Here is a 115,343-nt window from a genome sequence, read left to right as displayed (position 1 = left end):
TTTTCATTTGAGGAATAACTATAAAAAGGAAGAGCTCTATGGTATTTCCGATTACCCTCGTTACCGTATCCGAGTAAACCGAATAAAGCTCCTCTAAATCGATCTTCATATTCTTTGCCGGTATAATAAGCAAAGAATAGATACTCATGAAAATAATCTTCTTTTAATTCTCCATTATTATCTTTATAAACATGGTTTTCATGATAGTTAAAAGGTGTAAATAAATGTCGCTTGATTACGTACTCGTCTATCTCAAAATCATAAAAGTGAGGAAGGAGAATAGAAAATTGCTGTGTAATTTCTTTATCCTTCAGTACATCTTTTGTCTGATAAAAAATAATCGGATAAACAAAAAGACTTGAATTGTAAGTTTTATCTTCTTCATGAACTGTTTTGGAATAGTAATACAGAATGCTGACTGTATCAGAGATCGTTCCTGATTCATTTAATTCGTTTGTATGATAATAAAACGGAAGTAACCTGTGACCGTTTTTTTGTTTCATTGTATATTTATTAAAAAAAGGCCATACCACCGAAATTTCTTTTCTATCTTCAGTTTCATCGTATTCATCAATATAGGCAAATAGTCCGTAAGATTTTATAAAGGATTTACCTTCTTCCTGCTTACCGTAAAATGGAAAGAAAACGTAGTATTCTTTTTGTAAATCTTTATACCAAACAAATATTGGAGGAATTACCTGCACTCTATCTTCAGAAGTTTCATCCCAACTTAACCAATAAAGAGGAAAAACACGGGTATGCGTTTTTGTATCCGCTTTTTCATAAGCAAAAATTCCAAAGAATAAGTTTAAACCGTTAAAAGAAAGCGAGTTCTCTCTATCAATAGTTTTATATTTACTTAAGGCAGCTTTATTTTCTTCTATAGAACTCCTCTCTTCAGCAAGTTCATTGAATAGTGGATCTTGTAATTCTTTTTTTTCTTCTATCTTTTTTTTCTCTTCCTCAAGCTGTTCGGCTTTCTTAAGTTCATCTTCGTTATATTCATAACCGGCAAAAGGATTTTTACCTGTTATTCTTGAACTATAGCGAGCAAAGTAATAGAGAAAAGAAATGTCTGTATCCATATACCAGAAGCCTTCTTTTTTTCCAAAATCAATACTCATATCCGGTTGCAAAAATCCGGATTTATTCTCTTTCAGTAAACCGAGTAAGTACATATCATAGGTTTCATTGCTTTCCTTATCTTTGTATTCCAGACTTATAGGAAGAAGAATGTTGGCTTCTGAGTTTTCGGATTTCCATTTATAATACAGGGGAAGAAACATTTTGAAAAAATTTCCTGATTTTTTATCGGTATTACTATACCAGAGAAGAATAGAGCTAAATTCTTCTTCCTCAGACCAACTGATATAATACGGAAAGCCGTAAATCTGACCTCTCTCTTCAGGTTTTTCTTTGTCGTATCTTTTTACATAAAAAGGAAATATTGTAGAATCGTTATATTTTTTATTTACATCATTTTCCCAGTGCATAAATCCGAGAATATTCCAGTAAGTACTTCCATCACTTTTCCACTCCCGATAAAAAAGAGGAAAAACAAGCCGGGAATTTCCTGTCAGGGTACTATTATAAAAATAAAATGGAAAAAAATATAAATCTTTTTCTGCATCTTTTCCAAATCTTTCATGGTTATAGTAATTTAAAAAATAAAAAGTATCCTGATCTTTATAAGAGTCTTTATAAAAAAAAGGAGCTATATACGTATTACCTACGACCTCTTTCTTTTCATCATATTGTTTATTATAATAAAAAAAAGGAAAGAATAAACCCGTTTTCTCGGAAGTATTTCTCCAATAAAAATTTAGAGGAAAAATGTGCAAAAAATCGGTATCATCGTTTGTTTCTATTCTGGAATACAAAGGAAGAAAGGCAAAATAACTCGACTGATACCGCTCATTATTTTCTTTACCATAATAAACCAGGGGTAATATATTAAAAGATTTTAAACCTTCTTGCTTTGTGGAATTTAAGTTGATTAGCCAAAAAATATGATAAGCACTTGAAGTTTCATTTTGATTTCCGGAAATCAAGGGGATAATAGGAACAAACCAATCTTTTTCCCGGGGAGTTTTTTGATAGTATCCGAGAGGAGTAATCAGTTTAAAATCCTCGCCTTCTTTTTCTGAACTACCGTACGAAGATGTATAAAAGAAAGGAATCAAGGAATAATAGGTTTTATCCGTATTATCTTTTCTACCCTGAAACCAGAAAGGAAAGAAAGTGTAATGATTGCTGTCCATTTCCTGTGTGGAAACTGAATTGAAGATGCGTGTACTTTTTCTTTTATCCAGCTTGCTTTCTTCCTTATAAAAAAAAGGAAATAACTCTGTTGATTGGTATTTAGGATAATCGGTATACTTATATAACCAGAAAACCTGATTGGAATAATGATTATCCCAGCGTTCTAACTTCCAGAAAAGCCCATCCTGTTCAAACTTTTCCTGTCGTTCGCTTCCATAATATGTCCTGTCACCTTCATGTAAATCCGGCCAATCACTTCCTAAAAGAACAGTACTAAGGCTGATAATAAAGTATAAAAGAAAATATAAGGTTCTCATCTGTTTAAGAAAAATGAATACATAGTTCAAAAGGCTTGTAAAGAAATTATTCTTATTTTCAATACGATTATGGATAAATCAAAGCGTTTTTTTTATAAAGGAAAAGAGTACCGAAGTATCGAAGAACTCCCGGAAGAAATTCGTTCCTTTTTTCAGGATACAAATCGGTCTTTTTCTGATATGGTTCAAGAAACAAGTTCTGAAGAAGCTAAAAATTTTTTCGAAACGAAAGATGATAATAAAACTGTGATTTTTAGTTATAAAGAAATTTTCTTTTTGCTAATAGGTTTTCTTCTGGGAATTATTACACATTACTGGTATATTAAGAATATTGATTAACTTCTTATTTTAAAACAATACTATCTTCTGGTCTTACGTGTATAAACAGAGGTTTTATGTTTTCCGGGTTTCTGTATGGACTGAAGAATTGCTTCGAGGCTTTTTTTTCTTTCAGGAGAAATTTCAATATCCTCCCTGTTCTTCAATATTTCACAGCGTTTAGATCCATTACAACAATCAACCGATTGGCATTCCTCTTTTAAAGACCAAAACTCCGGGAATGTTTCGAGAGCTTCATGAACCTGTAAGTGTAAAAGTCCCCATTCTTTAATCCCCGGAGAATCAATAAGAATTGTATTCTCTTCTAAAAAAATAGCTCTTGTATTAGTTGTCGTATGCCTACCTTTCTGTGTAGAAATACTAACATTTCCAATAGATTGTATTTTGATTCCGGATATTAGATTTAAGAGAGATGATTTTCCTACTCCGGAATTCCCTGCAAAAAAAGTTGTCTGTCCTGCTATCCTATTCTTTAGGACCTCTATACTCCCCTCTTCCAGACAGGATACGGTATAAACTTCATAACCAAGATGATTATATTTTTCCTGTTTATCCTCTATTAGAGCATTCTTAGCAAGATCTGTTTTATTAAATACAATCAGGGGATGAATTTTCCCAAAGAAAGCCGCCGCCAAACAACGATCGATAAAACTATCCTTGGTTACCGGGCTTTCGAGAGAAGCAATTATTAAAAGATTATCAACATTTGAACAGAGAACATGCGTATCAGCAAACACACTTTTTCTGGTTAAAAAATTTTTTCTTTCCTCTTTTTCCAGTATAACCCATTCTTCTCCGGTACCGGGCTCTGCCAGTATCCTGTCTCCTACAACAAAGGGATGCCTTTCCTCGCTCCTTCCAAGACGGAGTCTACCTTTTAATACTGCGTGAACGTTTCCAAACTGCGGGTTGTAGATTTCATAGATAGCCCCATAAATCCTCGATAGAATAAATTTTTCTTTGACAGTACTCATTCGATTTGAATTAATTTATTTATCCGGGAGAATAAGCTGCCGGTTGGATAATGTTTTTATCGGAGAAGTGATTGTATGAGAAGCCATTTTCATTATACGAAGGGCCTTTTGTTTCCAGTACTGGTTATCATTTGTATTTTTATATTCCAATATTTTTCTCTTTATTTTGTAAATTATAAATTTCAGTCCAGGCCGGAAGAAACAAGAAATTTTCTTTTAGATGTTAGCATTATTTTCCTTTTGAATACAATAGGATTTATACTTCTATGGTTTTATGGAAGATTCAAGGAAAAAAAAAGTATTCGTTCTCTTTTGGATTCGAATCGGGATAGACTGGATTATCTTTCAGCTGTTGATAAACTAAAAGATAAACTTCTATCACTGAATTCCATTCCATCAATTTGCACAACCATCACTTCTTTTATTGAAAATACATTCCATGTTAACTGGTCAAAACTATATTTGTGGGATGAAGAGCAGGGCGTATTCCGTCCCCATCCATCTTCAGAGTTAATCGATGATCATTTCTATGTTTACGATCCTTTTCTTCTATGGCTTGCCGATAATGATGGAATATTTTCTCCGGATAATTTTGAGAGTTTTGAAGAATTAGAAAAAATTAAACATCCTGCCAGGGATTTTTTTTCCAAATCAGATGCCAGCCTGGTTATTCCTCTTACCATGAATAATAGCTTATTAGGAATTCTTTGTATCTCTTCTAAAATTTCAGAACTAAATTTTCATAGGATAGAACTGGAACGTTTTTATGATATAAAATCTATATCAGTAATGTCCCTATCAAATGCAATCTTCTATAGCCGTCTAACGCAATTGACAGAAAATTTGGAAACAAAAGTTAAGGAAAGAACAAGGGCTCTCGAAGAAGCTCAATCGCAATTGGTTATGTCGGAAAAAATGGCTTCTCTCGGGGTTATGGTTGCAGGAATTGCACATGAAATTAATACACCTGCCGGTGTCATCAATGGCTCCGCAGATAATCTCGAAGGAAATATGCAACATGTTTTTAAAAATATTAGCACACTCTGTAAGTTCTTTCAAGATGAAGAGCTAAAAATAAAAGTAGAGAAACTTTTAGATACAATCTTAAATTCAGAAAATAAAACAATCATTGATAATCGCAGTAAGTTTAAATTCAAGAAAGCACTTAAAGAAAAACATGCCGAAAAAGATTTGAAAGATCCCCTTCTTACTGAAATTTGCAATTTCATTATAGAGAAGAAATTATTAGAAATTGATGAATTACTTGTAGATATTGTCAAAGTGGGTGGAAATGAAGTTTTTCAATATATTGCAAATGTAACCAGTATGCAAAGGAATCAAAAAAATATAAAATATTCTATTAAGAATATTGTTCGAATCGTGAGAGCTTTAAAATACTATTCTCATCTGGATCAAGCAAGCTTTGCAGAGGCAGACCTTGTAGAAGGAATTGAAAATACTTTAATTATTCTGAACAGCCAAATAAAACATGGTATTAAAGTAATTCGCTCTTATGATAATATTCCCAGAGTTTTCTGTAATATAGATGAACTTAACCAGGTATGGACAAATGTAATACAAAATGCAATTCATGCAATGAAAGGAGAGGGGAATCTGGAAATCAAAACTTATCTGCTTGATGAACTTTTTGTATGTGTAGAAGTAATAGATACAGGCTGTGGAATTCCTATAGAGATTCAGGATAGAATTTGGGATCCTTTTTTCACAACAAAAGATCAGGGAGAAGGTTCAGGACTCGGATTGGGCATTGTCAAGGGAATCATAGAAAAGCATAAAGGAAAGATAGAGTTTAGCTCCGAAACCGGAAAAACCAGTTTCAGAATAGTTCTTCCTATCTCAGTAAAGAACTCCTGAGAACATTATTCAATTGTAACACTTAAGTTTTGTAGTGACATTTTTTCTGCAACTGTTTCGCAGACTTCATGACTCCCTTCATAGCAAATAGCTCGACCCTTATTATGTGCTTCTAATGCAATTCGTTGGGCTTCTTTTTCTGACTTCATACAAATTTTCATAAGGCATAACTCTACATGATCAAATGTGTTATAGTCATCATTGTAAAGTATCACTTTGTTCCCATATAGATTATCGGTAGAAAGTAACTCTTCCTGCTTAAGTTCTTCATGAATGTTCGGCATAAAAACCTCTTGCTTATTTGATATTGGAATATTTTCTTCTATCCTGTAAAGAAAAATCAGAAAATAAAAGTAATTATTTCATTTTCTGATTTAAAAGAAAGGCATTCCTCTTAAAGGCCAAACTACATTCAGAAATACTAATAGGCGAATTTATAAATTTTTCGCAGTTACCTAACATTTTTTTCCTCTTTTCGAAGCATTGAAAAATAAGCATTTTTAAATTATCATCCTGCAAAGGTATCAATACATCAAGGCTTTTATTAAGCTCCTGTATACAGGCAGTTAGTGTATAAGCTTCTCTGTTTTTTTTAGGAATAGTTCTATATTGTGAGAATGAACAAGAAACAATTTCCTTGCAAAACAACTCCGCAGTTTCTTTTACATATTTTCTATAATCAGTAGGGAAATGGCTCTTTGGTTTTGAACAAAACATTAGAAAGAAAAATAAAAAAAAATATAATATTGACTTCATTTTCCTTCTCCGCAAAACTCTTGAAATGTTGCATTATTATTGCTAAACATAGAGAATAATACTTTCGTAAAGAGATTATGGTGCTTCTCATATTCCGATAGGCTTAAGTTAAATCCGGAAGTATATGCCGAAAATAATTGCTTGTTAAAATTCATAAACCACACATCATACCAGGTTTTCTGATAATTCTTACCATACCAGTATTTATACTTTTTCAATATTCTACCATCCTTGATTACCAGTTTTTCCGGAAAAGATTTTAATTCGGTAAACATATTGCTTAAAATGAATTCGGTTAAATTCATATTTGTATTGCAGGGATCATCTTCAATATGAAAAATTATATAGTCTTTTCCTTTTTCCATATTTGTCCAGTGAGAATACTGATTTTTTTGCAATATGTTTATAGATTGAATAAAAGGATTTCCCTGTAGATACCATCCTGCAAGAGCTGCATCCTGATATCGATTCGCTATAATTTTACTTGAAGGGTATTCCGTTTTTTGAAATGCTTCTATATTCTTTATTGCTTCTCTATATCCACCATATTTACCCAGGGGAGAATAATAAGCACTTTTTGATATTTTGAACTTTTCTGTTATGGCCTCTATCAGAAAGCCTCCCAGAATAAAAAATAGACTTATCAGGAATCCTGAGTATATTAGATAATTAAATATCTTTTGCAAGCGTAAAGTTTGCACTTCTTTATTCAGAAAGTAAATTAGAAGTATAGACATCGGAAGATAAGATGCAAAAAGCCAATTTGGTTGAGTCATTTTAAAGAAAGACATATAAAAAAAGTAGATATATAAAACACTTGAATTAATAAAAAGAAAAATGAGCAGATCTTTTTTTATAATATCTTCCTTTGAAAAATCTTTCATCTTTCTCATTTTATATAATAATGGTAGTATAAGAAAAGCCATAAACCAGGTAGGTGATAAAGTAAAAAACTGAGAACTTAATAATAAAACAGTAGATACTTTTTTTTCCGTAATCAGGTTATTTCCGGCTGAGCGAAGATATTGTATAGCTTCAATACTCTCCCAATCATTTATGATATTCCAATAAATCATAGGAGAAACTACAATAGCTGACAATAAGATAGAAATATACAGGTGTTTGGATTTGAAAATAGAGTATCTATTCTTATGAAACAATAACCATAAAATAAGAGATACTGCAAAGAAAATCATTGTATGCTTACTTAAAGTACCGAGTCCTAACATTAAGAAAATCATATATAAGTCAAATGGTTTTTCTTCTCTTATAAAAACTAAGCTATGATACAAAGCAATGGACCAGAAGAGTAAAAGACAGGAATCATGCATCATCAAGAAAGAACCAAAGAAGAAAGCCGGAGTAAGATGGGACATAAGAATTATAAGGTATTGCTGTATCCGACTCATACCGAGATAAATGGCTGATTTATATAAGAAAAAAATGCTTATACTGGAAGCGAAAAGAGCAGCTATTCGAATACTGATCAAATTATCACCCAGAATAGAAGTAAAAGCACGGATGTAGAGGGCGACACCCGGTCCCTGGTCATAATAAGAAAACTCCAGGTGTCTAGACCAATCCCAATAGTACGCTTCATCCGGCAATATAAGAACGTTAAGAGAAAGAAACAGCTTAATAATTGAAACGAAAACAATAAGAAATATAGCCATAACTACAAGTTTTTAACCGGGCTTATCTATGTCCAGCTTTTGCAAGAAATGAAGTATACAGAAAGGCTTGCGAAAGAACCATAATCTGGAAAACTGGTGAAAATAGCTTCCATAAGAATATTTTCTATTTTTATCTGCGGAAATATTAGAATGGCTATAAAATTTTTACAACATTTTGGGAAGGTCCACTATGAAAAAAACGATTCTTTTTTTGCTCGCATTTACCTTTTTACTCACATCCTGCCTGTATGAAGGTAATATAAAATATGATTCCGGTGATGAATATAAGGGATTTTTAAAGTGGAGAAAGCCTTACGGAAAAGGTATTTTGAAATATAAGAATGGCGATATCTATGATGGAGATTTTATAGAAGGAAAGAAAGAAGGCTTTGGAAAATTTGTTTATACGAATGGAGATATGTATGAGGGATATTATAAACAAGATTTATTTCACGGGAAAGGTAAGTTCACTTTTAAAAGCGGAAAGGTATATGAAGGGGATTTCAGAGAAGGGAAATTTGATGGAAAAGGAAAGTTTACAGATACAAATGGAATCATCTATGAGGGTGATTTTCGAAATGATAAACAACACGGTATCGGTATAAAAATTCTTCCCTCTGGACAAAAGAAAAAAGTTGTATATGAAGAAGGAAAAGAAATTCAATCAGAAGATATAAAATAATAAATATAGAATAAGCCGGATTAGGCCTGAACATCTTTCCAGATTTCAGGTAATATTTCTCCGGCTTTACCTCTAATACTTACATCCACTCTATCTGAAAGGCTGGTACTATCCGGATTCAACTCAATAGAATAAGCCCCCTGTGCAATTGAAAACATAGCAAGCCGAACCGGAACAGAAATAAGAGCAGAAGTTCCGATTACCAGTATACAATCAGCCTTTGCAAGAAAAGATTGTGATTGAATTAATTTTTGATCATCATAAGTTTCCCCAAACCAAACAATATCCGGACGAATAATGGAAGCGCAAACAGGACAATTTGGTATTTCTTTTTTTAGAGGAATTTCCAAAAACTCATCTTTCCAATCACAAATTTTGCATTTTGCATGAAAAATATTTCCATGAATTTCTACAATTTTTGCATTACCGGCTCTGCGATGAAGCCCATCTACATTTTGTGTAATTAAAAGAAAATTTGGATAATACTCTTCCATTCTGGCAAGAATATAATGTGCAGGATTTGGTTGTGCTTTATGACAAACCTCCCTTCTCATTCCATACCAACTCCAAACAAGTGCTGGATCTCTATTAAATGCTTCAGGAGTTGCTAACTCTTCCGCTTTATAATTCTTCCAATAACCACCTTTTCCTCTAAAGGTAGGAATGCCACTTTCACTAGAAATACCTGCGCCGGTAAGTACGGCTACACGTTGTGCAGATTTAAGAACTTCTATCATCTTTTTTTCAAACATAAGACTCTCCAAATATATCCTATATTATTTTTTCATGTAGCCCAAAGAAAAACTATCTAAAAAGTTAATCCATGCTCAGTCATAGTTTACTTTCATATACGGTTTTAAAACTTCAGGAATCCTTATTTTCCCATCCTCAGTCTGATAATTTTCCATAACAGCAGCAAGACTTCGGCCCAGAGCAAGACAGGATCCATTAAGAGTATGCAAAATTTCCTTTTTGCCTTCTTTGGTTTTATACCGAACCTTACCACGTCTCGCCTGATAATCTTTAAAGTTTGACACAGAAGAAATTTCGAGGTAACGATTAAGTCCCGGCATCCAGACTTCGAGATCATAGGTAATCGAAGATGAATTCGATGTATCTTTACTACAAAGTAAAAGTACACGATAGGGTATTTCAAGTCTTTGTAATATTGTTTCTACATTTGCAAGCATTTTATGGTGTTCTTCTTCAGAAGTTTCCGGTTTTACAAATTTAACCAACTCAATCTTCTGAAATTGATGAACTCGAACAAGACCGCGAGTATCTTTTCCATGAGAACCGGCTTCCCTTCGAAAGCAAGAAGTAAATGCCGTTAAGTAGATAGGGAGTTCTTCTTCTTTTATGATTTCATCCCTGTATAAATTAGTAAGAGGAACTTCGGCAGTAGGAATTAAATTTAAATTGTCTTTGTCCAGACGATAGTATTCATCTTTAAATTTAGGATACTGTCCTGTCATTTGCATAGAATCATCATTGACTACAACCGGTACAAATGTCTCGGCATAACCAAATTCACTGACATTTGTATCCAGCATAAAATTCATAAGAGCGCGCTCGAGGCTTGCTGCCAGACCGGAGTAAGTATAGGCTCTTGACCCGGCAAGTTTTACTCCTCTCTCGAAATCCAGAGTTTTTAATTTTTCTCCCAGTTCGTAATGAGTAAGGGGTGTAAAAGAAAATTTCTTTTTTTCTCCCCACTCACGGGTTACCACATTATCCTCTTCTGACTTTCCAAAAGGAACTTTTTCATCCAAAAAATTTGGTAAAGATAAATTTATCTCGTCTAATAAAGATTCTTTCTTTTCTTGCTCGGTTTCAATTTCTTTTATACGATTTCCAATTTCTTTTACTCGAAGAGAAACTGAAGAAATATCTTCTCCCCTAACTTTCATTTGACCGATTTCTTTACTTTTCGAATTTCTTTCTGAGCGCAATGCTTCGGCTTCTTTTTGTAATTCACGTTTATCTAATATAACTTTATATAGCTCATCTGCTACAGAAGTATCTTCCATACCTCTTTTTTTGAGCATAGCCTTCAAACTATCAATGTTGTTGATTATCAGGTTTAAATCCAGCATGTATCAAACAATCTCCTTATTAAAGAATTTCCTACTATTCTGATAAATTTGTTCTTTTATAACTGATGGGTCTTCAGTTCTCAATTCTATTATCTTATCCAATACATAAGACACATAGGAAGGTTCATTTCTTTTTCCCCGGTAAGGAGGAGGGGCCAGATAAGGTGCATCGGTTTCCATTAAAATACTGTCTAATGGAATAGAAGCAGCAGTAGCTTGAATTTCTCTGGCATTTTTGAAAACTACTATACCGGAAAAAGATATATAATAGCCCAGTTCTACAAACTTTTTTGCATATTCTAAATCATATGTGTAGCAGTGGATAATGCCCCTCACTCTTCCTGTATATTCTTTTAATATAGTCAGGGTATCTTCAGCAGCATCCCTGGAATGAATAATTACCGGAAGAGAAACTTTCTCTGCGAGCTCTAAAAATCCTCGAAACATTTCCTGCTGCTGTGTAAAATTATTTTTATGGTAATAATCCAGACCAATTTCTCCTATCCCGATACAATTTTTATCTCTATTATATTCAGAAATTAAGGAAATTATCTGATTTTTTTCCTCTTCATCAATATCATCAGAAGGATGACAACCTATCGTATAGCGCAGCGGAAGTAAATGGGAATACTCTTCAACTATATTTCTTGCCGCAGTGGAACGTTCTTCATTAATTCCAATCTGAACAATTCCACTAATACCGGCCTCTTTTGCTTTTGTAATACTCGTAAGTATTTCCTGGCCGAAGTTAACAATTAAGTCGAGATGGCAGTGAGTATCAATTAGGCCCTGATTCATACTGCCATGGAATATAAGGCTTGCAAATAGACAATTTTGTTTTAATTTTTCTTGACTGAAAGAACTGTAAGTAGCTACATAGAGAGACTCCGTACCAATATGCAGAAAACCATACGAGAAAGTTTAGCCGATAAAATTAATTACCTTAAAGAATTCTGGCAAACCAAAAAAAATCAGCATTTGACCATAATGCTCGTACCACATAGTGAAAAAAAGACCCACAAAATTTATATATCTTATAGTTCTATACTTATTTTCTTACTATTATCTGTGGGGATAATTTTTATTAGCACTGTAAATATACTGAATCATAACTTCAAACAATACGAGATAAAAGAGCTCAACCTATCCAATCAGGATTTTGTTTTACAATCAGAAAAGCTAAAAAAGGAGGTTGAGAATCTTCAAAAGTTAATTGAATATTATGATAGTAAAATCCAGAAATTATATTCTCGCCTGGGCGGAAACTCTCCGGAACTCCTAAACCAGCTCAATTCAGAACAGAAAGAATTGCTGAAAAATTTTGAAAAAGAAACAAATATAGCCAGGGAGTTCTATACCCAGAAGGCCAGTTTACATGATATAAAATTATCAACTCACCTGGTTGATGAAATGATCGACCTAATTAAGAAAAAGAACAACCTTGTAAAAAACACCCCTTATTTATGGCCGGCGAAAGGATATATACTCTTTCCCTTTGGAAAATATGTGTCTCCTATCACAGGGAAGTTAGTAAAAAATAATGGAATCGATATCGGGGCCTTTCCCGGAACTGAGGTAATTGCAACCGCACCGGGAACTGTTTTTGAAACCGGTTTTACGGAAAATACCGGTTATTATATAAAAATAGCGCATCGATTTGGATGGAAAACCATATATGCTAATATGGACAGAATCCAGGTTGAAAAGGATCAGGTCGTATCCAGAGAAGATGTCATTGGATTTGTTGGAAAATCTTCAATAAGTAAATTTTACTTCTTGCATTATGAAATACATGTAGGCACAAATCCTTTAAACCCATCATCTTTTTTAAATCAGATAGAGAATTAATGAAAGAAGAAACAACAGAAGACCTGATGGTCAATAGTATAATAGGTGAAGGTGCTGAATTTAGCGGAGATTTTAAACTAAAAGGCCTGATTCGAATCGATGGTTCTTTTCGAGGACTATTGGAAACCGACGGAAAAGTCCTTATAGGTGAAACCGGTAAAGTCGATACAGATATAAAAGCTAAAGTAGTAGTTGCTGGTGGAATTATTCAGGGAAATATCATAGCCTCAGAGCGTGTAGTTCTGTTATCCACCTGTAAATTAATCGGAGACATAGTGACACCACGTCTGATTATTGAAGAAGGTGTTCATTTTGAAGGAAAGTGTACCGTGAACCCGAGGAAATAGTATGATTATATTCAATAACTACGCAACAAGATTTGCTCAAAAAGTAAAAGATGCTGAAACGAAAAAAAAGGAAGCAGCGTCTGAAGCATCAGCCGGGGAGGAAACTAACGAGTCTTTCTTATCTATCCTAGAATCGATTGCTCCTTCTACAAAAGAAGAAACCAGGAGTTTAAATGAATTATGGAGGCAACTCCCCGGAGTAGAGAAGGATTTTTTAAAAACTCCAAACCAGGCAAATCTAAACCGCTATAAAACCCTTGTAAAAGATATTATAGACCAGATTCTACAAAATAATACGGAGATTGTTCATGCCAGAAGGCGGGGCAGGCACGATAAAAAAATTTTGGTTACAGTCAAGATTATAGATGAAAACCTACAATTACTGGCTCTGACAATGCTCAGCACGCAAAACTCTGCGTTCAATCTATTAAAGCAAATTGAAAAAATTCGTGGCTTACTTCTGGATCTGAAAGAGTAATGTCGGTCATCCGACATTATGTCTCATAATTGAGCTTATTTACTGATACCATCTGTGCCAGGACTGAGAGTATAATTTTACAAGAACCGGATCGTTCATTTTGTTCACCGGCAAATCTTCTACAGGAAGAATGTCTTTCGAAAATTGAAATAAGCCAGAAATCAAGGAATCGTTTAAAAACCTGGTTTGCACCGAAAGCTTACGATTCTTAGCAACATTCAGTTCTTCTTTCGAAGTCATAATAAATCCCCAATCACCAAAACTTGGTACATAGGTATGATAAGGCAAAGTTTTCCAGGCTGTACCGTAACGAATTTTGCTGGCAAACTGAATTGTATTATTTATGCACCAGAATGCCCCAGGAGAAAAAGTTGCTGAAGTAGCCTGAGTTACAAAAATGCCTTCCGATTTCAGGTGTTTGAAAATATACAAATAAAAGGATACAGTATATAATTTACTTAAAGAATAAGAATTTGGATCCGGTAGATCCGATATAATTAAATCAAATTGAATATCTTCGCCTAGAGTTTTCATCCAGTGAAATGCATCCCCGTAGACAATTTCTAACTTCCTGGAACTTAATGAAAAATCATTTATCTTTTTAAGAAAGGGATGTTCTTTAAAAAGTTGTATCATATCCTGATCCAACTCAACCAGAATCACTTTTTTTAAAGTAGGGTATTTCAATACCTCTCGAATCACAAGCCCATCTCCACCACCCAGAACTACAACTGTTTCCGGAGCTTTTTTCAAGTAGGTAATGGGAATATGAACTAAAGATTCATGGTATCTGGCTTCATCACGACTCGAAAATTGTAAATTTCCATTTAGGAATAGTCTTGTATCATCCTTCCACTTCGTAATCACAATTCTCTGATATTTTGTTTCTTTAGAAGTAACAACAGGATCCTGATAGAGAACTCCTTCAATCCAACTGGTTAAAAAACCGGAAAAAATAAAACCCAGTATCAATAAAATTGCAGCAAAATACAGGGCATATTCTTTCGTTTTTTTAATTTCCTTACGATTAATGGAAAGAATGATAAAAGCAGCTGAGAGATTCATAATTCCAAATAACATACTGGAACGAATGAGGCCCATATACGGTAAGACAAATAAAGGAAAAGCTATACTGGCAAACAATGCTCCAATATAATCAAAAGTAAAAACATCTGATACCGCAAGACTTAAAACTCTATACTTTCCAATAATCCGAAGAAGAACCGGGATTTCAAACCCGACAGCTGTCCCAATAAGGAATGCAAGGGTTAGAAAAAAAGGATAGAGAGTATCAGTATAGGCAAAAGCCAGAAACATAATCAGGGCAGAATACCCCCCGACAACAGCCAGAACAATCTGCACATCTATGAGTATATTGAAAAGATTCTCTTTTATGTATCGGGTAAGGTATGAACCAAATCCCATGGCAGCCATAAACCAACCAGTAGCAAAAGAAAACTGGGTAACGGACTGCCCGAGAAGGTATGTAGCCATAGTTCCTGCAATTAGTTCGTAGGCCAGGCCAGATGTGGAAATAATTAAAACAGTAGCAAGGAGAAGGAGTCTCCTTGAATTTAGCCGGCTATTCATATAGCCGCCCGTTTTTTATCATAAACTATTTCAATACCGCTGCCAATATAATAGCAATACCAATAATTACGGATCCCATAACAATACCCAGAGAGGTATTTTGATCTTCTTCAATTTCCTTACGAATTGAAAACGGAGTGATTTTCTCCATTAACCAGATGGCCAGACCAAAAATGCTGATACCAATGAAAGCATACAAAAATGTTTCTATAAACACCACTAATTGTAAATTTTTTGATTCCATAAACTTTTTCTTCTCCTATTTTTTATTTACCAAAACCAAATCCACCGCCGGAAGGGGTACGGGAGCGTAAAGTACCAAAAAAATAAATAGGTCTTCTACCCGTACGACTATCTTCCTTTAAGGAGATATTTACTCCCTCAGCATATTCAATATTGCTTCTGGAATTCACAGCATAATATCTATACCCTGTTAGCAACATTAAAATTATATTCCAGATAAGAACAAACTTCATTTATCTACCTCCTCAGTCATCTCCAAGCACATCACTCCAACGACTGGTCTCAAAGAGCCATTTCCGAATTCTAAAAACAAGAGGTTGTAAAAACCATAAAAAAGCAAAGAAATAAAGGGAACCAGTTTTATAAACACCTTTATTAATCGTAACATCCAATTTTGCAGAACTATTTAAATCAGTTTCCGGTACAGCTAACATCAGTCTGTATTCACCCGGTTCTTTAACTTTCCAGTAAAGTTCACTGTTCTGACTTCCCTCTGACCAACTTTCACCGCCTTCATAGCCAGAATAATATTCAATTCCAACATCTTCATCACTTAGAATTACTTCTTTTTTGTTATCAAACAATGCAATTCCAACAGAAGCCCAGCTATTATTTAAATTCATTCGAACATCAATTCGGAGGGTTTCATCGGCTTTTTCGATAGTAAAAGGTTTTGTATAAACCTCTTTCTTCTTTAAATCCAGAGCGTTATAAGTACCTTTTAAAATTTCAATTTTTTTATCACTCAGACCACAGGCATTGATCATTAAAAAAATTCCAACTGCAATGCTCGATAGGGAAATTAAACGCTGGCCTTTTAATGCGTTGTAGGGTTGACCCGGACTCACACCGGAGGGTTTAGGAATGCTCAGATTGAAAGCTTTTGCTATATCCTGAGAATTTATATATGTACTTTTGTAGTATTCAATTTCAGAAATTTCATTATTATGAATTACAAATTCTTCGGAAAGCATGTGGGGAGGAGCGATTGCATCTCCATATTTTGTAACATCTCCGATTTTTGCAAACCAGGGTAAAACTCCATCTACATATGTAAGTCTGTGCTCACCGGTTTCATAAAACTGGTAATAATCTTTACCAATTTTAATTTTTGCTTTAGGAGCATGGGGTGAACTGATAAGTGAAGTATGGGGTTTTTCTTCAGCAGGTTCCGCTGTATAATAATGTCCATTTTCTTCAGAAAGCCAGAGATAGCCAGAGTCAGCATTGAACAGCAAATATTCTACTTCAAAACCCGTCTCACCGTCGTCTTTCCAATCTTTTCTTTGACGACCAACTACCATCCAATCTTTGCCAAAAAGCTTACCATTGGCAGCAAGGGGAATCATGAAAACCTCGCTTAAAGCAGGTTTCACTTTACCCAATACCGTCGCAACACTTGCATTGAATTGAGACATGGTTCCGCAGGCAGAGCAGGTGATGGTAAAATTTTGCACATCCATATTGTGTGTTTCCAGGGGAGATGCACAACTCGGACAGCGGAGGGCTTCGTTATTTCTTTTTTCTTCAGCCTGAACTTCTTTTTGATAAGAAATTTCTTCTTTCTTTAGTACTCGACCTGTAAATCCGGTAGGTCCTTCTTCTTCATCGAACTCAAGAGTGAGTACACTATTATCATCAAGACTGATACCATCTACATAACCATGAGTTTCTTCCGGAATAACAGGGAAGGGTAACTGACCTTCTGCACCCACACAGAGGATTGTCCCTTTTTCTCGTATTTGATATTGTTTACCTGCAATTTTTATTTTATCACCAGGAAGAATTTCACTTTCCTTAACCGGCAACCTTTCTTTAATCGGAGCTTCGTAAAGAAGTTCTCCCATGTCTTCCGAAATCCAGGCAGGTGAGCCATCCGAGAACTGAAGATACCAACCATCCCACTTTCCAAGCTCTTCTTCTTTAACATCTGAACCGGGAGCGGTATATTTGTATTGGACCCGACCGATTACTGTAAAACTTTTACCCTTTAATTTTCCATCGGTTCCAACTTTTAAACCGGAAATAGCGGGCATCAAACGGGACTTTTTACCCGTATCCCTGACTGCATCTTTATCAAAAATAAAGACAGTACTGCAAAATTCACAGGTAGCCTGAGAAATTGCAGGATTCTTAATATCTTGAGATGCACCACAACTTGGACAATTTACTTGTTTAAAAACTGACATAATATATTTAACAGAAGGCCTACTTATTCCATGTACTTCCTTTTGAAAATTAGTCAAGAAAAGTTTTCATATTCCCATGTTTTGTAGAATTCTATCCATGTCCTCCAGGTTATTATAGTTAATGATGATTTTACCTTTCCCTGATTTCACATTGTGGGAAAGTTTAATTTTAGCTGATAGTTTGGTGCGAATTTTATTTTCCATATCCAGAATAGAAGGATCCTGACTCAAGGAAGATTTGGTTAATATTTTTTCTCCATCAACTAATTTACTTACGATTTCTTCAACTTCCCTTACCGATAAACCCTTCTCTGCAATCTGTTTTGAAAGCTCTTCTGCTTTTTTACTATTACCGATAGAAAGTAAGGGCCTTGCATGACCCTCTGTAATCTTTCCTTGTCTGAGTAATTCTTTTATACTTTCCGGTAATTGTAAAAGCCTTACCAGATTAGAGATGGTTGCTCTATTTTTTCCAAGTCGAGAAGCCACTTCGGTAATTTTCAGTCCTAATTTATCTATTAAAGTTTGATAGGCAAGTGCTTCTTCTATCGGATTTAAATCTTCTCTCTGTATATTTTCAATTATAGCAATTTCAAGAGACTGCTCTTCTGAATAGTTTTTTACTATAGCTGGAATTTTTGCAAGACCGGCTTTTTTGCAAGCCCTAAGTCTTCTTTCACCAGAAACTAACTCAAAAAAATTTCCTTTCTGAATTACAACAATAGGCTGAATTAAACCATGAACTTTAATGGTTTCGGATAGTTCCTCAATCGATTCGTCCGAAAAAGTTTTTCTCGGTTGATTAGGATTTATAGATATCTCCTGAATGTTCAAGCTTCGTAAATTAGAATTTTTTTCAATACTATCAACTGATGAACTTGAATCAGAACTTGATGTTTTAACCCCCGGAATTAGATTTCCTAAACCCCTACCGAGTGCTGAGCGATTTTTATTTACCATAATAATTCCTCCTATTTAACAGGACGCTATAAACTCCTGGGCTAAATTCTTATAGCTAATCGCTCCAATTCCATCCGGGTCATAAAAATTAATAGGCTTTCCAAATGAAGGAGCTTCACCCAATTTGATATTTCTGGGGATCATAGTCTTATAGACCTTTTCTTTAAAAAAGTCTCGAACATCAGCTGCAACCTGGTTGGAAAGATTGGTTCTTTTATCAAACATAGTCAATAATACTCCTTCCAGGTTTAAGTCCTTATTCAGATTTTCCTGAACAAGAGAGATGATTTTCATTAATTGAGTTAAACCTTCAAGAGCAAAATATTCAGTTTGAAGTGTTATGATTACACCATCAGATGCGCAGAGAGCATTCATAGTAAGAACACCCAGAGAAGGCGGACAATCAATAATAATATAATCATATCTGGAACGAATAGGTTCCAATACTTTACGAAGCCTGTATTCTTTTTCTTCAAGATGAATAAGATCTATTTCCGCACCGCTTAAATTAATATTGGAAGGAATTATCCAGAGGTTCTCAATACCGCTTTTTAAGATAACATCAGTAGGACTAAGTTCTCCGATTAAAAGTTCATAGGTGGTATTATGTATTTCGTTTATATTCAAACCAAGTCCGGAACCTGCATTACCCTGAGGATCAATGTCTACTAAAAGAATTTTCTTTCCCATTCCTGCAAGATAAGAGGATAGGTTAATTGATGTCGTAGTTTTTCCAACACCTCCCTTCTGGTTGCTGACTGAAAGTATTTTACTCATTTTTTTGCTTTATCTCCTTAGAAATCAATTTCCAATTTCTCGGAAAACCATAATTTGCTTCTTTTCTCTTTTTCAAGAATTTAACTGTCCGCTTCCCTAAAAAATTTAGTTCATTTAGATCAAGAGATTTTTCACATACAAGACCTAGGTTATTTAACAGTTTTGATTCAATTTCGGAATCATTTTTTTTAGCACCTAAGAATGGAATAAAAAAACCTCCCTTTTTTAATAGTTTTACGCATACCTCTGCACTCCATGGATAGGGAATACTGGCTCTGGAAACAATTATATCAACTCCAGGTATTTTTAAATCTTCGATTCTACTGTAATAAAAACTTATCTCATTTATCTTAAAGTTCTGTTTAACGAATGTCTCAAGAAGAGAAAGTCGCTTCTTCTGCGAATCTACAAATATAATTTCAGGAGGCTGTTTTAAGCAGAAAAACAAAAAACCGGGCAAACCCGGGCCGGTGCCAAAATCAAGTATTACCGTTTCACGTGAAACGGTAATACTTTTAAAAATTTTATACACATGATATAAAGATTCAATTATATGCCTTTTTAAAATATGCTCTCTATCTGTTCTGGAAAAGAAACCTCCTTCTTCGTCCTTTTCTAATAAAAAAGAATAATACTGTTCCACTTTACTTAGTTCAAACAGATTCAAAATATCACGTCCATTTTCAGGAAATAATTCTAAAATCACTTCATTGAGCATTTCGATTCCTCTTTCATCTATAAAATTATTACTTCATTTCTTGAAAAGTTTCATTTTTTTATCACCCCTGTCTTCCGATAGTAATTCTAAACCTTATCCGGATTTCACTATGTTAAAGAAATTTTTATTAACTATATTCATTAATTTTTCCTTATGGTCCTATACTCCTGGTAAATGGTCCCATCTTGATTCTGTGATTATGAAAAAAACAGACGCTAAACCTAAAAAAGAAGTAGTGAAGAGTCCATCTGATAAAGTTTTATACTCTGCTGAATTTGAATATGATAAAGATGGAAATTTAATAAAAGAAAAATACCTAAATTCGACAGGAAAAGAGGATGGATATACCCGGTATTCCTACAGAGGAAAAATGGTCATTAAGGAAGAACTTTTTGGCTTAGATGGAAAAATAAAAGAAACAAGAATTTTTGAATATGATAAAAATGACAACCTGAAGAGACTCAGGTTGTTAGATAGTTCCGGGATAGATACTGTTCACTACAAAATCAAGGAAGTGATGAATAACGAACTTCAAAGTATTGAAGTTTTATGGTTGGGCTCAAAAGATATGGAATACTATAATGTTAAGAGATCCCCAGATTCTGAATTTAAATTTATTCAAGAAATCTCCCTTGAGAATCGAAAAACCATGGGGCAGGTTATTTATATGTATGATAAAAATAAAAAACTGATAAGCCGAATGAACTCAGTTAGTGATGACAGAAAACAAAACAATATAAAATATGATCAAGAGGGCAGGGTGCAAAGTTTTACGTTTCACGTGAAACGGGGTGGAAAATGGGAATTGTTAAAAACTCATGAAATTTTATATTAGGTAGAAAACGAGAATAAATTGAAACATAGCGGAAAACCAATTTTTGAAATAAATAACCCTGACATAGACGTATCAAAACTCATGCAGGAGATAGAAGAAAATTTAAAAGAAAGACGTGTAAATATAGATGATATTGAATTAATTCAAAACACACGTATAAGTACTGCTGAAGAAGAAAAGGCTTTTGACCCATCCTATACCGCATTTTTGTTTGAGAAAGGTGTAAATAAGAATGTCATTAAAGATAAAACAAATTGGTTTTTTTTCGGTCCTGTGAAATGGATAACCATAAAAACTGTTGAGATATTTTCTAAAATCGAACGAGTTCTTTCTATTAATCGAGTAAAAGCTTTTTATTTACTAATTAATGAACTTACCTTTCAAACAAACAGAATAAATTCTCTGGAAAAAAGAGTAGAACAGTTGTTAACTGAGAATCTTGAGTTAAAAAAGAATTTATCTACTCAGCCAGAATTTTCACTATTTCTTAATCTAAATTCGGAAAATAATTTTGAGAGAAGAAGTCTCAATACTATACTACCCTTTTTCAACAAACAGGATCATATATTGTTACTACTTCCCGCATGGGGAGAAGTTATAGAGATATTTCGGAATAAAGGTTTATCCTACTCAGTTATAACTGACAATCTACGGCAGTATAACTATATAAAGAAAAATATAGATCCTGCTGTAAAATATGTAGAGGATATATTTGATCTTGGTGGTTTGGAAAATTTTAATAAAGTTTTCCTAGCTCTTAATCTATGTTTCCTTCCTTCCTGGTATATAAATCGATTATTGAATGCTTTATATGAAAAAATTTCTTCGGGTACTAAAGTATTCTTTCGATTTCAAAACGAACCTAGTTCTAATCCTGGCCCCTTTTCAGAAAAGCTGATGATTGAAATTGAGATGGATTCACTGATTCCTTATCTCAGAAATATCGGGTTTATAAATATTTTACACCAGAATATACCCGAAAATGAATACGACATAATTTCTTTTTATAAACCCTGATATGCAAGTTTTTCAGTATGTTACTGACTATAGCAAGAAGGATGGAATAGGGAGTGATATTTCCGGTTTTCACTCAGTCCTAACTTCCAACAATATTTCATCTAAAATTTTTTGCTTACATTCCCACGTAACCAATAAAATCGTATTTTCCTTAAAACACTTAAGAGAGTTTCGATTCTATAATTCAGATATACATATTATTCACTACGGTGGATACGGTCTTCCTCTACATGAAATTCTTAATCTTCCCGGTAAAAAAGTTTTACGATTCCATAATATAACACCTTCCAGGTTTTTTGATGTTAATAAAAATGTTCATATCTCCGCTCAATTTGCTCTGAGTGAAGTTAAGGCATACCTGGAACTAAGAAAATTCCGTGAATTTTTCTCTGCCTTCCTGTTTCCTTCAAACTATAACTACTATAGCTTTCAATATAATGTTGGAGAAATAAATCGAAAAAAATCTTTAATAATTCCTATTGTTAGAAGATACAATCAGGAAGAAATTTTTGAATATAAAAAACTTTCCTATAGGCTCGGGTTTGTTGGAAGGTTCGCACCAAATAAAAAAATAGAAGATATTTTACGCCTTTTATATTTTTTAAAAAAGAGATCTTCTGAATATTCTCTTCATCTTTTAGGAACAAAACCTCCAGTCTTTTCATCTTACTATAATTACCTGAATTCATTCGCTAAAAGTCTGAGTTTACAAAAATCTCTTCATATAAAGCTTAATGTTTCTGAAGAATCACTTGATGAAAATTTGAAAAATTTTGATGTTTATGTTTCCATGAGTGAGCATGAAGGATTTGGCATTCCTATTTTAGAAGCTTTTTCCAGACGGATTCCTACTTTTGCATTTGCAAATGCAGCTATACCGGAAATAATGAGAAACGCCGGAGTTCTATTCTATGCAAAAGACTTCAATTATCTGGCAGAACTTATTCATACTATAAATTTACAGGAGGTTTTAAAAAAAAGAATCATTACCACACAGGACAAAGTAATTGATCACTATAACTCAATTGATTTCGATGGATCTATTCTAAAACTTTTAAACTTTCTATAATGAAAATAAAGAGAATTCATCAATTTTCAACCGGCTTTCACCATGGTGATGCAATCAGTAATGAAATGCTTATGATCCAGAAGGTTTTAAAAAGTAAAGGAATTGAAGGTGAAATTTTTGCAGAAAATTTAGGTTTAAGCGAAACCAGAAAAGTAAAGAAGTTTAATACATATACATCCAGATCAGAGGAAATGATCATCTATCATCATTCCATACATTCCTCGGTTCTTAGTTTTATACTCAAGCAAAATGTTCCTAAAATACTAATTTACCATAATGTCACCCCTCACATTTACTTTCAGCCTTATGATTTAAAAATGACCTTTTTTTTGAAGCAGGGGAGAGAGGATCTAAAGTATATAAAAGACGAATTTCTTTTTTGTTTTGCTGATTCAGAATATAACCGCTCTGAACTTATAGACTTGGGTTATTCGGATGTTACAGTGCTTCCTATTATATACGATTTTTCTAAACTTACAAAGCGCAAAGTCCCTAAGGAAAACAGAATTAAGCAAATTTTATTTGTTGGAAGAATAGCACCTAACAAAAAGCAGGATGACTTAATTCGTTTTGCCAGTATATACAACAAATATTTCTCAAAAGATTTTATTGTTAATCTTGTTGGACATTGTTCACCGGAGATGCAACTCTACCAGAACGGGCTAAAAGGCCTATTGAGGGAACTAAATATATCTGATAAGGTTTTCTTTTCCAGCTTTGTCACAGATGAGCAGGTCAATCGTTATTATCAGGAAGCCGACTTATTTTTAAGTATGAGTGAACATGAAGGTTTTTGTGTTCCTCTTTTAGAATCTATGTTCCATGAAATTCCTATTATGGCCTATGATGCAGGTGCTGTAAAAGAGACACTTTCCGGTTCCGGGATATTGTTTTATGAGAAGAAATTTGAGATTATAGCTGAATTAGCTTATAAATTATTATATGATCCTGAATTTAGATTTCATATTACAAGCAAACAAAATACCAGATTACAAGAATTTAAGAGTATTAAACCCGAGGAATTATTTCTTAAAAAACTAAAGGACGAACGTTTCATTAATGAATAAAGGAACAATAGCACTTATCACTCCTCGTTTTCATGATAGACTTGCAGGAGGAGCAGAAAGGCTCAGTTATGAGTATGCAAGAATTCTTTCAAAGAACTATAATGTGGTTATTTTAACAACCTGTGCTACTGATTATATTACCTGGAAGAACGAATTACCCATTCCTGAAGCCTCCTTCGCTTTTGGAAGAATTTTACGGTTTCAAACATTAAAGGAACGTAATATTCTTCAATTTAATAAATTAGATAAAAATTTAAAAGAACAGCTTCCCTATATAAGCGAAGCAGATGAGAATTCATGGTTAAAAGAGCAGGGACCCTATGTACCAAGCCTAATCGAACATATTATAAAAAATGAAGAGAAATATGAAGTTTTCATTTTTTTTACCTATTTATATTATCCTACCGTTAGAGGTTTATCCCTGATAAGAGATAAATCGATCTGTGTTCCTGCTTTACACGATGAAACCCACGCTTACTTTCCTATGTTTAAGTCTTTATTTAAAAATGACTTAGTCTACGGATTTAATACGGAAGAAGAATACTCCTTATTCTCCAGGCTTTATAATTTTAAGCCTCAGAAATTTTCAATCATAGGAACAGGTCTCGACTTAAATAAAAAAAAAATTACTACAAATAGTTTTACATTTCCTTATGTATTGTATCTAGGACGTATTGATTCTTCAAAGGGAATATACGAGTTATGTAAGTTTTTTCTAAATTGGAAAACAAAGTATTCAAAAGAAGTAAAACTGTTAATCTGTGGTAGCGGAGATTTTCAGAATCCGAGTAGCGATCATATTGAGTTTTATGGATTTGTAGATGAAGAAAAAAAAGAAGAAATTTTAAATTCCTGTCTTTTCCTTATAAACCCATCCCGGCTAGAGAGTTTATCTTACGTTCTTCTTGAATCCTGGGCTCACAGTAAACCGGTTCTGGTAAACGCACTTTCTCCCGTTTTAAGAAATCAATGTAAGAAAAGTAAAGCAGGTCTTTTTTATGATTCGCAGGAAAACTTTAATAGATGTATGAATATTCTGTTAGAAGATGAAAAGCTCAGAATCAGTTTAGGTAGTAATGGTTATGAATATATTGTAAAAAACTACTCTGATTCTGCAATTGAAGAGAAACTGAACTATTTAATTCAAACGACGATAAGAAACTAAGCTTCCTCTCCGGAATCTTCTCCACCTTCTGCATCTTCTGCTTTTTCTTGAGGTTTATATTCAAGTTGTTTAATAATTCCATCAAGGCTTTGCATAGTATCCTCCTCAAGAATTATTTGATGGCAATTATTGCACTGTAATGCTGGCATTTGCTTCACCACTATGGTTTCTTTATCATCTACTTTGTAGGGTAAATCTGTATGAATACCTGACATTAAGCCTCCACATATATGACACTTCACTCGTTTTTTCCTTTTCTTAAGATTTTTTTCCCAGGTTTCTAAATTCGGGTAGTAGGCCGCAAGAATTCGAACATTATCTTCTTCTTCATCCATCGCGATGATAATATGGAACTTGTCCTGGTTATATTCAGAATAGACAATAAAACAGGGAAGAAAATTATCAGAAGGAAACTCTTCAATTATCTCATATCTTTTATAAGATAAAAGGATATATTCCTTACTAATGGACTTTCCTTTTAGTTTCATACCTATATGGTATGACCAATATACTCTACCTTTTGATATATAGAGCTGGATAGTTTTTAAAGCGTCTTCTTTACTTGTATATCTTGCCAGAGTAGCTCACCTGCTTTATAAGAATATTTTTGCTTGTAAGGATCTAAAGCTTTGATTTATTTGTTTTAATATAAATACAAAAACCTAGTAATATTTCAATAAATAATTAAGGTTATGACAATAGAACAGAAAGAAAATTCCCAAAAACAACAACTCAGTGTTTTACTTCCCGTACAGTCTTTATATAAAGCTGTAAATTGCCTTGATACCCTAAAAAGCATGTTCGGGAAGCAGTTAGAACTTATTTTTTTACATGTAGTGGATATTCGCTTAAAAGATAATTTTCAGCTTCTCGACTACGGAAAAGAAGAAGAGTTATTTCAGACACTCAAAAACAAGGCTGAAATAGCAATAAGAAACCTGATCCCGGAAGAATCCTCAAGTCAGGTGATGGTAGTCGAAGGTATTCCATTTCTGGAAATTGTAAAAATTGCAAGAGATCTAAATGTAGATTTAATTGTGATGAAACGAAATACAGATTCCAACGAGAAAAAAATTGAAAATCTACTCTTTGGTTCTACTACAGAAAGGGTAATCCGGGCTTCTTCTATTCCCGTGATTAGCCTTCCCTAATTTTATTAATCCGGCTCGAAAAATGCTAAATTTTCCGGGCCTTCGTGTATTACAATTTTTTTTATTTTGCCATTCTCTTTTTCTACTTCATGCTGCAAGTAGTAATAAAACCATCTCGCAATGTTTTCTGAAGTCGGGTTTATTCCTTTAAAATCAGGATGCTCGTTGATTAGCCTGTGGTCCATTGCTTCAGAAAGCTCTTTTAATTTCTTTTTTGCTGTAAGAAAATCAAAACAAATACCATCCGCTTTTATTCCTGATTTCCCGGATATATAGACTTCTATTTTCCAGGAATGTCCATGTATGGGCTCGTCACTTCCATCCGGGAAATAATTATAAAGATAATGGGAAGATTCAAATTTATCTTCTATTCGAATGTAAAATTTTCCTTGTAATTCTGAAAACATCTTTACCTGCAAATTGTTTTTTCTCTTGTAACAGAACAAATTTCATGTCCTTCCGGATCATAGGTCGTTCTATAAATTACCTTGCCTGCTTCATCAAAACTTTCTTTTACTTCTAAAGTTCCTGTATTATAATAGTGTAACCATTCTCCGGTACGCAAATCCTTATTAAATTTCCCTCTATACTCTAATTGCCCATTCCTGTAATATTTTTCCCAGGATCCCGTTTTATAACCAGCATCATAATAGCCCCGAATTTCCAATTTACCATCAAGATAATATTGTTCAAATTTTCCGTGTTCATTCCCTATTTTATCATAATCTCCCCAGTAGATACGCTTCCTGGCATGGTTATGCTCCTGCTGTATATATAACTCGCCATCGGGAAAATACCATTTCCATAAACCATCTTTATTGCCGTTTACCATTCGACCTTCAGAGCTTAAACGGTTCTCTTTCTGGTAAGTTTTGCAGTATCCGTGTAAAACTCCATTTTGATTAACTTCGCAATCCATATAAAGAAGTCCCTCTTTTGTCCACTGAGATAACTTACCATTTTCTATTTTTGTAAATAAGTTAATTCTTCTATCATATTTTGCACCAACAGGAACATTACCTGGTAATATATGATTGGCTTTTGCTTTACAGGAATAAAGTAAAGTAGTAAATAAGAAAAAGATAAAATACTTCAATTTTAATAACCTCAATTAGAATAAAAATAGGCAAACAACCTAAAGCAAGCTAAAAAGATAACGAATAGAAATAGAAGAAAAAGAAATAAATATAATCCAAAAACCATTAAATCTCTTTTTCGAAAACCAAGTTCTGCTTTTAAGACATTCAAGCTTATGGAAATACTAAATATGAAAAGTAAAAATGAAGCTATTATAAAAATAGGTGTGGGTGAGATTGATAGAATTGATGAAGATGCAAATGGAAGAAAGGAAATCCAAAACACTGAAAAATCAGCTTTCTTTTGGAAACGGTTCTCAATAAAAAGACTTAGAAGTGAGTTGAGAGTATACACAAAAAAAGGTAAGATTATATAAAGTAGGCTTACATAAATAAATGGCTTCCATACAAGTAAAATAGATTTTTTATCGAACAGTAACTTCCAATCGAATTGCGTATCTATCAAAACATATAGAAATCTCATACTTAAAGCAATTATTAGAAAAAATATAAAAATTTTAAATAAATTATAGTTTGAAACCTTATGCTGAATTTTCAGTCTATATGCCTCTCTTGGTTTATAAAAACTTAATGAGATTATTTCCTGTATTTCCTGTATATTCATTCCTTCCTCTTTTAAAAAATCAGATTTATTCCGAGTATATTGACAATTGTTGTAATGAAAAATGGTACCGAAGACACATCATCATGACGTATACTTTCTGCATACCATCTTCCCTCTTTTGCCAGTATCTTTATATCATTTGTAGTTTCACTCAAAGAAACATATGTCTTATCAGAATTGATTAATTCACCTAAAGTTCCCTTTCCCTTATTTAACTTACTGCTAATACTTTTTAAATTGGATACAGTTTTCCTGAGTTCCGGTTTATTTTCCCTGATAAGTCGAGCAGAACCGGCAAAAAAATCATCATAATATCTCATAGTCATGTTCAGATCCTTTTTTCTTGGGTTAGGAATATATGTATTCTCAATAAAATTATTCTGTCCTCCGGGATCTATATCTATACTTCTACCGGAGAAAGCAGTTGCTTTTTTAAATTCAACCGAATAATTCTTCCATAAACTTAGCGGTCTATCAAGAGCCAATGTTAGTTCAATAAGCTCTTCTTTTTCAGGTGAATAATTCGGTATATTCTTGAGATTTTTTCTGGATACTACTATTATGTCGTATACTTTTCCGGCAGTAATTCCTTTTATTGATACTTCCGTACCCTGCTTTAAGCCATCAATTCTATCAAAAACAATTTTAGCTCTATAAGGAAACCTGGTTTCATCATCAACCTGTTTAATAATTGTAAGATAAAAAGCCAGAGCAAGGGAGAAAAAGAATAAAATTCCAATAATGCTATATTTCATATAGTATATTACCTGAAAAATGAGAAAAAGTTTTGCAATCCATTCTGTGGTATTAAAATAGGTATTAAAAGTCCACGTGAATTTTTCATAAAACAAGAAATTAAAATAGTCTGCTTGAATCATCCGATTCATCAAAAACTATAAAATTCATTTTAAAAAAGGAACTTACACTATGTCATCCGGAAAATTACTTGAAGAAGCCAGAGCCAGTAAAAAGAAGCTTTTTTTAGAGTTTGGCGGGCAAGGAGCACCCTTCCTAAAAGAACTCACAAAACTGCATGAAGAAGAAGGATTAAAAAAGTATTTTGATACCTGTTTTCAGGCATTTTCTGATTTCGAGAAAAAACACAAAGGTAGTCCTCTCATTTCAGAAGGAATGGATTTGAAAGGATGGGTAAACGATAACTCCAAAGCTCCGGACGAAAATTATTTAATTAGGGGTAGTATATCCATTGCTTCTATTTTTGTAACCCATATGGCTGCATTTACGAATTTTCTCCAGAAAGGTTATCCGATGCCTGAACTAATAGAAAATACATTCGGAGCTACAGGTCACAGTCAGGGTGTGGCTGCTGCTGCTTTTGCCAGTTTAGGTAAAGATGGAGAAGAATACTATGAGGCGCTATATAAGTATACAACTTATATGCTGAATATGGGTTTTCACGGTCAGGCATCATATTCTCGTTTTACTATAGAAGACGAGTTTTTGAAAATCTCTGCTGAACTGGGAGATAAAAATCCGGCTCCAATGGTTGCCTGTATAGGATACACCCGAGATGAATTGGAGAGTCGAGTAAACTTTTTCAATGATCAAGAGAAAGCTTCCGGCAAAGATATGATCCATATCAGCCTTTATAATACTCCTAATTCGATGATTGTATCCGGATGGCCGGAAAGAGTCATTGCATTTAGAAAAAAGTATAAACCAGAAATGGACGAAAGAGGTTGTAAGTTTGTTTATCTTAAAACTACAGCACCCTATCACTGTCCCCTGACTTCTTCTTCTATTGAAGTATTCGACAAAGCACTCAAAGAAGATATGGATTTTCCTTTCACGCAGGCTGACTTAAAAGTTCCTGTATTCTCATTTGTCTCAGGAAAAGATTTGAGAACTGAAACTAAAAATTTGGGAAGCCTTCTATTCGATGAGGTGGTTGTGCAGAATCTTCATTGGGATCTTTCTCTTTCCGAAGTTGTTAAAAATTCGGAAAAGATCGAAGCGATTGTTGATTTCGGGCCAAGTCGGACTGTTGCCGGTTTAACCCAGGCTCAACTAGATGCTGCTCAAAAGCAAATACGAATCCTGTGTCTTTCAAATCCAAAAGATCTGAAAGCCATTTTTTAAGAAAAATATTAAAGGCTGCTCCTGCCATCCTTGAGCAGCCAATCCTTATAATATGAATTTACCTTCTCGCGTAAGGTCTTTTTTAAAAAAACTATTTAGAATCAATACATCCTCCTTTCTTATAAGTCGTCAAAAATTTAAAACCTCTTTGCGCTGTGAAAAACTGTTCTGGGAACAAAGTAAAAATAATCTTTCGAATGCACATTATTTAGAATTATTACAATATAAAGATCTCATCCAATTAAATCGTAAACTTTATCCTGATGCAATAGAACTTAAAAGTTATAAAAGTAACTACTCTTTTACGAAAACCCTCGAGGCTTTAAAGAATAGAAAACCCACTTTTAATACACATTTTCAAGTTGAAGATTTAAATTCAAAAACAGATTTACTTGTTCCATCAGAAAAAGAAAATTTTTGGAATATTATAGAAATTAAGTTTTCCCCTAATATCAAACAATTAGATTATTACGATATTGCCTTTCAGAAATATGTAATAGAGCTTTCTGGTTTTAAAATTGATACCTGCATTATTAAAACGATTAATCCAAATTATCTGTTTGTTGATAATAATATAGAACCTGAACAATTTTACAAAAATACCGATGTAACTAAGCGAATTGAGGGAATTTTCCAAAGTATACCCGGTAAATTAGAAAGATTAAAAGCGATTTATAAATCAACAAAATCTCCTCAAAATAGAGGCTGCAAAAATCCGACCAAGTGTATCTATCCGAATGTTTGCTGGGATAATTTACAGGATAGCGACATTTTTCAACTCCGAGAAGGAAAGGATTTATCTTATGATCTTTATACAAATCAAGGAATACATTACATTACTGATATACCTCAGGATGTAGAATTAAGTGATATACAGAAACTTCAGTTCGAAGCACATAAGACAAAATCTCCTTACATCAATCATGAGATGATTGCTCAGTTTATAGAAAAGATAAAATTTCCTGTATACTTTTTAGACTTTGAAACCATAAACCCCCCTCTTCCTATATTTATTAATAGCAAACCTTTTCAACACGTTCCTTTTCAATATTCCTTGCATATCCTTCAAAGTCCTGATAGCGAGCCAGTTCATCACCAGTATATTTGCGAGATGGACAACAATAACCCAAGGATAGAAATATTAGATAATTTAAGAAAATTAATTTACCCGGAAGGAACTATTTTATGCTTTAACGATGCTTTTGAGAAAAAATGTTTGAAAGAAGCAGTAGCCTTTCATAAAGAATTTGAACCCTGGTATAAAAGTATTTTACCCATGTTTTTGGATCTTGCTATTCCTTTTAAATATTTTTATTATTATCATCCGGAACAAAAAGGAAAAGCATCTTTGAAAGCTATTCTACCGGTAATGACCGATGAGTCTTATAAAAATTTAAAAATCCAGGATGGCCATGGAGCCAATCAAGAATATTTAAGAATTAGATCAGGAAAATCTTCATTTTTGGAAACGGAAAAAGTAAAAAAAAGATTACTACTATATTGTAAAATGGATACCTATGCACTATTTTTAGTAATGAGAGAATTAAGAAAGTTATGCTTAAAAACAAAAGAAGATTAAAATATTATCTTTTAATAATAGCGTTAATCACCTCGGAAGCAGCGTAAATTCCAAAAATTGCCGGCATGTAAGATATAGTACCGGCTGAACTTTTCTTGTATTTTTCTCCAACAATCTGAATACTTTCTTTAGGTACCGGTTCCGGTGAAAAAACTACCCGTAAACCTTTATAAATCCGATTTTCTTTCTTTAATTTTTTCCGTATTCTTTGAGCTAACTTGCATTGATAAGATCGGGAAATATCTGCAACTCTTACCTTCGAAGGATCTAACTTACCCCCGGCTCCCATAGAACTGATAATTGGAATTTTCTTTTCAATACAATAGCGGATTAACTCTAACTTAGGAGCAATCGTATCTATAGCATCAATAACATAATCATATTTCTTTTCTAAAAATAATCCATAAATTATATTCGGCTCAAGGAAAACGCCATAACGTTCAATCTTAACTTCCGGATTGATATCCTGTAACCTTTCAGCCAGAACTTCAGCTTTTCCTCGATCCAAATTACTATTTAGTGATGGTATCTGCCTGTTTAAATTACTCGGAACAAATTTATCTCCATCCACTATAGTTAAATAAGTTATTCCTGCACGACAGAGCATTTCAGCAGCAACGGCCCCTACCCCTCCCAGACCAACGACAAGTACATGAGAATTCTTTAACTTTTCTAATTTTTCATTTCCCAGTAAAAGCTTTGTTCTTTCTGTCCACACATCATAATTCATAACGAAATACCTTCTTGAAATTTTTTTCTATCTGTAATTCTAGTGTATCTTGGGGAATTTGTAAACTACCGGATGCTTTTTTATAAATATCTATAATTGATACTTTATCTTCATCTGTCTCAAAAAATATGCTATCAAGAGGAAGCTCAGAAAAATACTGTAAAATTTTTACTTTTTCTTTCAAGAGTGCACTTCCAAAGCTTAGTAATATTCCTTTTTTAATAGCTTCTTTTGCGATCTCTTTTCCTGCTGTGAATCCATGAAGAATCCAGGGGTTTTTAGGTTTTAGATTTTTTTTTAAATAAAACAATTCAGGAAATGCCCTGACGCAGTGAAGTATTAGAGGTATGGAAAATTCTTCAGATAATTTAATTTGCTCTTTCAAGGCATTTATTTGAATTTCTAGATCGGGACCTTTCAAGCGATCCAGTCCTGCTTCACCAACAGCCAGACAATTCTTATGTTGTATGAAGTTCCTAAGCTCGAATAATGAGTGGGACAAGTTTTCTTCTTTAATCTTCCAGGGATGCAGGCCAATAGAAAATGAGTTTATATCAGGGATAATATCTTGGGATATATCGATACTCATAATTTGAAAACACTCGGAATTTTTATATTGATGTGTATGAATATCTATTAGCATATTAGAAAAATCTATGATTTTTCTTCTGTTTGTTGTAAGTCTTTTTCTTTTTGTTTTTCTTTTATTTTCAAGTTTTTGATTTCTTTCTCGAGCTTTTCATAAGGATCGTCTTCTTTGGTTTTTGCATCTGTTACAACTATATCGGGGTTGGTTGTACTTTTTTCAAGAAATGATTTGAGTTTCCGGGCTTTCAAGACAGTGAGCTTTTCGGCTTCATTTAAAAATCCTACAGTAAGTTTTTCTATGGTTTGCCTAAGAAAATTCATAATTCCGGTTTTTCTCTCATGCCAATCTTTATCTATTGGATATAGAAGTATATCCATATCTCTGCTGTGTTTGGCTCCAAGAGGAATAATTCTAAAACTTTTCTTCTGTAAGATTTTTAAGAAGTCTTTATTGTCAACTTCTGGAAACATAGCTTTTATAGCCCCGATATGAGGAACACTCTTTTCTACAAAATAAATATGATCAAGCTTTTCCAGAACTGATGTGATTATCATATTTTCCATCTCATCTGCAAGACGTTGTTTCTTTTCATCCTCTTGTTTTTGCTTGATATCTTGCATCCTATGTTCATTTTCTCTTGCCAGGTATTCCTGTTCTTCTTTTAAAATCTCTTTGGCCTTTTTAAAGAAAATATCTTGAAAAATTCTAAACGGCATAAGATAGAGGCCTTTATAATACCAGGGAACTGTATGAATATAAACTTTTCTTAATAATGCACCGTAATCACTAATGAAAAAGTCATCATCTAAAACCTTTCTTAAAAGATTTTCATTTTCATCTATAATGGAGCGAACAGCCAGAGCTTTCCAAAATTCTTTACTGGATAAATCCAACATGTTTCCTATTATCTTTTTAATTACAGCCGGTTCTCTCCCTATAAAAAAGTGCACCCTCGTCTCCGGAAGTTCCCAGCGTGTATAAAAAAGATCATTATCAATTACTAAATCTCTCCATAAATCTGCCGGATAAGTATTCGCTTCTTCCTGTGTAATAATCCGAACCAGATTTTCCCATCTTTCAGTAACACGATTCAGGGTTGATTTGAACTCTGATTTCAGGTGTAGAGTAGTTTGTTTCCAACTATCAAGGTATTCTTTCTCCATATGACTTTCAAGGCCAAGGATTGTCTCTATAGCCAGAGAACCCGGATATGTCTTAGCGCCCTTCTCACCCCTGAGATTAATATTCTTAACTTCTGTAGCCTTTTTTACATGAAAACGGGTAGTGGCAGGTTTTCTTTCTGCTGAAATATCATAAGCTATTTCTTCATAAGATATTTTGTTAAGTCGATGAACCAGTTTCACATTCTCCTTCAAAGAAGGTAATAACTTCTTCTCTAAAAAATCTGTTGATGCTTGATAACAATTACCCAGTTCCTTTGCTTTTATCAATAATAGACCATGACCCTGAAGATTAACCGCTCTTTTCTCACGAAGAAGATATTCTGTAACCTCTTTAGAGAGAAATTCCTGCATTTCTCTCTGAACTTTTACTTTGGTATCTGTAGAAATAAGCATTTTTCTGAGATCAACTGCATAATGAAAAAAATCCTGGTTTACATGGGTATTTTTTGAATTGAATTGCTCATCTAACTCCTTTTCAAATTGTTCATACTTCTTTTCCGGACGATTATCTAACCAGTTTTTTATTGCAAGGCAGGAATTATTTAATACCCTCTCAAAAATGGCTTCAATATTACCACCCTTGTCCGGATGTGGCTGGCTTGCAAAATAAGAAATAATCTGAACCCTATTCAAATCAAGATCATATTCAAAACCCATTAAATGGGCAATCATCTTGTCATCGATTAAGCGGTTTAAAAAAACTACCAGATCCTCCGGTAAGACTTTAATGCTTTCGAGATGATGCTTCTTCAGAGAAAAAAGAGAGCCTTTTCCAGCATTGACCGTAGTAGATTGTTTCTCGATGTATTTAAACAAATCCTGCATATAGCGATTTGTCATATTTACACCCATCATGAGGGCATCTTTTTCCCTGTACACTTCTAAAAATGGATAAGGGGAGGAAGACTTATTCTCTTTTTCTTCTTTTGTTAAATTCATTTTACTACCTGAACTCAAGAATATTGTACCACACCCGGCTATAAACCGAAAATAGCTCAATTCATGCCCATATAATTGTAAGCTTTTAATCGCTTGGATTATATGTATATAAAAATTTTTGTTAAATGTAGTCTGAAAAATAGATGTTATTCTTTTAGTGCGTGTAATAAAAAAAATGAAAAGTAATATGAGACATAAATTTCTAAAATCTATTTTTTTATTCCGAAAACAAACTTGACTCTCAAAACTCAATAGCAAGTAATTATACTATAAAGAATAGAGAAATCTGATGGAAGAAAAAAAGAGTTGGTACGCTGTTTATACAAAGCCGAGGGCTGAAAAAAAGCTAAAAGATTCCCTGGATAAAAAAGGCATTCAAACTTTTCTACCCATTCTAAAGCAAAAAAAAAAATGGTCAGATCGAACTAAGTATGTTGAAACCCCAGTTTTTCCTTCATACGTTTTTGTGAAAATAAACTTTGAAAAAGAAGCTCTGGATATATCCAGAGAACCAAATTCCGTAAGTTTTGTTTTTTTTAACGGTAAACCAGCAGAGATTACAGAAAGCGAAATCGAAATTTTACGGATTTTCGTCAATGAATACCCGGATAAATTAAAAGTTCAAGAAAGTGATTTCTTACAAAAAGGTAGAGAGGTTGAAATCATCTCCGGACCGTTTGCCGGACGAAAGGCCATTGTAATAGAAGTGAAAAAAATGCTTTATGTAGTGCTTCATATAAAAGCTATAAACCGTATTTTAAAAGTAGAAGTGCCAAAAGAAGTTATTAAAATTCCAAATTTATTATGATGAAAACTGTATTCTTTTTATTTTCTCTAATAATTCCTCTTTTTGAATGGGCTTACTAATGTAATCATTCATACCGGATAACAGGTACTGCTCTTTGTCTCCTGTCATTGCATTAGCTGTCATTGCAATTATTACCGGCTTATCATTTGATTGGCTTAAATTTCGTATATGTGAAGTGGCTTCTATACCATCCATTTCCGGCATTTGAATATCCATAAGAATTAAATCATATTCCTTCTCCTTAAATAATCTAATTGCGTCTTCACCATTCAAGGCTACGTCGGCGTTAAGCTTGGCTTTTTGTAGTATCCTGAGTGCCAATAAGCGATTAATTTCATTATCTTCAGCTAATAGTATTTTTATCTCCGGTATTTGCTGTTTATCGAAAAAATCCTGAGGAGTTTCAATTGGTTTTATGTAAGTTGTTTTTCCTGCTATTATTGAAAATGAAAATTCACTTCCTTCCCCAAGAACACTATTTACCCATATCTTACCTCCCATCAGTTCAGAAAGACGCTTAGATATAGCCAGACCTAACCCTGTTCCTCCATACTTTCTACTAATAGATGAATCTGCCTGAGAAAAAGATTGAAACAATTTTTCTAAATTATTTTTAGAAATTCCTATACCTGTATCTTTTACTGTATAGGTAATTTCTACATTTTCATTATGCATTTCCTTACTTGATATATTTACTTTTATTTGTCCCTCATTGGTAAATTTTATTGCATTGCCAATTAAATTAATAAGTATTTGTCTGGTCCTAATCACATCACCGGCAACATACTGAGGGATATTGTTCAATATTTCATATTCTAATAAAATTCCTTTTTCCCTTGCTCTTAATGTAAATATTTTTATAGAATCAAGTATACAAGAAACAGGTGAAAAAGGTTTATATTCAAATTCCAATTTACCTGACTCTATTTTAGAATAATCCAATATATCATTAATAACGGTTAACAAACTTTCACTACTGATATTGATTGCCTGTATATATTCTCTCTGCTCATCATTCAACTTTAAATCATTAAGAAGTTTTGACATACCAATAATTCCGTTAAGCGGGGTTCTTATCTCATGGCTCATCATAGCCAGAAATTCGCTTTTCGCTTTATTTGCATAATCTGCCTGTTCCTTTGCTTCTTTTAATTCTTTTTCAATTCTTTTCCTTTCAGTAATATCCTCTTTTACTGCAATAAAATTAACTACCTCCCCCTTAGAATTTTTTATAGAGGTAATAGAAGCAAGCTCCCAATATAAATCTCCATTTTTTTTTCTATTATAAAACTCACCATGCCATATTTTTCCTGACAATATAGTATTCCATAATTCTTCATAATGTGATTTATCGAATAATCTGGCGGATAAGAAATTTGGATTCTTTCCTTCAATCTCTTTTATTTGATAACCCGTAACTTCGGTAAACTTCGGATTTACATATATTATTTTTCCTTTACTATCAGTGAGCATAATCATTGCAGGGCTAAGTTCAGTGAGTTGTGATAATATTTTTAACTGTTCCTCAGTCTTCTTTCTGTCAGTAATATCAAGAGCCGATAAGCACAACCTTCGAATTCCTTCAATATCACTTGTTACCGGGATTATAGACATTTCTAACCATAATTCGCTTTCTTCCATGCGAAATTTTCTTTCATGCTTTATAAGTTTTCCTTGCAGTGTGCTATAGAAAAGCTCTTTAAATATCTCTACTTCTTCCGGATCGGAAAGTATGTTTAAATAATTAATTCCTTTCACAAGTTTTCTCTTTGTAATGGAATAAAACAAATCCACAGCAAGTTCATTATATTTAAGTATTACCATATTTGAATCCATTAATATAAGAGCTTGTAATTGATTATCAATAATTGCTTTTAAATTAGCCTCAGATTCTTTTAGTTCTTCCGTTCTAATGCCAACCTGCCGTTCTAAATTTTCATATAGATAAGCATTTTCAAGAGAAATAGAGATTTGTCCTGAAAGAAACTTCAAAATTTCTACATTGTTTTTGGAAAACGCTCCCGGAGTTAAGTTATTTTCCAAATATAAAATCCCATTCAACTCCCCCCTGATTACAAGGGGAATACATAACACCGATAGAGGTTTTTTTGTTTGAACATAATAATCAGATAAATAAATTTGTTCTTTTTGTATATTATCATATATTAATGTAATTTTCTTACGAATAACATATTTAACAACTGACAAACTTAATAAATCACCGGAATTATTCAAAGACATAGAATTTAAAGCGGAAATTTTCTTTTCTCTAATATCACAGAATACCTCTATATACCATTCTTGATTTCTGCTTAGAATTATATATGCCTTCTCTGCACCTGCGTTTTCAATAATCAAATTAGCAATTGCTTTTAAAAGTTTATCTAAACGAATTTCTTGAGCTAAGATGGAAGAAGATTTTATTATTGTTTCAAGAGCTACATTTGTAGTATTAATAATATTTGATTCTGAAGATATAATACTGGGTTGAGAAATTGATATGTTTTTTTTAAGTATGCTTGGCGAATTTATAAATACTTCAGATAATTCCAGTTTAAGTCTGTATGCAACTCGATATGCTTGCCATTTATTGTAGATATTATAAGCTGTATTTATATAATATTCATATAAATGTTTGATTTTTAAATCCTTATAAAATAAACCCGCTAATTCATAAGCTATAGCTTCATCACCCATAAATCTGTTATTCGATGCTGACTGGATCGAATAATCATATAATTCCTTTGCTTTACTATTCTCTCCTTGTAATCTATAAACTTCTGCTTCTACAAGGTAGTGCATATGCAAATAATTTTCAGGACAATTTTCTGACCATAACAGAAGAAGGTTTCTGTACTCCTCAATTTTATTAATTTCATCTGTAACTAAATTCGGATTTCTAATTTTTTTAGTGTAAGTTAAACAATACATGAAAATAAATGCTTGTAAGGGATGATGTCCTCCTATATCAAAAATAAATTCTTTTCCTTTTTCACAATAATTTATAGCTTTTGATAAATCATTAAATAAGAAACACAACAGTATCTTTGAATAGTAATATATAGCAAGAGCCAGAGAGTTTTTATTTTTATAATGAAAAGGGAGCATTAGGTCTTCATCATAAAACTCTCCTTTTATATTTAAGGGCATATCCGTTGTTTGATTCAAATTCCATATGGCCTGATAAAGACAGGAGGTATACTGATAAGAAACAATTTGCTTATAACTGGATATATTTGATAAATAATATTTAAATTCTTTTAAAACTATTTTTATGTTTATGCCTGAGAAAAACAGTAAGCGAAGGTAGTTCGTAATAGAATAACAGGCAAATTCAAGATCACCCACCTCTAATCCCAGGGTATAAGCTCTTTTTAATTCGGGTAAAAATGTATAAATTTGCTCTTTCCAAAGAGCAACATATGAATAAAAATTATTAAGTACAAAAGGCTCATATACCTTTGTATTATTCCTGGCGAGCAATTGTAATGATAAAAGCCCATAACGGTATCCATTAGTATAATCTTTAAGAACTGGACTACAAAAAATCAGAGCCAAATTAACAAATGCAACGGCAGTTTCATTTGCTATCCCATAGCGAATGCTTAATTCTACTCCCTTGCAACTTATAATAGGAAACAAGGCAGGATTTGCAAAATAACTCAAAGGTATCAGTCGGTTTAGAATTCTGAGACTGGCAAGAGCTACAGGTTCTTGCATCTCAGGAAGTTTTAGTATATCCTCAGAAGAATATGCACTCAAGGTAGAGCGAATATCTGTTATATGTGATGTAAGGATCATTTTATCAGGACTTGATGGTAAATCCATCCCTAATTCAGAAAGTATTTTTAATCCCAATAAGGTTCCTTCTGAAGACTGATTTTGTGAGGAGTAACTTTGAAGAATAATTTCATACATGCCTATTTTTTCATATAAGGGCAAGTTTTTCTTTAATGCTAAAGAAGTATAGGTTGCAACAAACTCGTAATCTCCGCTAAAAAAGGCTGCATTGCAGGCATTCATATATAAAGATAAACTTAAATCATAATCTTCTTCCCAACTTTCCACAGGTAAAAGTTGTAAACCAAACATAAAATAATGATAAGCTAATTGATAAGCACCTGAATGCTTAGCTTTTAGCCCGGCTTCGTTATTTAAACCTGCAAGTTGTAGAATCTTATGTCTATCTGCAATGACAGGTATTGCACGATTCAGATGATCTACTATTTCAAAGAGTATTTGTTCTTCATTAAATTCTTCATGACTTAAATAGTATAATCCTATTTGTAAATTAATCTGATTCTTTTTTTCCTCAGAAAGATTAGATTGAATAATTTCATAAATTTTATCATGTGTGAATTTAAATTTTATATTTAATGTATAACTTTGAAATATCTCAAAGTTATAACTATCTTCAAGGGATATTATAAAATTGTTATTAATTGCTTCTTCAATATAAACAATTACTTTTTCTTTGTCTTCGGAGAGTAAATCCAGTAATACTTTTATGCTAAAGCGGTTCCCGATACTTGACGCGTACTCCAAAAAATTTAAAGTTCCAGAATCTATTTTTTGTAAATTAGCATATAATAACTGAAGAACATTTTCTGTAATACCTTCTTTTTTTATTAAATGTATTTCCCAATCCCAGAAAGGAGCATGAGTCTTATTTTCAGAGTAATGCAAATATATTAAAGATTTTTTATATAATGAATTAATAAATTCTTTAATAAAAAAAGGATTCCCATTTGTTTTATTTAATGTAATTTCAGTCAGTTCATTTAAATCTTTTTTTGTCCGTTTAAAAGTGTCTTTTAAAATCATCAATAAATCATTATGGTTCAACCTGTCTAAGTTAATTATAAAAGGATTTAATTCCATTTCAAAGTATTTTTCCGAAATGGAATTATGAATTTTTATATTATCTTGAGTATTTCTGCAGGTAGCAAGAATTAAAATGTAAGAGATCTCAGGATCATTTAAAAGATTTTTCAAAAGATTGATAGAGGGGATATCAGCCCATTGCAAATCATCAAAAAATAAAATTAAATTATTTTGTTCATTGCAAATAGATTGAATAAATTTCTTAAAAACCAGAGCAAAACGATTCATTGTTTCCTGATAATTCAATTCAGGAACTTCGGGTTGTTCTCCAATTATAGCGTATAATGAAGGTATAATGTCTAAAATTATTTGTGCATTAACGCCTAAATTATCTAATATTCTTTTTTTCCAAATAACGATATCCTCTTCTCCAAGTAATATTTTATCTATTACTTGATTTAAAGCTCTTATAAAACCAGAATAAGGGATATTCATCGTTGAGAGTTCATATTTTCCATATGCATAAAATATTTTATGTCTTACAAAATTATTTAGCTGTGCATAAAATTCATTAACTAAAGCCGTTTTTCCAATCCCGGATTCACCGGTAATTAAGCTGAAACGTTTCTTACCCTTCGTCATATTCTTGTACAATTCATGAAGTTCACGAAGTTCTCGCTCTCTACCAAATAACTTTTGAGAAATGTTTAATTCTGTAGAATAATCAAAATCACCTGCTTTAAGTGAAACTTCAACTGAATCAATTTCTAATAGTTCTATACATTTATTCAAATCATATAAAAGACCGCGGCAGGATTGGTAACGATCTTCCGGAATTTTAGCTAAAAGTTTCATAATAATTGAAGATATATAAAAAACTATTGAGTATTCTTTTGTATCCTCTGCTATTTTAGCTGATTCAGATAAAACGTCAAATGGAGAGAGAGGAAGTCGGGCCAATTGAGCGTGAATAAGTTCTCCGGGTTCTTCATAAGGAAAAGGTAAAGTTCCTGTGAATAATTCATATAGGGTGATTCCAAGAGAATAAAGATCCGAACGGTAATCAACATTTCGATTCATTCTTCCGGTTAATTCAGGAGATATATATTCCAGGGTTCCCTGCATAACACCTCTTTCCCTTTCACCTGTTTCTGATTGCAAATTATATCGACAGGAAAATCCAAAGTCAATGATGCAAATCGAAAATAAATTAGAAGATGGGTTTATTATAATATTATTTGGATTTATATCTCTATGAATAATCTTTAATTCATGTAAGTATCCGAGTGATTCAACAATTTGAATTGAAATTTGCAAAAAATCTCGAATGGAAAGAATATTAGAATTATCTTTAATAAAAGCTTTCAAGCTCATACCGGAGATATATTCTAAAACAAGTACTTGAAGATAATTAAATTCAAAAGTGTTATAGGCTTTCCTTATCCCGGGAAAATTCAACTTATAACATAAATTATATTCATTTAAAAGTTGATTAACTTTTAGTTCAGAATAATCAGTGGCTTTGGGGATCTTAATAACCACATCTCTATCATTTACCTCATCCCTACCCTTATATAAGAGCGAATTCATACTTTCAAAAAGCAAAATTAATTGGGAATATTCTCCGATAGATTGCATACGTTCTATTCTTATTATATCTCTAAAAAAATAAACCTTTTTTCAAGGAAAAGAAGTGTTAAAAAAACTACAAAGTATTAAAAACTTACGCCCGCTGAAAAAAATATGCGCTTATACTCCTTCGAGCGGGACTTATCTTCTAAAAAATATCCATATGACTCAGAATTTTTAATGAACGCAGTAGTATAACTGAGTAGTAGGAATGAGAGACTATTTCTAGGGAGAGAGGAATATAATGAAAAAATAAACTCTCCACCTTTTCCCAGCTCTGAAAACCCATAATTCAGTAAGAATGCAACTGAAAAATAAGAAAGAAGCTTATACCGGTATTCAATATGACTTATTTGCATACCGGCATTTGTATAAGTAGAATTCCGATAAGTATTCAAATCGGTAAAAACAGCCGGATTGTCCATATTGATATTTTGCATTAATAAAAAAGAAGCTCTACCCCCGAAAATAGAAGGATCAGCCAGTATAGGTGAATAAGCATTGTCCCTTCTTCCCACTCTTTCTTCTCTATCCTTACTGCTGCGCAAAAAACCAAATTTTAAAGGAAGCTGAGACATTATTAATTGTGCGTATATTAGACCGGCAACTGTTCCTTTTTTATTTACAGGCTCAGTGGCCTTTTCTCGGTAATCTTTAAAACCTGATATATAAAAGAGGCCTGCTTGAAGTTTAAAAATACTTAATATATCTTTAGTGAATATTTCTCCTCCTGCATATCGAAAATATGCCTTTGGTGAAAATTCTCTTTCTTCTTCAAAAAAAGTCTTTTTTTTGGCGATAAGAAGTTTTTCATTATTTTCATAGTAGAATATTCTGAAATTGTAAATATTCGGAATATACAAAAAATTTAAACTTCCTCCTTTTAAAATTCCGTATTCAGGTTCTTGCTTAATATGCAATTCTTCTTTTCTATTATACTGTATACCTGTAAGACTAATCAAGGGACTGAATTCTCCCACTCGCCACTTAAATTCTACAAAATTCGCTTTTCCTGCAAACATAAGACCGAAGGAGTCAAGTCTTTGAAATCCCCGTCCGGTTTCTAAAATAAAATTTGGTGCATTTTTTATTTTAAACCCAAATATTGCTTCTAAATCTTTTAATTTTTCTATGTTCTTTTGTCTGTGATAATCTTCTTTATAAATAGAAATTGGAGAGAGTAATAGATAGGTTTCTATATCTTCTTTTTCTAAAGCAATAGCCAGTTCAAGATTTCCCTGTCCTCTCATTCCATATTTTTCGGCTTCATCTCTTCGTCTATCTCCCCCCTTCTGACTAAAAAAAGCTCCGCCAGTCTGGAAACTATGAATAAATTGAAAACCATCGTTTTCCTTATCAGAAGAGCTAATTGAACTTTTCAAAGAATCAAGCCTTGTTCTTCCCATATCCGTTTTGCCGTAACCTGTATGATATAAGCGAGAATCAAAAGAATTATAGGAATAGCTCCAGGAATAAAGACCTCCGAAAACAGGAAATAGAAAAATAAAAGCCAAGATTTGCTGCTTGACGTATAACATAATGTGAATCCTTATAATAAGCAATCTGGAGAATCGGTTTATGAAAAGAAAAAAACTATTTTTATTGTGCACAATATTTCTTACCCTGTTTATCACCAACTGCAGTTCGATTGATGTAGCGGTAAGTAGCAATAAGGGCAGAGTAGCCTCTATGAAGAAAATTGCCATTTTGCCTTTTGAATCAGAGGATGCCAAGTTAGAGAAAGACTTTACCGACGCTCTCGTGCTAAACTTCATGCAAACGGGAAAAGTTGAAATTTTAGAACGGGACAGACAATATATCGATAAGATTTTACAGGAACAAAAATTTGCTCGTTCAGGTCTTATTGATCAACAAACAGCCGCTGAAATGGGCAAGTTTTTAGGAGTCGACGCTGTAGTTCTCGGAAGAATAAAGCCCTTAAGTCTAGCTCCGGAACCTGCCAGCACCGAGAACAAGAAAAAGGAAGAAGAATCAAAAGAACCCAGAGTTGTGGCCGGAAAACTGGATAGCTTTCTTTTAAAAATTATCAATGTAGAATCCGGAACCATACTCATAAATGCTATGAAGAAGGAAGGAATCGAATGGAGTTTCCCTCTGATATTAAAAAGGGTATTTGGCTTTGGGTACTTTTGGACAACTAGAGATATTCAACTCGAAAGTTCAGATATCAATTACCTGGCCGACAGAGTGGTAAATAAAATAGATTCAGAAATGAATAAAATCTTAAAAGAACAGTCGGGTAAGTAAACTTGAAAAGAACTTGCATTTTCCCTAAAATACCATAAACTGAAGAAAGAGGGTATCAGGATGGAAGAGAAACATAAAGATCATATAAATAAAGCCTTTGTAGGTACTGACAAAGAAGAAATAGGCAGGGCTTTTGCTTTACTACGCGATGAAATTGCTCATATGAAGCAGGTCAAAGAAAAAGTTCGGCGTAGAGCCATACGTGCTATTCAGGATGCAGAAGAAGAAATACTTGATACGGAACCGGATGCAGAAAGTATAGAAGAAAGTTTACATAGAATTCGAAAGAACTTACATACAGAAGAAAATATTTATAATTCAGAAACTGGCTGGGGAAAAAAGCTTTACCAGTTGGTGGAAAAGATTATCGCAGAACACCCAGAAATTACAACCTGGGGGCCGGGTTAGTCAACAGGCGGGTTTACCCGCCTCTGAGTCCATAATCGAAGTTATAGAAGGATTGGCTCCACAAAGTGGACAATTTAAATTTTTCTTCACTATTATTTTTCGGAAATTCATTTCCTTTGCTTCCATACTTAAAATTTTTCCAAAAAGTCCCGCTTCCGGAAAACCAAGAATTGCTTTAGTAGCTTCCAGGGCCTGAATACTTCCAATAATCCCTGCCATACTTCCAATAACACCCGAATCAGCACAATTGGGAATTTCGTCAGGAGGGGGAGGATTTACAAAAATACAACGATAACAGGCGGTTTCTCCAGGTTTTATTCCGATTACCTGCCCTTCAAACTGCAAAATTCCCCCGATGATTAGAGGAATTTTAAGAAAAAAGCAAGCATCATTTACTAAAAACTTGGTTTCAAAGTTATCAGAGCCTTCTATTACAATATCAGAACCTGTAAGAATAGATTCTGCATTAGAAGCTTCCAACCTTGTCCGGAATATTTCCACTTGAATATTAGGGTTTAATTTTGATAAAATTTCTCGAGCTGCCTCTACTTTCGGCAAATCTTGAGAAGATGTATGGTAAAGAATTTGTCTTTGAAGGTTGGTTAGATCAACCGTATCATAGTCTACAATGCGTAACGTTCCAATCCCGGTAGCAGCCAGGTAAAACAAAACCGGGCTACCAAGACCACCTGCTCCGATTACTGCAACAGTAGAGGCCGCGAGTTTCTCCTGACCCTTTTTTCCGACCTCTCCTAAAAGAATATTTCGGGAGTAACGGGTTATTTCGTCCCGGGAGAGCATACTCTATTTCTTATTTTATACCTAATTGTTGTAATTGAGCCTTTATTTTATCCAGTAAATCAGCTACAAACTCATCATCCCTGTGATTCTTATCTGCAAATTCCATAGCTTCTTTGGCTGCCGGTTCATACTGTTTGTTATTTACTGTTATATTCAAAAGAGCTAAAAGGGAAGCGTATACTACATCTGTATTTTTATCAGTAGTAATTCTTTCTTTCAAAGCCTCCGTACTCGGCCCGTTCAACTTAAAATAGCCCAGAGCATTGGCACAGGCAAGAGCTACATCCGAGTTCGTAGTTGTTTTTAAGGCTATAATAACCTCAGAAACAACTGTTTTCGCCATATTACTCCCTTTTTCTCCGAGATATGTGCAGGCCTGTTCTTTTTCACTATCTGAACCGGACTTTAAGCTACTCAAATAAGAGTCTACACTTTGAGATAAAAGAGGAAAACTCACAAGTACAAAGAGGATTAGAGACTTTTTAATCATTGATAACTCCTGAAATTTTTTGCTCCCGACAGGACTCGAACCTGTGACCCTTTGTTTAGGAAACAAATGCTCTATCCACCTGAGCTACGGAAGCGCCAACAAATTTACTTTAGGACCTTCTTTTTTGAGCTACAAGTCTCTGCATGTCCACTATATTTTTTATAACAATTCTGTCTGCAAAGATTTCTAGCTTATTTGCCTTTTTAAATTGATTTATAATTTTTTGCACTTCGGATGCGGGCTGTGCACACCAACTTGCCACATCATTAGCTGTGATTTTTAATGTGACTTCCTGTCTTCCTTTTTCATTTCCGAATTCTTTCTCGTATAGCATAAGAAATACATCTGCAACCTTTCCCTGAATATCATCCATTAATAAAATTTTTAGACGCCGTTTCGCATCGTAAACCCTCTTGGAAAAAACAGTAAGCACTCTGAGAGCCAGCGGTGGATTTTTAGTCATCAGTAATTCAAAATTTGCCCGGTTAAAATTTAAAACCTTTACCTGATCAATGGCTATGGCAGAAGCCGAGCGGGGTTGCTCCTCGAGGATCGCCATCTCACCAAATATTTCCCCTGCTTCGAGAATGTCTATGGTTTTGATAGAATTCCCCACTGTTTTTGTAATTTTTACCCTGCCTTCCTGGATGAGATAAAAATCATTTCCCGGCTCATATTCGCAGAAAATAACCTGATCCGGATTGTACACTTTACCAAATTTCTCAAACATTGCATCTAATTTCAGCATTATATACCTCAGGATCTTAATTCTTGAATTTTTTGCCGAGCCCTGTCTGAAATCGTATCTGCAGGCGGCATAGAAATGAGTTTGGAATATAGAGCTATGGCTTTGGCTTTATCGGATTTCTGTTCTGAAATCTCTGCCATATTCAAAATAGCTTCTTTTGCTTTTCCTGACTGCGGATAATTTTTCAAAAGATTGGAAAAACTTATAAAAGCAGCATCCAGATTCATACTGGTTTTTTGACAACGCCCGAGAGAAAAAAAAGCTTCTTCGTGATTATTTCTTTCGTCATCAGAGGCTTGCATTTCCGTAACAGCCCTATAAAGACTGATAGCTTCACTATACTTTCCACCCTCTTCTTTTTCTCTGGCCTGCTGGTATAGACCTTTTAGGGAGTTATCCCGATTTGTCGAAGCAACAACAGGTTTCGGAGAAGGTTTTTGAAAAGCCCCTCGATTCGCATCCTGAACAGAAACCGGTCCCTGTCGTTCTTTTTCATAGGCAAGAGTAGGCATATGAGGAGGAAATGCACTACCTCTTTTGAGAAAGTTCAGTAATTCCTGTACCCTACCGGAATAAACTCCTCCTGGATAGTATTGCAAATATTTCTCGAAAGCATGAGTGGCATGTTCAAACTCTCCATTTCGATAGAATACTTCTCCGACATTCACCAGTTCATAGGAAGGAGATCGGACTTCTGTGGAATCACCAAGATTTTCTCGAACTTTACGGTGATACTGCCTTAATTGACTGGAGAATACTTTCATCATCTTAATAATAAGATGGGTTCGATTTGCTACGAAGGTTTCAAATTCAGGAAGTTTAAAAACCAGGACGGTAGCTCCACCAATTACCTGTGCCGTTTCTTCTCTTGGATAATGACCCAGAGTGGAACGAACTCCGAAGAATTCTCCTATTTTCACATCTTCTTTTATTTCGGCTTTTGTATCTATATCTGTGTAGGTAAGGATGATCCTGCCACTTTTCAGAACGTAAATTTCTTCAGGTGGATCTCCATCAAAATAGATGATGGCCTGGTTATTGTAGTGTCTTATGGTTGGTCCTGCCAATGTCAAGTACCTTTACTTATAGTTTTCCCGGTAATTTAGAATAAGATAAAAATTTCTCTTTTTTTTTGTAAACTATTTCCTACCTTATTCCTTTAAAAATGTAGTTGGATTCAAGGCCTTTTTATCTTTATTTATCTGGAAATATAAACCTTTATTTTTTATCAGGGTTCCGAGCATCTTTCCCCTGTGTATGTAGTCTCCCTCTTTCACGGTTATATGATCAAGGTGGGCATAAATAGTGGTTAATTTATTATTATGCTCAAGGATGATATAATTGTCATATCCTTCCATATAATCTACAACCACAACTTTTCCGGATAGTGAGGACTTTACATGACCGGTAGTACTATAGGTAAAGAGTAGTCCCCTGTGCGGATTAACGCTATCATCAGAAAAACTTCTCATAACTGGTAATTTATGAGAGAAAGGAATCTGCAAAAATTGGAGGGTTTCCTTGTTTCGATTTATATGTAACTTTTTTAGTGGAGGTTTTAACTTATTTTCCTGCTTCTGCTTTTGTAAAGCAGCAATATAATCTTCTCTTTTAAAAGAGTATTCACTAAACCTCGGAAAATCAGCATGAAGTAAGCTCGAAAAAAAAGCTAAGAATAAAAGGTAAGCAAAAATTTTCATATTATATGTACACTCATTTCCTTTAGTGTATTGCCTGCCCCAAAACTTTATTTTTCAAAGATCGTATCGTCAGTTTTGAATTTTTATAAATATTTGGAAAGTTAAAAATTGAATGAGTATAAAGAAAAATAAAAGACACAGGAAGAAAGACTTCCCCCTGTGTTATTGTTTTAGGCTTTTTTTCCCAGTCCGACTTCTTTTGCTCCGACGAGAATAGACATATTTCCATGCGGATGTTTATTCTCTCTCATTAACTGGTGGCATTCGCCTGTTTCTTCAAACTTGAAAATTTTTGATAAACAGGGGTCAATTTTTCCATCCAGAACTAATTGGTTAAAATCCCTGGAGTTCTCATCATTTGCAAAATGGGAACCCTGCAACCTTTTTTGTCTCATCCAGAGATAGCGAAGATCAACAGAAGCATTAAAACCTGTAGTTCCGGCACAGATAACCACCATCCCGCCGGTTTCACATACAAAAGCAGAAGTTGGAACTGTACTTTCTCCGGGGTGTTCAAAAACAATACGAGGATTTTTTCCTTTTCCTGCTATGTCCCAGATAGCTTTTCCAAATTCTCGAGCTTTTTTAGTCCACTCCACAAATACTTCCGGCTTGTTTATATCGGTGGTAATAGCTCCCCAGTGATCAAAATTCTTACGATTAATTACACCTTTAGCTCCGAGTTTTTTACAAAAATCGATCTTATCATCCGAACTGACTACAGCAATAGGAACTCCACCCGCTGCTTTCACAATCTGAATTGCCATAGCTCCAAGTCCACCGGAACCACCCCAGATTAAAACCACATCGTCTTTTTTTACATCATTGGGTTTCCAGTGGTGTAACATCCTATAAGCAGTTGCTCCAACCAGCATGTATGCAGCCGATTCTTCCCAGGTCATGTGTTTGGGACGGGGTAAGCACTGGTGAGCCTGAACTTTTGTAAACTGGGCAAAAGAACCCCAGTTGGTCTCATATCCCCAGATTAGTTGAGAAGGGGCAAACATCGGATCATTCCCTGCTTTCACCCAGGGATCCTCTTTGTCCCAGATTCCACAGTGGATTACAACTTCATCACCCACTTTGAGATCCTTAACTTCCGAACCCACTTTATAAACGATTCCTGAAGCATCAGAACCACCGATATGAAACTTTTCTGGTTCACCTTTTTTATTACGGGCACCGATTACGTCCACAGGATAGCCCAATGCCGCCCAGACGTTATTATAGTTCACACCGGCAGCCATAACAGCTACCAGCACTTCATCCGGCTTTATTTCGGGAACCTCAATCTGTTCGATTTTAAAGGCATCTTTGGGCTCACCAAAACGCTCCGGTCGAATAAGTTGTGCATACATTTTCTTAGGAACCACTCCGAGGGGAGGTAGCTCGCCTATTGGTACGATTTCAGGTACATTTGACATGCTTAGATTATGAATTTTTTTGCAAAAATACAATCAAGGATTTTTCATTACTACACAGCGTATTTTGGAATAAAAGGCCTGCTCCTAAGAGTATTTTGTAATTATAGGAATATCCACTCAATTTTTCCGGGAAACTCCTACTGACTACCGGTTTAAACCGGTAGTCAAGGAAATTTCTCCCTGTTTTTTTGAGTAGATAATTATAGGAATAGTTTTCTGTATTCCCTTGAAAAAGCTGGATTTTTTTATTAGTTTACTTTATTATCTCTTTATTTAAGACATAATAGATATGAATACTTTTCCGGCTCTGATAATCCTGATGGCCTTTCCTCTTCTTGTTGTTATTACTTTTCTAATTTTTCTTTTCACACGCATCAAGGTTTGTCCTCCTAATAAGATGATGGTGGTTTATGGTGGAGTGGGACCGAATCAGGATTTTGTCTGTGTTCGGGGTGGCAGAAAATTTATCTGGCCTATTCTTCAAAAATATGCCTTCCTGGACCTTGCTCCCATGTATTTAAATACTAGCGTTACCGGCAATATGAATCAAACATCAGAACAGGTGTATTTATCTATCACATTATCCTTACATATTTCCCCTGAACCCGGATTCGCTGAAAACGCAGCAAGAAAGTTACTCGGACTGAGTGAAAAACAAATGATTGCACTGGCTGAGGAGTTTGTAAAAGCGGAATTGAGTTCTATTTTATTCCAGTTTTCCGGGTTTGAAGATATGAATTCCGACAGAGAAAAGTTGGCAGATGTTATAATTAAAACTCTCGAAACGAGGCTCGAGGAAATCGGTTTAAGGATTCTCAATGTAAATGTAAAGGATCTTCGGAAATCATAGGGAGGAAATTTAAAATATCATCCGAAAAATCCCATTTCAATATCAAGTTATAACATTCTGCTTACTTGCTTTACTATAATTCAAGAAGATTTAACTTCCTGGAGACGGTTAATTCGGTCTCTTTCAGTAAGAGCCGCAAATAATTCGTCTAATTCTCCATCCATAACAACCTGTAAATTGTGGCTGGTGAAATTGATTCTGTGATCGGTAATTCTTCCCTGGGGAAAATTATAGGTACGTATTCTCTCGGAACGGTCTCCACTTCCAATCATCTTCTTCTTTAGTGCTGCATCGGAAGCATGACGCTCTTCTTCCTGTTTTTCTAAAATTCTGGCTCGAAGTACACGCATGGCTTTTTCTCGGTTTTTTATCTGGGATTTTTCATCCTGACAGCTAACTACGATTCCCGTCGGAATATGCGTTATCCGAACGGCAGAGTCCGTTGTGTTTACGTGCTGTCCACCGGCTCCGGAAGAACGATATACATCAATACGAATATCCTGTTCGGTGATTTCAACTTCTGACTCTTCTGCTTCCGGCAAAACAGCTACGGTTACTGCACTGGTATGAATCCTTCCGCCTGATTCAGTTGCAGGAATTCTTTGAACACGATGAGCTCCCGGTTCAAATTTAAAAATATCGTAGGCGTTTTCATCTTCTATGGAAAAAATAATTTCTTTGAAACCACCAATACCTGTTGGTGTAGAATCTATAATTGAATAACGCATTCCTTCTTTTTCTGCATAGCGACTATACATACGGAAAAGATCGGCAACAAACAAACCGGCTTCTTCTCCACCCGTACCGGCACGAATTTCTATCAGTATATTTTTTCCTGAATTCGGATCGGGAGGAAGAAGAAGATATTCCAACTCTTCCTGTAATGAGATAAGAGTTTCTTTTGCTTCTTCCTGTTCCTGCTTCAACATACTTATCATATCCGGATCTTTCTCGGATTTAAGAAGTTGAAGGGCATCTTCCATGTCTTTCTCTACCTTAAGGTATTGCTCTACTTTTTCTACAATCGGAGCAAGGCGGGAACGTTCTCTGGCCAGTTCTTTTATTTTCGTAGGGGAAATTTTCGGACTGGATAATTCTTCTTCAATGCGTTGGAAGTTTTGCTGGATTTTTAAAAGCCTATCTCTCATTACATAAGACAAAAAAAAACATGGCACTTTTTCAGCTATTCATTTTTATTATCCCGAAAAAGGATTCATAATGTAGAGGATAGCTAAGCAAATGAGTGAGAATCAGTTTTCAAAAGAAATGTCATCGAAATTTTTAAGTTTATTAACCGGTTTTGATCGTTATATCAGTCCTTACGCTTTGTCTGTAGGAGATCCTCTGGAAATTGCTTTGGAGATTAGTCGAAAAGCTGCCTGGAAGACCGCCGGAATTTCTTCGGGGCTATCTTTAAGCCCGAGCTGGGCAAATTATTTAAGCCTTGTACCGGAAATTATTATTCAGTATCGTATACAGGGGCATCTTGTAAAAGATATTGCTGCCCTTTATGGAAAAGATACAAACCTGAGCCGGGAAGCTATGCTCTATTGTCTTTTTAGCGGAACAGAACCGAGTCTCGTTTCCTCCTTTGCAAAAGATCTGGGAACTCGAATCCTTCTTAGACCTATGAGTATAGAATTGCTGGAAGCGTTTATTCATAAACTCGGAGAAAATATTTCCAAACGTTACCTGCGAAAATCCTTTCGCCGCTGGGTTCCCATACTCGGTTTTGGTTTAACTTTTGGTTTAAACTATACCTCAACCATTCGGGTTGGAAAAAATTGTTGTGAACTCTTCTCTAAGGAATTATTGATAGAAGAAGCACCTGTTGAAAAAGAGGAAAATAAAGAAATTTGAGAACAGCCGTATTTTTTCTCATTCTTCTATCTTTTTTCTATTCCTGTGAATCCAAACACGAAGCTTTGATAAGGGAAATCAATGAGCTGATTGAAAATGAACAATATCAGATTGCCAGTAATCGTCTTAGAACTATCCTCGAATCCCAGAGAGCTAGTGATGAGCTTCTTTCAAGCAATAAACCTAAAAATGAAAGAATTCTGGTTATGTCAAACGATAGAAATCGGGTATTATGGTTGGAAGATAATAAACTGATTTTTCGAGACCTTGCGAATCCCAGTGTAAAAATTCGAAAATTCAAACAAAACCCTATTAATGTTTTTTCATCTTCGAGTGCTGAAACTGCCCTGCTGGCTTTCCCCCTGGATAAACGGGGAAAATGTGTGATTCGTTCCATTTCTCTTCAGGAAAATATTCCGGATTACAATGTAGCCAACCCTGTTTCCTGCGAAAATGCAGCCGGAGTTTCAAGCAATGGATTGGAAATTTACTTCTTTTTGGAAAATAGTTTATACCGGGAAGTTACAACAAGGTATAATAGTCCGGTGTTGATTTTAGAAAAAGAACAAATAGAATCTCCATTTCCTAAAATACAGAATCGTAATTTCCTGTATCCGATAGATAAGAATTTTCTTATATTTTCCGGAAATGCAGGAGCATATAATCTTTACTGGTTCAATCCAAAAACAAAAGAAAGTACGAAACTTGAATCGAATATCATTTCTCCCATTTTATATTTTGGAAATAGTCGTAATGTATTTCTTTTAAGCGGTAAAACAGGAGAAATACATTTAAAAGAGCTGACCTATCCTCCCGGAAATGGAAAACCTGTATTTGCTTCCAATATCGGAATTAGTAAAGAAACTGTTGTTTCCTACGAAAGAGTAGAAAGAGGAGAATTTCTTTCGCCGGATGGAGAACATGTGTTCCTATGGTCAGAAAGAAAAGATAGACGTTATTTTCCTATTCTATGCAAGAAGTTCTGGGGTCTGGCCAGAAACCAAATTATTTATGAAAACAAAAATGGAGAATTAATACTGGCTAATACGGTATATACAGAGGAAGAATGGGAATATCTCGATATGTATAGTCGAATTCAGTTAAAAATAAAAAATCAGGAAGAATAGAGCTTTTTCTCCTTTTGGAAAGTTAAGCTTTCAATGCCGGGCAGTAAACGACCACCCTGGGGAAAGATCCATCCCCCGTTTCCCCACGCTAAAGCATGGGGCTAAGAGAATATTTCTAAATTATTAGAATATCCTAATGAGCTGGTATTGAAAAGCTTTTGTTATAAGAAAAGACTTTCTTATCGGGCTAAAGCCCTCCTAACTCTCCTTCCCCCTTTCCTGCGTAGCGAATTAGGAAAGGGGGACTGAGGGGGTTAGGTAAACTTAGTGATTAGTGTTTAGATATTAGGATTAGTAAAAACCAATTCCTAACCTCTAATTTTAAGCTATCAGCTTCCAGCACGTTCAAGGCTTCCGGGAGCTCTGTAGCAATGGAAATTGCCTGAATGAAATATTTCATTCAGTCGGGGTGCTTTTCTATAGGTGTATTTCTCTCTATTGGTCATAAGCAATAAAGGATTGAAAATGAAAATAAATCTGATTCAATAGGATGATTATGAAAGTAAAATCTATAATTCTATTAATCTGTACATTTTCTATATCCGCTACAATTTCATGCTGGGATACAGGAATTGGTCCCTATGAAAGTGAAAAGGAATACTGCAAAATCAAAAAAGAACAAGATGATCCATTATTTTTATGCCTCATGTTTTCGAAAGTGTATGCAAGGGATGAAAAGGGAGATCGCATTAAAGATAAAAATGGAAATTATATCGTGGTAGGTGTTGACCATGCCGGTATTAATAATTGTTTAATATATCATCTAATGCTTATGAATGAATGCGAAGGTAAGTCTATTTATAAACGATATTGGTGGTAAACTTCAAAATAGCATCATGAGAAAAATATTAAATATTATATTTATTCTAGTTTTATTGGTTAACCTTAGTGTAAGTTTTGCACAAAAAAAAATAGGTAATGTTAATAGTCAAACCCCAACAGAAACAGAACAAAAAGAGCTTGAAGAAGATAATAAAAAAAGAAAGGAAACTTTTCAACGCGCACAACATCCATGCGAAAATGTAGAGAACGGAAGAAAAGCTTCAGCCACAGTAAAAGGCGGATTACTGCAGTACAATATCGACTGTGCACCATTCCATGCTCAGGAGATTTTAGACCTCACAGGCAAGAGCGAGCACTCCGTGATCGGCTGGGTGATACTCTCTATCGAGTAGGAGGGGGTTTTACGCCCCGTCCTCTCACACCACCGTACGTACCGTTCGGTATACGGCGGTTCACCAACCTTGACGATAAGCGTTATAACCCTCAACAAGATTTACAAGACCCCTTTCTTTCCAATAATCGATTCCCATCACTTTATGAATCTGTGGTGTCATACTCAATCTCCAATTTCCTTTCCTTGAGTAGCCAATTCGACGTGCTTCACCTTCACTTGCACCAAGTTTTCTTAGCTCTCTAATTCGAGTTTTTGACTTCTTCCACTGATGCAGACTACATAAACGCATACGTCTGCGTAGCCAGCCGTCCAGGGCTCCAATGTGCCATTCCGTATCACTTAGAGAATAATATCCCAACCAACCATTCAGGTATTTGTTCAAAGATTTTATTCTTTCTTCCATCGAAATGCTCCATAAGGAGTTTGTTAGCTTTCGTATCTTATCTTTCACCCGTTTCAGAGATTGTGGAGATATGATTATCTCTAAACTCTCTCGTATTTGAAAACTAAAGCCAAGAAATTTACGATTCATCGGTTTATCTACTGAACTCTTCGATTCATTCACTTTGAGTTTCAATTTCTTCTTTAAGAAATCTGTTATGCTCTTCTTTACTCGTTCACCGGCTTTTCGCGATTTTACATAGATGTTACAATCATCAGCATAACGACAGAACCTGTGCCCTCGTGATTCTAACTCCTTATCCAGTTCGTTTAAAAGAATATTCGCAAGCAAAGGGCTTATTACTCCTCCCTGTGGCGTTCCTTCCTCATTAGATGTGATTACTCCATTCTCAAGAATTCCCGCTCTCAGATAGTTGCCTATCAGTCTCAATACTCGCTTGTCTCTTACTTTCTTACTCACTAAATACATTAGAATATCATGATTTACTGTATCAAAGAATTTCTCAAGGTCAAGGTCTACTACGTATTCATACCCTTCCTCAATGTATTTCTTGGACTGTCTTACAGCGTCATGAGCACTCCGCCTCGGACGAAATCCGTAACTGTATTCCGAAAACTCCGGGTCAAATATCGGGTTTAACTTCTGTAGCATGGCCTGTTGGATAAACCTATCCATCACGGTAGGGATTCCAAGCATTCTTGTTCCGCCGTTTGGTTTAGGTATCTCAACTCTTCTTACTCCCTTCGGTTTATATTTTCCGTTCAAGAGCTTTGTTTTGATTCCTTCCCATTCTTCAGTTAGCTGTTTGTGGAAATCCTCTGTCCTGACTCCATCTATTCCGGCCGCTCCCTTATTACTGAGAACCTTCCATAAGGCTTCGCCAAGATTCGTTTCTGTTAATATGTCTTCCATCAGTTCCATGCCTGATATTTCCTTTGTCCTTTATCCTTTATCGCTGGATTCTTCTATTGCCTGCCAATTTGATTCCTCTCCTCTATACAGACGAACTTCGGGCTTCACCCTGATTCATTCTGTATAGTTTGGCTCCTTTCTGAATTCTAAAACCAAATTGAAGTTCACAATGGATTCCTCCATTAGTTAATGTTCAGCCCTTTAGTATCTTACATTCTTTTCACTCTACCCTTGAGTCTTTCTCTGTGCTACCGGTTCCCCGATAGCAGGGTATTCATTTCAATCTAAGATGCCTACTATGGCTTCTGCTGACTTCTACACATCGCATCTCTGTCCTATGTAGACCTCTCCGGGTAAGTGTAATCACCTTCATTCCATATATTCGCCTGATATACATTACTGACTCTTGATTGCATCGGACTTTGTTTTGCTTAGCAAACTCGTCCAGTCAGTGCTGCCTCAAATCAGATTCTTATACATCGAACCGGAACTTTGCCGCCGACTTCCTTCAGATTCCACCTCACGATGGACACCCTTGTCTTTAGCTAATGGTTGGTGCAATCAACCTCCATAAGGGACTTTCACCCTCAAGTTATTACACATGCCGGACACACTAAGGTGATGCTTAAGCATCACCTTAAGAGAGGGCTTTGTTGTAGCTATCATCGGTGTATTCGTAGCAGGTATCAAATACATCCGAGCAGGAGGCGAGGTAGACGAAAATATAGCACTATATCATGAGGACAATAGTCAATCCGGCATGGTTGACCCAAATTTTTACTATAGGATGCGAATGGCTGGTTTATTGGAGATATTTATTCAAAAATCTCAAAATGCAAAAGTCAGTATTAAGTAGCAAATATACAAGTCTTTTAGAAAAGTTACCTCCATTAGTACAAGTAAAAGCCTTTAAAGCTTATTGAAAGCATTTAAAGAAAAGCTACATTTTGTTTTAGGTCAGGAGATTCGCTTCTTTCTGAAGAGAAATCACGATTTTTTTCTTCTCAAGTATTCCTTATTTTTCTAGTCCTTTTATTAATTATATACTCTCGGTTGTTGAGCGTGCTTCGATACTAAATTTATTGCAAAAGCAATAAATTTCACTCAGCAACCGCTCAATAGGGTGGTGCCCTTTTTCCCGGCCGGATATCCGGCTGAAGAGGTGTCGAAGTCAGGCTCTAGTGAGAATTTGAATACTGAAATAGCATGGTTATCCAAGTGATACTTCTCTTTAAGGAATCCGAATCTTCCCAATATCCTATATTCGAAAAACCTATTTTTTTAAATAAATATCTTATATATTTACCGGTATAAGGATAAAATAATCTTTCATTAAGGTCCCGAAATGTTTTTGTGTTGATTGTTCTTTTTTTGGGTAGGGAGAGTAGAAGCCTTCCATTAGGATTCAGTAATTCTCGAATTCTACAAGCACTATCAAATAAACTTCTTTTTGGGATATGCATCAAAACAGCAGAGCAAAGAATGGAATCATATTTTCCCTGTAAGTTTTTTAATTCAGGTAAAGAAGATACTTGAAGCCTGCCTTTCAAATCCGGATTATGTGTGAGAGTAGTGTAAACTAAGCTTTCACTGGCATCTACTCCGTAGGCATCATAGCCATGCTTTAAAAGTTCTAAAATATCCCTACCGGAACCGGCGCCTATATCTAAAATCTTTGCATTTAGAGAGGGAAATGCAGAGAGAAAGTATTTTGAAATTCCCTGTCCGGAAGCAACTGAAGAGTAGAAATTATACAGACTCTCGGCGTTTTCATTATAATACTGTACGGTCTTCTCATCCAAATCTATGAGATAACTCTATGATGGGGAGAAGTAATTTCCTGATTATATTTCTCCAGAATAGCATCTTTTCTTTCTATCCAGCGAGGAAGTTCTCGAATGGATACCGGAAAGTCTTCTAAAAGTCTTAAAAACTCGGCGTGTTGCCTGAGTATTTTTACAATTTGCTCCTGGTTTAAAGTTTTATTTTGCATTACATTTGCCTTCCTGGAATTTCGATTTTTAGATAAGAGGACAGTTCTCCCGTATCTGTTCGGTATCTCGTTTCCTCATTATAAGTATCCAACTCCATGTTGCCGTCAATAATATAATTATACAGGTATTCACCGGGACGTAACATTTTTTTCAGGTGAAAGGTTCCATTACTATCTTTACTCAGGTAATCGTGTTCGGGATTCCAATTATTGAAATTACCCACTATAGAAATTGTACTGGCTTCCGGTCTATGGATACGAAACTCAACTGTGCGGAAACCTAATTCATAGTCACCTTCTGCTTCAAAGATTTTATAGGTAACGTGTTTTTCTATATCCACTTCTTCAAGATAGAATTCTGAAAGGTAAGAACCCATGCCATCATCGGTTCGTCTTAAGTTAGTCGGATCGTAGTCATAAACATCATCGACTTTAAACTTATATTGGTAGACTTTTTGAAGCTGATGGTTCTCATCTACAAACTTTGCAGGGATTATGATAAAAAAAGTTCCGTATTTATTTTTATGCATGGGCTTACAGCGCCAGGCAGAAAAATTTCCGCAGAGGGATACTTTGTTATTCCGAAGACCGAAATAAGTAAATAAAATTCCCCGGTTTAAAAGCTTATTGTTTTCCCGGTAGGATTCAATATCAATAATTTTGATGTATCTGGGAGAAATGGCTCGTTTTAAACTTTGAAGCTGCCAGTAATAGTAAACTTTTTCATTTTTTATGCTTCGGACCCCTCCATTTTCTAATTCATTGGAGGAATAACCATTTACCCATTTCCAGGCTTCCTGAGGAAAGAGATGAATCGTCGAGAAAAAAAAGAGAAAGATGAGTTTTAAGATATTTTTTTTATTCATTTTGAACCTGAAAACGCCAGTTTTTTAGCCTTAAATATACTATGGATAATAAATAGGGTCAATACTAATTATTTCGAAAAAAAAAGGGAAATGACAAAGAGCTTTCTTGCAATTTTTAGGGCTACCTGTATAAAAATGCAGAATCTTTTAATGAAAAGCTTGAATCTTTATTGGATTTTCCGATAATTTCTATGAGTTACGACTATGCCAGAAAATACCAGATTTAGCGATGAGGATAAGGATTTAATCCTCCAGATACTCGACCCTCTGAATAAAAACCCTGCCAGATATGAAACACTTAATGAAATGGCAAAAGTCCGCAGGGACATTGTAGGGGAACCTCACCCTGAATTCGAAGAAGAGGAAGAAGAATTAGTAGAAGAAGTATCCTCTCCGGTCGATTTTACTGAAGAGGAAGAAGTTCCGGAGTTTAAAGACTTTGATGATGAAGATATAGATGAACTGCTAAATTATGACCCGGACAAACCCGGAGGGGGCTTAACTCCCAAAACTAAGGATGAGGAAATCGTCATAGAACCGGATGACTCTTCTCCTGAAATTGATATTCCGGATTCTCCTTTTTCTGACCTTGGAACACCTGATTCTGGCACAGAAGACGATCCTTTTGCTGATATGGGTCTCGGTGACGAGGATTCCACTCCTCCTGTTGTCGACGATGAAGACCCATTTGCCAGCATGGACATGGGAGAGGATAGTAGTTCTTCTACTGAAGACGATCCTTTTGCTGATATGGGTCTCGGTGACGAGGATTCCACTCCTCCTGTTGTCGACGACGAAGACCCATTTGCCAGCATGGACACAGGAGAGGATAGTAGTTCTCCTACTGAAGACGATCCTTTTGCTGATATGGGTCTCGGTGACGAGGATTCCACTCCTCCTGTTGTCGACGATGAAGACCCATTTGCCAGCATGGACACAGGAGAGGATAGTAGTTCTCCTACTGAAGACGATCCTTTTGCTGATATGGGTCTCGGTGACGAGGATTCCACTCCTCCTGTTGTCGACGATGAAGACCCATTTGCCAGCATGGACATGGGAGAGGATAGTAGTTCTTCTACTGAAGACGATCCTTTTGCTGATATGGGTCTCGGTGACGAGGATTCCACTCCTCCTGTTGTCGACGACGAAGACCCATTTGCCAGCATGGACACAGGAGAGGATAGTAGTTCTCCTACTGAAGACGATCCTTTTGCTGATATGGGTCTCGGTGACGAGGATTCCACTCCTCCTGTTGTCGACGATGAAGACCCATTTGCCAGCATGGACATGGGAGAGGATAGTAGTTCTTCTACTGAAGACGATCCTTTTGCTGATATGGGTCTCGGTGACGAGGATTCCACTCCTCCTGTTGTCGACGACGAAGACCCATTTGCCAGTTTGGAAGACCTTCCCATTTCTGATTCTTCTGAAGTAGATACAACTGAAGACCCATTTGCCGACAATGAGAATCTTTTTGATAGTTTTGATTCACCGGGAAAAGATAGTATAAGCCCTGTTTCAGATACAGATGCTTTCGATGACTTCGGAGCCGATCTGGGTGATTTTGATGCAAATACTGACTCAGATATAGATACAACGGATACTCTGGCAGGAGCCAGTCTTGAAGATGATTTATCCAGTCTGGCAGAAGGGGAGCCGGTAGAAGAAGACGAGCTTTCTGATGAAGAACTGGCTATTATTCAACAAGAAATCATCAGTTATCCACCCAGACTGAAGCGTACCATTATTGATACGATTACCAATGATCGGGTTTCTAATAATGATCAGAGAGCCTTACTCGAACTTATTAAAGCGAGGCAAAAACCTGCAGAAGTAGCTGAATTCCTATCCACGGTTCTTGGTAGGAAAGTTGAGTTGTATGATAGCTCCGGCCTGTATTCTGAAGATGGAGTCCAGGTTATTGCTAAGGATGAAATTTATACCAAGGAAGGAGAATTTCGCAGAAGGCAACTCATTAAAAAAACCGTTCTGGGTGTTGCTGCCGGTTTTCTTTTGATCTTTGGTTTATTTTCATCCTATAAATATGTGATTAAACCCTACCAGGCATCCAGTAAATACGAAATGGGTCTGGAAGAAATTCAAAAGGCCTGGAGAGAGCCGAGAAATACAAAACTCAGAAAAGAGCATCTTTTAGAAGCCGAGAGGTATTTTGCCAAAGGGGAAGAGATTATTCCCAACAATCTTGAATATTTAAATAAATTCGGGATTGCCTACATGAAAATCGGAGAATATGACCGGGCCTTTGAAAAGCTTTTCGGGAAAATCGAACCGGATCTGGGTTCCAATAACCCGGAAATGGCCTGGAATAAAAGAGAAAAAATCCCATTGCTCAGTTTTTCCGGCTATTATAGCTGGGATGACGACAGGCTTCCGATTGCCGGTAAAAAACCTGAAAATGACAAGGATCCGATGAGGGTTCTGGTCGATAGAAGCACAATAGAGCGAAGGGTTTTAAAAGCAGGTGCTTATCTTGTAGCTGCCCTGGAAAAGAAAATGTATCACAACGATACATTTATTAACCTGGCTCGATTTCATTCCAACCCGGCAAGACTCTTCAGTAAAGATGGAGTAAAATACAAAAATGATGTGTTAGCTGTTGACTACTATCAGAATGTCTTTACATTCGGTGGTGACCCGGATAATATCGAAGCAACTGCCGGTCTCGGAAAGATTTATTACAATCAGAAAGACTACGGAGCCTCTCTTTCTTATTATGATAAGATATACGAAAAGTTTCCGAATAACCCGGTAGGACACGAAGGTCTATTAAGTAATTATATTGAGATGTGGAAAAATGACCACAACCCGCGTTTTGTCATGAACCATCATCGTCAGGTTATGAATGTATTAAATGTAGAGGATGAACTTTCTCTGTTTATACTTTCAAAACTTGCAGGATTCTATATAGATCTAAATCCCAGTAACATACGAATCAAATATAGCCTGAATCCGGAAGATCAGGTGACCGGCATGGACATTGATGACGTGACAAATCATTTATTAAATGTAGCTTTCACGAGAACTGAGAATAGGGATGGGATTAAAATCAATGGTAGAAACCATGCAGAAAGTTATTATCAACGCGGACGTTTTTATCTGAAACGCGGAGAATCTATCCGGGCCTTAAAACAGTTTGAATACGCGGCCAGTTATGATCCGGCTCATTATCTTGCTGTTTTAGAAATGGCAGAGCATTATATGAGGATAGGCAATACTGAAGAGAGCATGAATCTCTTAAAGAATGCTGCGGAAAGATATAAGCGTTATCATCATTACTACGGTGGAAGGGATGAGGATGAGACTCTAATCAACGGAGAGCCAGGTCGAATTTTCTTTGATATTGGAAAGATGATCTACATGGGTTCTTCCAGCATAACCGAGAAAGATGATCTAACGGCATTTCCCGGACGCAAGGTATACCCTACACGCTCTCTCGGAGAACTTCCCAATAAAGATAGGGATCGTAGAAAAGAAATGAAAAATGCAATAGCCTATTTCGCTAAAGCCGAGGAACTCAAACTCAAAAATCCTGCTCTTTTAAGAGAACTTCATTATTATAAAGGCTGGATAGAGTATATGAATTCTATGACAAACGAAGGCTTTTCGGAAGCCTTAAAAGACTGGTCCCGTCTGGAAGATGATGTCTATACGAATGTAAATGTGATTATGGGTAAGGCAAATGCCTATTACTACACCGGTCAGTTAAAAGCGGCTCTCGGAAATTATCTTAAACTAAAGGAAGATTTCGAAGAGAAGATGGGAGATATTGCAACTCCTGTTCCGCAGGATAATCGTCATCAGGAAGTTTTTCAAACCTTATCCGCTATCTATAATAATATCGGTGCTATATATGAAAGGCAGGGAAAATTCAATCTCGCTATGCAGCATTACTGGAAAGCTATCGAAACATCCAGGATGATTTCTACTGCTTCTGAAATTGCTATGGCGAATAAAGAAATGTTGTTCCGGAAGAAAATAGGAGGAGATGGCTTACCCTTACTGGATGATTGGTTGCCGCCTACCCTGGAAAGTGTTGTCGAAATTCAAAACATTCGAAAAAAATAATCTGTTTTTCTAAGGGGCTGTCTAAAAAAGTCGCTAATGGATACACCATCGGACCCTGAGTAGGGAAGTACATCCACCAGGTCCGATTGGACAACTTCATGAGTCTGAAGATTCTCCTGATATTTTTAAAAGAATCTTACGAATATCTTTATACACATTTTTTGAACCCAAGAATATAAGATAATAAAACTTATCATTCCTTTTTGCAAAACCAACAAAGCATTCTCCCGCTTTACGGGTAGTTCCTGTTTTACCGAATATCGCATAACCTCTGTAAGAAAAAAGCTTCTGCCGACTCACTAATTTAATTTTTCTGCCTTTCTTTGATTGAATCAGGCTTTGTTTCTTTTTTAAAATGGTAAGGAGGGAAGGATAAGCTTCCAGTTCATGAAGAATCTTTTGTAATTCTTCAGCAGAACTTACTGAATGAGAGGAGAGTCCTACGGGTTCCAAAAGTCTGGTTTTTTTTAAACCCTTTTCTTGAACGAAGCGGTTCACTTCCTCCATGAATCCTTTTTCTCCGGTTTTATAGGATTTGGCCAGAACACAGGCTGCATCATTTCCGGAAGAAATTAAAAGTCCTTCTATAAGAGCCATAAGGCTAAATTTTTCGTTTTTTCTTAAACCGGCCCTGGATTCATAAGAGTTCTTAATTACACAGGAAGAGGGAACTTTAAAGACTTTAGAAGAGGAATAAAGCGAAAGAGCTGTAAACGCGGTAAAAAGTTTTGTAATACTCGCAATTGGGAAAACTTTTTCTGAATTTTTCTTTACTATAAGCTTTTCTTTTTCCTGAACTAAAAACGATACAGGACTCGACAACAGACTTAGGTCTGGAAAAAGAAATATAAATACAAAGAAGCGATATTTCAATTACTCTTTAACCCTATTTTTATAAACCCGGATATGAACTTCGGAGAGATCCCAGTCTCCGTACGGAAGCTCGGAAGTTAACCAATTTAAAAGGGTAGTGCTTAAATTCGAACCTGCTTTTTGTTTTACAATAGGATTTTTATAATGAAGTTTTTTTTGCAGTTTTTGCACGGGTGTTCTGGAAACAAGAGCAAAAAGAATCTCTTTCCCTTCCGGCTCACCGGCATAAAAAAAATAATCATCTTTTTCTGAAGGGATACTATAGTTTCCTTTTTCGAGAAGATTATTTTCTTCAAATTCATTGGGGTAAAGTAAGTGCATTTCACCATTACTTCTCAGGTTTACAATATACAGGTAAGATTTTTCATGCAAAAAGACATTAAATTTGATAGGATCTTTGAAATAATAGTTTTCCCGACCGGTTTTTAAAAGTACTAAAGGCTCATCTGCCGGAATACTGATTGCCAAAAAGAGAAATAAGAAAATTACTAGATAAAGACTATTTTTAAGTGGTTTCATGTTGTCTTCCCGGAAAAAATTAGATACATTGAACCGAACTTTTATACTTTGTCAAATACATTCAAGCAGGTAAAAAATGGAAACGAAAAGTAAATTGGAAATTCAGGATATTGTATTTCAGGCATCTTACGGCAAGGGAAATGCTTTTCCTGACGACAGGGAAAGAGTACAACTGGCTTTTTGCGGCAGGTCAAATGCAGGTAAATCGAGTTTAATCAATGCTATCGTAAATCGAAAAAATCTGGTTAAGGTTTCTTCGACGCCCGGTAAAACAAGAACCCTTAATTTCTTTCTTTTAAATGAAAAACTTTTTCTTGTAGATCTACCCGGTTTTGGATATGCAAAAGCTTCGCATAAAGAGCGGGATGATATGATGGATGTAACGAATTATTATTTGAATAAATGTAAAGCCTTGAAAGTTTTATTTGTACTTTGCGATTCAGCCAGAACTTTACCTGAAGAAGAAAAAGATGTAATCGAGACTTGCTTTGATAGAGGCATAAAACCAGTACTGGTTCGAACCAAGGTAGACAAGCTAAATGCGTCAGAAAGAGATAAGCTAAGAAAAGAATGCAAGATTCACAACCTCGACTTTCGGGGACTTAAAATCATCAGAAGTTCCATTAAAAACAATTTAGGTATTGAAGAAATTAGGGGAATTATAGCCTCATTTCTTCCGGAATCATAATTTTATCGGATATATTAAGCTTATTAAATGTCTTCTATAAACTTAATAGAAAGCTCTTCTTCCCGCCCTGTAAACGAATAAAAACCAGGCACTCACAGGTTTTAAACTCGCTGTATAAAATTCCCGGACTGGGCTTTCCGGTAGGCTTACACTCTTTAAAGTGAATTTCTGTTAGCTGAATATCATAAACCGTTTCTATTTTCTTCTTTAGTTCAGGAAATTCATCCTTTTTTAGATCTAAATTATTCTTCCTTGCAAATAAAGTTAATTCATTTAATAAAATTTCCTTAGCATTTTCTAATACAGAACCTGTACAGGTATTATGCATCATCCCTCCACTTTTTAGTTCTAAAGCCTGTCGATTCGCCTTTCCTTGAACCTTCACATAAAAATATTCTAAAGGCTCTTTCTCTTCTTCAAAGGGAGGTCCGGCAAAACCTAAAATAGCCTTACTTTCAAAATCTTTTATTTGAAACTTTTCAGAACTACAATTGTGAAGGTTTATAATGAAAAAAACTATGTATAAAAACGAAAAAGAAATCGAAACGATTGTATATAAATAATTCATAAATTAGGATAGTAAGGCTTCTTTAGAAACCGGGTTCTACTCCCGGCTCTAAAGAAAATAGGAAGAATTAATTTTCAGACATTTTTGCTTTAGCTTTTGCTAAAACTGAGTCCCGTCCACCTTCGATACGAACATACATTACACAACGGCATTCTTTCCATTCACTATTCGGAATGTCAGCTTCTGCTTTTGCCAGAGGTTCACATTGCATGGTATTCATACCAGTAACCTGGGCAGCAAATTCCCGAACTACTACCTTTCCGGTAGACTCGCCGTCAGAAACTCCTGATGCACCGGTTACAGTTTCATGAGCCAGCTTCTGAATAATGTCGCCTTTTGCGTTTAGCTCAGCAGCATCACGACAGGTAGTTTCCATCATCGCTCCACTTTTCTTTTTCAGAGCTTTTTCGCTCGCACGACCGGTATATTTCATATAGAAAAATTCCTGAGGTGAACCGGTTGGATCTTCCGGTGGACCGGCCCAACCTTCAAACTGACGTCCATTTTTTAGTTCATAAACCTTATTTCCACCACCACAATTCATAAGAAAGAGAAAGGAAAGTGTTAATAATCCCAATACTGTTTTGTTCAACATGTTTGTGTACTCCTTTATATCCTTTAAAAAACGGATTTATCCGAATTCTAAAGGATTAGATACACAGGTAAATTTTTTTTTTAAAAAAAAATTGTCATCCAGTTTTTTTTAAGAAAATCTATTGAAAGGCTATTCTTAATAATTTATTGTTTAAAATTGGTTATAGATGCATAAAGAAGAGTATAAATTTCCAGAATATATTATTGGAATCGGAGCTTCTGCAGGTGGATTGGAATCACTACAGGAGTTTTTAAGTAACTTTTCTGATACAATTGGAAGCTTTGCCATCATTATTGCACAACACCTGAGTCCGAGTTATAAGAGCATGTTAGTACAACTGCTCAGCAAAACTACCGGTCTAAAAGTTATAGAAGCCTCCTCGGGAATGATAATCGAGGAAGGAAGTGTTTATATTACACCTCCCAATAATGATATTACCATTTCCGGAAAGCAAATTATTCTTTCACGGCCTATAAATAATTCCGGTCCCAAGCCTTCTATAGACTCCTTTTTCATCTCACTGGCCACACAGATGCAGGAAAAGGCTATCGGGATTATTCTTTCCGGTACCGGCTCTGACGGTGCGAGGGGGATTAAAGAAATTCGCTCTCATGCTGGTTTTACTATTGTTCAGGATCCCTCTTCCGCAAAATACAATGGTATGCCCATTGCAGCTATTGACACGGGTGAAATCAGTATTATCTGTAGACCTCTGGAAATGGGAGATAAAATAAAAGACATCCTGAAAAATCCGAATTTCTACATTACCACTTCCAAAAAAGCATCCAATAAAGATATAGAACTAAATCAAATTTTAGAACTACTCTCCAATCAAACAGGTGCAAACTTCTCGAATTATAAAAATAACTCTATCACTCGCAGATTAACAAAAAGAATCAATGCTTTACACTTTACAAGTCAAAAACAATATTTAGATTATGTAAAAGAGCATCCGGAGGAACTCAATGCTCTTTTTGATATTCTTTTAATAGGTGTAACCAAATTTTTTAGAGATATCGACTCTTTTCAGGATTTACGAATACATCTGAGGGATCTCATAAACAACAAAAAAAAAGGAGACTCTATCAGGATTTGGATCACAGGCTGTGCTTCGGGAGAGGAAGCCTATACTATCGCAATTATACTAAATGAAATATTAAACTCATCGATCCCGGACTATTCCATACAAATTTTTGCTACAGACATAAATGAAACTTCAATTAACTTCGCCAGAAAAGGAATTTACGGGGAACATAGTCTGGAAAATGTTCCAAAAGAATTTCTTAGTAAATACTTTATCAGGTTAGATGAATCTCATTATGAAGTTATAAAATCTCTCAAACAACTAATCCTATTTTCCAAACATGATCTTATTACAAACCCTCCATTTTTAAAATTAGACCTCTTAAGCTGTCGGAATTTACTAATCTATTTTAATGCTAATTTACAAAATGCAATTATTCCAATATTCCAATATTCCTTAAATACGGGCGGAATTTTATTTTTAGGAAAATCGGAGTCTATAGGCACTTACCATGACCTTTTTACCCCGATAAACGAAAAGCATAAAATATATACTCGAAGACTTTCCAATCGCTCTTTACCCACCCAATTTCCACTCTTTCATTACAAACCTTTTAAAGAAAAAAGCAAAAGTAAATTTTCCGAAAATAGAGAAACTTCCCTACAGGATATCATTAGAGATTCTGTATATAATTCCTATGACAGCCCTTTTGTTATCATAAATGACAATATGGATATAATTGAAATACGGGGAGATCTCAGACCCTACCTGCGACTATCGGAAGGTTCCCTCAACAGTAATATACTGAAATTAATTAATAATGATTTTCAAATAGAATTACGTTCAGGCATAACTAAATGTATAAAAACAAAACAGAAAATAAAAACTCCCATATTAAAAATTTCTTTCTATAATCTAACATTCTTCCTGAGAATCATAATAAAACCCTTATTTAACATAACTCAAAAAGAAGAATTATATATGCTGATCTTTGAAACATTCGAAGAATACGAGCTTACTTTTCATAATAAAATAGAAACAATAAATACCGACAATGCAAAGATAAAAGAACTCGAAGATGAACTCTCGGCTGCCAAAGAGTACATGCAGTCTTTTATAGAAGAATTAGAATCAAGTAATGAAGAACTTCAATCCCTAAATGAAGAATTTCAATCTACCAATGAAGAACTTCAATCTGCTAATGAAGAATTAGAAACTACAAACGAAGAACTCCAATCTACCAATGAAGAAATGCAAATTGCCTATTCGGAATTGAAAGCAGCGAATAATGCCCTGGAACAAAAAGAAGTCCAATTTCTTTCAACTCAAAATAAACTCCAGACTCTTCTGAATAATACACTTCAAGCTTTTTTACTGATTGGATTGGATTATAAAATACTTATATACAATCAGGCAGCCAAACAACTATTTTATAGAATAAGTGCTCGTTCTATCGATACTGCAGATCTCATCATTAATTATATTCCTCCGGAAAATGTTAAAGACTTTTATAATAATTTCAACAGGGTAAAAGCAGGTGAAACCTTAAATGGTTACGTTTCATTCCAAAATGAAGAAAATGAAATTTTCTGGTATCAATACAATCTCAGTCCCATAAAGAATGATGCTGAAAAAATTGAAATGATTTCTTATAGTCTACTTGATATTTCCAATTCTAAAAAGAATGAATTTGAACTGGAAGAACTGAGGGAACTATTAAATCTTATTTATGAAAATACAGACACCGGTATTGCTATTATCAATAGTTCAAATATTCTAACTAATGTTAATACCGGTTTTTGCAAATTATTTGCTTATAATCGAAAAGATATATTAGGAAAAAATATAAGCAGTATTTTATCTTTCTTTGCGAGTATAGATAAGCCTGATACTCAAAATCTCACATCTATAGAATCCAAAGCAATAAAAAAAGACGGAACCCCTTTTGAAATAACAATTAAAATAAATCAGTATCGAAGAAATGATGGAGAGATTTTCAAAATTATTTATATCACAGATATTAGTGAAAATAAGAAGTATAAAAACCTGTTATTAGATACTCAAGAGGCCGTTAATGTTGGTGGTTGGGAACTTGATCTAATAACCAACCATATAAGCTGGACAAAAGAAGTTTATAAAATTCATGAATTAGAAGATTCTTTTGAACTTAATAAATACAATTTTTATAATTTTTTTGAACCGGAATCTCTTCACAAACTAATGAGAGCCTTAAGTCGAGCAATAGACACGGGTGAACCCTTTACTCTCGAATTAAAATTCATTACAGCTAAAAAGAATAAACGCTGGGTACGGATTACCGGAAAACCAATACAGGAAAATAAGAAAACGATAAAGATATTTTTTACAATACAAGACATCAGCGAAGAACTTACAGTAAAAGATGAAATAAACAAATTATCCCTGGTGGCCAGCAAAACAAGTAACGCAGTTATTATTACTAATAAAAAAAGAGAAATTCAATGGGTAAATGGAGGATTTGAAAAACTTACAGGCTATTCCTATGAAGAAGTCAAAGGGGAAAATCCCAGATTTTTGCAGGGGCATGAAACTGATCCGAATGCAATAAAGAATATCAGGGATAATTTATCTTTGGGTAGAACTTTTTCCGAAGAACTGTTAAATTATAAGAAGGATGGAAGTATCTATTGGGTAAAAATTGATTTTACCCCTATCCATAACACATTGGGTGAATTAACCCATTATATAGCCATAGAAAGAGATATTACTCGAGAGAAAGAAGATGCAGAAAAAATTCGTTCGGCTCTGCATGAAAGAGAAATATTACTTTCAGAAATTCATCATAGAGTAAAAAACAATATGGCCATTATTTCAGGTTTGATTGAATTGCAGGCTTCGTATTGCAAAGATAATTTATTAAAAAGAACTTTTCAAGAATCCATTAACCGTATAAAATCCATCGCCCTGGTTCATGAAAGTCTATATAAATCCGGCAACTGGGCTAAAATCCAATTTAAAGAATATATAGAGGAACTTATAAACAATTTGAAACGTTCTTGTAACGGTAATAAAGTAAGTATTCATATTTCTTCAGAAGCTATGGTCCTTGACATGAGATATGCGATACCCTGCGGACTTATTATCAATGAGCTAATTACGAATTCTCTTCAACATGCATTTCGGGATAAAGATGAAGGAAACATTCTGGTTTCTTTCAGAAATATTGAAAATACATTTGAATTAAGGGTTAAAGACAATGGAAGCGGATACAACCAAAAAGAGGTTGATAGAAAAACAAGTACACTGGGTATAGTACTTATAGAATCTTTAGTACAGCAATTGGATGGTGAATATAAAGTAAACTCAAGCTCAGGAACAGATTCCTGTATTTATTTTAAAATTGAAGATGAATTATAAAATCCTAATCGTTGAAGATGAAGCCATCCTGGCTCTTGCAGTAAGAAAACAATTAGAAAACCTAAACTATTCAAATCTTATTGTGTCAAACTCAGTAGAATCAGCTCTGCAGGAGTTTCATAATAATACGCCGGATATTATCCTGATGGATATAAAAATTTATGGGGATAAAGATGGAATTGAGTTGGCACATATGATTCGTGAAAAATCCGAAATACCTATTATTTTTCTTACAGGTAACTCAGATAATAGAACTGTAAAGCGGGCAAAAGATATTTCTAACAGCCTTTTCCTTGTCAAGCCTATCACTGAATCAGAGCTTAAAGATGCCCTCGATGAACTTTTAACAAAAGAAAAATAAATTATTGACTTTTTCTGAAAGCGATTCATTATATGCATTCATTTTATCCGTAAGGAGACTTTTTATGAAAAAAATTAATCTAATATTTTTTTGTTTCACAATACTTCTCAGCACTTTTTTAACTGCCAGTCCCAATATAGATCTTATACAGGGTGCCGAGAAAGGAGATACTGCCCGTGTTTCCTCTGCTTTAAAAAATAATGCTCTTGTAAACTTCACCAATAAAGATGGAGATACCGCCCTTATTATAGCTTGTAGAAACGGTCATACCGACATAGTAAAAGCTCTACTGGAAAAACAGGCCAATGTAAATGTTCAGGACAACGAAGGTTACACAGCTCTTTCAGAAGCCGCTTATTATGGGTATTTAGAAATAGTTACTATGCTGATTCAAAAAAAAGCAGAGGTGAATGCCAGGGATAAACATGGAGATACCGTATTAATGAAGGCTGTTATGTCAGGTTCCGTTCCTGTTGTAAAACTTCTTTTATCAAAAAATGCTAATATTTATTCCGTAAACCGAACAGGCTGGACTGCACTAAATTTTGCTCGTGCAATGGATTATAACCAGATTGCTGAATTAATTATACAGGAAGGAAAGAAAAAGTAATTACGCACAGAGTAAGGATGGACTATAATTTTTTATAGTCCGTATCTTATCCATAATTGCAAAAAACTCTGCTTCATTTTCACATCTCACAAGCTCATATTTAAAAGATTTAGTAAATTCTAATCCTTCACAATACGAGGCAAGATGTTTCCGAAAAAGTTTAAGAGCCATATCCTGATAAAACTCCTTCATATAGTTGTAATGTTCTAATACTACATCAAGAAATTCATCTACTGAAATATTTTGTTTTTCAAGACCGGAAAAAATCCAGGGATTCCCCAAAGCACCTCTGCCTATAAGTACAAGATCTACCCCTGAATCGGCTTTTCGTTTTATCGCAGTAGAATAACTAAGTATATCCCCATTACCAAATATGGGAACTGAAGTGATTTGCTTGATTTCTTTTATAGATTCCCAATCAGCTTCTCCGCTATATTTCATATCTTTTGTTCTTCCATGGACAGAAATTGCTTCCACTCCCGATTCTTCCAGTATACGAACTAATTCTTTATAATTCATAGAAGCTTTATCCCATCCGAGCCGAATCTTAGCTGTAACCGGAAGAGAAACGGCATTACGTAAAGACTCGATAATTTTCCCCGCATAAATTGGTCTTCTTAGTAAGCCGGCACCGGAACCTCTGGCAGAAACCTTAGCAGTAGAACATCCCATATTTAGATCGATTATATCCGGTCCTAGTTGTTCTACAAGCTTTGCTGCTTCTGTCAGAGCATCCAGATTATTTCCATAAATCTGAAAAAGTAAAGGCCTCTCTATTTCTGAATATTTATATAGACGACTGGCCCGAATCGACTTATTTACAATATCATCGGCACTGACAAATTCTGTAAAAGAAAAAGCTGAACCCATTTTTCTTGTTAGCTTCCTATACGGACTATCAGACAGGCCGGCCATTGGAGATAAAGCAATATCTCCGTTTATTAGAATATTACGGATCTTCAACATCTTTCTCTTCCTGGATAATAGCAAAGTCCTGGACCAGATCTTCTTCTTTTAAATCCACAACTTTCACCCCGGCAGTAACTCTTCCTATATGAGAAACTTCTTTCCCTTCCACACGAATCACCATCCCGGATTGAGCAATTACAATGATCTCATCCTCTTCTGAAATACTGGCGATACCCACTGCATTTCCATTCTTATCATTGATTTTTACATAGCCCATTCCCTTTCCACCACGACCTTTAGTGGAAAATTCATCGAAGTCGGTCCGTTTTCCATATCCATTCTCGGTGATCACCAAAAGTTTGGCATCTTCTCTGACTATGCAAGCACCTATTAATTTATCCTCTGCGGATAAACGCATTCCTGTAACACCACCTGCATTTCGGCCCTGATCCCGAACGGTTCCGGTATTAAAACGAAGAGCAAGTCCCTTATGACTGGCAAGAATAATATCGTCTTCCGGAGAAACAATATCTACCCAGATAAGCTCATCACCCTCTTTTAGATTTATGGCAATGATTCCGGATTTCTTGGCATTTGAAAAATTTTGAAGCTTCGTTTTCTTTACTACACCGGAACGGGTCACCATCAGAATAGAATCTTCGGAAAATTCTTTTAAATCACAGATAGAAGTAATCATCTCATCCGGTTCTAAATTAATAATTGCTTTTAAAGACTTGCCTCTTGCTTCCTTACTGGCCTGCGGTATCTCGTGAACTTGAAATTTAAAAACCTTACCTTTGTTGGAAAAAAGCATCAGGCTATCATGGGTAGAAGCAATCTTTATAATTTTAGGAAAGTCCGTTGAACGAGTATTACTTCCCTGTACACCTTTTCCGCCCCGTTTCTGTCTTTTGAAAGTATCTATAGGCAGGCGCTTCATGAATTGGTCATGACTCAGTTGAACTACCACATTTTCATCTGCAATCAAGTCTAAGACATCAAAAGAAGAACTTTCCACAGATTCCGTGCTGATAGAAGTTTTTCTTTCTGTACCATATTTTTTCTCTACTTCTTCTAATTCCGTACAGACTATCTCGCTTACCCTTGTAGGGCTTGCCAGAATATCTTTCAAATCGGCTATCTGGACTCTTATTTCTTCTAACTCTTCGACTATCTTTTTTATTTCTAAGGAAGTTAAGCGCTGTAAACGCATATCCAATATGGCATTCGCCTGGACTTCCGAAAGAGAAAAGGCACTTATCAAAGAGGTTCTAGCAGTGTCAGGGCTTTCCGAAGAACGTATAATGCGAATTACCTCGTCAATATTATCCAGGGCTATTTTTAAGCCGAGTAAAATGTGTTCCCTTTCTTCTGCTTTCCTCAGGTCATACTGGGTTCTCTTTACGATTACAGAATGTCTGTGTTCTGAATACGATTGTAGAATATCTTTTACGGTAAATATCTTAGGCTTATTATCCAGTATAGCCAGCATGGTAATGCCATAGCTGGCCTGTAGCTGGGTAAGCTTATAGAGCTGGTTTAAGATTACCTGAGAGTTATAATCCTTTTTAATATAAATCTCAATTCGAATTCCATGTCGATTTGATAAATCTAATATTTCAGAAATACCTTCAATTGCTTTCTCATTTACCAGTTCCCCTATTTTTTCCAGCATGTGCTTTTTATTAACCTGGTAAGGAATCTCGGTAATAACAATACGTTCCCTATTTTTCTTCTCTTCTACTTCAATTTCTACTTTTGCACGAAGTATAATAGAACCCTTGCCTGTAGAATAAGCGGAATAGAGACCGGCAGAACCAATAATCGTGCCGCCGGTAGGGAAGTCGGGACCCGGCATAATTTGCAATATTTCTTTAACAGTAATATCCGGATTTTTAATGACAGCCACAACCGCACGAACAGCTTCTGAAAGATTATGCGGTGGAATATTCGTTGCCATACCAACGGCAATTCCTGTAGTACCATTTACAAGAATATTAGGAAAATTTGCCGGAAGAACATCGGGTTGCATCCGGGTATCATCAAAGTTCGGAGAAAATGTAACAGTTTCCTTATTTATATCCCTGAGCAATTCTTCTGCTACTTTGGCAAGCCTGGCTTCTGTGTAACGGTAAGCAGCAGGATTATCCCCATCAATAGAACCAAAGTTTCCCTGCCCATCAATTAGTGGAACTCGAAGGGAGAAATCCTGCACCATACGAACAAGAGTATCATAAACTGCTGTATCACCATGAGGGTGATAGTTACCAATTACTTCCCCGACAATTTTCGCGCATTTAACATAGGCTTTATCACTTCTCCAGGCTCTTTCATTCATTGCATGTAGAATTCGTCTATGAACCGGCTTTAGACCATCTCTCACATCGGGTAAAGCTCGACCAACGATTACACTCATTGCATAATCCAGATATGCTTCTTTCATCTGGTCTTCAACTTCAACCGGTATAACCCTCACATCGCTTTCAAGTGCCTTACTTACATCCGGGCGAGATGCAGTAGAAAGTGTTAGTGTTTTTATCTTACCTGATTCTTTTTCTGTATTCATATAGTATATCTTATAAATCGAGATTCATAACCTTAGGAGCATTATCCTCTATAAATCGTCTTCTAGAAGCTACATCATCACCCATTAAAATACTAAAGGTTTCTTCTGCTTCTACCAGATCATCCAACTTAACCTGAAGCATAACGCGGGCCTTTGGGTCCATCGTAGTGTCCCAGAGTTGCTCGGCATTCATTTCCCCGAGACCTTTGTAACGCTGAATGCTATACTTGGAATCTTTACCGAACTCTTTTATTACCTTATCTTTTTCTCTATCCGAATAAGCATAGGTTTTTGAATTTCCTTTTTTTATAAGGTAAAGAGGAGGTTGGGCTACATATAAGTATCCTCTTTCGATTACCTGCTTCATATGCCTGTAGAAAAAAGTTAATAACAGGGTTCGAATATGCGATCCATCCACATCCGCATCGGTCATGATGATAATTTTATGATAACGAATTTTATTCAGGTTAAATTCATCCTCACCTATCCCGGTGCCCATCGCAGTTACCAGAGTACGTATTTCTTCATTCGATAGAATTTTATCTAACCTGGCTTTTTCTACGTTAATAATCTTACCTTTCAAGGGAAGGATAGCCTGCGTATTCCTATCACGTCCCTGCTTGGCCGAACCACCCGCCGAATCACCCTCCACCAGATAAAGCTCGGAAAGAGCCGGATCCTTTTCAGAACAATCCGCCAGCTTACCCGGCAAACCCGCACCTTCTAAAACAGATTTGCGTCGGGTCATATCTCTAGCTTTTCTTGCAGCTTCACGAGCACGAGCAGCCATAATAGATTTTTCAATAATCTTTTTTACAACTTCCGGATTTTCTTCAAAATACAGACTTAAACCTTCCGAAGTAATGGTTTGCATTAAACCTTTCACTTCCGCATTCACCAGTTTTTCCTTGGTTTGCGAGTTAAATTGAGGCTGTGGGACTTTTATGGAAATAACTGTAGTTAAACCTTCTTTTACATCTTCTCCGCTCAAACCGGCTGTAAGTTTCTTTTGAAGATTTGCATCTTTTTTAAGATAGTCATTTAGGGTTCGAGTTAGAGCAGAACGGAAACCTTCGAGGTGAGTTCCTCCAAGATTATTATTGATAGCATTAGTAAAACAAAATACATTTTCTGAATAGGAATCGGAATATTGCAGGGCTATCTCAGCAATAATGTTGTCTCTTGTACCTGTAAAGTGGATCACATCTTTATGGATGGGATGCTTATTTTCATTCAGCATTTCCACGAAAGATACAATCCCTCCAGAATAACAAAACTCGTCCTGATGAATTTCTTCTTTGCGGTGATCTTCAATTTTTATAGTAAGGCCTTTATTTAAAAAAGCCATCTCCCGAAAGCGGGAAGCCAGCATATCATAATGAAACTCGGTAGTAGTAAAAATCTTTGCATCCGGCTTAAATCGAATAGTTGTGCCTGTCATGGAAGCTTCCCCAATTACACTCATAGGTGCAGCCGGAACGCCGCGTAAAAACTTCTGATAATGCCTTTTGCCTCTTTGATCCACCTCGGCTTCCAACCATTCAGAAAGGGCATTCACTACACTGACACCCACTCCGTGCAGACCACCTGAGAGCTTATAGGCATCATTCTCAAATTTACCACCGGCGTGTAGAACGGTTAAAACCACCTCCATTGTTGAAACACCCTTATCAGGATGTATATCAACGGGGATTCCACGGCCATTATCACCTACCTCAATAATATCCCCCGGAAGTATTTTAACGAGAATGTGGGAACAAAAACCTGCCATAGCTTCATCGACAGAGTTATCGACCACTTCAAAAACCATTTTATGAAGGCCTGTTTCATCCTGAGTACCGATGTACATTCCCGGACGTTTTCGAACTGCTTCCAAACCTTCGAGAATTTTTATCTTATCGGCACCGTAATCATTTTGAGAATTCATAATTATTAATAAACTCCAGACTCTCTTTATACTATTTATTATTGGCTTATGAAAGCAACTTTTAATCTTATAAATTATACTGAAAAAGCTCAGTATTTAGTCCAAAACACCAATTAATTCCCTTAATTTGGCTTTTGCCAGCCTGTCTTCTTCCGTTTCGAGTAATTCTAATAGCTCTTCTTTTCCCTTCCAATCCGGTTTCTTTTTTGGAAGTTCTAATACTTTTCGATATGGAATATTTCCGGTTCTAAGTTCCAGTTTTGTAATCCTGAATCCGGAAAAAAGTTCGTTGATCTTATTAATAATTTGGGAAGAAAGAAGAGTTAATTCCATTGTGTAGGCAGAGTGATCTACCAGGACAAGCAAGGAAGCAGGGTAGATTTTTTCCGGCCAGGAATGTTGATAAAAAAGGGGACCTATAATCTTTTCCCATTGAGTCTGAATTTTTTGAAGGGCAACTTTTCTGGCTATTTCTTCCATATCCCCTTCCCAATTCATTGCAAGAAAAGAGAGGTTGATAGAACTAACCTTTTTCATCAGTCTCGAAAACTCCCCCTCCCGTAACCTTGAAAACCTTGTAAGGTCTTCCAAAATTTTCAAAATATTCTCCCATTCCATCCAGATCTGTTGTTGTAAAAAAAACCTGTCCGCAACAAGAAAGTAAATCAAGAAAATATTGCCTTCTTTTAATATCCAGTTCTCTTATAACATCATCTATTAATAATACCGGATACTGAGAACTCAGTTCCTTCATTAATTGGAAAGCAGCCGTTTTTAAAGCAATCACCACACTTCTCTTCTGACCCTGAGAAGCAAATTCTATTAAATCTCTTTCTTCCTTTCCCATAAAAATAAGATCTCTATGTATTCCGGAAGAAGTATAACCCAGGTGTATATCTTTACTTAATGAAAGCTCCATTTTTTGTTCATAGGATGAGAGGTCTGATACATTAGGTTTATAAGTAAAATTAAAACAATCTTTTTCCCCCGAAATTTTCATTAAGTTTGTTTTAAAATATTCATTTAATTGCAGAGCATATTTACTCCTTATCTCCTGGATTAAAGTACCTCTTTCCACTAAAAGTTTGTTCCAGGGAAATAGCTCAGCTTTTAAAACCTGTCGTTTCTTAAGGAGAGTATTTCTCCTTTTTAAAATACCATTATATTCTAATAAATTCTTATAATACCTTCTATCAAAACCTGCAATCAGGGTATCTAAAAATTTTCGCCTTTTCTTTGGTCCTCCTTCGATAATTTCCATATCAACAGGAGAATAGATAATACTTTTAAATTCACCAACGAGGTCCACTTTTTTCGTAACAGCTTCCCCGTTTAATTTCATTTTTATTTTATCTTTATCTAATTTTTGAAAAGCAAATTCAATTCTTTTATCTTCACCCAGACTCTCAAACTCGGCCTTTATGTAGAAAAAAGAGTCATCCCAAAGAGTTAGTTCCCGGTTAGAATTCCCCCGAAAACTTTTAAAGGTACTAATAGAGTGAATTGCTTCTAAAAGGTTGGTCTTGCCCTCCCCATTATTTCCAATAAAAAAGTTAAGTCCATCGGAGAAGACAAGTTCGGTATCTTTATGATTTCTAAAATTCTGTAATTTTAGCTTTTTTAAATACATTAAAGTTTCATAGGCATAATAACTGAGAGGTATTCTTCATCTGAAGGGTCTCTGAAAAGAACCGGAGCATTTGAGCCGGAAAACTCAACGGTTAATTCAGAATCGTCAATAGATTTTACCACATCAATAAGATAATCACCCTTGAAGGCAATGATAGTTTCATCTGAATTATATTCCACTGGTATATTAATATTGATTTCGGTGGAACCCGGAGTAGAAGAGTTTATATGTAAGTGATTATCAACAAACCTCAGACGAATTTGTCTCGAAGGTTCTTCTGCAGCAATAAGGGCCTGCTTAAGAGCGATCTGAAAACTATCCTTATTAATTCTAACGTTTTCACTCGAACTCTTCGGAATCACCGAATCATAATCCGGATAAGTTCCATCAATAAGTTTACATAGAAGCTCTACATTTCCGATAGCAATATAAATTTGTTTATCAATAATACCTACTCGGCCAAATTCATTCAATTCAATCATTTTTTGAATTTCCCGAACAGCTTTATGAGGAATAATGATTCCTGAATCGAAAGGAATTTTATTGGGAAATACCCTATCTACTTTTGCAAGCCTTCTTCCATCGGTACCGATGAATGATACATGCTCTCCTTTAGATAAAACAAACAGACCATTAAACACAAAGCGGGTATCTTCCAAAGCAACAGCATAAGACGTTTTCCGAATCATTTCCAGGAAAGTACGACAGGGAAGTTCAAAAATACTTTCCATATCAACCGTACCTATTGTCTTTATTTCATCTGCATCAATTCCATTGATATTCAATCTAAAATCAATTTTAGAATCAGCATCTGTGATAATCGTTTGAGTGGGATATTCCTGGTCTGTTTCCAGCATTGTATGTTCAAAGTTTATGGTCTTAAAAGCATTACTTAATTGCCTGGCAGGTAAAGAAATGCTTCCTGTCTCAAAAACTTCAGCTTCTACAGAAGTCTTTAATGAAATTTCAAGATCTGTTGCAGAAAGAAAAATTGCTTTTTCACCTGTCTCTACTTTAATATTAGATAAGGCTGATTTAATTTCTCTTGCAGTGATAACTCCTTCTACAGAATTAATTGCTTTTTGAAAATCATGTGTTTTAACTTTAAACTTCATTTAAGTACTCCTGTTTATTTCCTTTTATATATATTTTGTTGTTATTGTTAGGCCTGTAAATAAGTAAATAAGTCCTTACACAAACCGGATACCCTGAAATAGTATAGAAATATGTCTCATAAAATTTGAAAATAACTTTTTTTATAAAGTGAAACTTATTTTTTTAGAGACAATAAGTCATTCATTATGTCTTATTAATAGTTTATAGATGTTTTTTTGATAGTTTATTTACGCTTTATTTACATAATTATTCTGCGTAAAAATTTGCATTTATGAGAAATTTAAATTATGTCTCTTTATTTTTCTCGGATCTCTTTTTGTAGAAGTTCTATTTTTCTCTCAAAAGCAGGCTCTTCTTTTAAGCGGATTTTCATTTTATTTACCGCGTTAATTACTGTGGTATGCTTTGTTTGAAACATTCTACCGATAAGGGTTTTATTTAAGTTTGCGAAGTTGAACAATAAATACATACAAAGATGTCTTGGAAGGATAAATTCAGCTTTACGACTTTTACTTAAAATATCTCGTTTTTCAATAGAAAAATGAGAGGATACGACAGTTATAATTTTTTCATTAAGAGGTTCCAGGTTAGAAGAAGACTGCATTCGATTTTTAAGAATTTCTTTCACCTGCTCCGGGCTTATAATTAAAAGACGATAGGTATTCTTATATAGATACAAATCATTTAAACAACCGATAAGCCGCCTGGTATCTGTCTGGAAGTTATTGGCTATAAACTGATAAGAACTTTCGTCCAGATGCAAATCTAAACCGGATGCTTTCTGCTTGAGTAATGATAATTTGGTGTCTATATCAATTTCCTCCAGCTTTGCCTGAAATCCGGTTTCCAACCTCGATTTTAATTTATCATTGAGGGGAAGTTCGGAACAATACCTATCAGAAGCAATAACAATTTGTTTTCTTCTATCATACAGGTAATTGAAAATGTTAAAAAATTCTTCCTGAGTTTTCTCAGCTCCGCTATTTAAATACTGCATATCATCCACGAGTAGGAGATCGTAAGATTTGTATTTGTTCCGAAAGGCTTCTATTGAATTTCGATTCTGAACATTGCTAACAAACTCCTGTAAAAATGTGGATATCGAGATGTATTTTACAGAAAGGTTTGGATATTTCATTTTATAGGCAGAGCCTAAAGCGTGTAAAAGATGTGTCTTACCGCTTGCGACTCCCCCGTGAATAAAAATAGGGTTAATGCTACCGGGTTTGTCAAGGGCAGCAAGTAAGGCTGTAAAGGCCAATTCGTTTGCTTTACCTTTAACAAAATTATTAAAACTATAATCAGGATTGAAATCAAAATTTTCGTCCTGAAAACCCTGTTTGGAAAACTCCTCTACAGGCCTATCTATATCCGTGTTTATTTCTATATCCGGTTTTAAACCAAAGAGAGAAAACGCGGCCTCTTCTATGTACTTTTGGTATCGTTTTTCAACGTGTTTTTTTATCGCCATAGAAGGCGCTTTTAAAACTATTTTTTTTTCATCATAATGAACCAGATCCAGCGGAGTTATAAAAGGTTCGTAGTACACCGCCGGGATTTTTTTTGAAACTTCAATAAGAATGTTGTTCCATGATTCGTGGTTCATTTCTACTGACAGTAGATTCTGTAGGGGGGAAAAAATCTATTCATTTCTTCCGCTTCGGACTAAAAAAGTAGTACAATTTTTTTTTTATATCATTAGTTTTGGGTACAAGAATTGAATTAAAAAAAGGAAAAAAAAGTGTAAAACATAATTATATAGATACATTAATATGATCTAAAATACTTATTTAATAGCTTCAGCTTTCTTTTTTATTGACTATTTTTAAAATAGGGAATCCTCTGGTTGTATGCAAGGTAAAGATATATATCTCAGGATTTGGAAGAAGATGGATGTGCAGGAGATTAAAGATCATTTAATTACCGTAGATGATCTTTACGGTACCTGCGGTAAATGCAAACAACTTGGTTTAAACTATACGAAGGATAGAAAATGTAAAAATTGTGGAACAGAGTTTCGATACATTACAAGTACATCGAAAGATAAGCAGGACATCATAAAAATACTTGAAAGGATAAAGAAAGACTCTCTATCCCTCACTGTTATTGAACGAGAAGACTATGTAAAGGCTGATGCTTTTAATTCTATAAAAGGTTTATTTAAAGAGTAATTTTCTGGCCCATTTGGGCCTTTTTCATTTTTATACATTGTATATCTTGCTGAATTTTTCCTGCTTTTATATCTTCACAGTTCATTTGCATGATTACCTTATAGCAGCTTCTACTGACCTCCTTTATTACTTCAACAGAGTTTTCACTTAAGTTATGAATAGGTGAATTTTCATTCTTTTTGGTGCATTTATCTTCTCGTAAAAAAGAAGAAGCATAACTTTTCCATGAAGGCTTTAATTTCTGTAGGCTGTCCTTGGAGCAGGAGGATAGTTTTTTGCAAATATCTGAGGCAATCTTCTGAGATTCTTTTCTCCAGCTTGGATCAAAAACCCCTTTACTTTTTTTCTTGCAGGAAATGATGAAAAATAATAAAAATATTAATATAATCTTATATATTAATTGTTTCATGTTTATACCAGCTTTTTCTTTAGATTTGGAAAGGTCTTATATAAATAATCCCATTCTTTTAATTCAACTTCTTTATAAAATTTCTCGAAGAGTTCTTTATTTACAGGAAGAACTGCATAGTATCCTTCTTCTACACTGGCAAAAAGGGGATATACTCCGAGAACCTTGGACATGAACCTGGCAGGTTTCATAATAACAGCGTTTACAGGTCTGTGTGCAAGTTCATAAAATAATTTCATATTTTTTAAAACAGCTTTTAATTGTTCTTCTCTATCTTCTGCGTACCCTAAGTCTATGAAGAATTCATCATATTCTTTTCTGCTTAACCTATCTCCCTTTTCCCAGCCTCTATTTAATAAATAGTTTGCCATTAGAATATCGAGTCTGTCTGTTAGTTCATTCAGGTAGATTAGTTGTTCTATATTCGCTTTGGTTTGTTCTTTAATCATATTCTTTACTTTGTTAAAGGTATCGACTGCTAATCTTGTCCATTCATCTTTACCTTCAAGATTATATAATTTATCAAAAAAGTAATTCACCATTAAGTTTGTTTCTTTTAAAGAAAAATAATGAGCATAGAACTCATGGAATCTTTCTATTTGAGCTCGTATTACTTCCTCTCTTGCAGAATGAATTTGTTCTTGGGTATAAACCAGCATTTTATAGTTCCGGGATAATTTTATAGGATTGGAAACCCTGAGGATCTGTTTCGGTTTCAACAGAGCTGAATTCATTCGGAATATTTACAATTTGCCTGTCAGGACCTTTGGTCGAAAGACGGAAAAGGAAATGTGGAGTTAAGCTTTTGTTATTATTCTTTATTATAAACTTAATATCATGTTTGTAGTTTTGACCCCATTGTTCTTTTGTGATCTCTAGCAGAGTTCCCGGGTTTGGAATGTAAGAGTTATTACTTATAGAATAAATTTTTTCTCCTTTATTATAAATCTTTAAACCCGTATTTTTAGAATCAACTTTAATTGATAAATGGGCCGGAAAATGAAGAGAAAGGTAAGAGACAAAACTATATGAACCTCTATTTTTTAACTGAAAAAATACTTCCAATTCTGTCTCAGATACCTTTCTGGTTTTTATCTCAAGGATAGCAGGGATAGGAATTCCGGATACTTTTGGTAGCATTTCCCTTCCATTAAAAACTAATTCCTGAGCATAAGAAGGATCTTTAGGAAAAATTTGTATACTTTTTTCCCTGGAAATATAGGTAAAACTGACTCTACGAGAATTAAGAAGTAAGGGATGATCTTTTAACTGTTTTTCTCCATCTAAAATACATTTTCCCTGTCTATAAGCAAAAATATTGGAGTAAACCGAATCACTTTTTTTCTGTAAGACTTCAACGAATAAAGAATTAAAATCATCTCCTGCCAGACTCTCTACTAATATACGTTTTATCACCTGTGAATGATGTTTTTTAGAAGTGATCCATTTCTTTAGTTTTTTACTATAGCTGAGATCTTTGTGAATATCATTTCTAAAAGGGAAATTGTATAAACCTGTATAGCTATCCTTTCCATTTTTCTTTAAAATAAGGATTCGTTCTATATCTTTTTCTTCGATTACCAGCAGGGTTTCTAAGTCTTTATCAGAATCAATATTAACAAGTTTTGAGCTTATAACTTTAAAATCAGTTTGCAACTGAAATAGTTTTTGAAGTTCTGTCTCGTTCGGATAGTGTTTCTTTTTGCCTGTACATCCGAGCATGAAAATGAGAAGAATTATACCAAAAAATACTTTCATATACCCCTGATATTGTTTTTCTTTTGTCTTAGGGATTCAATAAAAAATTTAATATACTCTGTAATTTCAATATATTTGTTTTTATCTCTATATGTTCAAACTGAATCAGTATGCGGGATTGTTTTTTGAGCTCATAGTCGAGTTTAGTTCCGATTTTTTTTGTATATCGTTCTTTTTCTATGCCCTCCAATAAAACAGCATGTTGGAGTTGTTTTTCATTTTTTTGATAGAATTCGAATAACATTTTTAATTGTACTTCGAAATTCAAATGAGATTCGGAAGAAATTAGATTTTTATCATTTGTTTCTGATAGGATAGGAAAGTTTTTCGCCTCCGGACTGAGCATATCCCCTTTTGAGTCACGCAAGAAAAAGGAAAGCTCCCTAACATTATCTTCCCAATCTTCTTTTAGTTTTTCCAAAAGGCTTTTTTGTAAAAATATTAGATTCTGACTTGCAATTGTGGTTTCGCTGGCTTCCGTGTTTTGAGATTCTGTTTCTAACACTTTCATTTTCTCAAGACAGATCCAGCAGTCATAAAAATAAGAAATTCCCAGTTTTGTGAGTTCTTCAATCTGTTTATCCGGACTATAGTGAGATAATTCTATAAAATTTCCTGAATTTTTTTTAGCTTTCCCTGAGATAACAGCTCCGGTTTTTTGCAGGGCTTTTAAACTGGAGGGATGAAAATCCTTCCTATCTTCCAGTGAACCGGAATGGAAAAAGCTACCTCTTGAATCACGGGATTTTTTATGAAAGGTCCGAAAACGAGAAGTATCATAAGGGCTTCTTATAGCGGTCATATAATCCTGATTGGATTTAAAAAGAAAAACATCTTCCGGTAGGAAAGGAGTAATCCGGTTCAAAACCTCTATAATTTTCTTTCTGTGTTTTTTTATAGAATGAATAATTTCGGGTGGTCCGAGTATAGTTTTGTCGGGCTTTGGCTTTGGTGGAGGAGCCGGTTTTATCTCATCTATCCGGATCTCTTCCGGTAATTTCCTCGGAGCCTCAATATCAAGGATGATATAAAGAATCTTTTTTGAAAATTGTTTTAACTTTTCCATCCTAAAATTGTATCTTATGAATGACTGAAAAAAAAACAAGAATGTTACTGGAGGCCATGTCGATTTCTCTCAAAACCTGGCTGTTATACAGGTTTAAATTACTCAGGGTTTCATTTTCTGTCATTTGACTTAAGCTTCCATCGGATCGAATGTAAATACTTCCGGGGTCTTCATTCAGGGTTCCTCTGAAAGAGGGAACGGTATGGAAATCTATGCCAATTCCTAGCTGTAAAATAATGGAATCTAAAAGTTTTCGATTGAGGGAGGTTTCAAGACGATAACTTAAACCGGAACCGGAAAAAAAACCTTCTTCTTTTGATAAGCCAAATTTAGTTATGGAAAAACCATTTACATTCCAATAGCTCTGGTTTACACCGAGTCCGGCACCTGCTTCCAGATAAAAACGTCGAAAATACCAGTTATAATAAAAGGAAAGAAATAAATACTCAGTTCTGAGATTATTCTTAAGATAAATGAAATACGGATCCGAATTGTATTCTTTTAATTTCAGATTTCCCTGTTGCATTTTTCCCAGGGATAAACCTGCGGATAATCTTTCATCAAGACCAAGTCGAAAAAAAAATTCATAATTAGAACTGGTTGGAATACGATCCAGTTCTGTTATGTGAAGTCTTGATAAAGGATTGGATTGATAGTTTTTAAGATTGGATATAAACTTATCTTCAGGTCTATAACCCGGTCCGACTCGAAAACCATAAGAGAATGCGTTGGATTGGAGTGTGCTGTTGCACCAAAAGATAAAAAGAAGAAAGATGAATAAAAATCTTATGTATATCCCCGGGTTGAAAGTTTCAGGTTCTGGCAGAATTCAAAGCATTTGCTGGTCGAAATTCCTTCCCGGATTCATCTCTAACCACAAATATATCTTCTGACTCAGGATCACTGGAACGTAGTTTTTCATTATATAATTTTGCTTTTTCTAAGGCCCGTTCTTTAACAGAAGAAGCTCCAACAGTTGTTAACTGAAATGCTTCTCCACTGGGACTAACTCTCCACACCGTATACTGCATAAACTCAGTTTTTGAAGTATGCTAATTACCACAACAAAAAATTAGAAAATAAAGGGAAGTGTCTGGATAATTTTGTTTGGAGTGTTTTCTATTAAAAAAGCTAGTTTATTAGGCCTTTTTGTTTAAAATCAGAAATCAGCAGTTTGAGATCTTCAGGACTATCCACCGAAAGAGCCGCATTATCCGTTACAAAAATTCCAATTCTATACCCATGGTCAAGGCCACGTAACTGTTCTAAGGATTCAGATTGTTCCAGTTTACTTTCCGGAAGAGAAGAATATTGCAGAAGAGCTTCCTTTTCATAGCAATAAAGACCCAGATGTCTGTAAACCGGAACTTTACTTTTATGATTGGATGGGATTAAAGAGCGGGAAAAATACAGAGCCTGTCCTGTTTGGCTAAAAACTACTTTTACACGATTTGGATCTCCATATTCGTCTTCTTTCATCAGGCAGGCGGCAGTGCTCATTTCCCAATCCCGGTGTTCTAATTTTTGACGAATAACACCTTCAATTAGCTCTATTTCTATTCCGGGTTCATCTCCCTGTATATTTACAACTAATTCAATATCTTTCTTGTTTTGTAGAACTTCAATAATTCTATCTGTACCGGAAGAATGCTTCGAAGAAGTCATTACTACCTGAGCTCCAAAACGTTTTACTTCATCAAAAATGCGCTTATCATCAGTAGCTACAATAACTTCATCTAATAGGTGGGATTTTATGACCCGGGAATAAGTCCATTCAATCATGGTTTTATTCCCTATTAGGGCCAAAGGTTTTCCGGGGAATCGGCTGCTGCCGAATCGAGCCGGAATTATACCTGCTATACGTGGCTTTTCCAATCAGTTAACAATAAATTCTTTGAAATAAACTTCTTTTATTTTGCCCTCAGATAGAATATGGTTTATGTGAGCCTTAATTTCTTCCCTGAGATCTAACTGTTGAACCGTTGTTTTCAAATCTTCTTTTGTTTTTCTCGAAATGATAAGGTTAATAATATTTTGCATCTGGGGAGAACGCTTTACTAACTCATTTCCCAGTGTTAGTTGACCTTCTTCATACCCAAAAGCTAATTTCAGTTTAATGAAGTGAACTTCACCCACATCGGCAGTATTAATCCTGAATTCATCAGGAAAATTAAATACTTCCAGAGGAGGGGGTGCTTTTACAAGTGCAATATTCTTTTGTTGTTTATAAACACTGGTAGCCGTTTTCTGAGCCACAAAAACAGAAATCACTGTAACAATTAATATACCCAGTATACCCAGTGCAATATAAATCAACCATTGTAGAATAGGTGATTTTTTCTTTGGTTCCGCTATCGGCTGACTACCTTCTTCTTCTAATTCTGCTTCACCCATAAGCGCTCCTCCTTATAATAATTTTGCTTTTAAAACCCGGTTTCCGAGTTTGGTAATTTGGATTCCGGAAGTTTATAATTGCTTTCGTTCGTTTTTCGTATAGCTCTTTTTTGGGTTAATATAACAATATCAATTCTTCTATTGTAGGCCCTGGACTCAGGACTTCCTTCTTTTTCCACGACCAGTGGCCTGGCTGAACCAAAGCTGACTGCTTGAAAGAGGTTCTTATCCAGACGACCCACATTAATCAGGTAAGTAGTTGTATTAATCGAACGAGCTCCGGCCAGATCCCAGTTATTTATATATTGCCTTTCTTCTCTACCGGGAGCCTGTGAGGGAAGAACTGCATCTTCATCACAATGGCCTTCTACACGGATATACTGATCCATACCTTTTAGTAAACCTGAGGCTTTTCTTAAGGTTTCTTTTATCGGAGGTAAAAGAATCGCTGAACCCGGATTAAAATAATCAGCTCCAACGAGCGATATAATAAGTCCCCGTTCATTCTCTTGAATCCGAACTTTCCCTTCCTGTATTTCAGGTTTAAATACTTCAGTAGCCTGTCTCGTTGCTTTAGATAAAGTTCTACCGGTTGTCTGGGAAGGGAGCGATTCGATGTTCATCCCGAGTTCTTCCAGACTTCCTTTACTTAAAGTTTGCCCGCCTTCAAAAAAGCCGGTTGAGGACTTAAAAACAGAAAGTATAATCTGCATATCCTTCTGATTGGTCTTTCCTGTTGTAAAGAGCATGATAAAGAAGGTTAAGAGCAGTGTTACCATGTCTCCATAGGTAAGCATATACTCCGGAACCTTCTGCATGCAAGGGGGGCAGCTCTGTTTTTTTCTGGCCATTTAGCTATTAATCTCCGTCTTTTAAGGCACTCCTTTCGGTAGGAGGCAGGTAACTGGATAATTTTTCTTTAACGATACGGGGGTTATCACCGGATTGGATGGACAGAGTTCCTTCAATCATAATTTGTTTCATGGCCATTTCCATTTCACTCCGTTTCATGAGCTTTTTTACAATGGGAATTGCTATCATGTTGGCCAGAAAGGATCCGTAAAAAGTGGTAATAAGGGCTATCGCCATACCCTGACCGATAGCAGATGCATCCCCGTTACCGAGGTTTTGGAGCATCGCGATAAGACCGATAAGGGTTCCAAGCATCCCGAAAGCCGGAGAAAGGCTGGATAGAGTATCCCACCAGTCCCTACCGGAAGCATGTCTCTGGGCCATATTGTTCATTTCTGTTTCCATGATGGAACGAACCAGTTCGGGGTCAGTACCGTCGACGACAAGCTGAATTCCTTTTTTTAAAAATTCATCCTGTAATTCATTTACATCGTCTTCAAGGGCTAAAAGACCTTCCCTTCTCGCTTTTTCCGAGAAAGAAACCAGAGTCGTGATGAGGTTGGGAATATCAAATGAATCTTCATAAAAAACTTTTCGGGTTACCTTCATTAAAGAAGTAGTGGAGACCATACGGTTTGCCATTACGGTAGCACTGATAGATCCTCCGAAGGTAATGAGTATCGAACCGGGATCTATAATGTCACCGAATCCTAAACCAGCCGAAATCACACCAAATACAATAACTGTAATCCCAACACCTAAACCGATTATTGAGGCTATATCCATATTACAGTTCGGTCTCCTCTTTATTTATAATAGAAGGTAGATGAAATACCTTTTTCTGGTATTCAATAATTTTATCCAGAACTTCCTGAGCACTTTCTCTTACGATCAACTTTTTATCATTACTTAAAGTCAGAGTTGTATCCGGCGTACTTTCTATAGATTCTATATGATTTGCGTTTAAATACATTTCAGTTTTATTTAATCTGTGCAGAAGTATCACTCTTACTTTCCCGGAACTTTTTCCCTCTTAACAGTCTATCGACCTGAAATTTAAAATCGTTTATGAATTTTTCTTCCGTAAAGCGGTCGATACTCTTTTGGAAGTCTTCCTTTTTATAGGAAATACCATCTGATTTTTCAATTGCTTTATTTATTGCTTCCGGATTCTGCTCATAAAAAAATACCCCTGTCTTTCCATCTATAACGGTTTCAAGAGCACCGCCTTTTCCATAAGCAATAACCGGTGTACAATAAGCCTGGGCCTCTACGGGTGCAATTCCAAAATCTTCTACACCCGGAAAAATAAATGCCTTAGCATTTTTATAGTACTCCAATACTTTCTCTCTCGGTAAATGAGATAAAAAAGTTATATTAGATGATGAGTTTTTTCTTAACTTTTTTTCATCCTGTCCACTTCCGATGATGATCAGCTTTTTACCACTTTTTTTAAAAGCTTCTATTGCCAGATCAATTCGCTTATAAGGAGCAAAGGCAGAAACCACAAGGTAATAATCTGATTTAGTCGCCTGTTCTGCACTGAATCCTCCCGGCAGACAGGGAGGAAATACAACTACAGATTTCCGGTTATAAAAACGACGAATTCTTTCGGAGATAAAGCTTGAATTGCTTACAAACAGATCTACTCTCTGAGAAGAGGCTATATCCCAGGTTCTGAGATAATTAGAAATAAATTGAATTATGAAAGCTTTTAAGCCCTTTTTGCGGGGGAAGTAGTCATAAAATAGATCCCAGATATATCGCATTGGACTGTGGATATAGGAAATATGAATTGAACCGGTTTCCGGGATAATTCCTTTGGCTACACAATGAGAGGAGGAAATGACAAGATCAAAGCCCCTTAGATCCAGACTTTCTATTGCCGTTGGAAATAAAGGAAGATAGGATCTATATTTTTTTGACTTAAAAGGAAGTCTATCTGTAAAAGCAGTATGAATCGTACGATTTTCAATCCTTTCATTTAATTTCCCTTTGTTGTAAATCAGGGTAAAAATTTCAGCTTCCGGATAAATTTTTAAAATAGAGTCAAGAACTAGCTCTCCTCCTCGCATTCCGGTTAACCAATCATGTACGACTGCGACCTTCATATTGCTCAATTATCGGTTTTTCCTGGAGAAGGGTTGAATCTGTCCTTAATTCTTTATGGAAACAGGAAAAGGCTTTTAGAAATATCTTTACGATGATGGGTTTTTTAAAACTATGGAAGAATTTATAGGAACCTTTCATGAATGAGACGCACGGCTTCTTCCAAATTACACAAAAACTTTTTTTAAGAAATCAAAACTCAATTCTCATCCTGCGAGATAGAAAATCCGGACATGGAGACCTTCCGGGGGGAAGAATCAATGAACCCGAGTTTTTTGGAGATTGGTTAGAAGGTCTGAAACGAGAGTTAAGAGAAGAATTGGGAGAAAATATTCAATATGATATTGAGCCACAGCCCATTTTTTTTGCGAGGCATCGGGTAGTAGAGGGAAAATACCCCTGTCTTATTGTGGCTTATGAAGGGAAGTTTTTGGGAGGAGATATACAGCTTTCCAATGAACATGATTATATGGAATGGGTAGATAGGGAGACCTATAATCCGGAACCCTTATTTAAGAAGCATTTATTATTTGCAGTAAGTTCTTATCTGCAAAATCCGGCTTTTAGGGGAATTTTATGAATTTTTTTTTCCGCCAGTTTAGCTATGTTCTTTTCAGTATTTTAGCATTTGGCTTTGCCTGGCTAATCTACCATCCGGGCCTCAGTCAAAGTGAGTATTTGAAAATTAGAAAAGAAACTCCCCCCCTTATTATCAGCAGTATTGGAAAAGATAGAAACCAGGGTAATCTCCTTGGAATTCAGGCTTATATCCAGGCGGTTGATTATTCCAATGCGGAAAGATTTTATCAATTTATTGAATCTTACCTTGAATCAGCCAAAGAAAAGGGACTTCTAAAAACAGGTACCCTTGTTATGTTTCCGGAACATATTGGTACACCACTGTTTTTGTTAGATGAAAGGAAAGAAGTAATTCTTTCAGATAGGTTTGATGTTGTAATAAAAAGGATGATGATATCCAATCTTCACCTTTTTATCCCTTCTTATTTCCAATTTTCCACTGATGTCTATAAATCCTTGATGAGTATAAAGCAGAGGAAGATGAAAAAAGTATACCGAGACACATTTCGTAGTCTTTCGAAATACTATGATGTGCCTATTGTTGCAGGTTCTATTTTGGAGATGGAGAAGGGGAAATTGGTCAAGGATTCTTATAGCTTCTACAATAAAAGTTACGCATTTTTCCCGGATGGTAAAATTATAATTCTAAGTAAGAAAATGAATCTGGATAAGCTTGAATCCCAACTTATGATTCGCGGAGATAAGAAAGAACAGTCTTTTTTTACCATTTCCGGGAAAAGATATCAGGTTTTACTTTCTCTGGATAGTTTGGTAGCTGCAAACTACATGGAAACTGCTTCCGACAAAACCGATGTTTTTCTCTCTCCTTCAGCTCTGCTTTCCTTTTCGGTGATACCTGAAGAAAGTTTCACGGTAAATGAAGAATCGCAAAATCTCGAAAAAGTAAAGCTTCCTGAAATATTGGGTAAATCGGACCAGGATAGGAAATGGTTGTATAAGTCCTTATTTAGTAATTTAAATAACAGGAAAAATTCTATTGGGATGCAGGTTTTTTTAAAGGGAAAATTTCTGAATACCGAATTGCAGGGAATTGGAAATATTATTACTGAGCGTGGAAAAATCGATGTACTTCTTTCGGATAATCAACCGGGCTTATTAAATGTATGGTTTTAGACTTGTTTAAAATTTAAGCATACTGTTTTATTAATGGGAAAAATAAGAACTCCTTTGTAAACCTGTTCCTAAACTTTTTAATTTTATTTCTGATTATTGTCTCATTACCGGGTAATGTTTTATTTTTTTTTTATAACTTCATAAAAAGAAGTAAAAGGTACCTATATTGCATGGTATGCTGAAAAAACCCGGGTAATTATTTATTATAAAAGGAGAATCTATGAAGTTAATCGTAGCAATCATCCAGCCTCATAAGTTGGAAGAAGTGAAAGCGGAGTTATCCAAGCATGATGTGTCAAGATTGACAGTGAGTGATGTTCAAGGGTATGGACAACAAAAGGGAAAAACGGAAGTTTACAGAGGGCATGAATACCAGGTGAATCTGATTCGTAAGGTCAGGCTTGAGATTGCTGTAAATGATGACTTTGTAAAACCGACTATAGATGCCATCCTTAAATCTGCCAAGACAGGAGGAGGGAAAATAGGAGATGGAAAAATATTCATACTGCCTCTGGAAGAGGTAATACGTATAAGGACCGGAGAAAAAGGAAGTAGCGCAATTTAGACCTATGGAAATTTTAGAAGAGGAAGACGGGTAGGTCTTCCTTTTTTTTTTAATATTCCTATTTTTTCTTGATGTTAGATCATTTTCTCCGATGATAATCAAAACTACTTTACTTTTGGCATTGCTTGTAGATAGAATTATCGCGGAGTCATTATGGAAATTATACAAAGAGAAAATAAATCTATCCCGGTTATTGATATTGTTGGCGAGGTGGATCTCTATAATGCCAAAGATATCAAAGACGTGCTTGATGGAATGATACGAGATGGTAAGTATCAAATAATTTTGAATCTTGCAAAAGTGCCTTTTATGGATTCATCTGGCATAGGTACCCTGGTTACGGTGATGTATAAACTTAAAAAATACCAGGGAGGACTGAAAGTCGTGAATACAGTAGGTTCTGTTGCAAAAGTCTTTAAGATGACCGGAATGGATGCTCACCTGGAAATTTTTGATTCAGAAGAAGAGGCAATTAATTCCTTCGATTGATTAAAAAAAATCGTAAAAAGGTTCCCTATTTACTATAAAATATAATTGACATTAAGAATCAGTCTCAATATCAGTAAGAAAAACTACAGGAGTTTTTCTATGGATAAATGTCATTGTTCTAATGTGAAATTTGAGAAGGTCGTAGAGATGGCAAGGCAAAAAGGCTGTTCCGCACAGGCTATTGCCGAAGAGTTAGAAATTTCCAGGATTTGTACAGCCTGTAAAGATGATTTTAACCACTTCTGTCAGAAGCATTTATAAAAAACTTGAGTAAGGTCGAATTAATCTCCCATCACCTCATTTCTAAAACCCTGGATAAAGCACATCTTTCTCAAAGAAAGAGAATGAATCATAATTTTCATGAATTATCTGAGAATTACCAGAGGTTTTTAAATGTTCTCCTGAAAGGTACTTACGTGAGGCCTCACAGGCACAGTATCCCCCCTAAAGCAGAAACATTTTTAATTCTAAAGGGGGAAATTGCGTTTCTCTTATTTAATGAAGAGGGAGAAATTGAAAGGCAGGAAATGCTTTCTTCAGGGGGTCCGAATTATGGGATTGATATTGGGCCCGGAATCTGGCACTCTCTGGTCTGCCTTTCGGAAGAAGCCATTTGTTTTGAAGGAAAGACCGGGCCGTACGATCCAACTGTAGATAAAGAATTTGCCACCTGGGCCCCGGAGGAAGGAAGTGTTGAAGCAGAAGCTTATCTTTTCCGATTAGAAGAGAAGGTAAGATATGAAAATACTGATTAAAACCTTTTCCCTGGTAGTTCTTAGTTTATATTTTATTTTCCCCTTATTTGCAGAAAAGCCGGTTGATACACCTTTACCGACAGGTTCTACAAACTGGTCTATCCAGATGATTCTGGGAAAGGGTGGGGCGAAAACAAAGCTTAGATCGGATAACTCTACTTTTTTTTCATTCCTTTCGGGTTCTTTTTCGAATGAAGAGGTTCGGGGAGAGAGTTACCATTATCGGTTTTATGGAGAATTCCTTCCTTCTTATGTAGGTTATATTTTTGGAATTTCCGGAGATACTTATAAATTTAAACCCAAAGTAAATCCTGTTTCTCAGTTCCTTCCCATCCTCCTTCTTTCTAATTCTCCGGGTTCTTCCACGTATTCTTCTTTGGGGGCCTATCTTTTTCCACTGGTATTAATGTCAGCCGGTTCTCAGTCGAACGAAGCTTTCGGTGCCTCGGTTCCCTTTATAGATCACGCTCTCAGCCTTCATTTTAGACCTAAAAAGACTCTGGATCCTTACCTGAACCTCGGAATTGGATTTGGAAGCTGCGGAGTTGACTGTATTGGAGGGAAAGCTTTTGCTCGGCTCGGTCTGCGCATAAATTTTAGCTCTGTACATTTGTTTTTAGAAGGGGAGAAGCAGCATGTAGTTTTAAAAAGGGGTCGGGAAGAATCAGAACCCATTGATGATCAAATTCTCCAGCTCGGATTTGGAATTTATCTCTGAATCATTTTCTAAAAAGCCATTTTAGGTAGTCAAATAATTAATCCGCTTTTAAAGTCCGGCTTTTTTCGCTTTTACTATAGCCTGACCGAAGAAATAAAGATAATAAAAACAGAGATAGAATATGCCAGCATTTACATTACCCGGCCTGAGTTCAGGCCATAACACCAACGATATTGTTCGTCAGCTTGTAGACCTCGAATCCAGACCGATTAAAAGGTGGGAAAAAGAGAATAATTATAGCCAGGTTCAGATACAGGCCTGGAAGGAATTAAAAAAACTTACTACTACATACCAGCAAAAAACAAAAGCATTAATATCCTTTACAGCACCCTTTTCTTCAAAAAAGATTTCTTCTTCCGAAGAAGGCGTTATTTCCGGTGAAGCCAGTCGCTCGGCTAAAGCGGGAAATCAAAAAATTGAAATCATGCAATTAGCAACTCGTAATAAAGTAGCCGGTAAGAAAATAAGCATGGAAACAAAACTTCCGGGTGGTGCTTTTACGATTTTATCCAAGGATGAAAGAGTAGATATTAACTTTGAAGGTGGAGATATTTACGAGCTAAAAGAAAAAATAAATCGCCATGCAAAAATCGTTGTAGATGCTTCTGTTACGAGGGTAGACAAGGATAATCTGGTTATTTCTTTACACGCCAGACAATATGGGGAAGATGCTAAATTAAAATTTTTAGATCCTTCCGGAATTTTACAGGCAGCCGGTCTGGTTGGAGGAAATGTTCCGGAACCTCCACCGAGTTCGAGTATGGTAAGTATTTCTTCAACAGAAGGCACTCCATTTCGAAGTGAGCGTTTTACCGGGAATAAGGGAGAAGCAGGTGCTCCGAGTTCTGCAGAAGGAGGTGTCAGCCTAAAGCCGGGAACTGCCTATATTTTTCCTGTCCCGGAGTTTAAACCAAAAAAATACTCTAAATTAGAATTTATGATTCTTTCCGGTTCAGAGTCTCTCCCTGAATATCTTGGAGTGGGAGTCAGGTATAAGGATGGAGAAGAGGAGAAAACCAGATTCGAGAATTTGGTTCGGGAAGGTAATAAGTATGTATTACAGGTTGCTAATTTTGCCAGGGATAAAAAAATTACAGGTTTCATTTTTTCCAATCCCGGAGAAACAGATATTACTTATGGTATTGTGAACTATGTAATTCCGGGTGAGATAACAGGTGCTGCCCCGGCTACAACTATAGTCCCCGCACAGAATGCCAAATTTAAAGTAGATGGAATTGAAGTAACCCGTGACAGGAATGATGACATACGTGATGCTATTGAGGGAGTAACTTTAAATATCCTGAAGACAACGAAGGAACCTGTTGAGATGAAAATCGATGTGGATACCAGTAAGGGGATGATGATGGTTAAAGAGTGGGTGGTGTCGTATAATGAACTTCTAAAGTTCTCTAAAGACATAACTATCAGTAATAAATCCGGTTCGGTAGATTTGAAAAATAATGTGGATGATAACCGCGTGGATATTTCTGAGGACTACTGGAATATTAAAAATAAATCAGGTCTTCTGGCCGGAGACAATGCGGTTTTGCAATTAATTGCCGGTTTAAAAACAACCGTTGGTGCTTCTTACCCGTCTTCTACGGAGCCGAGGTATAAAGTATTATCTGACATTGGAATTTCTACCGGGGAGTTAGGAAGTAGTTGGAAAAATATACAGGAAGGTCTTCTGGTTATTAATGAGGAAGTGCTCAATGTAGCTTTAAGTGATAACCCGGATTCCGTAAAAGAACTTTTTGCTTCTGATAATAACTCTGATAACAGGCATGATGATGGAGTGGGAATTAAAACTCTTACCTTATTAAAGCCTTATACATCGTTTAAATCAGGAATTGTTTCCTCCAAGATTTCCCTTTTGGAAGAAAATATGAGAGAGAATGATAAGCGAATTAAGGATTATCAGTCTCACCTGGTTAGCTATGAAAAAAGATTGAAGATGAAGTTTCAATACATGGAACAGGGAGTAGGAAGGCATAAAGCTACAGGTACCTATCTACGTAATAACTATCGCCATGTATTCGGGGATCAGAAATAAAATATCATTAGATTTAAAATATCTGACGATAGTTGGAGTAGGTGAGTATTATGAATCTTTACATTAACGAACAAAAAGTTGATTCTTCTTTAGGGGAAGAGAAAAATTTAGCGCAGGTATTTGATCAGGTGAGCCGTTGGATAGAGTCACAGGGTCAGTATGTTGTGAACTGTTTGCTGGATGGAAAGGAAACCTTTCGAGCTGAATTGGAAGACATTAGTGTAGATAGTGAAGTTAGAATAGACTTTTATTCAGGTAAAGAAATTGATATTCTTCAATCCAGTATTATAGAATTAGACAGGTATCTGGATACAGTTGGAACTACTTTATTCGGAAGAGATTCCTTAACCGAAAAAGAAAGTCGGGACTTGCAAGAGGGAACAAGGTGGATGTCGGAAATACTGGCTTCTGCCGCATCGATTTTGCGTTTGGATTACAGTCTTGTCTTTCCTGTTACTGGAGGACCCAGTCTTCAGCAGATATTAAATCGCCTTGGAGAACTTTCATCGGAGGAGATTGATAGCCTGAAGGGGATTGAAGAATACCTGGATAATTTAAGGAATTTAAAAGTATTCACCATTGATTTGTTTAATCGTCTGATTCCTCTCGGCCTGGACAGGTTGACTGTAAAGAATTTGGTCTCAGCTTATGCTTCGAATATGGAAGTTTTAAAAAGTGAGTTTATCCGCGTAAATGAAAATTATCAATCCGGTAAAGATGCAGTGGCGGCTGAATTGCTGCAACATTGCACAGGAAAGATGCATTCCCTTGTTACAGGTCTGATTTCATTAAAAGCAAGTCCTGATATAAATTTTTCGCAGTTACAACTGGATGAGTCTGCTTTTGAAGGAATGATTGAAAATTTGAACTCGACTATTCGTGAAATAGCTAATTCACTCGAATCGGGTGATATCGTACAGGCGGGTGATTTATTAGAATATGAGTTGCCGGAAAAACTTGATGGTATGGTGCCTTTCTTGCATAAAATAGCTGAGAATCTGTAGTTGGATGTAAAAGAGAGTTTTTATACTGTTTTTGCACCTTATCTCTTTAAAGATAAATTAGGAGAAGTTTTTGAACTTCTCTATACTGCATATACCGGTTCAAATCGCTATTATCATAATATTGGACATATACAGAATATATTAAAATATTCTCATGAATATAATCCTGAAGAACCTCTAAGTTTTTATATAGCCATCTGGTTTCATGATTATGTCTATGATGTTCATTCAAAAGATAATGAAGAGCGAAGTTCTGAGGAAATGCTAAACTTATTAAGAAATACAAATATTCCCGAAATTTCAATTAAGCTATCTCAAGAATATATCTTAAGTACGATAAAACATTTCCCAAGAATTCAAAATGGAGATTGTGAATTCTTTTTAGATTGCGATCTTGCCATTTTAGGAAGCGATAAAGACATATATTTACAATTTCAAGAAAATGTGCGAAAAGAATATAGCCATATTTCTGATGGCGATTACCGCAAGGGAAGAGCTGAAGTATTAAAAACATTTATACAGAGAGAGCGGATATATCTAACAGAACAAATGTATACTAAATTAGAATTGAAAGCAAGAAAGAATATTGAATCCGAGATTGACTATTTATCGGGCTAAAGCCCTTTTTTAAGCTACCAGCTTGCAAAGAGATATAAAGCGTTATCTCAGCCGGATGGTTTAGCGTCCGGCTGTTTAGATATTAGGGATTAGTAATAATTTCAAGTAAAACCACTAATTTTAAGCTATCAGCTTTCAGCACGCTCGCCTACGGCATCGCTTTTAGCTATCAGCTCTTAGATAGTTAAGCATCCCTTTTATAAGAAAAAGCTTATCTATCACAAAAGCTGATGGCTGCCCTTCGACTCTCTACGTTCGCTCACAGACTGTGTGAAAAGGGCTTTTTTCACTTATCAATTTATTTCATTTGGTCTATAACTGCATTATATTAAATAGAATTTATTGCTTAAATTACTTTCCACACAGTCTGTCAGGGATCTCATCAGCGCTTGTGCTGAGCGAAGGCGTAAGCCTGAGTCGAAGCATAAAAAATCTCTCCAGATAGGCTTCCGGGAGCTCTGTAATACGAGAAATGAATTTCAGCTCAGCTCCTTCTTTCTTCAAATTGATCGCAGTCCTGAGTTTACTTTTATGCTCAGCTCTTTTTCTCTCTTTCTCAATTACTTTCTCTGCCAGAAGGCGTTCCTCTTCCTTTCCTTCCTGAATTCCCTGTTCCACTCCTTTTTTAAGTCCTTCATGGTAGGCATAATGCCTCATCGCCATAAAATCCCTTTCGGATTTCAAGCGCATCTCGTAATAAGCCCTGGTCTTATCGTCGAGGGATATATCTTTCAAAGCTTCTATCGCTTCTTCCATGACCGGGTTTCTTTCTTGCAACTCTTTCATTTCATTTTCCTGCAAATGCTCGGCTTTTCCAAGGAAATACAACCAGTTTTCCAGCTCGGTATCCAGTTCCTCTACCTGTTTTAGAAATTTGGGTAATTCTATTATATGAATTTCCAGATCTTTCGTCAAGGCTATTTCCGGATTCTCTTTTTCTAATAGTTGAAAGGTCGAATGAAAATTGTCTATTTGTAGCAGGTTAAAATTGAGAAAAGAAACAGAATACACAGGTTGCAACTGAACGTATGTAGCTCCTTTTTTTATCTGCTGTGTGTAGAGCTTAGCCCAGTAATACAGAACCCTTTTTCCGAAGTAATCCTGGGGGAAGCCCTGCATTTCTACGCCAAAATGCTCATTTCGCTTATTTACAGCATGTATATCCAGAATGGATAATTTATCATTTCGGGTATCACCGGGTATTTCCGGATTGAGTATTTGCAGACTTTCGATTCTATCGCTTCCTTTGAATCCGAGTACGGCATCTAAAAGTCTCGCTAAGAGATGGGGTTTCTTTATGCAAAATATCTTAAATACAATATCGCTATATAAAGGTAAAAGTCCGTTCTGTTTTTGCATATCTTTCTGTTTCATTTTGTGATCTCCTACCATAAAGGGTTTGAAAATGCACAAATGGAACAAAAATTTTCTATGAAATAGGAAGCCGAACTGGACTTTTGGGATAATTTTTAAGATTTTTTTTAAATCCTCATTTTTCCCCATGCTGAAGCATGGGGCTAATAAAAAAAAACTCAGAAAGACTATTGATCTTTGATACTAATAAATAAAGATTGATTTAGAATTTGGAGAAATACTATGATAGGATATATTTTTGTTATAAGTCTTAATTTACTCTTCTTTTCCTGTGCAGGAACTTCTGAAAAGCAAAATCATGATCTGAGTCCTTCTGTACATTCCGAGTCAAGTAATCAGGAAATCAAACACCTTGAGAGCCCTGTCAGTTTAAATAGCAATGAATTAAGTGAACAAATTTCCTGTGAACCGGGTGTTTGTACGGAAATTGAGTATACCGATTATAATGAACTCGATGATAAAATCAATACTCTCATGGAGAAGGGAGCAGGTAAAATTTTAATCCGTATGAGATATTATGATAAAAGGTTAAATGATGAGGAAATTCAGAATGTCTTAGAATATCTGCGGGAGATAAGTAAGAGAGAAGGGAAAGTTTCGGTTGAGCCTTATTATATAGGACACCGGGGGCTTATAGATCATATTCCGGTTTTGAAGGATGCCGGTATTCGTCTATGGGATATTTATACCCGTGTTAAAAATAAAATTAAATACAAAGAAACAAAAAATTATAATGCGAAAGTTCTATACCACCCTAAAGATTATAACGTGATGATGTTCTTTTTTATCCATAAGAATTTTGGAGATGTATGCGATACAATCTATTCGAGTTGTAAGGTATTGGAATATATCGATGATGAAACATTTGATCTGGCTTTATCGAGAGCTCTGGACGAAGCGACTAAGAAAGGTCAGTCGGTTAAGGTTGACTTTAATCAACAATCTGCTAATTTACCGGAATTTAAGATAAGTCTTGAAACTTTAAAAAACACCAACAACTCGGTTCGAATGTACAAATGGTTTGTGGCGAGTAAAGAAACCGAGAAAAAAAGTCTGGTAAAACAAAGATTTATCCCGGCATCACTTGTGGTGAGTCTTATAGACTATACAATGACTGCTTATGACGCCATTCAAGCTTATATTATGTATAAACCTGCAAGAAAAATGAAAGCTGAAGTTTTATATTCCGGTAAAGAAGAAGGGGGTAAAATTGAATCCGTTGTTTTTACACCTGTGCTTGAGGGGGAAGGTTGATAAGTCACGAACCCCCATTTTCCCGTTTCCCCATGCTGAAGCATGGGGCTAAGAGAATTTTTCTTCTAATACTATGAGATATGGTAGCTAACGTAAGGAACGGTCGTGACTGTTCCATTTTAGACCGCTCCTTTTCTGACGACGGGCTTCGGCTTATCCGGTTACTGAGCGAGCCAACGGGGAGTCAAAGCACGCTCAGCCGGCACCCTATAGAAGCACATGTCCCTCAATCCGTAATCCCTTTTCCTGTAAGACTTCCTCCCACCTGTTCTTGGAACCAATGTCCCGTCTCGAAAGAAGCCCTGCTTCTTCAGCGGAACTCAGGGCACTGAACTCTTCATAGCGGGGGTGGGAAGAATGAAGAAAGGTTTCTTTTCGGTGCAGGATAGGACAGCTTTTGTAATGATTGAAGTCTCTGTATTCCACATCGGGTAAAACTATAAATGCAAGTGGTTTTGAGGGGTTTAGATGATGGTTTACAGCAGGGGGAATGTTGTCTTTGTTATTAACGTTTCTTCCTTATAAACTCATAAATTGCCAGAAGACTACCCGTAATAGATAGAAGAGATATAAGGATATCCGCATACTCTTTCCAATTAGCATAGGTTTGTGCAAGAATGATTAGAAGGCTTATTGCCAGTAAAACAAGTAATAATAGAAGTTTTTCTATCATAAACCTTTTTTTTCTAATTCCTTCCTTACCGTTTCACCAACTTCTCGCTTTATAATTCTTGTCATTATAGAGAAACCTACATACATCCAGGATGCAAGGCCAATAACCAATAATGTTGCAATACCAATACTCATATTTTCATCCCTATTATTAGATTGTAGTTATTCAATGATAGGATAATTAATTTTAAATAGCAAGCTTTTTTAGAGTAATAGCCATGCAAATCTTGCCGCTTCCCTGCCAGCTCTTGATAGATTCTTTCCAATTCATGATGCCAGTGTAGTATGAGCCAGAGAAGGTGGGTTCATGATACGCTTACGTTTTAACAGATAATTAAGGATGATATATGATAATTTCCTTAATCAATAGTTCTTTTTTTTACCTTTATTGCTTTATCTGAAGTTGTATCAACTTTTCCATTAAGATCTGCAATACCATACCCTGTTCCATCACTATTAAAAATTTCATAATGATCTCGATGTAGTTCATCTAAATACCATATTCTACCTGTAGATTTTTCTCTTTTGGCTTTACCATTTTGATAAGATGAGCGCTCAAAATCACTATTATCCGTTATTGAAAACTTCTTGTACTGGTTTAACCAATCATTATATTTTCAGATAATTCATTTATATGAATAAACTTTTCCGGAAGATTTTCTGTTGAATATAATCCATCTTTAAAAACTGGTATAAAATTTCGACTGTGAACAATCCTATTCCCAAAATTAATTAAGAAAGTTTCTTTTTGTCTATTATATTTGCAAATTCTTTCCATAACTTCTGAAAGATAATTTGTAGATTCCTGTATTTGTATATTAAAAGAAACATAATCAATAAAATAATACCTTACATTTTCAGATATTTTATTAATAGAATATGGGTTTATATTAGTTTCATTTTTTAGTAAGATCCTTAATTGCTTTATTGGATCATTTAAATAAACCTCATCAATTAATCCTTTCGCTTTATTAATAAAATTTTCAATATTTTCTGAACTGTAATATATATCGATTTTCTCATTATAGCTTTTTGAATTTTTAGTATTTGTCAATAAACCAATAAAGGTATTCATTTCTTTACTTTTAGTTGCAAAATCTTTATTATCTAAAAATAAGTTCTCTTCATTTTCAGGAAAATATAAATAAGCGTTGATACCCACATTAAAATCCTAATATAAATTTTAAATCATTATCAATTTGGTCAAAAAATCCTTCTGGTTGGTGATCTATCTTTCCACCCTCTAATACATTTATCCTGATACCAAGACTACTATGCGTTTTATCATCCCTCTCGAAATGATAAATAGAAATATATTTTTTATCAATTCCTTTTCTTATTTCCTCAAATTTTTTAGATGCTATTAATATACCATTAATGATATGATCACTATGTGTTTCCAAAAATATTTGTATTCCATTTTGAGCTGCTAAAGCAATTAACTCTGCTAATTTTGACTGTCCTTTTGGATGAAGATGGGCTTCCGGATTTTCCAACAGTATGACTCCACCTTTTTTTGCGGAAAGAAGGGCTACGATAATTGGTAAGGCATAACTCAAACCAAAACCTACATTCTCAGCATTAAATTCTTCAGTTGAAGTAATATCTCCTGGCTTATTATAAGAATATTTTAAACTGTATGACTTGTCACTTGGAGATACCACTATATTTACGTTTGGACTGATCTCCCTTTCCCAAGCAATAACTTGACTAAATAAGTCTTTATCAATATTTTCATCATGTAACATATTTTCAAATTCAACTTGTAATTTCTGCTCTTTCCCCCAGTAATATAAAAAATGTGGAGTTAATTCTCCTTGACCTTTTTCAATAGATAACTGTTTCTTTGTTTCTACAAGTAACGTATCAGTAGGATAGCTTTCTTGAGGAGATAACCTTGCTGCACTTAAATATTGAAAATCATTAGAAAAAATATTTAGTGTATTATAATTCAAAGGTGGCATTCCATGAATTGGGATAAAAGTTTTATTTAATTTCATAGGATGAAAATTCCATATAAAACTTTTTTCATCAGAGAAAAGAGATATACTGATAAATTCTTCTTCAGCATATTGATATAAAGCATCAGAGGCAAATCCAATTTCGCAATATGGTTTATTAAGTTCTAAACCAGATTCTAAATATCTTTTTTCAAAAGATTGTTTTAATAATAATAGTGACTGTAGTATAGACGATTTACCAACTCCATTTACCCCTGTAAAAATGTTTAAATAGCTTAAGTCTAATTCGGTATTTTTATGCGATTTAAAATTATTAATTATGATTTTGTCAATCATTGCCATTTATTGTCTCCATTATAATTCTATTGATTTCCTTGAATCTTGTTAAAACACTTTCTTTTTGACCGGTTCCTGATGTAATAGAGTAACGAAATTTTAAATCATTATTTAGTTTTCTAAATTTACTTTTAAAAGTCTCAGCTTTCAATTCTAATATTTTAAGCTTTTCTTCATCAATTAAAGAAAAAGAAACACTTAAAACTTCGAAAAGTGCTTTATTAATTGGTTTTCGTCTATCTGTTTCAGATACCCTTTTTCGAAAGGCATCATCACCAAAAATGTTATATACGAAATTCATTGATTTTATAAAATTCTCCTTTAGTTTTATTTTTTCCTCTACTGAAATATTATTAATTTCAGACATTCCCCTAGTTAAAAAACTATCTAAATCAGGAAGATACTTCTCGTAAGGAATTAAATAGAAGGAAACAAATCTCGTAATAAAGTCTCTATCCTCCATTCTTTCAGTCTTAATTCTATAGCAAGTAGCTTTTTTGAATATTTCAAGATCTGCTAATTCCGCAATAAACTCTGCTGGTTTCCCTTGGTTTAATGCATGACGAATTTCTTGTGGAGTTAAAATTAAGCCTCCAGTATTAATCCTCTTAAAAATGTTAAATTTAACTTCCTTGGGTGTTCCCTTTTCTACTACGTATAAAACAATAGGAGTTGTTTTTATTCTTCGATGGAGATCTCTTGGTAGATCCATATAATACTTATAATCAAATTGCTTTAAAAACTCTAAGTTCTGTAATTTTAAGGATTTATCAACAATAAACTTTTTCAAAGTAGAACATCTTTGTAAACCATCAATTACTTCCCAGTTATTTTCATTATCTTCGCTAAAATAAAATGCAGGTAATGGAAGTTTTAATAATATTGATTCTATCAATCGACTCATTTGAGTTTCATTCCATAAGCCTTCTTTCCGTTGGAAAGCTGTTTTGAAATTCACTTCTTCGTATTCAATTCGATCAATTAATTCTCCTAATGTATAGGGATCACGCCTAATTTTAATTAAATTAGGATCAAAGGGAATTGTTATATCTCCCCCAGTTTCATCAATCTCTTCTATGTCATTTATACTTTCCTGTTGATCTTTTATATCGTTAGAAATATCCATATCATTATTTTTCTTTAGACTAAGATGGAGATAAGTTGAATATTTATAATCCAAAAAACTTCCAACTTCCCCTAACTCATTTTCTACAAATATATTATTTAATTTAAAAAGTTCCTCTAAGTTTTGTATTTTTTCTTCCTCCTGCAATGACTTAATTTCAAAAGCTGAAAGCAATTCTGAGAACTTTATAACATATTCAGTTTTCTCTATATCTTTTTTTATCTTTTCTATTCTTTTATTTACATCCATCTTTTCTTACTCCAGCACAGTGCACATGTACTATAGATTTAGGAAGACAATTTTATTACAAGTAATATCTATTATTTCATCTGGTGTAATGATCATCCTTTAGCCTAGTTACGTTTTAGTGGACACTTTCTATGCAGCCATATCCTTTAATTTTTTTAAACATTTAAGACTTATTTATATTGGCTTCTTTTTTATCTTTTCAATATCGCTTTTCATTGATTTTTTCTCACTATGCTTCCTTATTATGCCTTTATCTATGTGGAACATGTCATAGTTGAGGGATAGCCCGATGATGTTATTCTAAACCTCTGTTACCTCTATATTTTTTAGTTTATACCCTTTATTTCTAATGATATCTATTAGTGCGTTTATATCCTTAGCCATATTATTATTAATATTTGCTCCAAGTTTTACTCCTATTTTCCAAACTGAATTTCCCTGATTTTTAGCATCTACCATAGTCTTATGAACTGCGCTTGTGGTGTAATAGCAATTTATAAGTCTTGTCACATAGTAAATCGGTTCTTCTGATTTAGAAGCCTTTAAAACATCTCTAACTGCAATTTTACTTTCATCAAATTTTGTATGCTTATAATTAAAACCATTTGCTGCTTTTTCACGGTTGCAAGTTCCGCAAAGAGTTTGATATAGTTCAGGATTATCATCATTGGGTTCTTCATATTTATTTGCAACTACATGATCGATTTGCAAATTTTTTGTTTTACCACAGCATAAGCACTTATATCCATCTCTGGAAAAAACTCTTCTCCTAACTTCTTCCGGGACTAAGCGCTTGGGGAATTCTTTTTGAAAACCGGGGTTTGCTGTAGTATCTGTATTTGAATTTTTTCCTCCTCTTTTAAATACTTTTATTTCGTATTCAAATGCATCTTGAAATTTTTCAAACTCATGAAATACAACTCTAAGCAATGACTTGTCTTCACTGTAATAAATATTTTTTAAATACTCTTCTTCTTCGGATCTACGCAAGTCTCGTTCTACAATAGAAATTGCATGGGATCTAAAATCCAAATCCTTCTTTTGTTCAAAATTAAAAAACTCAGGTTTAATTCTATTCTGACCTAAGTGTCTGGCTATCTGTATAATTCTCATTTCAAGAGATTCTGAACTTACTATTGATGAAGGAAAATATTCTTCAATAAATTCTTTAGCAATCTTATAAGCTTCTGATTTATCTAATTCTTCTTTTTCCCAGATATAATCTTTGTTTTGTTCTAAAAAGTCACCAATAAAAATTTCAAAGATTTCTTTTTCATTCTCATATACTAAAACATTTTCGGTAAATGTTTCTGAGGATTTTTCTTCCTGTCCTTCTACTTCTTCAATATGGACATCATTATAAGTAACTACATACCAACCGGAAGCAACTAATTCAATAAAGCTATACTCATAATTCTGATTTTCTATAGCGAAATTTAGTCTGTCTATTAAATCAATGCGAATTAATTCATATGGACGATAACCCCTTTCTATCTTTTTATCTTCCAAGCCACCAACAAAATTAGAACCAGCAAATTGAATGTGTCGATTCCAATTGTCTACAAAGAAGACTATATTTGCAATATCCTTTTCACCTCCGGCTTTTTTTCCTCGAAGTGCTCTTCCTATCATCTGGGTAAAAAGAATCTTTGAATTTGTTTCCCTGGTAATAAATACAGTTTTTACATCAGGAACATCTACACCTTCAGTTAACATTCTAACATTTAATAAAACCTGAATCTCTCCATTCCTGAATTTTTCCAAGTTGATATCATTCTGGTTAGAAATACGGGAATTTAGGTAATCAATAGAACGTGAATTTTCCACATAGGAGAATATAGAAGCAGCAATTACTTTTCCAGCTTCTCGGTTAATTTTGTTTTCTATGGTTCGACACTGATACCATCTATCTACGAAGATAATGGTTTTCCCAAAAATACTTAAATTATCTACATAGTATTTCGCTATATATTCATTCCTTCCTTCATTTTTTGCCAGTTCATCAATTATATGTTGAGGAAGTTCCTGATGCTTAATAAGCATTTTTTCAATATCAGAATCCGAAATTTCAAAATTAAACTGCGTTTTCTCGGATTTAAAATTTGGCATAGCCAGAATTCCTGCATCCTCGAGATCCTTCTTCCTGGCTTCAAATATAACACCATCTTTGAATATCTCCCATAGCCAACCTCTCTGGTTTACATTGGTGTATGTAGGAGTTGCTGTTAGTCCAAGTAAATTAAAATTTGGATACTTTTCAAGTATTCCTGTTTTTTCTTTTGAACCACCTATAAGCAAATTTCGTCGGCCAAAAGCCGGTGTGTGATGCGCTTCATCATAAACTATAAATAGAGATTCATTTTTTCCAGCATGCTCTAAAAATTTATGAAAAGGAGTTATTATTTTTTTACCATTATCATCCAGATTATTAGAATCCCAATAACCAATTGCAGTTTGTGCCGTCATCAAAAGTATATCATCATGAATTGAAATACTGTTACCGTTTGCATGTCTTGTGCTTCCAGAAACAAGGCGCATCTGGAGAATTTCCCTTTTATTTTCCGGTATTTCAAGACAGTTTTTCTTGAATGTATCGAAAGCTTGCTCAAGTAAAAAACCCTGATCAGCAAGCCATAATACCTTTACATTTTTAGCAATAGCATTTTTTAAAAGCCAAAGAACGGCAGTAAAAGTTTTACCAGAACCGGTGGGTAAAACAAGGATTCCTCTTTTACCACTTGCTTTATAAAAGTCTCGCATGAGATTCATGGCATTGTTCTGGTGAGGAAAAGGCAAACGGCTAATATAGTTACCCTGCCTGACTTTCCTTTCGTGAGTTAAATCTATTTTATATTCAGTTTTGTATTGTGTTGTCATAATACTTTTGTATACTTTTTTTTATCTAATTTTTAAACAATCTATTCTCAGCCCACATCGTTCCAGTCCCAGAGATTACCGGGGACAATCTGGCATAAGTCATCGTGCATGTTCTTAATATGGTTCATCAAATAAACCACATTATTACTATCATCTTTTCTAATACTACTTCTCATTCTTTTTTTCTTCCAACCTTTTTATTCCACTATCAACAGTTAAGATTTTCATCTGGTATATAGCAGTCTGATTCAATGCCAACAATCTTTCTGATTGAGGCAATCCCTGCTGGATAAAATGTGCATTTAAAGTTTCGAGATTGGCAAGGCAAACCAGTTGCGAAACATCAGCGTAATCCCTAATATTCCCTTCCTTATCGAGGTTCTCTTCCCGCCATTGTTTCGCTGTTTTTCCGAATAATGCAACATTCAAAACATCTGCTTCACTGGCATATACTAATGCTGCCTGCTTCTTTGAAAGCTCCGGTGGAATCAAGTTTTGTTTAATAGCATCGGTATGAATTCGGTAGTTTATTTTTGTAAGGTTGCGGCGAATATCCCAACCAAATTGCTTCAACTCTTCATCTTTGAGTCGCTGGAATTCTTTAATCAAATAAATTTTAAATTCCGCACTGATCCACATTCCAAATTCAAAAGCTATATCTTTATGAGCATATGTTCCACCATACCTGCCTGCTGTAGCTCGAATACCAATAGCTTTAGTTTTCGTTACCCATTCCTTCACACTTATTTTATAACTATTCAAGCCTGCTTGACTTTTAATTATGGCACATTCGCCATAATTAAAATCCGGATTATGAATCTTTTCCCAGATACTTAGAAACTCCACAGTGTTTCGATTACGGAGCCAGTCTGAAATAAAGAAATCTCCCTCCTTTGCTTTCAACATATCGGTCAATGAAATATAGTCTTCATTGTTAACAGAAAGAATAGTTATCTCAGTCCCCTGAACCTTTATCTTACTCATTTCCCCTCTCACCCCACATCCCGCCAGTCCCAGAGATTACCGGGAACAATCTGGCATAAGTCATGGTGCATATTCTCAATATGGTTCATCAAATAAACCACATTAGTATTATCATCTTTTCTAAAGTTTTTCTTACCTAACTTTAAAAATACACGATGTAAATCATTCAGTATAATTTGTTCCCCGCTTTGAATCGCTCCATTTAAGTGGCTTTTTATCCGGTTCTTCATTTCTCCATCCATAAGCGGAAGATGATTACTTTTCCTACTATTCAAGCTTCCGTTCACAATCGGATACAGGTTCCAAAAAGAATCTTCCGGGAAGTAGGAGAAAGGAAGGAAGTGGTCAATCGGATAATTATTCTCGCAGGTGCTACCGGTATAAAGACAATGGTTTAAGCCATGCTTTGTATAAATCTTCCGCAAGTGCCGCATTTTATTTGTATCCCTTTCCTGCTTGAGAGAGAAGAATGTAAAAAGCTCATCGAATATAGACTTATCTAATTCTGAGTTTTTGGCAAAACGCAAACTCTCTTCTATCCAGCGAAGAGAAATAGAGTCACGGAGCATGACTCTCATGGAACTGAGTTCTTTATAATCTCTGTCTGAAATTACAATAAAAGCAATTTCCTTATCCAGAAGGTTTTGAAATGTTTTTCTATCGTGAACGAGAACATCTAATTTTCTTTTTCTTATGACCGATTCTTTGAGATTATTCTCAAAGTCCATAGAGAACTGGAAGCCATATTTGTCATCATTAGAAGCCTGTTTTAAAAATAGGGACAATATCCCGGTTTTCTCTCCGCCTAAGTTTTGAATGTAGCGGAGTGGCATTTCCACAATTAGATTACGAATATCTAATAATAGGTTTTGCTCATTCTCTTGCAGTTCATAGTTCGGGTCTTCGAGTCTATCGAAAAAAGAATAGATGCTATGAATATTGGAACTTTTTAATATTGCATTTTCACCGGAAAGATAGCTGTCTATAAAAGTCCGAACTCCGAGTCCGGTGTTTGCCGGGTTCTGGGGAATTTTTTGTTCGGTAAGTATCCAGTAATAAAAAAGAAAACTCTTCGCTACCTGAAATAAGGGGATGAATTGGAAGCCAATTCCGGTCTGCGGAGCCGGATTTTCAAAAATATGGTCAAGGATACTGCGAAGCAGGCAGAGTTTATAGGTGGAACTTTTTTTTCCAAATTCCAAAATCTGCAATACATCCTTCACTACCGACATGATAGGATGATATTATGACAGGGAACTATAAAAAGAAAGCAAAAAATGTTTATTTTAGATTAATTTTTATGGCTTCAAGAAAAGAACGAATTAAACCAACCAGCCGTTTATCTCTACGCATTTCTTCTACAACTTCAATTTCCTCTTCACTGAGGCTATCTTTCCCACTAATGTTTAACATTTCTCCTTCACCAGTCATTAACCATTCCAGGCTAATACCGTATTCTCTTTTTAGCTGTATCATTATTTCTTTCGGTAGTCCTTTTAGCTTTCCATTTACAATGTCACTAAGATGTGGGGCATGGATGTTAAACTTTTCAGCAAACTCCTTTTGATTTACTCCAAGATAAGAAAATAAGCGTTTATAATCTTCTTTTTTCATTAAAAAATTCGCAAAATTGTAATTATTTTATTTACATAATTATAAATACTTATAATTATAGTTATATCACCTATCCAAGCTTTTCACCTGAATAAGTGCAGCGTCAAGCACTTTGCCAGTTAAAGAAGCTTGGAAAATAAAAGGAGCACAACACATGCAACACTACGAAGTAGAAGCCACGGTCGCCGAGGATGGAACCCTTACCGCAAAGCTACCAGAGGCCATAGAACCCGGAACCTACACCGTTGTCATAGTTTTCGAGGATGAACCTAATGTAAACGAAGACGAACGCAGGACTGAACTTGAAATCCGCTTAAAGCGTATGGAAGAAAACCCTCATCCCGGTTTTACAAGGGAAGAAGTAGAAAGGGATCTGGAGGCATTACATGTTTAGCTTTCAGCTTTGCAAGAAGGCTCGAAAGCGCTTTCGAGCTTTCAAGGGAGGCCTCATGGAAAATGAAGACAAGAAGGAAGAGACTTACCGCTTTGAACCGGAAGCAAAGAAAGACCTGGAAGATTCCTATCTCTGGTATGAGAAACAGAAGAAAGGTTTGGGTTTAGAATTTGCTAACGAGGTTTTTGATGCAGCCGAAAAGCTGGGAAAAAAGAGGGGAGATAAGGCTGTAAAGATGGATTGCAATACATCTCTATCTTCGGTAAAGAAAACAAAGCTAAAGCGTTTTCCTTTCTCCCTATACTACGTTCTTAAAGAAACCCTGATTTCGATAGTTGCCGTCTGGCATGACAGGCGAAACCCGGAGTCTTTGAAAAACAGAAAATAAAATAAATAATCTACCCTTCGGCGCGCTTCGCTTGCTCAGGGCGGCGCCTTTTTTTCCCAGCCGGATGGTTTAGCTATTAGTGTTTAGATATTAGGGATTAGTAATAGTTCCACCCCTCATTCCTCACCCCTAAGCACCTTCCTGAAAAACTTCTCCAGATAGGCTTCCGGAAGTTCGGTAATACGGGAAATAAATTTTAACTCAGCTCCTTCTTTCTTTAAATTCACTGCAGTTCGGAGGGCTTTTTTATGCTCTGCTTTTTCTGCGCGTTTTCTTTCTTTCTCAATTTGTTTCCCGGCCAGAATACGCTCCTGTTCTATGCCTTTCTGTATTCCCTCCTGTATGCTTTTCTCCCGGATTCCGAATTCTTCTGCGAGTTCCCAGACTCTTTCTTCTATGGCAGTCATGCTCTTTCCCATCTCCTTTAGTATAGACTCTAATTCTTCTCTGTAAAGCAAAAAACTATCTTTCAAATTCTCTCCGAAGCCCTTTTCTATAGCTTCCCGGATTATCTCTTCTCTTTGCTTCTTCGCTGTGAATATTTGCAAAAACTCCAGTTCTCGATCCGTCTTTTTGTCCAGTTCTGAAATAACGATACAGTGTATCTTTATAATCCCCGGAATTTTCATGACATAAAGTCCCTTTCTCTTCTCTAAGAAATGATATGTCTCCAAAAATCGCTCTGGCTTTTTCGTTGTGATAAGAGTGAAGCTTATATCTCCCTTCTCTTTTTTCCGTAATATAAAAGCCGAGATATAATACAAAGTTTTATATATATCCTGTAGTTTTACACCCTGACTTTCTGACTTGAACTCGATGATATTGAATTCTTTAAAATAATTCATTAAGTCGAGGTGTTTACCTATAGGTTTATCGCTCTCAATCACAAGGACATCGAGTTTTCTCGGAAGCCTGTGCAATTCAAATTCCGTTTCCACCTTTGCGAACTTTGAGAAAAAAGCTATGGCTCTTTTCTTAAATACTTCATCAAAGGTTTTTTGGAGTTTTCGTTTGTTCATGTGACCCTCTACTATAAAGGGTTTGAAAATGCACAGAAGGAACAAAAATTTTCTATAGAATGGGAACCGAAACTGGACTTTTGGGATACTTTTTGGAACTTTTTTTCCCAGCCGGATGGTTAAGCGTCCGGCTGTTTAGATATTAGGGATTAGTAACCACTAATTCCCAACCTCTAATTTTAAGCTATCAGCTATCTTTCCTTAACCCATGACTTTAGCCGTGGGTTAAGGAAGTAGAGGGATAGGTAAAAAGCTGCTTATCTTTTTATTTACTGATGGGCTCGCCGTTGGCTCGCTCAGTAAGCGGAGATAGTGGCAAGTAAAAGCACCGGTTTTACAGAAAGCTTACAACTACAGTATACCTTTCAGGTTCTCAGGCGTCGAGTATAGGTACGGGATTACCTGCTGGAATATGTAATTATAACTTTTTTGCCTACCTGTACGTATACTGGATAGTATAGCGGAAGGTATACTGACCCTTACAGCAACCTGAAAGTTGTGTCTCAGGTGTTGGTTCTGGGATTAAGAGCTAAGAATTAGGGATGAGCTATTTCCGGATTTAATATTTTTAGCCGGGTAATCTTTTGATTGCCTTCAAAATCGAAACCGAGTTTAAAAGGCAGCAAGCAAGTACGGATAGTTTATGCAAAATATCTTAAATACAATATCGCTATATAAGGGTAACCTGAAAAGGAAGGTTGACAAGTTATACTCCTTTGGAAAATTCGACTCCGGAGAAAAGTCTTCCTTTTATAAAATCCTGTATGTCCTGGGCATCCTTTCGGGTAAAGTTTGAAATCGTTATATCCTGTTCTGTGTCTTTATTTTTGGGTTTAATAATGATGGTAGCGAAGAAAAGACCGCTCACCACTTCAACGGTTGAAATATCAGAATAGAATATAAACTTATCATTGAACTCAAACAAACTCCAGATCCGAAAAGACACCCCCTTTTCGGTGAAGGTAACTTTATCCGGGGTAAAGGGGTCTTTAAAACGACTGGCCTTGAATATAACCGGATAGGTTACTCGGCTTGCATCTAATTGCTTTTCGAGTTCCTCCATTTTTAGGAGTGTTTCCATTTTCGCTTTTTGTAAATGCTCCAGTTCTTCCAGCGGAACCGGATTATTGGCCGGCTTTTTTTTGAGCATGTGTTCTTTAGGGTCAAAAAAGGAGGGAATGAACTTGGATAAAAAGGCGCCGATAATAGCACCCATTATCATGTATAATATTTTTTCTTGCTCCATGCTCAATGGTATTTTCGGAAGAGTTTCTGTACAAGAAAAGCGAAATTGCTTCAGGTATTTTTCTACAGTTGAAAACTCGTATCAAAACTATTTTGTTTACAATATACCCTTGGATTTTTCTATAATACAGGAGTAGAAAAGATTTATTTCTGGAAACTCTCATTTTTCCCGGGTAGTAAGCGAGCCACCGGTGGTTCGTCTACGGATAAAAAACTCCCGGCTTTTGAAGGGATACTATTTTTGCATTTTTAGAAATTTACCGATGTTTTAAACAGGAAACGAAATGATACTCAGGCTCGGAACATTTTTATTCATCTCCATTCTTTTTTGCGAGATCCTTAGTTTTTCGGCTGTATCCTGGTCGTTTTATGAATCAGCGAATTCTTCAATGAATCTCTTGAAGTACACTTCAGATAATAAAGCCAGGGATATATTATCCACCATTGCGAGAGTGGCCGAAGCAAGGATGTATCCTTATGGGTACTCTGAAATGAATGATTATTTTTATCGCCTGGTAAAACTTTCTGAAAAAGACCTCGATAAATTTACAATTCAGGAAATATTCCTGATTTCTAGAGATGGAAAACTGCTGGCCCACAGTGATCCTTCGAGAGTAAAAGAAGACATTTCCAAACGAGAGCCTTCTTCTCAGTACCAGAAACCCTTTTTTTTAAGGGCTCATCGTATGAGAAAAGGTCAGACTCCTGTTCCTCAAAATTTTGGAGATCAGTATAAGGGAGATGGGAGTTATTTTAGTAAAACTTCGATT

Annotated in this window: 113 protein-coding genes and 1 tRNA gene (2 of these 114 running past the window's edge); 43 read left to right on the top strand and 71 right to left on the bottom strand. The window is 35.2% G+C overall.

The features are described 5' to 3' along the window. On the bottom strand, nucleotides 1-2,579 hold the 5' portion of the coding sequence (locus H7A25_02750; GenBank protein ID MCP5498797.1) for a hypothetical protein. 1,468 nt of this gene lie to the left of the window's left edge; only the first 2,579 of its 4,047 coding nucleotides appear in the window; the start codon lies at nucleotides 2,577-2,579; the stop codon falls past the left edge of the window. Between the two features lie 69 nt (nucleotides 2,580-2,648). Between H7A25_02750 and H7A25_02745 the strand changes: the two genes are divergently transcribed. Then, nucleotides 2,649-2,918, top strand: a complete 270-nt coding sequence (locus tag H7A25_02745; GenBank protein MCP5498796.1) for a hypothetical protein — start codon at nucleotides 2,649-2,651, stop codon at nucleotides 2,916-2,918. Between the two features lie 20 nt (nucleotides 2,919-2,938). On the opposite strand, the gene rsgA is transcribed toward H7A25_02745, so the two are convergent. Continuing rightward, nucleotides 2,939-3,892, bottom strand: a complete 954-nt coding sequence (rsgA, locus tag H7A25_02740) for a ribosome small subunit-dependent GTPase A (protein ID MCP5498795.1) — start codon at nucleotides 3,890-3,892, stop codon at nucleotides 2,939-2,941. A gap of 75 nt (nucleotides 3,893-3,967) precedes the next feature. On the opposite strand from rsgA, the gene H7A25_02735 reads away from it, so the two are divergent. Then, nucleotides 3,968-5,767 carry a histidine kinase gene (locus tag H7A25_02735; GenBank protein ID MCP5498794.1) on the top strand — a complete coding sequence of 600 codons (1,800 nt, stop codon included), beginning with the start codon at nucleotides 3,968-3,970 and terminating at the stop codon, nucleotides 5,765-5,767. A gap of 5 nt (nucleotides 5,768-5,772) precedes the next feature. On the opposite strand, the gene H7A25_02730 is transcribed toward H7A25_02735, so the two are convergent. Further along, complete coding sequence (locus H7A25_02730; GenBank protein MCP5498793.1) at nucleotides 5,773-6,051, bottom strand: ATP-dependent Clp protease adaptor ClpS; 279 nt, start codon at nucleotides 6,049-6,051, stop codon at nucleotides 5,773-5,775. Nucleotides 6,052-6,519: 468 nt separating this feature from the next. Then, on the bottom strand, nucleotides 6,520-8,196 hold the full coding sequence (locus H7A25_02725) for a glycosyltransferase family 39 protein (protein MCP5498792.1): 1,677 nt from the start codon (nucleotides 8,194-8,196) through the stop codon (nucleotides 6,520-6,522). 190 nt (nucleotides 8,197-8,386) lie between these two features. On the opposite strand from H7A25_02725, the gene H7A25_02720 reads away from it, so the two are divergent. Then, the gene (locus tag H7A25_02720; GenBank protein ID MCP5498791.1) at nucleotides 8,387-8,878 is read left to right on the top strand and encodes a molecular chaperone Tir; all 492 of its coding nucleotides are present in this window, start codon (nucleotides 8,387-8,389) and stop codon (nucleotides 8,876-8,878) included. Between the two features lie 20 nt (nucleotides 8,879-8,898). Here the strand turns inward: H7A25_02720 and H7A25_02715 are convergent, their stop codons facing one another. From H7A25_02715 to H7A25_02705, 3 genes are all read right to left on the bottom strand, one after another. Next, nucleotides 8,899-9,630 (bottom strand): NAD-dependent deacylase, encoded by a 732-nt coding sequence (locus tag H7A25_02715; protein ID MCP5498790.1) that lies wholly within the window; start codon nucleotides 9,628-9,630, stop codon nucleotides 8,899-8,901. 75 nt (nucleotides 9,631-9,705) lie between these two features. Further along, entirely contained in the window at nucleotides 9,706-10,974 is a 1,269-nt protein-coding gene (gene serS, locus H7A25_02710) for a serine--tRNA ligase (GenBank protein ID MCP5498789.1), read from the bottom strand. A 3-nt stretch (nucleotides 10,975-10,977) separates the two neighbouring features. Next, nucleotides 10,978-11,772 (bottom strand): TatD family hydrolase, encoded by a 795-nt coding sequence (locus H7A25_02705; GenBank protein MCP5498788.1) that lies wholly within the window; start codon nucleotides 11,770-11,772, stop codon nucleotides 10,978-10,980. Nucleotides 11,773-11,871: 99 nt separating this feature from the next. Between H7A25_02705 and H7A25_02700 the strand changes: the two genes are divergently transcribed. From H7A25_02700 to H7A25_02690, 3 genes are read left to right on the top strand one after another with little or no spacing between them, the layout of a single operon-like run. Then, nucleotides 11,872-12,822: a peptidoglycan DD-metalloendopeptidase family protein gene (locus tag H7A25_02700; GenBank protein ID MCP5498787.1), complete on the top strand. Its 951-nt coding sequence runs from the start codon at nucleotides 11,872-11,874 to the stop codon at nucleotides 12,820-12,822. Beyond that, on the top strand, nucleotides 12,822-13,169 hold the full coding sequence (locus tag H7A25_02695) for a polymer-forming cytoskeletal protein (GenBank protein ID MCP5498786.1): 348 nt from the start codon (nucleotides 12,822-12,824) through the stop codon (nucleotides 13,167-13,169). The genes H7A25_02700 and H7A25_02695 overlap by 1 nt, the downstream gene beginning before the upstream one ends. A gap of 1 nt (nucleotide 13,170) precedes the next feature. After that, nucleotides 13,171-13,647 carry a YaaR family protein gene (locus H7A25_02690; protein ID MCP5498785.1) on the top strand — a complete coding sequence of 159 codons (477 nt, stop codon included), beginning with the start codon at nucleotides 13,171-13,173 and terminating at the stop codon, nucleotides 13,645-13,647. 39 nt (nucleotides 13,648-13,686) lie between these two features. Here the strand turns inward: H7A25_02690 and H7A25_02685 are convergent, their stop codons facing one another. The 7 genes from H7A25_02685 to H7A25_02655 form a co-directional block, all read right to left on the bottom strand. Next, the gene (locus H7A25_02685) at nucleotides 13,687-15,237 is read right to left on the bottom strand and encodes a polyamine aminopropyltransferase (GenBank protein MCP5498784.1); all 1,551 of its coding nucleotides are present in this window, start codon (nucleotides 15,235-15,237) and stop codon (nucleotides 13,687-13,689) included. Between the two features lie 25 nt (nucleotides 15,238-15,262). Next, nucleotides 15,263-15,481: a DUF350 domain-containing protein gene (locus tag H7A25_02680; GenBank protein ID MCP5498783.1), complete on the bottom strand. Its 219-nt coding sequence runs from the start codon at nucleotides 15,479-15,481 to the stop codon at nucleotides 15,263-15,265. 22 nt (nucleotides 15,482-15,503) lie between these two features. After that, nucleotides 15,504-15,713, bottom strand: a complete 210-nt coding sequence (locus H7A25_02675; GenBank protein ID MCP5498782.1) for a hypothetical protein — start codon at nucleotides 15,711-15,713, stop codon at nucleotides 15,504-15,506. A 12-nt stretch (nucleotides 15,714-15,725) separates the two neighbouring features. Next, nucleotides 15,726-17,669, bottom strand: a complete 1,944-nt coding sequence (locus H7A25_02670; protein ID MCP5498781.1) for a DUF4178 domain-containing protein — start codon at nucleotides 17,667-17,669, stop codon at nucleotides 15,726-15,728. 66 nt (nucleotides 17,670-17,735) lie between these two features. After that, nucleotides 17,736-18,629, bottom strand: a complete 894-nt coding sequence (locus tag H7A25_02665) for a ParB/RepB/Spo0J family partition protein (GenBank protein MCP5498780.1) — start codon at nucleotides 18,627-18,629, stop codon at nucleotides 17,736-17,738. A gap of 15 nt (nucleotides 18,630-18,644) precedes the next feature. Next, nucleotides 18,645-19,406 carry a ParA family protein gene (locus tag H7A25_02660; protein ID MCP5498779.1) on the bottom strand — a complete coding sequence of 254 codons (762 nt, stop codon included), beginning with the start codon at nucleotides 19,404-19,406 and terminating at the stop codon, nucleotides 18,645-18,647. After that, nucleotides 19,399-20,124, bottom strand: coding sequence for a class I SAM-dependent methyltransferase (locus tag H7A25_02655; GenBank protein ID MCP5498778.1), 726 nt, complete (start codon nucleotides 20,122-20,124; stop codon nucleotides 19,399-19,401). The genes H7A25_02660 and H7A25_02655 overlap by 8 nt, the downstream gene beginning before the upstream one ends. A 109-nt stretch (nucleotides 20,125-20,233) precedes the next feature. On the opposite strand from H7A25_02655, the gene H7A25_02650 reads away from it, so the two are divergent. From H7A25_02650 to H7A25_02630, 5 genes are read left to right on the top strand one after another with little or no spacing between them, the layout of a single operon-like run. Then, on the top strand, nucleotides 20,234-20,959 hold the full coding sequence (locus H7A25_02650; GenBank protein MCP5498777.1) for a hypothetical protein: 726 nt from the start codon (nucleotides 20,234-20,236) through the stop codon (nucleotides 20,957-20,959). 18 nt (nucleotides 20,960-20,977) lie between these two features. Then, nucleotides 20,978-21,976 (top strand): hypothetical protein, encoded by a 999-nt coding sequence (locus H7A25_02645; GenBank protein MCP5498776.1) that lies wholly within the window; start codon nucleotides 20,978-20,980, stop codon nucleotides 21,974-21,976. Nucleotide 21,977: 1 nt separating this feature from the next. Then, nucleotides 21,978-23,045: a glycosyltransferase gene (locus H7A25_02640; GenBank protein MCP5498775.1), complete on the top strand. Its 1,068-nt coding sequence runs from the start codon at nucleotides 21,978-21,980 to the stop codon at nucleotides 23,043-23,045. Then, nucleotides 23,045-24,112 carry a glycosyltransferase family 4 protein gene (locus tag H7A25_02635; protein MCP5498774.1) on the top strand — a complete coding sequence of 356 codons (1,068 nt, stop codon included), beginning with the start codon at nucleotides 23,045-23,047 and terminating at the stop codon, nucleotides 24,110-24,112. Before H7A25_02640 ends, H7A25_02635 begins: the two co-directional genes overlap by 1 nt. Continuing rightward, a complete protein-coding gene (locus H7A25_02630) occupies nucleotides 24,105-25,277 on the top strand; it encodes a glycosyltransferase family 4 protein (GenBank protein MCP5498773.1) in 1,173 nt (390 codons plus the stop codon). Before H7A25_02635 ends, H7A25_02630 begins: the two co-directional genes overlap by 8 nt. On the opposite strand, the gene H7A25_02625 is transcribed toward H7A25_02630, so the two are convergent. Next, on the bottom strand, nucleotides 25,274-25,765 hold the full coding sequence (locus tag H7A25_02625; protein ID MCP5498772.1) for a YgiT-type zinc finger protein: 492 nt from the start codon (nucleotides 25,763-25,765) through the stop codon (nucleotides 25,274-25,276). The genes H7A25_02630 and H7A25_02625 overlap by 4 nt on opposite strands. A 204-nt stretch (nucleotides 25,766-25,969) precedes the next feature. Between H7A25_02625 and H7A25_02620 the strand changes: the two genes are divergently transcribed. Further along, complete coding sequence (locus H7A25_02620) at nucleotides 25,970-26,428, top strand: universal stress protein (protein MCP5498771.1); 459 nt, start codon at nucleotides 25,970-25,972, stop codon at nucleotides 26,426-26,428. A 5-nt stretch (nucleotides 26,429-26,433) separates the two neighbouring features. Here the strand turns inward: H7A25_02620 and H7A25_02615 are convergent, their stop codons facing one another. Continuing rightward, nucleotides 26,434-26,835, bottom strand: coding sequence for a 6-carboxytetrahydropterin synthase (locus H7A25_02615; GenBank protein ID MCP5498770.1), 402 nt, complete (start codon nucleotides 26,833-26,835; stop codon nucleotides 26,434-26,436). Between the two features lie 2 nt (nucleotides 26,836-26,837). Then, nucleotides 26,838-27,524, bottom strand: coding sequence for a hypothetical protein (locus H7A25_02610; GenBank protein MCP5498769.1), 687 nt, complete (start codon nucleotides 27,522-27,524; stop codon nucleotides 26,838-26,840). Nucleotides 27,525-27,695: 171 nt separating this feature from the next. On the opposite strand from H7A25_02610, the gene H7A25_02605 reads away from it, so the two are divergent. Further along, complete coding sequence (locus H7A25_02605) at nucleotides 27,696-27,881, top strand: hypothetical protein (protein ID MCP5498768.1); 186 nt, start codon at nucleotides 27,696-27,698, stop codon at nucleotides 27,879-27,881. 259 nt (nucleotides 27,882-28,140) lie between these two features. Here the strand turns inward: H7A25_02605 and H7A25_02600 are convergent, their stop codons facing one another. Then, a complete protein-coding gene (locus H7A25_02600; protein ID MCP5498767.1) occupies nucleotides 28,141-28,884 on the bottom strand; it encodes an MCE family protein in 744 nt (247 codons plus the stop codon). A 172-nt stretch (nucleotides 28,885-29,056) separates the two neighbouring features. Between H7A25_02600 and H7A25_02595 the strand changes: the two genes are divergently transcribed. Next, complete coding sequence (locus H7A25_02595) at nucleotides 29,057-30,229, top strand: ACP S-malonyltransferase (protein MCP5498766.1); 1,173 nt, start codon at nucleotides 29,057-29,059, stop codon at nucleotides 30,227-30,229. 52 nt (nucleotides 30,230-30,281) lie between these two features. After that, nucleotides 30,282-31,808 (top strand): DUF2779 domain-containing protein, encoded by a 1,527-nt coding sequence (locus H7A25_02590; protein MCP5498765.1) that lies wholly within the window; start codon nucleotides 30,282-30,284, stop codon nucleotides 31,806-31,808. A 4-nt stretch (nucleotides 31,809-31,812) separates the two neighbouring features. Here H7A25_02590 and H7A25_02585 read toward each other — a convergent pair whose 3' ends face one another. The 3 genes from H7A25_02585 to H7A25_02575 all read right to left on the bottom strand — a co-directional run bounded on the left by H7A25_02585 (nucleotide 31,813) and on the right by H7A25_02575 (nucleotide 35,250). After that, complete coding sequence (locus H7A25_02585; protein ID MCP5498764.1) at nucleotides 31,813-32,538, bottom strand: tRNA threonylcarbamoyladenosine dehydratase; 726 nt, start codon at nucleotides 32,536-32,538, stop codon at nucleotides 31,813-31,815. Continuing rightward, entirely contained in the window at nucleotides 32,528-33,127 is a 600-nt protein-coding gene (locus H7A25_02580) for a TatD family hydrolase (protein ID MCP5498763.1), read from the bottom strand. Before H7A25_02580 ends, H7A25_02585 begins: the two co-directional genes overlap by 11 nt. Nucleotides 33,128-33,192: 65 nt before the next feature. Beyond that, nucleotides 33,193-35,250 carry a hypothetical protein gene (locus tag H7A25_02575; GenBank protein MCP5498762.1) on the bottom strand — a complete coding sequence of 686 codons (2,058 nt, stop codon included), beginning with the start codon at nucleotides 35,248-35,250 and terminating at the stop codon, nucleotides 33,193-33,195. 289 nt (nucleotides 35,251-35,539) lie between these two features. Here H7A25_02575 and H7A25_02570 point away from each other — a divergent pair, with 289 nt between their 5' ends. Beyond that, complete coding sequence (locus tag H7A25_02570) at nucleotides 35,540-36,058, top strand: UpxY family transcription antiterminator (GenBank protein MCP5498761.1); 519 nt, start codon at nucleotides 35,540-35,542, stop codon at nucleotides 36,056-36,058. Here the strand turns inward: H7A25_02570 and H7A25_02565 are convergent. Together H7A25_02565 and H7A25_02560 are read right to left on the bottom strand one after the other, a co-directional pair. Then, nucleotides 36,053-42,520, bottom strand: a complete 6,468-nt coding sequence (locus H7A25_02565; GenBank protein ID MCP5498760.1) for a PAS domain S-box protein — start codon at nucleotides 42,518-42,520, stop codon at nucleotides 36,053-36,055. The two genes, H7A25_02570 and H7A25_02565, sit on opposite strands and share 6 nt — an antisense overlap. 77 nt (nucleotides 42,521-42,597) lie before the next feature. After that, entirely contained in the window at nucleotides 42,598-44,049 is a 1,452-nt protein-coding gene (locus H7A25_02560; GenBank protein MCP5498759.1) for a hypothetical protein, read from the bottom strand. 40 nt (nucleotides 44,050-44,089) lie between these two features. Between H7A25_02560 and H7A25_02555 the strand changes: the two genes are divergently transcribed. Both H7A25_02555 and H7A25_02550 read left to right on the top strand, forming a co-directional pair. After that, entirely contained in the window at nucleotides 44,090-44,779 is a 690-nt protein-coding gene (locus H7A25_02555; GenBank protein ID MCP5498758.1) for a hypothetical protein, read from the top strand. Between the two features lie 60 nt (nucleotides 44,780-44,839). Beyond that, nucleotides 44,840-45,187 carry a hypothetical protein gene (locus H7A25_02550; protein ID MCP5498757.1) on the top strand — a complete coding sequence of 116 codons (348 nt, stop codon included), beginning with the start codon at nucleotides 44,840-44,842 and terminating at the stop codon, nucleotides 45,185-45,187. Here H7A25_02550 and H7A25_02545 read toward each other — a convergent pair whose 3' ends face one another. The 7 genes from H7A25_02545 to ccrA all read right to left on the bottom strand — a co-directional run bounded on the left by H7A25_02545 (nucleotide 45,188) and on the right by ccrA (nucleotide 50,350). Then, entirely contained in the window at nucleotides 45,188-45,988 is an 801-nt protein-coding gene (locus tag H7A25_02545) for a HesA/MoeB/ThiF family protein (GenBank protein ID MCP5498756.1), read from the bottom strand. It abuts the gene before it with no gap. A gap of 10 nt (nucleotides 45,989-45,998) precedes the next feature. Next, nucleotides 45,999-46,478 carry a HEAT repeat domain-containing protein gene (locus tag H7A25_02540; protein MCP5498755.1) on the bottom strand — a complete coding sequence of 160 codons (480 nt, stop codon included), beginning with the start codon at nucleotides 46,476-46,478 and terminating at the stop codon, nucleotides 45,999-46,001. Nucleotides 46,479-46,498: 20 nt separating this feature from the next. Continuing rightward, a tRNA-Arg gene (locus H7A25_02535) sits at nucleotides 46,499-46,572 on the bottom strand. A 15-nt stretch (nucleotides 46,573-46,587) separates the two neighbouring features. Further along, complete coding sequence (locus H7A25_02530; GenBank protein MCP5498754.1) at nucleotides 46,588-47,229, bottom strand: Crp/Fnr family transcriptional regulator; 642 nt, start codon at nucleotides 47,227-47,229, stop codon at nucleotides 46,588-46,590. A gap of 5 nt (nucleotides 47,230-47,234) precedes the next feature. Further along, on the bottom strand, nucleotides 47,235-48,293 hold the full coding sequence (locus H7A25_02525; protein ID MCP5498753.1) for a tetratricopeptide repeat protein: 1,059 nt from the start codon (nucleotides 48,291-48,293) through the stop codon (nucleotides 47,235-47,237). Between the two features lie 84 nt (nucleotides 48,294-48,377). Beyond that, complete coding sequence (locus tag H7A25_02520; GenBank protein MCP5498752.1) at nucleotides 48,378-48,926, bottom strand: M23 family metallopeptidase; 549 nt, start codon at nucleotides 48,924-48,926, stop codon at nucleotides 48,378-48,380. 170 nt (nucleotides 48,927-49,096) lie between these two features. Continuing rightward, complete coding sequence (gene ccrA, locus H7A25_02515; GenBank protein MCP5498751.1) at nucleotides 49,097-50,350, bottom strand: crotonyl-CoA carboxylase/reductase; 1,254 nt, start codon at nucleotides 50,348-50,350, stop codon at nucleotides 49,097-49,099. Nucleotides 50,351-50,639: 289 nt separating this feature from the next. Here ccrA and H7A25_02510 point away from each other — a divergent pair, with 289 nt between their 5' ends. Then, nucleotides 50,640-51,200, top strand: a complete 561-nt coding sequence (locus tag H7A25_02510; GenBank protein MCP5498750.1) for a flotillin family protein — start codon at nucleotides 50,640-50,642, stop codon at nucleotides 51,198-51,200. An 80-nt stretch (nucleotides 51,201-51,280) separates the two neighbouring features. Here the strand turns inward: H7A25_02510 and prfA are convergent, their stop codons facing one another. Further along, on the bottom strand, nucleotides 51,281-52,348 hold the full coding sequence (prfA, locus tag H7A25_02505) for a peptide chain release factor 1 (GenBank protein MCP5498749.1): 1,068 nt from the start codon (nucleotides 52,346-52,348) through the stop codon (nucleotides 51,281-51,283). A 91-nt stretch (nucleotides 52,349-52,439) separates the two neighbouring features. Here prfA and H7A25_02500 point away from each other — a divergent pair, with 91 nt between their 5' ends. The 4 genes from H7A25_02500 to H7A25_02485 all read left to right on the top strand — a co-directional run bounded on the left by H7A25_02500 (nucleotide 52,440) and on the right by H7A25_02485 (nucleotide 55,362). Further along, a complete protein-coding gene (locus tag H7A25_02500; GenBank protein ID MCP5498748.1) occupies nucleotides 52,440-53,060 on the top strand; it encodes a hypothetical protein in 621 nt (206 codons plus the stop codon). Continuing rightward, nucleotides 53,057-54,187: a hypothetical protein gene (locus H7A25_02495; GenBank protein ID MCP5498747.1), complete on the top strand. Its 1,131-nt coding sequence runs from the start codon at nucleotides 53,057-53,059 to the stop codon at nucleotides 54,185-54,187. The genes H7A25_02500 and H7A25_02495 overlap by 4 nt, the downstream gene beginning before the upstream one ends. A gap of 490 nt (nucleotides 54,188-54,677) precedes the next feature. Continuing rightward, complete coding sequence (locus H7A25_02490) at nucleotides 54,678-55,007, top strand: hypothetical protein (GenBank protein MCP5498746.1); 330 nt, start codon at nucleotides 54,678-54,680, stop codon at nucleotides 55,005-55,007. Next, nucleotides 54,964-55,362, top strand: coding sequence for a hypothetical protein (locus H7A25_02485; GenBank protein ID MCP5498745.1), 399 nt, complete (start codon nucleotides 54,964-54,966; stop codon nucleotides 55,360-55,362). Before H7A25_02490 ends, H7A25_02485 begins: the two co-directional genes overlap by 44 nt. Before the next feature lie 60 nt (nucleotides 55,363-55,422). On the opposite strand, the gene ltrA is transcribed toward H7A25_02485, so the two are convergent. From ltrA to H7A25_02465, 4 genes are all read right to left on the bottom strand, one after another. Then, a complete protein-coding gene (gene ltrA, locus H7A25_02480; GenBank protein ID MCP5498744.1) occupies nucleotides 55,423-56,679 on the bottom strand; it encodes a group II intron reverse transcriptase/maturase in 1,257 nt (418 codons plus the stop codon). 1,178 nt (nucleotides 56,680-57,857) lie between these two features. Next, complete coding sequence (locus tag H7A25_02475) at nucleotides 57,858-58,481, bottom strand: class I SAM-dependent methyltransferase (protein ID MCP5498743.1); 624 nt, start codon at nucleotides 58,479-58,481, stop codon at nucleotides 57,858-57,860. Between the two features lie 2 nt (nucleotides 58,482-58,483). Then, the gene (locus H7A25_02470; GenBank protein ID MCP5498742.1) at nucleotides 58,484-58,672 is read right to left on the bottom strand and encodes a hypothetical protein; all 189 of its coding nucleotides are present in this window, start codon (nucleotides 58,670-58,672) and stop codon (nucleotides 58,484-58,486) included. Further along, nucleotides 58,672-59,538 carry a carbohydrate-binding module 48 gene (locus H7A25_02465; protein ID MCP5498741.1) on the bottom strand — a complete coding sequence of 289 codons (867 nt, stop codon included), beginning with the start codon at nucleotides 59,536-59,538 and terminating at the stop codon, nucleotides 58,672-58,674. The genes H7A25_02470 and H7A25_02465 overlap by 1 nt, the downstream gene beginning before the upstream one ends. Nucleotides 59,539-59,742: 204 nt before the next feature. On the opposite strand from H7A25_02465, the gene H7A25_02460 reads away from it, so the two are divergent. Further along, nucleotides 59,743-63,624: a hypothetical protein gene (locus H7A25_02460; GenBank protein MCP5498740.1), complete on the top strand. Its 3,882-nt coding sequence runs from the start codon at nucleotides 59,743-59,745 to the stop codon at nucleotides 63,622-63,624. Between the two features lie 96 nt (nucleotides 63,625-63,720). On the opposite strand, the gene H7A25_02455 is transcribed toward H7A25_02460, so the two are convergent. Beyond that, nucleotides 63,721-64,446 (bottom strand): D-alanyl-D-alanine carboxypeptidase, encoded by a 726-nt coding sequence (locus H7A25_02455; protein MCP5498739.1) that lies wholly within the window; start codon nucleotides 64,444-64,446, stop codon nucleotides 63,721-63,723. A 51-nt stretch (nucleotides 64,447-64,497) separates the two neighbouring features. Beyond that, nucleotides 64,498-65,016, bottom strand: coding sequence for a DUF4384 domain-containing protein (locus H7A25_02450; GenBank protein MCP5498738.1), 519 nt, complete (start codon nucleotides 65,014-65,016; stop codon nucleotides 64,498-64,500). A 76-nt stretch (nucleotides 65,017-65,092) separates the two neighbouring features. Here H7A25_02450 and H7A25_02445 point away from each other — a divergent pair, with 76 nt between their 5' ends. Further along, on the top strand, nucleotides 65,093-65,704 hold the full coding sequence (locus H7A25_02445) for a YihA family ribosome biogenesis GTP-binding protein (GenBank protein ID MCP5498737.1): 612 nt from the start codon (nucleotides 65,093-65,095) through the stop codon (nucleotides 65,702-65,704). 34 nt (nucleotides 65,705-65,738) lie between these two features. Here H7A25_02445 and H7A25_02440 read toward each other — a convergent pair whose 3' ends face one another. Together H7A25_02440 and H7A25_02435 are read right to left on the bottom strand one after the other, a co-directional pair. Next, nucleotides 65,739-66,272, bottom strand: coding sequence for a hypothetical protein (locus tag H7A25_02440; protein ID MCP5498736.1), 534 nt, complete (start codon nucleotides 66,270-66,272; stop codon nucleotides 65,739-65,741). A gap of 67 nt (nucleotides 66,273-66,339) precedes the next feature. Next, entirely contained in the window at nucleotides 66,340-66,867 is a 528-nt protein-coding gene (locus H7A25_02435) for a lipoprotein LipL21 (protein MCP5498735.1), read from the bottom strand. Nucleotides 66,868-67,033: 166 nt separating this feature from the next. Between H7A25_02435 and H7A25_02430 the strand changes: the two genes are divergently transcribed. From H7A25_02430 to H7A25_02420, 3 genes are all read left to right on the top strand, one after another. Beyond that, entirely contained in the window at nucleotides 67,034-71,287 is a 4,254-nt protein-coding gene (locus tag H7A25_02430; protein ID MCP5498734.1) for a PAS domain-containing protein, read from the top strand. Further along, nucleotides 71,277-71,648, top strand: a complete 372-nt coding sequence (locus H7A25_02425; GenBank protein ID MCP5498733.1) for a response regulator — start codon at nucleotides 71,277-71,279, stop codon at nucleotides 71,646-71,648. Before H7A25_02430 ends, H7A25_02425 begins: the two co-directional genes overlap by 11 nt. Nucleotides 71,649-71,712: 64 nt before the next feature. Continuing rightward, on the top strand, nucleotides 71,713-72,258 hold the full coding sequence (locus H7A25_02420) for an ankyrin repeat domain-containing protein (GenBank protein ID MCP5498732.1): 546 nt from the start codon (nucleotides 71,713-71,715) through the stop codon (nucleotides 72,256-72,258). On the opposite strand, the gene dusB is transcribed toward H7A25_02420, so the two are convergent. The 7 genes from dusB to dnaA form a co-directional block, all read right to left on the bottom strand. Beyond that, nucleotides 72,259-73,224: a tRNA dihydrouridine synthase DusB gene (gene dusB, locus H7A25_02415; protein MCP5498731.1), complete on the bottom strand. Its 966-nt coding sequence runs from the start codon at nucleotides 73,222-73,224 to the stop codon at nucleotides 72,259-72,261. It abuts the gene before it with no gap. Further along, nucleotides 73,208-75,733, bottom strand: a complete 2,526-nt coding sequence (gene gyrA / locus H7A25_02410; protein MCP5498730.1) for a DNA gyrase subunit A — start codon at nucleotides 75,731-75,733, stop codon at nucleotides 73,208-73,210. The genes dusB and gyrA overlap by 17 nt, the downstream gene beginning before the upstream one ends. Before the next feature lie 10 nt (nucleotides 75,734-75,743). Next, nucleotides 75,744-77,660, bottom strand: a complete 1,917-nt coding sequence (gene gyrB / locus H7A25_02405) for a DNA topoisomerase (ATP-hydrolyzing) subunit B (GenBank protein ID MCP5498729.1) — start codon at nucleotides 77,658-77,660, stop codon at nucleotides 75,744-75,746. A 96-nt stretch (nucleotides 77,661-77,756) separates the two neighbouring features. Then, entirely contained in the window at nucleotides 77,757-78,197 is a 441-nt protein-coding gene (locus tag H7A25_02400; protein ID MCP5498728.1) for a DUF721 domain-containing protein, read from the bottom strand. Further along, nucleotides 78,184-79,290: a DNA replication/repair protein RecF gene (locus H7A25_02395; protein ID MCP5498727.1), complete on the bottom strand. Its 1,107-nt coding sequence runs from the start codon at nucleotides 79,288-79,290 to the stop codon at nucleotides 78,184-78,186. The genes H7A25_02400 and H7A25_02395 overlap by 14 nt, the downstream gene beginning before the upstream one ends. Further along, a complete protein-coding gene (dnaN, locus tag H7A25_02390) occupies nucleotides 79,290-80,405 on the bottom strand; it encodes a DNA polymerase III subunit beta (GenBank protein MCP5498726.1) in 1,116 nt (371 codons plus the stop codon). The genes H7A25_02395 and dnaN overlap by 1 nt, the downstream gene beginning before the upstream one ends. Nucleotides 80,406-80,701: 296 nt before the next feature. Beyond that, nucleotides 80,702-82,012 (bottom strand): chromosomal replication initiator protein DnaA, encoded by a 1,311-nt coding sequence (dnaA, locus tag H7A25_02385; GenBank protein ID MCP5498725.1) that lies wholly within the window; start codon nucleotides 82,010-82,012, stop codon nucleotides 80,702-80,704. A gap of 244 nt (nucleotides 82,013-82,256) precedes the next feature. Between dnaA and H7A25_02380 the strand changes: the two genes are divergently transcribed. Next, the gene (locus H7A25_02380) at nucleotides 82,257-82,577 is read left to right on the top strand and encodes a hypothetical protein (protein ID MCP5498724.1); all 321 of its coding nucleotides are present in this window, start codon (nucleotides 82,257-82,259) and stop codon (nucleotides 82,575-82,577) included. Here the strand turns inward: H7A25_02380 and H7A25_02375 are convergent. From H7A25_02375 to H7A25_02320, 12 genes are all read right to left on the bottom strand, one after another. Further along, complete coding sequence (locus tag H7A25_02375) at nucleotides 82,567-82,986, bottom strand: hypothetical protein (GenBank protein MCP5498723.1); 420 nt, start codon at nucleotides 82,984-82,986, stop codon at nucleotides 82,567-82,569. The two genes, H7A25_02380 and H7A25_02375, sit on opposite strands and share 11 nt — an antisense overlap. Before the next feature lie 2 nt (nucleotides 82,987-82,988). After that, a complete protein-coding gene (locus H7A25_02370; protein MCP5498722.1) occupies nucleotides 82,989-83,645 on the bottom strand; it encodes a hypothetical protein in 657 nt (218 codons plus the stop codon). 1 nt (nucleotide 83,646) lies between these two features. Next, the gene (locus H7A25_02365) at nucleotides 83,647-84,744 is read right to left on the bottom strand and encodes a hypothetical protein (protein MCP5498721.1); all 1,098 of its coding nucleotides are present in this window, start codon (nucleotides 84,742-84,744) and stop codon (nucleotides 83,647-83,649) included. 28 nt (nucleotides 84,745-84,772) lie between these two features. Next, nucleotides 84,773-85,810 carry a hypothetical protein gene (locus tag H7A25_02360; protein MCP5498720.1) on the bottom strand — a complete coding sequence of 346 codons (1,038 nt, stop codon included), beginning with the start codon at nucleotides 85,808-85,810 and terminating at the stop codon, nucleotides 84,773-84,775. 1 nt (nucleotide 85,811) lies between these two features. Continuing rightward, nucleotides 85,812-86,336 carry a hypothetical protein gene (locus H7A25_02355; protein ID MCP5498719.1) on the bottom strand — a complete coding sequence of 175 codons (525 nt, stop codon included), beginning with the start codon at nucleotides 86,334-86,336 and terminating at the stop codon, nucleotides 85,812-85,814. Nucleotides 86,337-86,622: 286 nt separating this feature from the next. Continuing rightward, on the bottom strand, nucleotides 86,623-86,841 hold the full coding sequence (locus tag H7A25_02350) for a hypothetical protein (GenBank protein MCP5498718.1): 219 nt from the start codon (nucleotides 86,839-86,841) through the stop codon (nucleotides 86,623-86,625). Nucleotides 86,842-86,941: 100 nt separating this feature from the next. Further along, nucleotides 86,942-87,685 (bottom strand): 3-deoxy-manno-octulosonate cytidylyltransferase, encoded by a 744-nt coding sequence (kdsB, locus tag H7A25_02345; GenBank protein ID MCP5498717.1) that lies wholly within the window; start codon nucleotides 87,683-87,685, stop codon nucleotides 86,942-86,944. Then, nucleotides 87,686-88,204 (bottom strand): flagellar basal body-associated FliL family protein, encoded by a 519-nt coding sequence (locus H7A25_02340; protein MCP5498716.1) that lies wholly within the window; start codon nucleotides 88,202-88,204, stop codon nucleotides 87,686-87,688. It abuts the gene before it with no gap. Nucleotides 88,205-88,233: 29 nt separating this feature from the next. Then, nucleotides 88,234-89,055: a flagellar motor protein MotB gene (motB, locus tag H7A25_02335; GenBank protein MCP5498715.1), complete on the bottom strand. Its 822-nt coding sequence runs from the start codon at nucleotides 89,053-89,055 to the stop codon at nucleotides 88,234-88,236. Nucleotides 89,056-89,062: 7 nt separating this feature from the next. After that, nucleotides 89,063-89,842 carry a motility protein A gene (locus H7A25_02330; GenBank protein MCP5498714.1) on the bottom strand — a complete coding sequence of 260 codons (780 nt, stop codon included), beginning with the start codon at nucleotides 89,840-89,842 and terminating at the stop codon, nucleotides 89,063-89,065. Nucleotide 89,843: 1 nt separating this feature from the next. Then, complete coding sequence (locus H7A25_02325) at nucleotides 89,844-90,062, bottom strand: flagellar FlbD family protein (GenBank protein MCP5498713.1); 219 nt, start codon at nucleotides 90,060-90,062, stop codon at nucleotides 89,844-89,846. After that, nucleotides 90,037-91,167 carry a glycosyltransferase gene (locus tag H7A25_02320; protein MCP5498712.1) on the bottom strand — a complete coding sequence of 377 codons (1,131 nt, stop codon included), beginning with the start codon at nucleotides 91,165-91,167 and terminating at the stop codon, nucleotides 90,037-90,039. Before H7A25_02320 ends, H7A25_02325 begins: the two co-directional genes overlap by 26 nt. A gap of 137 nt (nucleotides 91,168-91,304) precedes the next feature. On the opposite strand from H7A25_02320, the gene H7A25_02315 reads away from it, so the two are divergent. From H7A25_02315 to H7A25_02270, 10 genes are all read left to right on the top strand, one after another. After that, on the top strand, nucleotides 91,305-91,745 hold the full coding sequence (locus H7A25_02315) for an NUDIX hydrolase (GenBank protein ID MCP5498711.1): 441 nt from the start codon (nucleotides 91,305-91,307) through the stop codon (nucleotides 91,743-91,745). Then, nucleotides 91,742-92,878: a hypothetical protein gene (locus H7A25_02310; protein ID MCP5498710.1), complete on the top strand. Its 1,137-nt coding sequence runs from the start codon at nucleotides 91,742-91,744 to the stop codon at nucleotides 92,876-92,878. Before H7A25_02315 ends, H7A25_02310 begins: the two co-directional genes overlap by 4 nt. 220 nt (nucleotides 92,879-93,098) lie before the next feature. After that, nucleotides 93,099-93,443: a P-II family nitrogen regulator gene (locus H7A25_02305; protein MCP5498709.1), complete on the top strand. Its 345-nt coding sequence runs from the start codon at nucleotides 93,099-93,101 to the stop codon at nucleotides 93,441-93,443. A gap of 153 nt (nucleotides 93,444-93,596) precedes the next feature. Continuing rightward, entirely contained in the window at nucleotides 93,597-93,932 is a 336-nt protein-coding gene (locus tag H7A25_02300; protein ID MCP5498708.1) for an STAS domain-containing protein, read from the top strand. 99 nt (nucleotides 93,933-94,031) lie between these two features. Further along, a complete protein-coding gene (locus H7A25_02295) occupies nucleotides 94,032-94,193 on the top strand; it encodes a hypothetical protein (protein ID MCP5498707.1) in 162 nt (53 codons plus the stop codon). Beyond that, nucleotides 94,190-94,687, top strand: coding sequence for a WbuC family cupin fold metalloprotein (locus tag H7A25_02290; GenBank protein MCP5498706.1), 498 nt, complete (start codon nucleotides 94,190-94,192; stop codon nucleotides 94,685-94,687). Before H7A25_02295 ends, H7A25_02290 begins: the two co-directional genes overlap by 4 nt. After that, nucleotides 94,671-95,405: a hypothetical protein gene (locus tag H7A25_02285; protein MCP5498705.1), complete on the top strand. Its 735-nt coding sequence runs from the start codon at nucleotides 94,671-94,673 to the stop codon at nucleotides 95,403-95,405. Before H7A25_02290 ends, H7A25_02285 begins: the two co-directional genes overlap by 17 nt. A gap of 121 nt (nucleotides 95,406-95,526) precedes the next feature. Then, nucleotides 95,527-97,458: a flagellar filament capping protein FliD gene (gene fliD, locus H7A25_02280; protein ID MCP5498704.1), complete on the top strand. Its 1,932-nt coding sequence runs from the start codon at nucleotides 95,527-95,529 to the stop codon at nucleotides 97,456-97,458. 50 nt (nucleotides 97,459-97,508) lie between these two features. Further along, nucleotides 97,509-98,462, top strand: coding sequence for a hypothetical protein (locus H7A25_02275; GenBank protein ID MCP5498703.1), 954 nt, complete (start codon nucleotides 97,509-97,511; stop codon nucleotides 98,460-98,462). Next, complete coding sequence (locus H7A25_02270) at nucleotides 98,463-99,080, top strand: hypothetical protein (GenBank protein ID MCP5498702.1); 618 nt, start codon at nucleotides 98,463-98,465, stop codon at nucleotides 99,078-99,080. Between the two features lie 351 nt (nucleotides 99,081-99,431). Here H7A25_02270 and H7A25_02265 read toward each other — a convergent pair whose 3' ends face one another. Further along, nucleotides 99,432-100,454, bottom strand: coding sequence for a PD-(D/E)XK nuclease family transposase (locus H7A25_02265; protein MCP5498701.1), 1,023 nt, complete (start codon nucleotides 100,452-100,454; stop codon nucleotides 99,432-99,434). A 222-nt stretch (nucleotides 100,455-100,676) separates the two neighbouring features. Between H7A25_02265 and H7A25_02260 the strand changes: the two genes are divergently transcribed. After that, nucleotides 100,677-101,708, top strand: a complete 1,032-nt coding sequence (locus H7A25_02260) for a hypothetical protein (protein ID MCP5498700.1) — start codon at nucleotides 100,677-100,679, stop codon at nucleotides 101,706-101,708. Between the two features lie 207 nt (nucleotides 101,709-101,915). Here the strand turns inward: H7A25_02260 and H7A25_02255 are convergent, their stop codons facing one another. The 10 genes from H7A25_02255 to H7A25_02210 all read right to left on the bottom strand — a co-directional run bounded on the left by H7A25_02255 (nucleotide 101,916) and on the right by H7A25_02210 (nucleotide 111,527). Continuing rightward, the gene (locus H7A25_02255) at nucleotides 101,916-102,134 is read right to left on the bottom strand and encodes a hypothetical protein (GenBank protein MCP5498699.1); all 219 of its coding nucleotides are present in this window, start codon (nucleotides 102,132-102,134) and stop codon (nucleotides 101,916-101,918) included. Nucleotides 102,135-102,213: 79 nt separating this feature from the next. Further along, nucleotides 102,214-102,381 (bottom strand): hypothetical protein, encoded by a 168-nt coding sequence (locus tag H7A25_02250; protein ID MCP5498698.1) that lies wholly within the window; start codon nucleotides 102,379-102,381, stop codon nucleotides 102,214-102,216. Further along, entirely contained in the window at nucleotides 102,378-102,515 is a 138-nt protein-coding gene (locus H7A25_02245; GenBank protein ID MCP5498697.1) for a hypothetical protein, read from the bottom strand. Before H7A25_02245 ends, H7A25_02250 begins: the two co-directional genes overlap by 4 nt. Before the next feature lie 463 nt (nucleotides 102,516-102,978). Beyond that, nucleotides 102,979-103,542: a hypothetical protein gene (locus tag H7A25_02240; protein MCP5498696.1), complete on the bottom strand. Its 564-nt coding sequence runs from the start codon at nucleotides 103,540-103,542 to the stop codon at nucleotides 102,979-102,981. 1 nt (nucleotide 103,543) lies between these two features. After that, entirely contained in the window at nucleotides 103,544-104,683 is a 1,140-nt protein-coding gene (locus tag H7A25_02235; GenBank protein ID MCP5498695.1) for a DUF3696 domain-containing protein, read from the bottom strand. Then, the gene (locus tag H7A25_02230; GenBank protein ID MCP5498694.1) at nucleotides 104,670-106,052 is read right to left on the bottom strand and encodes a DUF262 domain-containing protein; all 1,383 of its coding nucleotides are present in this window, start codon (nucleotides 106,050-106,052) and stop codon (nucleotides 104,670-104,672) included. Before H7A25_02230 ends, H7A25_02235 begins: the two co-directional genes overlap by 14 nt. 300 nt (nucleotides 106,053-106,352) lie before the next feature. Further along, nucleotides 106,353-108,929 carry a DEAD/DEAH box helicase family protein gene (locus H7A25_02225; GenBank protein MCP5498693.1) on the bottom strand — a complete coding sequence of 859 codons (2,577 nt, stop codon included), beginning with the start codon at nucleotides 108,927-108,929 and terminating at the stop codon, nucleotides 106,353-106,355. 165 nt (nucleotides 108,930-109,094) lie between these two features. Beyond that, nucleotides 109,095-109,913 (bottom strand): KilA-N domain-containing protein, encoded by an 819-nt coding sequence (locus H7A25_02220; protein ID MCP5498692.1) that lies wholly within the window; start codon nucleotides 109,911-109,913, stop codon nucleotides 109,095-109,097. 8 nt (nucleotides 109,914-109,921) lie between these two features. After that, nucleotides 109,922-110,746 carry a hypothetical protein gene (locus H7A25_02215; GenBank protein ID MCP5498691.1) on the bottom strand — a complete coding sequence of 275 codons (825 nt, stop codon included), beginning with the start codon at nucleotides 110,744-110,746 and terminating at the stop codon, nucleotides 109,922-109,924. A gap of 448 nt (nucleotides 110,747-111,194) precedes the next feature. Continuing rightward, nucleotides 111,195-111,527 (bottom strand): helix-turn-helix domain-containing protein, encoded by a 333-nt coding sequence (locus tag H7A25_02210; GenBank protein MCP5498690.1) that lies wholly within the window; start codon nucleotides 111,525-111,527, stop codon nucleotides 111,195-111,197. 154 nt (nucleotides 111,528-111,681) lie between these two features. Between H7A25_02210 and H7A25_02205 the strand changes: the two genes are divergently transcribed. Then, nucleotides 111,682-111,921, top strand: coding sequence for a hypothetical protein (locus H7A25_02205; GenBank protein ID MCP5498689.1), 240 nt, complete (start codon nucleotides 111,682-111,684; stop codon nucleotides 111,919-111,921). Between the two features lie 55 nt (nucleotides 111,922-111,976). Next, nucleotides 111,977-112,309: a type II toxin-antitoxin system RelE/ParE family toxin gene (locus tag H7A25_02200; GenBank protein ID MCP5498688.1), complete on the top strand. Its 333-nt coding sequence runs from the start codon at nucleotides 111,977-111,979 to the stop codon at nucleotides 112,307-112,309. A gap of 116 nt (nucleotides 112,310-112,425) precedes the next feature. On the opposite strand, the gene H7A25_02195 is transcribed toward H7A25_02200, so the two are convergent. Both H7A25_02195 and H7A25_02190 read right to left on the bottom strand, forming a co-directional pair. Next, nucleotides 112,426-113,328: a hypothetical protein gene (locus tag H7A25_02195; protein MCP5498687.1), complete on the bottom strand. Its 903-nt coding sequence runs from the start codon at nucleotides 113,326-113,328 to the stop codon at nucleotides 112,426-112,428. Nucleotides 113,329-114,034: 706 nt separating this feature from the next. Beyond that, entirely contained in the window at nucleotides 114,035-114,391 is a 357-nt protein-coding gene (locus tag H7A25_02190; GenBank protein MCP5498686.1) for a hypothetical protein, read from the bottom strand. 466 nt (nucleotides 114,392-114,857) lie between these two features. Between H7A25_02190 and H7A25_02185 the strand changes: the two genes are divergently transcribed. Next, nucleotides 114,858-115,343: the beginning of a hypothetical protein gene (locus tag H7A25_02185; protein MCP5498685.1), read on the top strand. 600 nt of this gene lie beyond the right edge of the window; only the first 486 of its 1,086 coding nucleotides appear in the window; it begins with the start codon at nucleotides 114,858-114,860; its stop codon lies beyond the right edge, outside the window.

The sequence above is a fragment of the Leptospiraceae bacterium genome, from assembly GCA_024233835.1.
Lineage (GTDB): Bacteria > Spirochaetota > Leptospiria > Leptospirales > Leptospiraceae > JACKPC01.
The sequence above is the reverse complement of the archived record's forward strand: the minus strand, read 5'-3'. Positions and strand labels throughout refer to the sequence as shown.

Bases quoted from the DNA above. Each gene is read 5' to 3' on its own strand.
- H7A25_02745 (MCP5498796.1), top strand. From the start codon at position 2,649: ATGGATAAATCAAAGCGTTTTTTTTATAAAGGAAAAGAGTACCGAAGT.
- rsgA (MCP5498795.1), bottom strand. From the start codon at position 3,892: ATGAGTACTGTCAAAGAAAAATTTATTCTATCGAGGATTTATGGGGCT.
- H7A25_02735 (MCP5498794.1), top strand. From the start codon at position 3,968: ATGAGAAGCCATTTTCATTATACGAAGGGCCTTTTGTTTCCAGTACTG.
- H7A25_02730 (MCP5498793.1), bottom strand. From the start codon at position 6,051: ATGCCGAACATTCATGAAGAACTTAAGCAGGAAGAGTTACTTTCTACC.
- H7A25_02725 (MCP5498792.1), bottom strand. From the start codon at position 8,196: ATGGCTATATTTCTTATTGTTTTCGTTTCAATTATTAAGCTGTTTCTT.
- H7A25_02720 (MCP5498791.1), top strand. From the start codon at position 8,387: ATGAAAAAAACGATTCTTTTTTTGCTCGCATTTACCTTTTTACTCACA.
- H7A25_02715 (MCP5498790.1), bottom strand. From the start codon at position 9,630: ATGTTTGAAAAAAAGATGATAGAAGTTCTTAAATCTGCACAACGTGTA.
- serS (MCP5498789.1), bottom strand. From the start codon at position 10,974: ATGCTGGATTTAAACCTGATAATCAACAACATTGATAGTTTGAAGGCT.
- H7A25_02705 (MCP5498788.1), bottom strand. From the start codon at position 11,772: ATGAATCAGGGCCTAATTGATACTCACTGCCATCTCGACTTAATTGTT.
- H7A25_02700 (MCP5498787.1), top strand. From the start codon at position 11,872: ATGCAGAAAACCATACGAGAAAGTTTAGCCGATAAAATTAATTACCTT.
- H7A25_02695 (MCP5498786.1), top strand. From the start codon at position 12,822: ATGAAAGAAGAAACAACAGAAGACCTGATGGTCAATAGTATAATAGGT.
- H7A25_02690 (MCP5498785.1), top strand. From the start codon at position 13,171: ATGATTATATTCAATAACTACGCAACAAGATTTGCTCAAAAAGTAAAA.
- H7A25_02685 (MCP5498784.1), bottom strand. From the start codon at position 15,237: ATGAATAGCCGGCTAAATTCAAGGAGACTCCTTCTCCTTGCTACTGTT.
- H7A25_02680 (MCP5498783.1), bottom strand. From the start codon at position 15,481: ATGGAATCAAAAAATTTACAATTAGTGGTGTTTATAGAAACATTTTTG.
- H7A25_02675 (MCP5498782.1), bottom strand. From the start codon at position 15,713: ATGAAGTTTGTTCTTATCTGGAATATAATTTTAATGTTGCTAACAGGG.
- H7A25_02670 (MCP5498781.1), bottom strand. From the start codon at position 17,669: ATGTCAGTTTTTAAACAAGTAAATTGTCCAAGTTGTGGTGCATCTCAA.
- H7A25_02665 (MCP5498780.1), bottom strand. From the start codon at position 18,629: ATGGTAAATAAAAATCGCTCAGCACTCGGTAGGGGTTTAGGAAATCTA.
- H7A25_02660 (MCP5498779.1), bottom strand. From the start codon at position 19,406: ATGAGTAAAATACTTTCAGTCAGCAACCAGAAGGGAGGTGTTGGAAAA.
- H7A25_02655 (MCP5498778.1), bottom strand. From the start codon at position 20,124: ATGCTCAATGAAGTGATTTTAGAATTATTTCCTGAAAATGGACGTGAT.
- H7A25_02650 (MCP5498777.1), top strand. From the start codon at position 20,234: ATGTTAAAGAAATTTTTATTAACTATATTCATTAATTTTTCCTTATGG.
- H7A25_02640 (MCP5498775.1), top strand. From the start codon at position 21,978: ATGCAAGTTTTTCAGTATGTTACTGACTATAGCAAGAAGGATGGAATA.
- H7A25_02635 (MCP5498774.1), top strand. From the start codon at position 23,045: ATGAAAATAAAGAGAATTCATCAATTTTCAACCGGCTTTCACCATGGT.
- H7A25_02630 (MCP5498773.1), top strand. From the start codon at position 24,105: ATGAATAAAGGAACAATAGCACTTATCACTCCTCGTTTTCATGATAGA.
- H7A25_02625 (MCP5498772.1), bottom strand. From the start codon at position 25,765: ATGAAACTAAAAGGAAAGTCCATTAGTAAGGAATATATCCTTTTATCT.
- H7A25_02620 (MCP5498771.1), top strand. From the start codon at position 25,970: ATGACAATAGAACAGAAAGAAAATTCCCAAAAACAACAACTCAGTGTT.
- H7A25_02615 (MCP5498770.1), bottom strand. From the start codon at position 26,835: ATGTTTTCAGAATTACAAGGAAAATTTTACATTCGAATAGAAGATAAA.
- H7A25_02605 (MCP5498768.1), top strand. From the start codon at position 27,696: ATGAAAAGTAAAAATGAAGCTATTATAAAAATAGGTGTGGGTGAGATT.
- H7A25_02600 (MCP5498767.1), bottom strand. From the start codon at position 28,884: ATGAAATATAGCATTATTGGAATTTTATTCTTTTTCTCCCTTGCTCTG.
- H7A25_02595 (MCP5498766.1), top strand. From the start codon at position 29,057: ATGTCATCCGGAAAATTACTTGAAGAAGCCAGAGCCAGTAAAAAGAAG.
- H7A25_02590 (MCP5498765.1), top strand. From the start codon at position 30,282: ATGAATTTACCTTCTCGCGTAAGGTCTTTTTTAAAAAAACTATTTAGA.
- H7A25_02585 (MCP5498764.1), bottom strand. From the start codon at position 32,538: ATGAATTATGATGTGTGGACAGAAAGAACAAAGCTTTTACTGGGAAAT.
- H7A25_02580 (MCP5498763.1), bottom strand. From the start codon at position 33,127: ATGAGTATCGATATATCCCAAGATATTATCCCTGATATAAACTCATTT.
- H7A25_02575 (MCP5498762.1), bottom strand. From the start codon at position 35,250: ATGAATTTAACAAAAGAAGAAAAAGAGAATAAGTCTTCCTCCCCTTAT.
- H7A25_02570 (MCP5498761.1), top strand. From the start codon at position 35,540: ATGGAAGAAAAAAAGAGTTGGTACGCTGTTTATACAAAGCCGAGGGCT.
- H7A25_02565 (MCP5498760.1), bottom strand. From the start codon at position 42,520: ATGCAATCTATCGGAGAATATTCCCAATTAATTTTGCTTTTTGAAAGT.
- H7A25_02560 (MCP5498759.1), bottom strand. From the start codon at position 44,049: ATGTTATACGTCAAGCAGCAAATCTTGGCTTTTATTTTTCTATTTCCT.
- H7A25_02555 (MCP5498758.1), top strand. From the start codon at position 44,090: ATGAAAAGAAAAAAACTATTTTTATTGTGCACAATATTTCTTACCCTG.
- H7A25_02550 (MCP5498757.1), top strand. From the start codon at position 44,840: ATGGAAGAGAAACATAAAGATCATATAAATAAAGCCTTTGTAGGTACT.
- H7A25_02545 (MCP5498756.1), bottom strand. From the start codon at position 45,988: ATGCTCTCCCGGGACGAAATAACCCGTTACTCCCGAAATATTCTTTTA.
- H7A25_02540 (MCP5498755.1), bottom strand. From the start codon at position 46,478: ATGATTAAAAAGTCTCTAATCCTCTTTGTACTTGTGAGTTTTCCTCTT.
- H7A25_02520 (MCP5498752.1), bottom strand. From the start codon at position 48,926: ATGAAAATTTTTGCTTACCTTTTATTCTTAGCTTTTTTTTCGAGCTTA.
- ccrA (MCP5498751.1), bottom strand. From the start codon at position 50,350: ATGTCAAATGTACCTGAAATCGTACCAATAGGCGAGCTACCTCCCCTC.
- H7A25_02510 (MCP5498750.1), top strand. From the start codon at position 50,640: ATGAATACTTTTCCGGCTCTGATAATCCTGATGGCCTTTCCTCTTCTT.
- prfA (MCP5498749.1), bottom strand. From the start codon at position 52,348: ATGAGAGATAGGCTTTTAAAAATCCAGCAAAACTTCCAACGCATTGAA.
- H7A25_02500 (MCP5498748.1), top strand. From the start codon at position 52,440: ATGAGTGAGAATCAGTTTTCAAAAGAAATGTCATCGAAATTTTTAAGT.
- H7A25_02490 (MCP5498746.1), top strand. From the start codon at position 54,678: ATGATTATGAAAGTAAAATCTATAATTCTATTAATCTGTACATTTTCT.
- H7A25_02485 (MCP5498745.1), top strand. From the start codon at position 54,964: ATGAATGCGAAGGTAAGTCTATTTATAAACGATATTGGTGGTAAACTT.
- ltrA (MCP5498744.1), bottom strand. From the start codon at position 56,679: ATGGAAGACATATTAACAGAAACGAATCTTGGCGAAGCCTTATGGAAG.
- H7A25_02470 (MCP5498742.1), bottom strand. From the start codon at position 58,672: ATGCAAAATAAAACTTTAAACCAGGAGCAAATTGTAAAAATACTCAGG.
- H7A25_02465 (MCP5498741.1), bottom strand. From the start codon at position 59,538: ATGAATAAAAAAAATATCTTAAAACTCATCTTTCTCTTTTTTTTCTCG.
- H7A25_02460 (MCP5498740.1), top strand. From the start codon at position 59,743: ATGCCAGAAAATACCAGATTTAGCGATGAGGATAAGGATTTAATCCTC.
- H7A25_02450 (MCP5498738.1), bottom strand. From the start codon at position 65,016: ATGAAACCACTTAAAAATAGTCTTTATCTAGTAATTTTCTTATTTCTC.
- H7A25_02445 (MCP5498737.1), top strand. From the start codon at position 65,093: ATGGAAACGAAAAGTAAATTGGAAATTCAGGATATTGTATTTCAGGCA.
- H7A25_02440 (MCP5498736.1), bottom strand. From the start codon at position 66,272: ATGAATTATTTATATACAATCGTTTCGATTTCTTTTTCGTTTTTATAC.
- H7A25_02435 (MCP5498735.1), bottom strand. From the start codon at position 66,867: ATGTTGAACAAAACAGTATTGGGATTATTAACACTTTCCTTTCTCTTT.
- H7A25_02430 (MCP5498734.1), top strand. From the start codon at position 67,034: ATGCATAAAGAAGAGTATAAATTTCCAGAATATATTATTGGAATCGGA.
- H7A25_02425 (MCP5498733.1), top strand. From the start codon at position 71,277: ATGAATTATAAAATCCTAATCGTTGAAGATGAAGCCATCCTGGCTCTT.
- H7A25_02420 (MCP5498732.1), top strand. From the start codon at position 71,713: ATGAAAAAAATTAATCTAATATTTTTTTGTTTCACAATACTTCTCAGC.
- dusB (MCP5498731.1), bottom strand. From the start codon at position 73,224: ATGTTGAAGATCCGTAATATTCTAATAAACGGAGATATTGCTTTATCT.
- gyrA (MCP5498730.1), bottom strand. From the start codon at position 75,733: ATGAATACAGAAAAAGAATCAGGTAAGATAAAAACACTAACACTTTCT.
- gyrB (MCP5498729.1), bottom strand. From the start codon at position 77,660: ATGAATTCTCAAAATGATTACGGTGCCGATAAGATAAAAATTCTCGAA.
- H7A25_02400 (MCP5498728.1), bottom strand. From the start codon at position 78,197: ATGAAAAAGGTTAGTTCTATCAACCTCTCTTTTCTTGCAATGAATTGG.
- H7A25_02395 (MCP5498727.1), bottom strand. From the start codon at position 79,290: ATGTATTTAAAAAAGCTAAAATTACAGAATTTTAGAAATCATAAAGAT.
- dnaN (MCP5498726.1), bottom strand. From the start codon at position 80,405: ATGAAGTTTAAAGTTAAAACACATGATTTTCAAAAAGCAATTAATTCT.
- dnaA (MCP5498725.1), bottom strand. From the start codon at position 82,012: ATGAACCACGAATCATGGAACAACATTCTTATTGAAGTTTCAAAAAAA.
- H7A25_02380 (MCP5498724.1), top strand. From the start codon at position 82,257: ATGCAAGGTAAAGATATATATCTCAGGATTTGGAAGAAGATGGATGTG.
- H7A25_02375 (MCP5498723.1), bottom strand. From the start codon at position 82,986: ATGAAACAATTAATATATAAGATTATATTAATATTTTTATTATTTTTC.
- H7A25_02370 (MCP5498722.1), bottom strand. From the start codon at position 83,645: ATGCTGGTTTATACCCAAGAACAAATTCATTCTGCAAGAGAGGAAGTA.
- H7A25_02365 (MCP5498721.1), bottom strand. From the start codon at position 84,744: ATGAAAGTATTTTTTGGTATAATTCTTCTCATTTTCATGCTCGGATGT.
- H7A25_02360 (MCP5498720.1), bottom strand. From the start codon at position 85,810: ATGGAAAAGTTAAAACAATTTTCAAAAAAGATTCTTTATATCATCCTT.
- H7A25_02355 (MCP5498719.1), bottom strand. From the start codon at position 86,336: ATGCAACAGGGAAATCTGAAATTAAAAGAATACAATTCGGATCCGTAT.
- H7A25_02350 (MCP5498718.1), bottom strand. From the start codon at position 86,841: ATGCAGTATACGGTGTGGAGAGTTAGTCCCAGTGGAGAAGCATTTCAG.
- H7A25_02340 (MCP5498716.1), bottom strand. From the start codon at position 88,204: ATGGGTGAAGCAGAATTAGAAGAAGAAGGTAGTCAGCCGATAGCGGAA.
- motB (MCP5498715.1), bottom strand. From the start codon at position 89,055: ATGGCCAGAAAAAAACAGAGCTGCCCCCCTTGCATGCAGAAGGTTCCG.
- H7A25_02330 (MCP5498714.1), bottom strand. From the start codon at position 89,842: ATGGATATAGCCTCAATAATCGGTTTAGGTGTTGGGATTACAGTTATT.
- H7A25_02320 (MCP5498712.1), bottom strand. From the start codon at position 91,167: ATGAAGGTCGCAGTCGTACATGATTGGTTAACCGGAATGCGAGGAGGA.
- H7A25_02315 (MCP5498711.1), top strand. From the start codon at position 91,305: ATGAATGAGACGCACGGCTTCTTCCAAATTACACAAAAACTTTTTTTA.
- H7A25_02310 (MCP5498710.1), top strand. From the start codon at position 91,742: ATGAATTTTTTTTTCCGCCAGTTTAGCTATGTTCTTTTCAGTATTTTA.
- H7A25_02305 (MCP5498709.1), top strand. From the start codon at position 93,099: ATGAAGTTAATCGTAGCAATCATCCAGCCTCATAAGTTGGAAGAAGTG.
- H7A25_02300 (MCP5498708.1), top strand. From the start codon at position 93,597: ATGGAAATTATACAAAGAGAAAATAAATCTATCCCGGTTATTGATATT.
- H7A25_02295 (MCP5498707.1), top strand. From the start codon at position 94,032: ATGGATAAATGTCATTGTTCTAATGTGAAATTTGAGAAGGTCGTAGAG.
- H7A25_02285 (MCP5498705.1), top strand. From the start codon at position 94,671: ATGAAAATACTGATTAAAACCTTTTCCCTGGTAGTTCTTAGTTTATAT.
- fliD (MCP5498704.1), top strand. From the start codon at position 95,527: ATGCCAGCATTTACATTACCCGGCCTGAGTTCAGGCCATAACACCAAC.
- H7A25_02275 (MCP5498703.1), top strand. From the start codon at position 97,509: ATGAATCTTTACATTAACGAACAAAAAGTTGATTCTTCTTTAGGGGAA.
- H7A25_02265 (MCP5498701.1), bottom strand. From the start codon at position 100,454: ATGAAACAGAAAGATATGCAAAAACAGAACGGACTTTTACCTTTATAT.
- H7A25_02260 (MCP5498700.1), top strand. From the start codon at position 100,677: ATGATAGGATATATTTTTGTTATAAGTCTTAATTTACTCTTCTTTTCC.
- H7A25_02250 (MCP5498698.1), bottom strand. From the start codon at position 102,381: ATGATAGAAAAACTTCTATTATTACTTGTTTTACTGGCAATAAGCCTT.
- H7A25_02245 (MCP5498697.1), bottom strand. From the start codon at position 102,515: ATGAGTATTGGTATTGCAACATTATTGGTTATTGGCCTTGCATCCTGG.
- H7A25_02235 (MCP5498695.1), bottom strand. From the start codon at position 104,683: ATGGCAATGATTGACAAAATCATAATTAATAATTTTAAATCGCATAAA.
- H7A25_02230 (MCP5498694.1), bottom strand. From the start codon at position 106,052: ATGGATGTAAATAAAAGAATAGAAAAGATAAAAAAAGATATAGAGAAA.
- H7A25_02225 (MCP5498693.1), bottom strand. From the start codon at position 108,929: ATGACAACACAATACAAAACTGAATATAAAATAGATTTAACTCACGAA.
- H7A25_02220 (MCP5498692.1), bottom strand. From the start codon at position 109,913: ATGAGTAAGATAAAGGTTCAGGGGACTGAGATAACTATTCTTTCTGTT.
- H7A25_02215 (MCP5498691.1), bottom strand. From the start codon at position 110,746: ATGCCACTCCGCTACATTCAAAACTTAGGCGGAGAGAAAACCGGGATA.
- H7A25_02210 (MCP5498690.1), bottom strand. From the start codon at position 111,527: ATGAAAAAAGAAGATTATAAACGCTTATTTTCTTATCTTGGAGTAAAT.
- H7A25_02205 (MCP5498689.1), top strand. From the start codon at position 111,682: ATGCAACACTACGAAGTAGAAGCCACGGTCGCCGAGGATGGAACCCTT.
- H7A25_02200 (MCP5498688.1), top strand. From the start codon at position 111,977: ATGGAAAATGAAGACAAGAAGGAAGAGACTTACCGCTTTGAACCGGAA.
- H7A25_02195 (MCP5498687.1), bottom strand. From the start codon at position 113,328: ATGAACAAACGAAAACTCCAAAAAACCTTTGATGAAGTATTTAAGAAA.
- H7A25_02190 (MCP5498686.1), bottom strand. From the start codon at position 114,391: ATGGAGGAACTCGAAAAGCAATTAGATGCAAGCCGAGTAACCTATCCG.